This is a genomic window from Arthrobacter sp. AFG7.2 (assembly GCF_002892835.1).
In the GTDB taxonomy this organism is placed as follows: domain Bacteria; phylum Actinomycetota; class Actinomycetes; order Actinomycetales; family Micrococcaceae; genus Arthrobacter.
In genome coordinates this window covers 1-110,560 of sequence record NZ_PJMB01000012.1, presented here as the reverse complement: position 1 = coordinate 110,560, position 110,560 = coordinate 1, and the positions used below count along the sequence as shown (strand labels likewise).

At 65.8% G+C, this 110,560-nt stretch carries 116 protein-coding genes (1 of these 116 cut by a window edge); 61 read left to right on the top strand and 55 right to left on the bottom strand.

Annotation, left to right across the window (positions count from 1 at the left end; translation table 11 throughout):
- The 5 genes in view from paaE to paaA are tightly spaced (at most 11 nt apart) and all read right to left on the bottom strand, a layout consistent with a single transcriptional unit that may run on beyond the window.
- Window positions 1-701 carry the 5' portion of a 1,2-phenylacetyl-CoA epoxidase subunit PaaE gene (gene paaE / locus CXX84_RS17350; protein WP_102977964.1) on the bottom strand. 541 nt of this gene lie to the left of the window's left edge, so only the first 701 of its 1,242 coding nucleotides appear in the window; its start codon is at window positions 699-701; its stop codon lies off the left edge, out of view.
- Between the two features lie 9 nt (window positions 702-710).
- A complete protein-coding gene (gene paaD / locus CXX84_RS17345) occupies window positions 711-1,247 on the bottom strand; it encodes a 1,2-phenylacetyl-CoA epoxidase subunit PaaD (RefSeq protein ID WP_102977989.1) in 537 nt (178 codons plus the stop codon).
- A gap of 11 nt (window positions 1,248-1,258) precedes the next feature.
- Complete coding sequence (paaC, locus tag CXX84_RS17340; RefSeq protein WP_102977963.1) at window positions 1,259-2,185, bottom strand: 1,2-phenylacetyl-CoA epoxidase subunit PaaC; 927 nt, start codon at window positions 2,183-2,185, stop codon at window positions 1,259-1,261.
- The gene (gene paaB, locus CXX84_RS17335; RefSeq protein ID WP_102977962.1) at window positions 2,182-2,562 is read right to left on the bottom strand and encodes a 1,2-phenylacetyl-CoA epoxidase subunit PaaB; all 381 of its coding nucleotides are present in this window, start codon (window positions 2,560-2,562) and stop codon (window positions 2,182-2,184) included. Before paaB ends, paaC begins: the two co-directional genes overlap by 4 nt.
- The gene (paaA, locus tag CXX84_RS17330; protein WP_102977961.1) at window positions 2,559-3,572 is read right to left on the bottom strand and encodes a 1,2-phenylacetyl-CoA epoxidase subunit PaaA; all 1,014 of its coding nucleotides are present in this window, start codon (window positions 3,570-3,572) and stop codon (window positions 2,559-2,561) included. The genes paaB and paaA overlap by 4 nt, the downstream gene beginning before the upstream one ends.
- A gap of 326 nt (window positions 3,573-3,898) precedes the next feature.
- Here paaA and CXX84_RS17325 point away from each other — a divergent pair, with 326 nt between their 5' ends.
- Complete coding sequence (locus CXX84_RS17325; RefSeq protein ID WP_102977960.1) at window positions 3,899-4,873, top strand: hypothetical protein; 975 nt, start codon at window positions 3,899-3,901, stop codon at window positions 4,871-4,873.
- Between the two features lie 80 nt (window positions 4,874-4,953).
- Here CXX84_RS17325 and CXX84_RS17320 read toward each other — a convergent pair whose 3' ends face one another.
- Window positions 4,954-5,559, bottom strand: coding sequence for a TetR/AcrR family transcriptional regulator (locus CXX84_RS17320; RefSeq protein WP_102977959.1), 606 nt, complete (start codon window positions 5,557-5,559; stop codon window positions 4,954-4,956).
- A gap of 146 nt (window positions 5,560-5,705) precedes the next feature.
- On the opposite strand from CXX84_RS17320, the gene CXX84_RS17315 reads away from it, so the two are divergent.
- Genes CXX84_RS17315 through CXX84_RS17300 form a run of 4 tightly spaced genes read left to right on the top strand, consistent with a single transcriptional unit; the run spans window position 5,706 to window position 9,857 of the window.
- Window positions 5,706-7,040, top strand: coding sequence for an NtaA/DmoA family FMN-dependent monooxygenase (locus tag CXX84_RS17315; RefSeq protein WP_102977958.1), 1,335 nt, complete (start codon window positions 5,706-5,708; stop codon window positions 7,038-7,040).
- 48 nt (window positions 7,041-7,088) lie between these two features.
- A complete protein-coding gene (locus CXX84_RS17310) occupies window positions 7,089-8,588 on the top strand; it encodes a DHA2 family efflux MFS transporter permease subunit (RefSeq protein WP_189337640.1) in 1,500 nt (499 codons plus the stop codon).
- Window positions 8,588-9,103: a flavin reductase family protein gene (locus tag CXX84_RS17305; protein WP_102977956.1), complete on the top strand. Its 516-nt coding sequence runs from the start codon at window positions 8,588-8,590 to the stop codon at window positions 9,101-9,103. The genes CXX84_RS17310 and CXX84_RS17305 overlap by 1 nt, the downstream gene beginning before the upstream one ends.
- Window positions 9,104-9,113: 10 nt before the next feature.
- Complete coding sequence (locus tag CXX84_RS17300) at window positions 9,114-9,857, top strand: NADPH-dependent F420 reductase (RefSeq protein ID WP_102977955.1); 744 nt, start codon at window positions 9,114-9,116, stop codon at window positions 9,855-9,857.
- Window positions 9,858-9,914: 57 nt separating this feature from the next.
- Here the strand turns inward: CXX84_RS17300 and CXX84_RS19565 are convergent, their stop codons facing one another.
- Complete coding sequence (locus tag CXX84_RS19565; protein WP_411266226.1) at window positions 9,915-9,980, bottom strand: 50S ribosomal protein L36; 66 nt, start codon at window positions 9,978-9,980, stop codon at window positions 9,915-9,917.
- A gap of 120 nt (window positions 9,981-10,100) precedes the next feature.
- On the opposite strand from CXX84_RS19565, the gene CXX84_RS17290 reads away from it, so the two are divergent.
- From CXX84_RS17290 to CXX84_RS17280, 3 genes are read left to right on the top strand one after another with little or no spacing between them, the layout of a single operon-like run.
- Window positions 10,101-11,582, top strand: coding sequence for a DUF1538 domain-containing protein (locus tag CXX84_RS17290; RefSeq protein ID WP_102977954.1), 1,482 nt, complete (start codon window positions 10,101-10,103; stop codon window positions 11,580-11,582).
- On the top strand, window positions 11,579-11,929 hold the full coding sequence (locus tag CXX84_RS17285; protein WP_102977953.1) for a P-II family nitrogen regulator: 351 nt from the start codon (window positions 11,579-11,581) through the stop codon (window positions 11,927-11,929). The genes CXX84_RS17290 and CXX84_RS17285 overlap by 4 nt, the downstream gene beginning before the upstream one ends.
- A gap of 38 nt (window positions 11,930-11,967) precedes the next feature.
- Window positions 11,968-12,357 carry a CBS domain-containing protein gene (locus CXX84_RS17280; protein ID WP_102977952.1) on the top strand — a complete coding sequence of 130 codons (390 nt, stop codon included), beginning with the start codon at window positions 11,968-11,970 and terminating at the stop codon, window positions 12,355-12,357.
- A 5-nt stretch (window positions 12,358-12,362) separates the two neighbouring features.
- On the opposite strand, the gene CXX84_RS17275 is transcribed toward CXX84_RS17280, so the two are convergent.
- Window positions 12,363-14,075, bottom strand: coding sequence for a PHP domain-containing protein (locus CXX84_RS17275; RefSeq protein WP_102977951.1), 1,713 nt, complete (start codon window positions 14,073-14,075; stop codon window positions 12,363-12,365).
- 152 nt (window positions 14,076-14,227) lie between these two features.
- Between CXX84_RS17275 and CXX84_RS17270 the strand changes: the two genes are divergently transcribed.
- The 5 genes from CXX84_RS17270 to CXX84_RS17250 all read left to right on the top strand — a co-directional run bounded on the left by CXX84_RS17270 (window position 14,228) and on the right by CXX84_RS17250 (window position 17,327).
- Window positions 14,228-14,611, top strand: a complete 384-nt coding sequence (locus CXX84_RS17270; protein ID WP_102977950.1) for an STAS/SEC14 domain-containing protein — start codon at window positions 14,228-14,230, stop codon at window positions 14,609-14,611.
- An 8-nt stretch (window positions 14,612-14,619) separates the two neighbouring features.
- On the top strand, window positions 14,620-14,997 hold the full coding sequence (locus tag CXX84_RS17265; RefSeq protein WP_102977949.1) for an STAS/SEC14 domain-containing protein: 378 nt from the start codon (window positions 14,620-14,622) through the stop codon (window positions 14,995-14,997).
- Window positions 14,998-15,155: 158 nt separating this feature from the next.
- Window positions 15,156-15,353, top strand: a complete 198-nt coding sequence (locus CXX84_RS17260) for a DUF2795 domain-containing protein (RefSeq protein ID WP_102977948.1) — start codon at window positions 15,156-15,158, stop codon at window positions 15,351-15,353.
- Window positions 15,354-15,477: 124 nt separating this feature from the next.
- Complete coding sequence (locus tag CXX84_RS17255; RefSeq protein WP_102977947.1) at window positions 15,478-16,827, top strand: serine/threonine-protein kinase; 1,350 nt, start codon at window positions 15,478-15,480, stop codon at window positions 16,825-16,827.
- Window positions 16,824-17,327, top strand: a complete 504-nt coding sequence (locus CXX84_RS17250) for a hypothetical protein (RefSeq protein WP_102977946.1) — start codon at window positions 16,824-16,826, stop codon at window positions 17,325-17,327. The genes CXX84_RS17255 and CXX84_RS17250 overlap by 4 nt, the downstream gene beginning before the upstream one ends.
- Before the next feature lie 63 nt (window positions 17,328-17,390).
- Here CXX84_RS17250 and CXX84_RS17245 read toward each other — a convergent pair whose 3' ends face one another.
- From CXX84_RS17245 to CXX84_RS17230, 4 genes are all read right to left on the bottom strand, one after another.
- Window positions 17,391-17,768, bottom strand: coding sequence for an ArsR/SmtB family transcription factor (locus tag CXX84_RS17245; protein ID WP_223253140.1), 378 nt, complete (start codon window positions 17,766-17,768; stop codon window positions 17,391-17,393).
- Window positions 17,728-19,014, bottom strand: coding sequence for an MFS transporter (locus tag CXX84_RS17240; RefSeq protein WP_102977945.1), 1,287 nt, complete (start codon window positions 19,012-19,014; stop codon window positions 17,728-17,730). Before CXX84_RS17240 ends, CXX84_RS17245 begins: the two co-directional genes overlap by 41 nt.
- 114 nt (window positions 19,015-19,128) lie before the next feature.
- Window positions 19,129-21,957, bottom strand: a complete 2,829-nt coding sequence (locus tag CXX84_RS17235; RefSeq protein WP_102977944.1) for an FAD-binding and (Fe-S)-binding domain-containing protein — start codon at window positions 21,955-21,957, stop codon at window positions 19,129-19,131.
- A gap of 1 nt (window position 21,958) precedes the next feature.
- Window positions 21,959-23,683 (bottom strand): L-lactate permease, encoded by a 1,725-nt coding sequence (locus CXX84_RS17230; RefSeq protein ID WP_102977943.1) that lies wholly within the window; start codon window positions 23,681-23,683, stop codon window positions 21,959-21,961.
- A 138-nt stretch (window positions 23,684-23,821) separates the two neighbouring features.
- Here CXX84_RS17230 and CXX84_RS17225 point away from each other — a divergent pair, with 138 nt between their 5' ends.
- Window positions 23,822-24,538, top strand: coding sequence for a GntR family transcriptional regulator (locus tag CXX84_RS17225; protein ID WP_102977942.1), 717 nt, complete (start codon window positions 23,822-23,824; stop codon window positions 24,536-24,538).
- Window positions 24,539-24,640: 102 nt separating this feature from the next.
- Here CXX84_RS17225 and CXX84_RS17220 read toward each other — a convergent pair whose 3' ends face one another.
- Both CXX84_RS17220 and CXX84_RS19180 read right to left on the bottom strand, forming a co-directional pair.
- Window positions 24,641-25,459, bottom strand: coding sequence for a DUF2382 domain-containing protein (locus CXX84_RS17220; RefSeq protein WP_102977941.1), 819 nt, complete (start codon window positions 25,457-25,459; stop codon window positions 24,641-24,643).
- A 157-nt stretch (window positions 25,460-25,616) separates the two neighbouring features.
- Entirely contained in the window at window positions 25,617-26,423 is an 807-nt protein-coding gene (locus CXX84_RS19180) for a hypothetical protein (RefSeq protein ID WP_317614959.1), read from the bottom strand.
- Window positions 26,424-26,619: 196 nt separating this feature from the next.
- Here CXX84_RS19180 and CXX84_RS17210 point away from each other — a divergent pair, with 196 nt between their 5' ends.
- From CXX84_RS17210 to CXX84_RS19175, 3 genes are all read left to right on the top strand, one after another.
- Window positions 26,620-27,228: a flavodoxin family protein gene (locus tag CXX84_RS17210; RefSeq protein WP_102977940.1), complete on the top strand. Its 609-nt coding sequence runs from the start codon at window positions 26,620-26,622 to the stop codon at window positions 27,226-27,228.
- A 154-nt stretch (window positions 27,229-27,382) separates the two neighbouring features.
- A complete protein-coding gene (locus CXX84_RS17205) occupies window positions 27,383-28,126 on the top strand; it encodes a GAF and ANTAR domain-containing protein (protein WP_102977939.1) in 744 nt (247 codons plus the stop codon).
- Between the two features lie 69 nt (window positions 28,127-28,195).
- The gene (locus tag CXX84_RS19175) at window positions 28,196-28,348 is read left to right on the top strand and encodes a hypothetical protein (RefSeq protein ID WP_189337638.1); all 153 of its coding nucleotides are present in this window, start codon (window positions 28,196-28,198) and stop codon (window positions 28,346-28,348) included.
- Window positions 28,349-28,369: 21 nt separating this feature from the next.
- On the opposite strand, the gene CXX84_RS17200 is transcribed toward CXX84_RS19175, so the two are convergent.
- Window positions 28,370-29,374, bottom strand: coding sequence for an alpha/beta fold hydrolase (locus CXX84_RS17200; RefSeq protein ID WP_102977938.1), 1,005 nt, complete (start codon window positions 29,372-29,374; stop codon window positions 28,370-28,372).
- A 10-nt stretch (window positions 29,375-29,384) separates the two neighbouring features.
- Window positions 29,385-29,759 (bottom strand): cupin domain-containing protein, encoded by a 375-nt coding sequence (locus tag CXX84_RS17195; protein ID WP_102977937.1) that lies wholly within the window; start codon window positions 29,757-29,759, stop codon window positions 29,385-29,387.
- Window positions 29,760-30,188: 429 nt separating this feature from the next.
- On the opposite strand from CXX84_RS17195, the gene CXX84_RS17190 reads away from it, so the two are divergent.
- Window positions 30,189-31,589, top strand: a complete 1,401-nt coding sequence (locus tag CXX84_RS17190) for a TrkH family potassium uptake protein (protein WP_411266225.1) — start codon at window positions 30,189-30,191, stop codon at window positions 31,587-31,589.
- A gap of 4 nt (window positions 31,590-31,593) precedes the next feature.
- Window positions 31,594-32,274 carry a potassium channel family protein gene (locus tag CXX84_RS17185; protein ID WP_102977936.1) on the top strand — a complete coding sequence of 227 codons (681 nt, stop codon included), beginning with the start codon at window positions 31,594-31,596 and terminating at the stop codon, window positions 32,272-32,274.
- Window positions 32,275-32,294: 20 nt separating this feature from the next.
- Here CXX84_RS17185 and CXX84_RS17180 read toward each other — a convergent pair whose 3' ends face one another.
- Window positions 32,295-33,818, bottom strand: a complete 1,524-nt coding sequence (locus CXX84_RS17180; protein ID WP_102977935.1) for a SulP family inorganic anion transporter — start codon at window positions 33,816-33,818, stop codon at window positions 32,295-32,297.
- A gap of 177 nt (window positions 33,819-33,995) precedes the next feature.
- On the opposite strand from CXX84_RS17180, the gene CXX84_RS17175 reads away from it, so the two are divergent.
- Window positions 33,996-34,373, top strand: coding sequence for a MerR family transcriptional regulator (locus CXX84_RS17175; RefSeq protein ID WP_102977934.1), 378 nt, complete (start codon window positions 33,996-33,998; stop codon window positions 34,371-34,373).
- Window positions 34,374-34,470: 97 nt separating this feature from the next.
- Here CXX84_RS17175 and CXX84_RS19025 read toward each other — a convergent pair whose 3' ends face one another.
- From CXX84_RS19025 to CXX84_RS17160, 4 genes are all read right to left on the bottom strand, one after another.
- Complete coding sequence (locus CXX84_RS19025; protein ID WP_146031890.1) at window positions 34,471-34,698, bottom strand: hypothetical protein; 228 nt, start codon at window positions 34,696-34,698, stop codon at window positions 34,471-34,473.
- Window positions 34,699-34,714: 16 nt separating this feature from the next.
- The gene (locus CXX84_RS17170; RefSeq protein ID WP_102977933.1) at window positions 34,715-35,122 is read right to left on the bottom strand and encodes a four-helix bundle copper-binding protein; all 408 of its coding nucleotides are present in this window, start codon (window positions 35,120-35,122) and stop codon (window positions 34,715-34,717) included.
- Window positions 35,123-35,178: 56 nt separating this feature from the next.
- Entirely contained in the window at window positions 35,179-35,562 is a 384-nt protein-coding gene (locus CXX84_RS17165; RefSeq protein WP_102977932.1) for a hypothetical protein, read from the bottom strand.
- 99 nt (window positions 35,563-35,661) lie between these two features.
- Window positions 35,662-37,002, bottom strand: a complete 1,341-nt coding sequence (locus CXX84_RS17160) for a DUF2254 domain-containing protein (protein WP_102977931.1) — start codon at window positions 37,000-37,002, stop codon at window positions 35,662-35,664.
- Window positions 37,003-37,184: 182 nt separating this feature from the next.
- Between CXX84_RS17160 and CXX84_RS17155 the strand changes: the two genes are divergently transcribed.
- On the top strand, window positions 37,185-37,871 hold the full coding sequence (locus CXX84_RS17155; RefSeq protein WP_223253139.1) for a hypothetical protein: 687 nt from the start codon (window positions 37,185-37,187) through the stop codon (window positions 37,869-37,871).
- 6 nt (window positions 37,872-37,877) lie between these two features.
- Here CXX84_RS17155 and CXX84_RS17150 read toward each other — a convergent pair whose 3' ends face one another.
- A complete protein-coding gene (locus CXX84_RS17150) occupies window positions 37,878-38,702 on the bottom strand; it encodes an alpha/beta fold hydrolase (protein ID WP_223253138.1) in 825 nt (274 codons plus the stop codon).
- A 250-nt stretch (window positions 38,703-38,952) separates the two neighbouring features.
- On the opposite strand from CXX84_RS17150, the gene CXX84_RS17145 reads away from it, so the two are divergent.
- Window positions 38,953-39,255, top strand: coding sequence for a DUF3040 domain-containing protein (locus CXX84_RS17145; protein ID WP_102977984.1), 303 nt, complete (start codon window positions 38,953-38,955; stop codon window positions 39,253-39,255).
- A gap of 67 nt (window positions 39,256-39,322) precedes the next feature.
- The gene (locus tag CXX84_RS17140) at window positions 39,323-39,796 is read left to right on the top strand and encodes a hypothetical protein (RefSeq protein ID WP_146031889.1); all 474 of its coding nucleotides are present in this window, start codon (window positions 39,323-39,325) and stop codon (window positions 39,794-39,796) included.
- 73 nt (window positions 39,797-39,869) lie between these two features.
- On the opposite strand, the gene CXX84_RS17135 is transcribed toward CXX84_RS17140, so the two are convergent.
- The 13 genes from CXX84_RS17135 to CXX84_RS17075 form a co-directional block, all read right to left on the bottom strand.
- Window positions 39,870-40,046 carry a CsbD family protein gene (locus tag CXX84_RS17135; RefSeq protein WP_102977928.1) on the bottom strand — a complete coding sequence of 59 codons (177 nt, stop codon included), beginning with the start codon at window positions 40,044-40,046 and terminating at the stop codon, window positions 39,870-39,872.
- A 165-nt stretch (window positions 40,047-40,211) separates the two neighbouring features.
- A complete protein-coding gene (locus CXX84_RS17130; RefSeq protein WP_102977927.1) occupies window positions 40,212-41,252 on the bottom strand; it encodes a hemolysin family protein in 1,041 nt (346 codons plus the stop codon).
- Window positions 41,245-42,606 (bottom strand): hemolysin family protein, encoded by a 1,362-nt coding sequence (locus CXX84_RS17125; RefSeq protein ID WP_102977926.1) that lies wholly within the window; start codon window positions 42,604-42,606, stop codon window positions 41,245-41,247. Before CXX84_RS17125 ends, CXX84_RS17130 begins: the two co-directional genes overlap by 8 nt.
- 151 nt (window positions 42,607-42,757) lie before the next feature.
- Complete coding sequence (locus CXX84_RS17120) at window positions 42,758-43,912, bottom strand: glutamate--cysteine ligase (protein ID WP_102977925.1); 1,155 nt, start codon at window positions 43,910-43,912, stop codon at window positions 42,758-42,760.
- Window positions 43,893-45,455, bottom strand: coding sequence for a M20/M25/M40 family metallo-hydrolase (locus CXX84_RS17115; RefSeq protein ID WP_223253137.1), 1,563 nt, complete (start codon window positions 45,453-45,455; stop codon window positions 43,893-43,895). Before CXX84_RS17115 ends, CXX84_RS17120 begins: the two co-directional genes overlap by 20 nt.
- Before the next feature lie 3 nt (window positions 45,456-45,458).
- The gene (locus tag CXX84_RS17110) at window positions 45,459-45,797 is read right to left on the bottom strand and encodes a hypothetical protein (protein ID WP_102977924.1); all 339 of its coding nucleotides are present in this window, start codon (window positions 45,795-45,797) and stop codon (window positions 45,459-45,461) included.
- Window positions 45,794-46,219: a four-helix bundle copper-binding protein gene (locus tag CXX84_RS17105; RefSeq protein ID WP_102977923.1), complete on the bottom strand. Its 426-nt coding sequence runs from the start codon at window positions 46,217-46,219 to the stop codon at window positions 45,794-45,796. Before CXX84_RS17105 ends, CXX84_RS17110 begins: the two co-directional genes overlap by 4 nt.
- 27 nt (window positions 46,220-46,246) lie before the next feature.
- Window positions 46,247-47,380: a glycosyltransferase gene (locus tag CXX84_RS17100; RefSeq protein WP_102977922.1), complete on the bottom strand. Its 1,134-nt coding sequence runs from the start codon at window positions 47,378-47,380 to the stop codon at window positions 46,247-46,249.
- Complete coding sequence (locus CXX84_RS17095; RefSeq protein WP_102977921.1) at window positions 47,370-48,689, bottom strand: family 1 glycosylhydrolase; 1,320 nt, start codon at window positions 48,687-48,689, stop codon at window positions 47,370-47,372. The genes CXX84_RS17100 and CXX84_RS17095 overlap by 11 nt, the downstream gene beginning before the upstream one ends.
- Entirely contained in the window at window positions 48,686-48,955 is a 270-nt protein-coding gene (locus CXX84_RS17090) for a DUF6752 domain-containing protein (RefSeq protein WP_102977920.1), read from the bottom strand. The genes CXX84_RS17095 and CXX84_RS17090 overlap by 4 nt, the downstream gene beginning before the upstream one ends.
- Entirely contained in the window at window positions 48,952-50,541 is a 1,590-nt protein-coding gene (locus tag CXX84_RS17085) for a class I SAM-dependent methyltransferase (protein ID WP_189337636.1), read from the bottom strand. The genes CXX84_RS17090 and CXX84_RS17085 overlap by 4 nt, the downstream gene beginning before the upstream one ends.
- A complete protein-coding gene (locus CXX84_RS17080) occupies window positions 50,538-52,133 on the bottom strand; it encodes a bifunctional cytidylyltransferase/SDR family oxidoreductase (protein ID WP_102977918.1) in 1,596 nt (531 codons plus the stop codon). Before CXX84_RS17080 ends, CXX84_RS17085 begins: the two co-directional genes overlap by 4 nt.
- A gap of 31 nt (window positions 52,134-52,164) precedes the next feature.
- Entirely contained in the window at window positions 52,165-53,085 is a 921-nt protein-coding gene (locus CXX84_RS17075; RefSeq protein ID WP_102977917.1) for a metallophosphoesterase, read from the bottom strand.
- Between the two features lie 319 nt (window positions 53,086-53,404).
- Between CXX84_RS17075 and CXX84_RS17070 the strand changes: the two genes are divergently transcribed.
- Genes CXX84_RS17070 through CXX84_RS17055 form a run of 4 tightly spaced genes read left to right on the top strand, consistent with a single transcriptional unit; the run spans window position 53,405 to window position 55,034 of the window.
- The gene (locus CXX84_RS17070) at window positions 53,405-53,662 is read left to right on the top strand and encodes a hypothetical protein (RefSeq protein WP_102977982.1); all 258 of its coding nucleotides are present in this window, start codon (window positions 53,405-53,407) and stop codon (window positions 53,660-53,662) included.
- A complete protein-coding gene (locus CXX84_RS17065; RefSeq protein ID WP_102977916.1) occupies window positions 53,662-53,931 on the top strand; it encodes a hypothetical protein in 270 nt (89 codons plus the stop codon). The genes CXX84_RS17070 and CXX84_RS17065 overlap by 1 nt, the downstream gene beginning before the upstream one ends.
- Window positions 53,928-54,665 (top strand): GAF and ANTAR domain-containing protein, encoded by a 738-nt coding sequence (locus CXX84_RS17060; RefSeq protein WP_223253136.1) that lies wholly within the window; start codon window positions 53,928-53,930, stop codon window positions 54,663-54,665. The genes CXX84_RS17065 and CXX84_RS17060 overlap by 4 nt, the downstream gene beginning before the upstream one ends.
- Window positions 54,666-54,671: 6 nt before the next feature.
- The gene (locus CXX84_RS17055; protein ID WP_102977915.1) at window positions 54,672-55,034 is read left to right on the top strand and encodes a hypothetical protein; all 363 of its coding nucleotides are present in this window, start codon (window positions 54,672-54,674) and stop codon (window positions 55,032-55,034) included.
- Window positions 55,035-55,176: 142 nt separating this feature from the next.
- Here the strand turns inward: CXX84_RS17055 and CXX84_RS17050 are convergent, their stop codons facing one another.
- Complete coding sequence (locus tag CXX84_RS17050; protein WP_102977980.1) at window positions 55,177-55,992, bottom strand: carbon-nitrogen hydrolase family protein; 816 nt, start codon at window positions 55,990-55,992, stop codon at window positions 55,177-55,179.
- Window positions 55,993-56,123: 131 nt separating this feature from the next.
- Here CXX84_RS17050 and CXX84_RS17045 point away from each other — a divergent pair, with 131 nt between their 5' ends.
- Together CXX84_RS17045 and ctaD are read left to right on the top strand one after the other, a co-directional pair.
- Window positions 56,124-57,050, top strand: a complete 927-nt coding sequence (locus tag CXX84_RS17045; RefSeq protein WP_102977914.1) for a cytochrome c oxidase subunit II — start codon at window positions 56,124-56,126, stop codon at window positions 57,048-57,050.
- The gene (gene ctaD, locus CXX84_RS17040) at window positions 57,050-58,801 is read left to right on the top strand and encodes a cytochrome c oxidase subunit I (RefSeq protein WP_102977913.1); all 1,752 of its coding nucleotides are present in this window, start codon (window positions 57,050-57,052) and stop codon (window positions 58,799-58,801) included. Before CXX84_RS17045 ends, ctaD begins: the two co-directional genes overlap by 1 nt.
- Window positions 58,802-59,008: 207 nt before the next feature.
- Here ctaD and CXX84_RS17035 read toward each other — a convergent pair whose 3' ends face one another.
- Together CXX84_RS17035 and CXX84_RS17030 are read right to left on the bottom strand one after the other, a co-directional pair.
- A complete protein-coding gene (locus tag CXX84_RS17035) occupies window positions 59,009-59,893 on the bottom strand; it encodes a manganese catalase family protein (RefSeq protein ID WP_102977912.1) in 885 nt (294 codons plus the stop codon).
- A gap of 77 nt (window positions 59,894-59,970) precedes the next feature.
- Window positions 59,971-60,495, bottom strand: a complete 525-nt coding sequence (locus CXX84_RS17030) for a DUF2243 domain-containing protein (RefSeq protein WP_102977911.1) — start codon at window positions 60,493-60,495, stop codon at window positions 59,971-59,973.
- A gap of 222 nt (window positions 60,496-60,717) precedes the next feature.
- On the opposite strand from CXX84_RS17030, the gene CXX84_RS17025 reads away from it, so the two are divergent.
- From CXX84_RS17025 to CXX84_RS17000, 6 genes are all read left to right on the top strand, one after another.
- The gene (locus tag CXX84_RS17025; RefSeq protein ID WP_102977910.1) at window positions 60,718-61,866 is read left to right on the top strand and encodes a zinc-dependent alcohol dehydrogenase; all 1,149 of its coding nucleotides are present in this window, start codon (window positions 60,718-60,720) and stop codon (window positions 61,864-61,866) included.
- Between the two features lie 13 nt (window positions 61,867-61,879).
- Window positions 61,880-62,485: a hypothetical protein gene (locus tag CXX84_RS17020; RefSeq protein ID WP_102977909.1), complete on the top strand. Its 606-nt coding sequence runs from the start codon at window positions 61,880-61,882 to the stop codon at window positions 62,483-62,485.
- Entirely contained in the window at window positions 62,482-63,258 is a 777-nt protein-coding gene (locus CXX84_RS17015; RefSeq protein WP_102977908.1) for an MBL fold metallo-hydrolase, read from the top strand. The genes CXX84_RS17020 and CXX84_RS17015 overlap by 4 nt, the downstream gene beginning before the upstream one ends.
- Before the next feature lie 266 nt (window positions 63,259-63,524).
- Window positions 63,525-63,749 (top strand): hypothetical protein, encoded by a 225-nt coding sequence (locus CXX84_RS17010; protein WP_102977907.1) that lies wholly within the window; start codon window positions 63,525-63,527, stop codon window positions 63,747-63,749.
- Window positions 63,750-63,822: 73 nt separating this feature from the next.
- Entirely contained in the window at window positions 63,823-64,605 is a 783-nt protein-coding gene (locus CXX84_RS17005; RefSeq protein ID WP_223253134.1) for a GAF and ANTAR domain-containing protein, read from the top strand.
- 101 nt (window positions 64,606-64,706) lie between these two features.
- On the top strand, window positions 64,707-64,970 hold the full coding sequence (locus tag CXX84_RS17000) for a GlsB/YeaQ/YmgE family stress response membrane protein (RefSeq protein ID WP_102977905.1): 264 nt from the start codon (window positions 64,707-64,709) through the stop codon (window positions 64,968-64,970).
- Between the two features lie 103 nt (window positions 64,971-65,073).
- Here CXX84_RS17000 and nhaA read toward each other — a convergent pair whose 3' ends face one another.
- Window positions 65,074-66,414 (bottom strand): Na+/H+ antiporter NhaA, encoded by a 1,341-nt coding sequence (nhaA, locus tag CXX84_RS16995; protein ID WP_102977904.1) that lies wholly within the window; start codon window positions 66,412-66,414, stop codon window positions 65,074-65,076.
- A gap of 223 nt (window positions 66,415-66,637) precedes the next feature.
- Between nhaA and CXX84_RS16990 the strand changes: the two genes are divergently transcribed.
- The 3 genes from CXX84_RS16990 (at window position 66,638) to CXX84_RS16980 (ending at window position 68,871) form a co-directional block, all read left to right on the top strand.
- Window positions 66,638-67,414: a CHRD domain-containing protein gene (locus CXX84_RS16990; protein WP_102977903.1), complete on the top strand. Its 777-nt coding sequence runs from the start codon at window positions 66,638-66,640 to the stop codon at window positions 67,412-67,414.
- Window positions 67,415-67,447: 33 nt separating this feature from the next.
- Window positions 67,448-68,134 (top strand): sortase domain-bontaining protein, encoded by a 687-nt coding sequence (locus CXX84_RS16985; RefSeq protein ID WP_223253145.1) that lies wholly within the window; start codon window positions 67,448-67,450, stop codon window positions 68,132-68,134.
- A gap of 77 nt (window positions 68,135-68,211) precedes the next feature.
- Window positions 68,212-68,871 carry a hypothetical protein gene (locus tag CXX84_RS16980; RefSeq protein WP_102977901.1) on the top strand — a complete coding sequence of 220 codons (660 nt, stop codon included), beginning with the start codon at window positions 68,212-68,214 and terminating at the stop codon, window positions 68,869-68,871.
- 52 nt (window positions 68,872-68,923) lie between these two features.
- Here CXX84_RS16980 and CXX84_RS16975 read toward each other — a convergent pair whose 3' ends face one another.
- Window positions 68,924-69,595 (bottom strand): PAS and ANTAR domain-containing protein, encoded by a 672-nt coding sequence (locus CXX84_RS16975; protein WP_102977900.1) that lies wholly within the window; start codon window positions 69,593-69,595, stop codon window positions 68,924-68,926.
- A gap of 295 nt (window positions 69,596-69,890) precedes the next feature.
- Between CXX84_RS16975 and CXX84_RS19170 the strand changes: the two genes are divergently transcribed.
- The 4 genes from CXX84_RS19170 (at window position 69,891) to CXX84_RS16955 (ending at window position 73,670) form a co-directional block, all read left to right on the top strand.
- On the top strand, window positions 69,891-70,226 hold the full coding sequence (locus CXX84_RS19170) for a heavy-metal-associated domain-containing protein (RefSeq protein WP_189337635.1): 336 nt from the start codon (window positions 69,891-69,893) through the stop codon (window positions 70,224-70,226).
- A gap of 52 nt (window positions 70,227-70,278) precedes the next feature.
- Window positions 70,279-72,450, top strand: coding sequence for a heavy metal translocating P-type ATPase (locus CXX84_RS16965; protein WP_102977898.1), 2,172 nt, complete (start codon window positions 70,279-70,281; stop codon window positions 72,448-72,450).
- Window positions 72,451-72,491: 41 nt separating this feature from the next.
- Complete coding sequence (locus CXX84_RS16960; RefSeq protein WP_102977897.1) at window positions 72,492-72,977, top strand: hypothetical protein; 486 nt, start codon at window positions 72,492-72,494, stop codon at window positions 72,975-72,977.
- 72 nt (window positions 72,978-73,049) lie between these two features.
- Complete coding sequence (locus CXX84_RS16955) at window positions 73,050-73,670, top strand: DUF305 domain-containing protein (protein WP_102977896.1); 621 nt, start codon at window positions 73,050-73,052, stop codon at window positions 73,668-73,670.
- A gap of 131 nt (window positions 73,671-73,801) precedes the next feature.
- Here CXX84_RS16955 and CXX84_RS16950 read toward each other — a convergent pair whose 3' ends face one another.
- On the bottom strand, window positions 73,802-75,016 hold the full coding sequence (locus CXX84_RS16950) for an FAD-dependent oxidoreductase (RefSeq protein WP_102977895.1): 1,215 nt from the start codon (window positions 75,014-75,016) through the stop codon (window positions 73,802-73,804).
- A gap of 261 nt (window positions 75,017-75,277) precedes the next feature.
- On the opposite strand from CXX84_RS16950, the gene CXX84_RS16945 reads away from it, so the two are divergent.
- The 5 genes from CXX84_RS16945 (at window position 75,278) to CXX84_RS16925 (ending at window position 80,376) form a co-directional block, all read left to right on the top strand.
- A complete protein-coding gene (locus CXX84_RS16945) occupies window positions 75,278-75,913 on the top strand; it encodes a low molecular weight phosphatase family protein (RefSeq protein WP_102977894.1) in 636 nt (211 codons plus the stop codon).
- 99 nt (window positions 75,914-76,012) lie between these two features.
- Window positions 76,013-77,206 carry an LCP family protein gene (locus tag CXX84_RS16940; RefSeq protein WP_102977893.1) on the top strand — a complete coding sequence of 398 codons (1,194 nt, stop codon included), beginning with the start codon at window positions 76,013-76,015 and terminating at the stop codon, window positions 77,204-77,206.
- A gap of 30 nt (window positions 77,207-77,236) precedes the next feature.
- Window positions 77,237-78,418 carry an LCP family protein gene (locus CXX84_RS16935; RefSeq protein ID WP_102977892.1) on the top strand — a complete coding sequence of 394 codons (1,182 nt, stop codon included), beginning with the start codon at window positions 77,237-77,239 and terminating at the stop codon, window positions 78,416-78,418.
- Window positions 78,419-78,665: 247 nt separating this feature from the next.
- Window positions 78,666-79,466 carry a histidine phosphatase family protein gene (locus tag CXX84_RS16930; RefSeq protein WP_102977891.1) on the top strand — a complete coding sequence of 267 codons (801 nt, stop codon included), beginning with the start codon at window positions 78,666-78,668 and terminating at the stop codon, window positions 79,464-79,466.
- Entirely contained in the window at window positions 79,450-80,376 is a 927-nt protein-coding gene (locus CXX84_RS16925) for an NAD(P)H-hydrate dehydratase (protein ID WP_189337634.1), read from the top strand. Before CXX84_RS16930 ends, CXX84_RS16925 begins: the two co-directional genes overlap by 17 nt.
- 163 nt (window positions 80,377-80,539) lie before the next feature.
- Here CXX84_RS16925 and CXX84_RS16920 read toward each other — a convergent pair whose 3' ends face one another.
- Window positions 80,540-80,962, bottom strand: a complete 423-nt coding sequence (locus CXX84_RS16920; RefSeq protein ID WP_102977890.1) for an Hsp20/alpha crystallin family protein — start codon at window positions 80,960-80,962, stop codon at window positions 80,540-80,542.
- 545 nt (window positions 80,963-81,507) lie between these two features.
- On the opposite strand from CXX84_RS16920, the gene CXX84_RS16915 reads away from it, so the two are divergent.
- Window positions 81,508-83,724, top strand: a complete 2,217-nt coding sequence (locus CXX84_RS16915; protein WP_102977889.1) for a S9 family peptidase — start codon at window positions 81,508-81,510, stop codon at window positions 83,722-83,724.
- Between the two features lie 70 nt (window positions 83,725-83,794).
- On the opposite strand, the gene CXX84_RS16910 is transcribed toward CXX84_RS16915, so the two are convergent.
- On the bottom strand, window positions 83,795-84,247 hold the full coding sequence (locus CXX84_RS16910) for an SRPBCC family protein (protein WP_102977888.1): 453 nt from the start codon (window positions 84,245-84,247) through the stop codon (window positions 83,795-83,797).
- Between the two features lie 205 nt (window positions 84,248-84,452).
- Here CXX84_RS16910 and CXX84_RS16905 point away from each other — a divergent pair, with 205 nt between their 5' ends.
- The 3 genes from CXX84_RS16905 (at window position 84,453) to CXX84_RS16895 (ending at window position 88,550) form a co-directional block, all read left to right on the top strand.
- On the top strand, window positions 84,453-86,996 hold the full coding sequence (locus CXX84_RS16905) for an AMP-binding protein (RefSeq protein WP_102977887.1): 2,544 nt from the start codon (window positions 84,453-84,455) through the stop codon (window positions 86,994-86,996).
- A 146-nt stretch (window positions 86,997-87,142) separates the two neighbouring features.
- A complete protein-coding gene (locus CXX84_RS16900; protein WP_102977886.1) occupies window positions 87,143-87,349 on the top strand; it encodes a DUF2945 domain-containing protein in 207 nt (68 codons plus the stop codon).
- 4 nt (window positions 87,350-87,353) lie between these two features.
- Window positions 87,354-88,550 (top strand): NAD(P)/FAD-dependent oxidoreductase, encoded by a 1,197-nt coding sequence (locus CXX84_RS16895; RefSeq protein WP_102977885.1) that lies wholly within the window; start codon window positions 87,354-87,356, stop codon window positions 88,548-88,550.
- A gap of 79 nt (window positions 88,551-88,629) precedes the next feature.
- On the opposite strand, the gene CXX84_RS16890 is transcribed toward CXX84_RS16895, so the two are convergent.
- Window positions 88,630-89,790, bottom strand: coding sequence for an acetate kinase (locus tag CXX84_RS16890; RefSeq protein WP_102977884.1), 1,161 nt, complete (start codon window positions 89,788-89,790; stop codon window positions 88,630-88,632).
- 142 nt (window positions 89,791-89,932) lie between these two features.
- Between CXX84_RS16890 and CXX84_RS16885 the strand changes: the two genes are divergently transcribed.
- A complete protein-coding gene (locus CXX84_RS16885; RefSeq protein WP_102977883.1) occupies window positions 89,933-90,232 on the top strand; it encodes a hypothetical protein in 300 nt (99 codons plus the stop codon).
- Between the two features lie 66 nt (window positions 90,233-90,298).
- Here CXX84_RS16885 and pta read toward each other — a convergent pair whose 3' ends face one another.
- Window positions 90,299-92,377 carry a phosphate acetyltransferase gene (gene pta, locus CXX84_RS16880; RefSeq protein WP_102977882.1) on the bottom strand — a complete coding sequence of 693 codons (2,079 nt, stop codon included), beginning with the start codon at window positions 92,375-92,377 and terminating at the stop codon, window positions 90,299-90,301.
- Between the two features lie 175 nt (window positions 92,378-92,552).
- Here pta and CXX84_RS16875 point away from each other — a divergent pair, with 175 nt between their 5' ends.
- From CXX84_RS16875 to CXX84_RS16855, 5 genes are all read left to right on the top strand, one after another.
- The gene (locus CXX84_RS16875) at window positions 92,553-93,026 is read left to right on the top strand and encodes a hotdog fold thioesterase (protein WP_102977881.1); all 474 of its coding nucleotides are present in this window, start codon (window positions 92,553-92,555) and stop codon (window positions 93,024-93,026) included.
- Window positions 93,027-93,032: 6 nt separating this feature from the next.
- Window positions 93,033-94,388, top strand: a complete 1,356-nt coding sequence (paaK, locus tag CXX84_RS16870; RefSeq protein WP_102977880.1) for a phenylacetate--CoA ligase PaaK — start codon at window positions 93,033-93,035, stop codon at window positions 94,386-94,388.
- 134 nt (window positions 94,389-94,522) lie between these two features.
- A complete protein-coding gene (locus tag CXX84_RS16865; protein WP_102977978.1) occupies window positions 94,523-95,143 on the top strand; it encodes a TetR/AcrR family transcriptional regulator in 621 nt (206 codons plus the stop codon).
- 72 nt (window positions 95,144-95,215) lie between these two features.
- A complete protein-coding gene (locus CXX84_RS16860) occupies window positions 95,216-96,328 on the top strand; it encodes a S1C family serine protease (protein ID WP_189337633.1) in 1,113 nt (370 codons plus the stop codon).
- A 4-nt stretch (window positions 96,329-96,332) separates the two neighbouring features.
- On the top strand, window positions 96,333-96,638 hold the full coding sequence (locus tag CXX84_RS16855) for a hypothetical protein (protein WP_102977879.1): 306 nt from the start codon (window positions 96,333-96,335) through the stop codon (window positions 96,636-96,638).
- Between the two features lie 79 nt (window positions 96,639-96,717).
- Here the strand turns inward: CXX84_RS16855 and paaZ are convergent, their stop codons facing one another.
- A complete protein-coding gene (paaZ, locus tag CXX84_RS16850) occupies window positions 96,718-98,829 on the bottom strand; it encodes a phenylacetic acid degradation bifunctional protein PaaZ (RefSeq protein WP_102977878.1) in 2,112 nt (703 codons plus the stop codon).
- Between the two features lie 198 nt (window positions 98,830-99,027).
- Between paaZ and CXX84_RS16845 the strand changes: the two genes are divergently transcribed.
- Window positions 99,028-99,480, top strand: a complete 453-nt coding sequence (locus CXX84_RS16845; protein WP_102977877.1) for a PaaI family thioesterase — start codon at window positions 99,028-99,030, stop codon at window positions 99,478-99,480.
- A 34-nt stretch (window positions 99,481-99,514) separates the two neighbouring features.
- On the opposite strand, the gene CXX84_RS16840 is transcribed toward CXX84_RS16845, so the two are convergent.
- Together CXX84_RS16840 and CXX84_RS16835 are read right to left on the bottom strand one after the other, a co-directional pair.
- Window positions 99,515-102,091: a trypsin-like serine protease gene (locus CXX84_RS16840; RefSeq protein WP_102977876.1), complete on the bottom strand. Its 2,577-nt coding sequence runs from the start codon at window positions 102,089-102,091 to the stop codon at window positions 99,515-99,517.
- On the bottom strand, window positions 102,088-102,807 hold the full coding sequence (locus CXX84_RS16835; RefSeq protein WP_102977875.1) for a tyrosine-protein phosphatase: 720 nt from the start codon (window positions 102,805-102,807) through the stop codon (window positions 102,088-102,090). The genes CXX84_RS16840 and CXX84_RS16835 overlap by 4 nt, the downstream gene beginning before the upstream one ends.
- A gap of 97 nt (window positions 102,808-102,904) precedes the next feature.
- On the opposite strand from CXX84_RS16835, the gene CXX84_RS16830 reads away from it, so the two are divergent.
- On the top strand, window positions 102,905-103,774 hold the full coding sequence (locus CXX84_RS16830) for an SGNH/GDSL hydrolase family protein (protein WP_189337632.1): 870 nt from the start codon (window positions 102,905-102,907) through the stop codon (window positions 103,772-103,774).
- Here CXX84_RS16830 and CXX84_RS16825 read toward each other — a convergent pair.
- Window positions 103,771-104,379 (bottom strand): GNAT family N-acetyltransferase, encoded by a 609-nt coding sequence (locus tag CXX84_RS16825; RefSeq protein WP_102977873.1) that lies wholly within the window; start codon window positions 104,377-104,379, stop codon window positions 103,771-103,773. The genes CXX84_RS16830 and CXX84_RS16825 overlap by 4 nt on opposite strands.
- Before the next feature lie 77 nt (window positions 104,380-104,456).
- Between CXX84_RS16825 and CXX84_RS16820 the strand changes: the two genes are divergently transcribed.
- Complete coding sequence (locus CXX84_RS16820) at window positions 104,457-104,690, top strand: DUF6480 family protein (protein ID WP_102977872.1); 234 nt, start codon at window positions 104,457-104,459, stop codon at window positions 104,688-104,690.
- Here the strand turns inward: CXX84_RS16820 and CXX84_RS16815 are convergent.
- From CXX84_RS16815 to CXX84_RS16795, 5 genes are all read right to left on the bottom strand, one after another.
- A complete protein-coding gene (locus tag CXX84_RS16815; protein WP_102977871.1) occupies window positions 104,687-105,571 on the bottom strand; it encodes a 3-hydroxyacyl-CoA dehydrogenase family protein in 885 nt (294 codons plus the stop codon). The two genes, CXX84_RS16820 and CXX84_RS16815, sit on opposite strands and share 4 nt — an antisense overlap.
- Before the next feature lie 5 nt (window positions 105,572-105,576).
- Entirely contained in the window at window positions 105,577-106,383 is an 807-nt protein-coding gene (locus tag CXX84_RS16810) for an enoyl-CoA hydratase/isomerase family protein (RefSeq protein ID WP_102977870.1), read from the bottom strand.
- Window positions 106,383-107,609, bottom strand: coding sequence for a thiolase family protein (locus CXX84_RS16805; RefSeq protein WP_102977976.1), 1,227 nt, complete (start codon window positions 107,607-107,609; stop codon window positions 106,383-106,385). Before CXX84_RS16805 ends, CXX84_RS16810 begins: the two co-directional genes overlap by 1 nt.
- Window positions 107,610-107,746: 137 nt before the next feature.
- The gene (locus CXX84_RS16800) at window positions 107,747-108,412 is read right to left on the bottom strand and encodes a pentapeptide repeat-containing protein (protein ID WP_411266224.1); all 666 of its coding nucleotides are present in this window, start codon (window positions 108,410-108,412) and stop codon (window positions 107,747-107,749) included.
- Complete coding sequence (locus CXX84_RS16795) at window positions 108,412-108,870, bottom strand: SRPBCC family protein (protein WP_102977868.1); 459 nt, start codon at window positions 108,868-108,870, stop codon at window positions 108,412-108,414. The genes CXX84_RS16800 and CXX84_RS16795 overlap by 1 nt, the downstream gene beginning before the upstream one ends.
- A gap of 134 nt (window positions 108,871-109,004) precedes the next feature.
- Between CXX84_RS16795 and CXX84_RS16790 the strand changes: the two genes are divergently transcribed.
- Window positions 109,005-109,181, top strand: coding sequence for a CsbD family protein (locus CXX84_RS16790; RefSeq protein WP_102977867.1), 177 nt, complete (start codon window positions 109,005-109,007; stop codon window positions 109,179-109,181).
- Between the two features lie 119 nt (window positions 109,182-109,300).
- Here the strand turns inward: CXX84_RS16790 and CXX84_RS16785 are convergent, their stop codons facing one another.
- The gene (locus CXX84_RS16785; protein ID WP_102977975.1) at window positions 109,301-110,356 is read right to left on the bottom strand and encodes a DNA polymerase IV; all 1,056 of its coding nucleotides are present in this window, start codon (window positions 110,354-110,356) and stop codon (window positions 109,301-109,303) included.
- Window positions 110,357-110,560: the final 204 nt, after the last annotated feature.

Sequence of the window (110,560 nt, the reverse complement as noted above, 5' to 3'; positions counted from 1 at the left end):
TCGCGGGAGAGAACGTGGTGGATGGCCAGCCGCTGCGGGTACTTGTCCTTCAGGTCCGCGAGCTCCTCCAGGAACATCACGTCCATGGCGGCCTTGTTGGCGTAGATCAGGTCGAACCGGCACTCCGGGTTGGCGGCCAGCAGCGTTCGGGCGATCGCGATCACCGGGGTGATGCCGGAGCCGGCCGCGATGGCGACGAAGCTCGCTTCCCCCTGCGAGGCGACGTCCCCCGCCAGCTCCTCCGGGTTGTTCATCGAGTTCATCCGGTTCTGCTCCACGGCCTGGCCGTCGCGGCCGTGCTTGGACACAAACGCGCCCATGGGGCTCATGACGTCCAGGGTGTCCCCGGCCTTCAGCTCCGCGTTGGCCCAGGTGGAAAACAGCCCGCCCAGGTCCTTCTTGATGGCAACACGGATCTCACTGGTGCCATCCTCGAAGCTGCGCGGCTCGGCGCAGATGGAGTAGCTGCGGCGCACCTCCTGCAGCTCGCCGTCCTCATTGGGCAGCTTGGTGCGCAGCGCCACGTACTGGCCGGGCAGGTAGTCGAACTTGCCGGCGAGCTCCGCCGGGACGTGGAACGAGACTTCGATAGCATCGTCCGTGAGCCGGCGCACCTCCTTCACGGCCAGGGTGTGAAAGGACGGACGACGGCGGCCGGTGGCCTGCGCCTCCTCGGCGGCAGTCTGGCGGACAACAGGCATGGGGCTTCCTTACAGCACTTTGAAGTAGTCGAACGGTTCCTTGCAGTCCTGGCAGACGTACAGCGCCTTGCAGGAAGTGGAGCCGAAGCGGGTGAGTTCCTTGGTGTTCAGGCTGGCGCACTGCGGGCACTTCACGGCCATGGTCAGGCGGATGGGGCCGGCGTGCCGGGCCGCGTCCGACATTCCCGTGGGCGGGGCGATGCCGTACTCCTGCAGCTTCTGCTTGCCCGCGTCCGTCATCCAGTCCGTGCTCCAGGCCGGGGAGAGCACCAGGTCCACATCGACGCCGGTGTACCCCTCCTTGGTGAACGCGGTCTTCAGGTCATCGCGGATGGCGTCCATGGCCGGGCAGCCCGAGTACGTGGGCGTGATGGTGACGCTGACTTTTCCTGTTTCCGTGACCTCGACGTCCCGCAGGATTCCCAGGTCCGCGATGCTGAGCACCGGGATCTCCGGATCCACCACGGTGGCGGCGATGTCCCAGGCCGCCTGCTCCTGCGTTTTGTGCCGGGGCCGGGTCCTGGTTTCGAAGTCCGAGATGTACATGTCCATGACGGTCACCACTTCGCTCCGGGGTGCTCGCGGGCCAGGACCTGCATCTCGGCCAGGATGTAGCCCAGGTGTTCGGAGTGCCTGCCCTGCCGGCCGCCACCGGGGGCTGCGGGAACGTCCGGCACCTCGAGCTCGGCCTCAGTGAGGATTTCGCTTGTGAGCCGGTCGAACTCCTCCCTGAGCGAGGAAGGCGCGACGGCGATGCCCGCCTCAGCGAGGTGGCCCGTCAGGTGGTCATCGCGGAAGAGTTCCTCCACGTACGGCCACATCATCCGGAAGCCGTGGATCATGCGCTTCCGGGATTCCTCGGTGCCGCCGGCCAGGCGGAGGACCCACTGCGCGGCGTGGTCGCGGTGGTAGTCCACTTCCTTCACGGCCTTGGCGGCGATGGCGGCCAGGGTGGCGTCCTTGGATTCGGTGAGCCGGCTGTAGAGCAGGAACTGGTAGTAGCTCACCACGAACTGGCGGGCGATGGTGGCCGCGAAATCGCCGTTGGGCTGCTCGAACAGCTGCACCGAGCGGAACTCGTGCTCGCGCCGGAAGTAGGCGAGATCGTCCTCAGACTTGGCAGAGCCGTCGTCGTTCACCATGGCGCCGCCGGCGTAGCTGAGGAAGCTGCGGGCGTGGCCGAGCTGGTCCAGGGCGATGTTGCCCAGGGCGATGTCCTCCTCCAGCTCGGGGGCGCGGGAGATCCAGTGGCCCAGGCGCTGGGCGAGGATCAGGGCGTCGTCGCCGAGGCGCAGCGCGTACTCGGCGGTGTCCTCGGACGGCTTGGCCAGGCCGGTACGGACTTCGAGCGCGATGTCCTCGGGGCGGAGGGCGTTGCCGGGGGTGATGCGGGTGGCGCTGGCGTTGGAGTCGCCGCCTGCCACGCCGGTGGAGATGTCGCCGTGGCCTGTAGTGGTCTCGGTGTTTGATCCGGGGCTGCTCACAGGTGCTTCACTCCCTCGCTCTTGGTGTAGTACGTGGCGTGGCGGTAGTCCTTGCCTTGGGGCGATTCGAAGAACGCGCCCTTGGAGTCCGGATCGCTGGCCGCGATGGCGTCCGCCGGGACAACCCAGATGGACACGCCCTCGTTGCGGCGGGTGTAAAGGTCCCGGGCGTTGCGCAGGGCCATGGCGGCATCCGGTGCGTGCAGGGATCCGGCGTGCACGTGGCTCAGGCCGCGGCTGGACCGGACGAAGACCTCCCAGAGGCCCCAGCCGCCGCGGTCATGGTGCTCTTCCGGCGCCGGGGACGCCTTCGGGGCTTCGCGGTTGATCTCGGTGGCGGAGCTGGCGGGGGCTTCCGGGTTGCCGTGAGGGCTCATGCTGCGTATTCCTTCGTCTTCATTGACTGTTTTGCTGCGTAGGCGGCGGCTGCCTCGCGGACCCAGGCGCCGTCGTCGTGCGCTTCCCTGCGGCGCTCAAGGCGCTGGGAGTTGCAGGGGCCGCGGCCGGCCAGGACTTCCTGGAACTCGTGCCAGTCCAGCGGGCCGTGCTCCCACTTCTTCGTGTCCTCGTTATAGCGGACCTGGTCATCCGGGAGGGTGAGGCCCAGGACCCGGACCTGCTCCACCATCATCCCCACGAAGCGGCTGCGGAGCTCATCGTTGCTGAACCGCTTGATGTTCCAGGCCATGGACTGCTTGGAGTTGGGCGAATCGTCATCCGGCGGTCCGAACATCATCAGGGCCGGGGCGTACCAGCGGTTCACGGCGTCCTGGGCCATCTGCTTCTGCTGGGGGGTGCCGTTGGACAGTTCCAGGAGGATCTCGAAGCCCTGGCGCTGGTGGAACGACTCTTCCTTGCAGATGCGCACCATGGCGCGGCCGTAGGGGCCGTAGGAGGCGCGGCACAGCGGGACCTGGTTGCAGATGGCTGCGCCGTCCACCAGCCAGCCGATGGCGCCCATGTCCGCCCAGGTCAGCGCCGGGTAGTTGAAGATGGACGAGTAGCGGGCCTTGCCGGCGATCAGCGCGTCCGTCATCTCGTCCCGGTTCTGGCCCAGGGACTCGGCGGCGGAGTAGAGGTACAGCCCGTGGCCGGCCTCGTCCTGGACCTTGGCCATGAGGATGGCCTTGCGCTTCAGGCTGGGGGCGCGGGAGATCCAGTTGGCTTCCGGCTGCATCCCGATGATCTCGGAGTGCGCGTGCTGGGAAATCTGCCGCAGCAGGGTCTTGCGGTAGGCCGGCGGCATCCAGTCCTTCGGCTCAATGCGGGAATCCTCGGCGATGACGCGGTCGAAGTTGGCCTGGCCATCCGCCTCCCGCTGTTGCGCGGCCGCCTGTTCCTCCGGGGATAGCTCAGCTGGCACTGACTGCAAGTTCTGCGCTGCCATGGTTGCTCCTATGCAAAGACCTTCTGGGACGTGCGGAATTATTTACCGACCGTTCGTTCAGGATATGCGGAAGCGTACTGGGGCGTCAAGGTACGCCGGGCGGTTCCCCATGCCTGCCCGGGTCCCGCGCCCTGGTGCGCGCCGCCGTCGTACCTTCCCTGCGACTCGCCCGCTCCGTTTCGCTGCGCATATTCCCCTGCGCAGCCATATACCGGGCGCGTCATGGAATGTGGGGATCGAGGACGAAGCAGCGCGTCACGAATGGTTCTCCACATACCGGCCCCGGCCCCTCCCTCAGTGCTGCGCGCGGCTGGCACCGTTGGCCTATGCCGGATCTTCCACCGCTCCTGTTGGCCCGCGACCGCATCCTTCATGGGCTGACCCCGAACGAGCTGGCCGGACGGGTTAAGGCGGGCACCCTGGTCCGCGTCCGGCACGGCATCTACACCGACGGTGCCGCATGGCGGAAGCTGAAGCCCTGGGAGCAGTACCGCCTCCGCGTCCAGGCAGCTGCGGAAATGTTCGAGAAGCCCACCATCTTTTCCCGGCACTCAGCGGCCAGCGTGTGGGGCATTCCGACGGTCGGCCAGCACCAGCCGGTCCAGGCACTGACGTTAAAGAACGACGGCGGCCGCTCGCGTGCAGGAGTCAGCCGCCACTTCGCAGCGCCGGCGGGTTTGGAGGTGGTGAGCCGGGAAGGGCTGCTGGTCACCGGCCGCGTCCGCACCGTCCTGGACCTGGCTGCGTTTACGCCCTTCACCGAAGCTGTAGTACCGATGGACCACGTGCTTCGGCCGGACAGCGCCCGGAATCTGCCGGCCGTGACGAAGGCGGATCTGGAGGCCGGGATCGGTTCGAACTATTCCGCTGCTGCCGGCCGGAGGATCCGCGCGGTGCTTGAATTCGCCGATCCTGCTTCGGGCTCAGCCGGTGAATCCCTCAGCCGGGCCGTGATCCACCTGGCCGGCTTCGAAGCGCCGGTCCTCCAACAGGAGATTCGGGACCGGGACGGCCTGGTGGGCTACTCGGACTTTTACTGGAAGCAGTCCAGGGTGGCTGGCGAGTTCGACGGCGAGGAAAAGTACGTCAAGGCCGGGTTCCTTAATGGGCGGTCCGCATCCCAGGTGGTGGTCGCTGAAAAGAACCGCGAAAACCGGATCCGCTCCACGGGAGTGCACGTTGTGCGCTGGGACTGGGCCGACCTCATGCAGCCAGGGACGCTGGAACGAAAGCTGGCAGCGGCAGGCGTGGCCCGGCGTCGGACGCGTTCTGCCGTTTCCGACGCGCACATCCGATCATGACGCGCATGTTCCCTGGCGCGAGTGCTATTTCGGTGGCGACACGGAATATGCGCAGCGCGGGCTGTTGGCCCGGACGAGGCCTAATGCCCGGAATCTGCCGTACCGGACGCGGCCCATCCGTTCCTGGTGAGGGATTTCAAGGCCTGGGCCGAGAACTCGTCGGCCATGGCTGCGTCACGCACCCAGCTGGTGGCAAGCGCGGCCAGGAAGAGGTCCCGCCCCCGCACCTCGGCCCGCGCGGTGCCCTCTTTCTGGGCCGCCAGCAGGAACTCGTCGGTAGTGGTGATATACCCCTGGCAGGTCATGCCCAGCGGAGAGGTTTCCGTGGTGGTCGCCGTCCGCAGCGGTTCAGGCAACCCATCGAACGCTCCGGCCCAGCCGATTAGGGCATCAAGCCACTGTTCAAGCCTGCTGGCGGCACCTGCCGGTTCGGCACGAATGGCATCCCGCCGCTTCACGAGCTCCTCGTCGCGCGCGGTCAGCAGCGCGGCAAGCAACGCCTCCCTGTTGGGGAAGTGACGATACAAAGTCCCGGCGCCGACGCCGGCTTTTTTGGCGATCGCGTCCAGCGACCCTGAAACCCCGTGCTCGGAAAAGTATTGTGCCGCGGTATCGAGGATGTGGTCCCTGTTGCGCTGCGCGTCAGCCCGGGGGCCGCGGCCTTTGCCAGGTGCCGTTGTGGACATGATTCACCCTTACATTGACAAAACGGAGACATCCTCCGTATGGTTTTTTCCTAAGAGGAGACTATCTCCTTTTATCTCCAGTGTCATATGCCAGAGGCCGTGACCCGGAACTCCCTCCCCTTGATTTGCAGCCAAAGGATCTCCTCATGTCCCCTTCCCCTGACACTCGCATGCTCCTGGCATTGCAGGTAGCCAACGGCTATGGGGCCCAGCCCGGCGCATGGCGCATGCCCGGGGTGGATCCCTCAAGCTACGTCGATATGGATGTCCTGGTGCGGCACGCCCAGGCCGCCGAGCGGGGAAAAATCCAGCTGATTTTCCTCGCTGACACCCCTGTTCTCGATGTGGACCTGGAGCGCGAGGCACCCCATCACGCCATTGACCCCCTTGTGGTGCTCACGTCGATCGCCCGCGGGACGGAGCGGATCGGCCTCGTGGCCACGAGTTCGACGACGTTGAATGAGCCGTTCACCATCGCCCGGCAGTTCAAGGCACTGGATGTGGCCAGCCGCGGCCGTGCCGGCTGGAATGCGGTTCCCACCTCACATCCTGATGCGGCGGCCAATTATGGCATCACCCTGCCGCCACGGGAACAGAAGTACGAACGCGTGCACGAGGTGGTCCAGGTTGTCCAGGCACTCTGGGGAAGCTGGGGTATCGACGCCTGGGTCCGCGATGTCGAGGGCAAAAGGTTCGCCGACATGTCCCGAATCCAGCCAGTGAACCTGCGGGGCCGCCACGTGTCCTCAGCCGGACCGCTGCCCATTCCCCCGTCGGAGCAGGGACAGCCGGTGATTTTCCAGGCCGGCGGCGGCGCTCACGGCTTGGAGGTCGCTGCCCGCTACGCAAGCGGTGTGTACGCAAATCCCTTCACGATCGAAGAAGGACGGGCGCACAGGGATGCACTGCGGGCAGCCGCTGAACGGGCGGGCCGGAACCCGGACGAGGTGAAGCTCTTTGCGGGATTCATGCCCAGCGTGGCCTCGTCCCGGCGCGCTGCCCTTGACCGGCGGCAGAAGCTTGACGAGTCAGTCGATCTCAACCAGCGGGTCCGTTACCTGGGTGCGATGATCGGCCTGTCCCTCTCCCCGGATCAGCTCGATCAGCCCCTGACCACGCAGCAGCTTGCCTCTGCGCATCCCAGCACGGGTGACCCGCGGTCCCGCCGCGCGCTTGAGGTAGCGCGGGAGGGCTGGACACTGCGGGACGTACTGGCGCACGGCGTCATTGACTACCACCCCGTCGTGCCGGGTACCGCCGCTGACGTCGCGGACCACATGCAGGAATGGTTTGAAGCCGGCGCCTGCGACGGGTTCTCCCTGGCCATCGACGTCTACGCCGACGGGATCGACGCATTCGTGGACCAGGTCGTTCCGCTGCTGCAGGAACGGGGCCTGTTCCACCACGACTACGAGGGAACCACCCTCCGCGACCATCTCGGCGCCCCGGCACAATACGGCCCGGACCCGCGCCTTTCCTGATCTTTTCCTACCCACCCCTCACTTTTCGGAGAACGCACCACCATGGCCTTGAACGCCACAACTACACACCACCCCGGAAACCCCCGCGCCCACGAACGGCTGGCACCGGGGAACGCGCTCGTCATCGGCCTGCTGATGGTCTCGACCTTCCTCGTCCTCCTCAACGAGATGCTGCTAGGCGTAGCGCTACCCACCCTCATATCGAGCCTGGAGATCACCCCGTCAGCCGGGCAATGGCTGACCACGGGCTACCTGCTGACCCTGGCGGTGCTGATCCCGGCAACCGGATTCGTGATGCGCCGCTTCCACCTGCGGACAATCTATCTCAGCGCAATGGTGCTGTTCATCATCGGCACGGCCGTCGCGGCGGCAGCCCCGGGATTCGGCATCCTGCTCACCGGCCGCATCATCCAGGCCGCGGGAACGGCCGTGTTCGTGCCGCTGCTCATGACCACCGCGATGCGCCTTGTCCCCGAATCACGCCGCGGGTCCATCATGGCGATAGTCACCGCTGTCCCGGCCATCGCACCTGCCCTGGGCCCGGCCATCTCCGGGCTGGTGCTGTCCTACCTGCCCTGGCGTTGGCTTTTCATCCTCGTCCTGCCGATCGCCGTGGCCGCTCTTGTTCTCGGCGCAGCCAAGCTGAAAAACATCACAACACCGGAGCCGGTAACGCTTGATCTTGCCTCCCTCGCGCTATCCGCTGCCGGATTCGGCGCTCTGGTCTACGGACTGGCAAGCATCGGAGAATCTGTATCAGGACACGCCCCGGTGCCGCCTCATCTCCCCATCGCAGTAGGCGTTGCCGGTGTGGCTGCCTTCGTCTTCCGTCAGATCGCCCTGCGACGACGCGGCGACGCGCTGCTGGACATGCGGATCTTCCGCACCAAATCCTTCGTCATGCCCCTGGCCGTGATGCTCTTCATCGCCCTCAACGGGTTCGGCATCCTCATCATCCTTCCCCTGGTCCTCACCGGAGCCCTGGGATTGGGGACCATGGCCATCGGGCTCTTCCTGGTGCCCGGCGGAGCGGTCATCTCCTTGGTTTCCGCCCTTGGAGGACGGGCCTACGACCGCTTCGGACCGCGGCCCCTGGTGCTCCCCGGAGCGGTTGTCTGGACGGCGAGTATCTGGTTCCTCAGCACACTCAATGAGACCAGCGGCGTCTTCATCTACCTGGCGGCCTACCTCGTTATGTCCGCAGCCCAGGCCATGATGTGGGCTCCACTGACCACCTTGGCCCTGTCATCACTGCCGGCAGACCTCTACCCGCACGGCAGCGCCGCCTTCACCACAGCACAGCAGCTGGCAGGGGCGGCCGGGGGCGCCGTACTCGTCTCGGCCTACACCATCGGATCCAACTCACTGCGCGCCGGGGTTCTCAGCGTCACCGAGACGGTCTCCGCAGGACAAGCCGCCTTCACCACAGCCGGAATTCTCGCATTCGGTGCACTGCTCGGCGCGCTCTTCATCACCAAACACCGGAATCCACCCGAAAGCCCCACCTCGGATGCGGCGGACGAACTGCCCGCAACGGTCGTCGCCTAATGCCGGCGGAACTGGACGCGAAGGAGTTTAAGACCGTCTTCCGCCACCATGCTGCCGCCGTAGCCGTCGTGACGTTGATCGGCCCGTCTGGTCCCGTGGGATTCACCGCAACGTCAGTCACGTCCGTTTCTGCTGACCCGCCGGTGCTGGCCTTCTCGGTCAGCGCGTCGTCGTCGTCATGGCCGGCACTGGCCATCACGGACACTGTCGTGGTTAATTTCCTCGCCCACAACCAGGCCGACGTGGCCGCAAGGTTCGCGACTCCCGGCATTGACCGGTTCGCTGCCGGCGGCTGGTTCCCGCTCCCCACCGGTGAACCAGCGTTGGAGGACACCCGGGCCAACGTACGGGCCCGCATCCTTGACCGCGTTCCGGCCGGAAGCAGCTATATCCTCACACTGCAGGCCCTGGACTACAACTACCCCCAACCTGCAGCCGGGCCACTCCTCTATCTCAACGGAACCTACCACCGGCTGCCAGAGACCAAAGCACAAGTTCCACACCATCTCCACTGAAAGGCATCACATGAAAATCGGCATCCTTGGCGCCGGGTCAATCGGATCGGCCCTCGCCCGCAAGCTCAGCGCTGCAGGACACGACATCCAAATCGCCAACTCCCGGGGCCCGCACACCATCGATCCCGGGATTGTGGCCTCCGGCGCCCGGGCAGTCGAAGCCACCGACGTCATCACCGGTATCGAGGCCCTCGTCATCTCCGTGCCCCTCAGCAGCGTGCCTGCGATCAAGGCCCTCATCGCAGACCTGCCGGACGAGGTAGCCGTCATCGATACCTCAAACTACTACCCGCTCCGCGATGGGCAGATCCAGGCCCTCGACGACGGCCAGGTTGAAAGCGTATGGGTCACCGAACAGCTGGGCCGGCCCGTGGCAAAAGCGTGGAATGCCATCCTCGCCGGATCCCTCGAGACTAAGGGAACGGAAGCAGCGACGCCCGGCCGGGTGGCGATACCGGTGGCCGGCGACCGTGAGGTTGATAAGGCCGTGGCGATGACCCTGGTGGAAGCTACCGGTTTCGACGCGGTTGACGCCGGTAGCCTCGGCGACTCCTGGCGTCAGCAGCCCGGAGCCCCCGCCTACTGCACCGACCTCACCCGCCAGGAATTGGCGGCAGCACTTCGGGCCGCCCGAAAGGACCGGGTTCCCCAGCGCAGGGACGTTGCCATGGCTACGATCACGGAGAAGATCGAGGGCGGCGCGACCCTCACATCCGATGACCTCGTCGAACTCAACCGGAGCACCTACAACTGACCAAAACAGCCGGCTCCGGAGTTTCCGACAACAAGTCCTGACCACCAGGGCAGGGCGTCAGCCCTGGCGCGCCTTCATCCGGGGATTCTTCTTGTTGATGACGAACGTGCGGTCGAGCTCCATGCACTGCTGTCCCTGCCGGTGGGCCGGCAGATGTCCGCCGGGCTTGTTGGTGGACAGTGTCCGGCGGCACCGGCAGACTGGAGGACCAGGTACTCAGGATCGTCACCGGGAGAGGACCCGATGGAGCACCTCAGCCGCTTCGCGAATGAATTCGTTAGGGCGCTGAGGAACCTTCTGCCTATCGTTGCCGTGGTTGTGGTGTTCCAGCTGTTCGTCTTCCGCACGGTGCCCGATGATCCGCTGGAGCTGGTGGCCGGCCTTCTGATCGTGGCCGCCGGGATTGCGGTGTTCCTGCAGGGCCTGGACCTGAGCATATTTCCGGTAGGGAAGAACCTGGCCAACCAGTTCGTGCGGAGCGGCGCCCTGGGGTTGCTGCTGCCTTTCGGCTTCGCGATCGGCTTCGCCGCCTCAATCGCCGAACCCGCCGTCATCGCCGTCGCCCAGCAGGCCCAACTGGTGAGCGGGGGACGCATCAACGGGCTGGCCCTGCGCCTAGTCATCGCCGTCTCCGTGGGACTGGTCCTCGTCCTGGGCATCCTCAGGGTCCTGTGGGGCTGGCCCATTTACAGGCTGCTGATCGCCGGCTACGCGGTGGCGCTGACTCTCACGTTCATGGCACCTCCTGAAATCATCGGCCTGGCCTACGATTCCGGCGGCGTCACCACCAACATCGTGAGCGTGCCCCTCATCGCCGCCATCGGGCTGGGGCTGGCCAATTCGATCCGCGGGCGCAGCGTGCTGGCCGACGGGTTCGGCCTGGTGGCGCTGTGCGTGATGGTGCCCATGATCGGCGTGCAGCTGTACGGGACGTGGGTGTACTCCTTCGGCGGTGCCGGTGACATCCCTGCACAGGTCACTGAGGACGGGCCTTCCGACTGGGTCGTGGGGATGATCCTGGGGCTGGCATCTATGATCCGCGAAGTCCTGCCGATCGTGGGTGTGGTCCTGTTCTTCCAGTACGTTGCGTTGCGGCGCAGGCTCGCCCACCCCTTGCGGGTGGTGGTGGGCTTTGTCATGGTCCTGGTGGGCCTCTATGCCTTCGTTGTGGGCCTCAAGCTCGGGTTGTTCCCGCTCGGCACGCTGATGGCGGAACAACTGATTGAGCAGGGGGTCCCGGCGTTGATCCTGCTCTTCGCGGTGCTCATCGGTTTCGCCGTGACCATGGCCGAACCGGCCCTGGTGGCCATCGGCGAGCAGGCCGAGGACTCTTCCCCGGGGCGGATCAGCGCGACCACCATCCGGATCATTGTGGCGCTTGGGGTTGGCCTTGGCATCGGTTTCGGGGTCTACCGGATCCTGGTGGGCGGTCCGTTCCACTACTTCATAGCGGCGGCCTACGCGGTGGCGATGGTGCTGGTATTTTTTGCCCCCAGGTACATCATCGCCCTGGCCTTCGACCTCGGCGGAGTAACGACATCCGAGGTGACTGTACCCCTGGTGACGGCCCTGGGCATCGGCCTGGCGGCCGCTGTGGAGGGCCGGAATGTCCTGATCGACGGCTTCGGGCTGATCGCCTACGCCTCGATCTTCCCTGTCATAGCCGTCATGGTGTATGCCATGGTGATGGAGAGATTTCCCCGCCTAAGGAGGGAACCGGCATGAAGTTCACGGCAATCATTGTGATCGCACCCGATGACCTGGAAGACAAGGTCATCGATCGCGCCCAACGGGCAGGCGCCACCGGCGTGACAATCCTCCCGGGCAAGGGCATCGGGGGCGAAGCCAGGAAAACGTTCTTTGGCCTGACCTTCGAGGGCAGCCAGTCCGTGCTGCTGATGGTGGTTGGCCAGCACCTGAGCGCGCCGATCCTCAAGGAGCTGCATCAGGTCCTGGTCAGGGGCACCGAGTCCCGGGGCCTGGCGTTCGCCATCCCGATCGAGCACCTCACCGGGATCGAGATGCGCCAGGTGGTCAGGTTCGAAGAGCACCTGCGCCGCACCGAGACCTGAACCCAGGCCCCCGGAGGCCCCTGCTACGAGGAGGAACAATGCTCACCGTCAAAGACGTAATGGTCCCCGAGGTCGTCACGATCTCGCCCTACAGCACCCTTCGCGAAGCGCTGTCCATGATGAAGGAACGCCAGGTCAAGAGCCTGGTGGTGGAACGGCAGCACGCCCATGACGCCTACGGCATGCTCAGCTACAGGGAACTGCTGGACACCGTGGTGGCGCAGGAAGGCGACGTGGACCTGCTGAACGTCTACGACGCCGCCACGATCCCTGCGATCACAGTGAACGAAGACCTTTCGGTGCGCCAGGCGGCCGCCCTGATGAGCCGCTACCAGCTCAGCCGCCTGGTGGTGGTGGAGGGCAACCAGCTTGTGGGACTGCTGGCGATGAACGATATCCTTGCCCGGATGATGGAGGATTTGATCTGACGTGCTCAGGCCACGTCGATGAAAACCGGGTTGGCGTAGAACCACGTGTCTGACCAAGGATCGGCATCGCCGAGGTTGTTGCCGTGGCGCAAGGGCCCCGCGGGATCTACGGCAGTTCCGTAGTAGCCCGCACCGTGCCGGTTGCCGTCGCTGCCGCGGAGGCGGAAGTAGCAGGATTCCTGCACGTCCTTAAGCACGTGGCTGATGGTGAACGTACCGATGCGGCCGGACACGTCAATCTGCTTCCAGACGGTGGTTTCCGGAGCCCGCATCATGTCGCGGTCTGCCGCCGGGCCGGTCACCGGACCGCCAATGACATCCACGTGGGCCAGCTTGGGCAGGACGCCCGCGAAGTTGCGGTAGTCCGTCGTCGTAATGGTGATGGAAATTTCGACGTCGGCACCCCGCCTTACGTTGAGCCGGGAACCCAACGTGACGCCATTGCGCCCGTTGCCGTTGCCGCGCGCCTCACGCACCCGTACCTCCAGGCCCTGCAGCAGGTGTCCGTGGTCCACCCACATCCGTCCCTGCCGCATGGCATCCAGCACACCTGTGTAGGAACGCTCGGTGACGCCGGTGTGAAGGCGGCTGAACTGGCCGGGCCAGTAGTCGCTGCCGCCCTGCTTTTCGCCCGCGTCATACGGGTCCGGCCGCTTGCCGGTCACGGACCAGCGGTCGAATTCGTTGGGCAGGCTGAGGTAGGGCTCCTCGGCCGGGTAGGGACCGGTCTTCCAGGTGTCCTTCACCGTCAGGTGGTTGTCCGAGTTCGCGGTGATCCAGAACGGGAGCCCCTCGGCCAGCATGGAGTCCCACACGCCGCCGACGGTGGCGGTGGCCCAGTCGAATCCGCCGTACGGACGGAAGGCGTCCGCGGGATATCCCGGGAAGCTGAACTGGGTGGGGTTGTTGGTGTATTCACCGCGCTGGTCCCCCGCCCTTGCGAACTGGCTGACCCCGGAGCCCTGCGCTCCCGGGGCGCCTTCCATCCCGATCATCACCTCGCGGGCGGCATCGCGCCAGGCGCGCAGTTCGTGCGGCGAATCGATGCCCAAACGCAGGGGGTGGTTGGCGAGGGCCACGACGTCGTCGATATACCCGGAGCGGCGCTGTTCCGCCAGCCAGGCGATGGCTTCCACAGCTTTCCGTTCGAACGTTTCCACCTGCGCGGTTCCCGGGGCCGGCTTCTCCCATTGGTTCAGTTTGCCGTCCCAGACAAGTTCGAAGGTCCTCAGCAAGTTCACCTCGTTGGGTCCCGGAGCCACCAGGACGGAGGCGTGCTCGGCACCAGGGATGTACCATTCGAGCCCTTGGAAGATCAGCAGGTCCGGACGTGCAGCACGCTGGGCCTGGATCTCCTTGTTGGAGTTGACTGCGCCGCCGTTATTGGCGTGGCCGAAGTTGCTGTGCTCCGTCAGCGCCAGCCAGTCAACGCCATATGACGCAGCGGCATCCAGCTGCTGTTTGATCAGGTACTTGGCGTCGTGGCTGTACTGGGTATGAACGTGGTGGTCTCCCACGAGCCACGTCAGCTGCGGATCATTACCGCCGGGATTGGCCGCGGCCGGCCTTGCCATTGCGGCCGAAGCTGCCGTGCCAGCAGCCAGGATGCCTGCGGATTGCAGGATCCGCCGCCGGCTCAATCCCATGCTGTGCAGCTCGGCGTCAGCCAGGTCCCTGCTACGGCCGGCCGTCCTTGTTTCTTCATCTGCGGTGCACATTGCGTTCCCTTTTGTTGATTCCGATTCCCGGGAACAGTAGAAGGGCAGGGTGGCAGGAAGGTTAACGGTGCGGGAACGGTATACGGGGAACTGTGGAGCCGGGATGGCGCCGGGGTTGGCGATTTCCCACAGATACCACCACAGTAGAACTCATGGATTCTTTTACCGCGTCGCACGAAAGCGGGGTTCTGCGGCTGCAGTGGCGGTCGGGAGTTTTTGTCACTTACGAAACTGCAGTCCAGGCTGCCCGCACCCTTGAGGGACTCGCCGCCGGCCAGACCCTGCCCATTCTGGTGGATATCACCGGTGTAACCGGATTGAGCCCCGAAGCAAGGGCCGGGATGATCGCCTACCGCGGCTTCTCCGTGGTGGCACTCGTGGGTGACCACCCCATGGGCACCGTGCTCGGAGCGTTCGCGCGGCAGTCCCCCACTCCCTCCGCGTACTTCACCAACCAGCCGGACGCCCTTCAATGGCTCGCTGAGCAGGCCGGGCACGCCATGGCACCCGGCAGCGCCCCGCGGACGGGTGTTTAGGGCACGCTGTGGAAGATGGTCTTGAGGAAACCAGCGGCATCATCGAGCTTTCCGGGCAGGTCCTGTGCATGCGGTGGAATCCCGGTGCTGTGGTCAGGGAACGCGACGCGAAGGCCCTGATGCACCGCGCCACCGTCCTCAGTGCAGGACGGACCCTGCCGCTGCTGGTGGAAATGACCGGCATGACGTGGATCGACAGGCGAGCGCAGGAAGCCTTTGCCTCTTCGTGGCCGCTCGCCCGGGCGGCAATTGTCGGCACCTCCCCTGTGGACGAAGCCATTGCCGGCTTCTACATGGCACGGCACCACCCTGCCCACCCCACCCGGTTCTTCACGTCGAAGGATGAGGCGCTGGCATGGCTGTCCGAGGATCCGGCCCTGCCTTAGCCGCGAAGCAGCACATCCCCCCGGTTCCGGCAGCCATCAACGGATCCACCGCCCTTTTCCTCTCGAAACGTCCAGGCCTACGATGAAGTCCTCGCGGCCTTTTCGCAGGAAGAGCAGCCGGAGGCATAAGAGCTGACATCAGAAAGGACACTGGCACCATGGCAGAAACTCCGAACCCGATCCAGATCCAAAAGTTCCTTGGCGGCGTGGATTACCCCGCAACCCGCGAAGCATTGTTGTCCAGCGCAAAGGACTCCGGCGCTGACAGCAACGTGATGGAGGCCCTTGAGGCCATCCCGGACAAGGAGTACGACAGCCCCACGGCCGTCAGCTCAGCCGTTTCCGACAGCAACTGACCCGGCAGCCCTGAATCCGCCAGGACAGCTCCGCAACCCGGCTGCCCCGGCGGAAGCCCGCTCCAGCCACGGCACCGCAAGAGCCTGCCGTGGCTAGAGTGGAGGCTGACGGAAGGCAGTGACCATGACCGAAGAGACGGACACCGGCTTGGCCGGCACCATCCTGGCCGGGCGCTACCGGGTGGGCGAAGTGCTGGGCCACGGCGGGATGGGAAGCGTCTACCGGGGCACCGACCAGGTCCTGGACCGGGATGTGGCGCTGAAGATCTTCCGCGACGACGTCAGAGACCCCGAGGAACTCGCCCGGCAGCAGTCCGAAGCCCGGATGCTTGCGCAGCTGAACCACCACGGCCTGGTCACGCTCTTCGATACCGGGACCCTGCATCGAGGCCAGCGCGAGGTTCCCTTCCTGGTGATGGAGCTCGTTTCCGGAACCGACCTCCGGCGGCAGCTGGCAGCCGGCCCGCTGACGGGCAAAGAGGCAGCGCGGCTGGGAGCTGAGCTGGCCGAGGCCCTGCACTACATCCACCACCGCGGCGTTGTGCATCGCGACGTCAAGCCGGCCAACATCCTGCTGACCCGCTACGGGCCGGACGACCCGCTCAGGCCCAAACTCGCTGATTTTGGCATTGCAAGAATGCTCGACGGCGCCCGGCTCACCGCCACCAACATGGTCCCCGGAACAGCCGCCTACCTCAGCCCGGAGCAGGCACGCGGGGATACAGTGGGGCCGCCGGCGGACATCTACTCCCTGGGCCTGGTGCTGCTGGAGGCCCTCACCGGAACGGTGGCTTTCCCCGGACCGCCCCTGGAAGCCGCCGTGGCCCGGCTTTCCCGGAATCCAGTCATTCCTGATTCCCTGGGCCCCCAGTGGAAAGCACTGCTGGCCGGCATGACAGCGCGGGACCCGCAGGACAGGCCCGACGCCGGAAGCGTCGCCAGGACACTGGGTGCCGCCGCCGACTGGAGCCTCCCGGCCCGGGAAGCTGGTGAGGCACACACCTCCCTGATGCCGCCCAATCCGCCCACCCGGGTTTTGGCCGCAAGCACGGGCGGGACCCGGGTGGTTGGGAGTCCACAGGCACCACAGGCAACGCCGGCACCACAGGGACAGCCGGCACCGCAGGGATCGCAACTGCCCGCCCTTCCCGACAGCCAGGCAACCAACGCCACATCCTGGCAGCCCGCCCCAAGCATGCCGTCCCGTGATCCCGTCCCGCATAGGCCGGCGCGTGCCCCGGCCCGGGCACAGCCGAAACCTGCCCGACAGCGGACGCCGGCGAAACCGGGCCGAAGCCGCCGGCTGTGGCTCCTGGCCGCCGTCGCCGTCGTCGTCGTCGTCGTGCTGATCCTCGCCGGAGTCCTGCTGGCCTCCATGCAGCGGCCCTCGCCCGCGCCGGTGGATCCCGGTCCGGCCATCCCAGGACAGCTGGGCGAGCACTTCAAGGAACTGGAAGAAAGCGTCAGGCCATGAACCCGTCTCCCCTCCACAGGCTCCTGGCCGGAGTCCTGGCCGCGCTGCTGGGTACAGCACTGCTGGCCGGCTGCTCCGCTCCCCGTGACCTGGATGATGCCGTGGCCAGCCAACTCCAGACGCGCGTGGCTGCCGCAAAGCAACTGGCAACAGCCCAGGACTTCCCCGCAGCGCTCGCCGAGCTACAGCAGCTGAACCAGGAGGTGGCTGCGGCCTCGGACCAGGGCAAAGTGTCCCAGGAACGCAAAACGCGGATTGAAACCGCCATCAGCACCATCCGCGCCGAGCTGGAGGCAGCCGTGGCGCCCGCTCCCCAGCCTGCCCCGTCAGCGCCGTCAGCCCCGTCAGCCCCCGAGCCCAACCGCCCGCTGACGGAGGACGAGAGGAAGCAGCAGGAAGAGGCTGCCAAAGAAGCCGAAAAACAGCTCGAAGAGGCCCAGGAGGAAGCCGAAAAGCAGCGCGAGGAAGCCGAGAAGGACAAAGGAAAGGGCAAGGACTAAACCGTCCACCGCCACAAACACTGGCCCCGGCCCGTCCACGCGGAAACCTGGAGTGGCTACGTGTCACCCATGGACGGGTTCGCCGGTGATCCGGTGGTCTGCGTGGTTGATGGTCTCCTGGATCAGCCGGATCAGGTGCCCGTCACGCAGCGAGTAGATGACGTGCCGGCCGTCCTTGCGCGTATCCACCAGTCCACCCAGGCGCAGTTTGGCGAGGTGCTGGCTGACGACGGTCCGGGGAACGCTGGCAGCGGCCGTCAGTTCCGTGACGCTTTTGGGGCCCTGGGCAAGCTGCCAGAGCAGGTGCAGCCGGGTGGGCTCGGCCAGCATCCGCAGCGTACCGGCGGCCGTTTCGAGCAGCTCGGGGCCGGGCGCCACCGCGTGGACGAGTGAGGGTTCCTCAGCGCCGACGCGGCGAGGACTGCTGTGTTGGCTGCTCAACGGGCTGCTCCTCCAGTGCCGGCGGGCCTGCCGCCGCGCTGCTGTGCGGGGGCCAGGACAGGAAGGCTCCTGCGCTACCCAGTATTGCAAGGATTGTCAGCGCCAGCGCCGCCCAGCCAAGTCCGGCTGCCGCGCCCAGCCACCCGGCCAGCGGGTACGCCACGATGTAGCAGGCGTGCGAGAGCGAGAACTGCGCGGTAAAGACGTAGGGACGGGTTTCCTCGGTGGAGGCCTCCCGCAGCAGGCGCGACGACGGCGTCTGGATGGTGGAGTTGCCGGCGCCGAGGACGAACCACAGTCCCAGCAGCCACCACCAGCCTGCCCCGGGTTGGGCGAGGACGACGACGGCGGCGGTGCCGGCGAGCGCTGCGGGAACCAGGGCGGCGCCGGCCAGCATCACCGCACGGTCACCGAAACGCTCCAGCACCCGCGGCGCGGACAGTGCCACCAGCATGGAGCCGATCCCGAAGCAGGCCAAGGCCAGCGCCAGGTCGGTATCCGGGCGGCCGAGCACGTCACGGACGTAGACCACCGTGTTGACCAGCACCATCGCGGTGGGCGCGGCCACCACCACGTTCAGGGCCAGCAGGGACCGTAGCCGGGGAGTCCGCCAGAAGACCCGCGCGCCAAGGGTGGTCCGGTGCCACAGCGACGATGCCGGCGCGTCCGCGGCCTCCATCCGCGGCAGGACGGTAAGGGCGACCATCAGGGCTGAGAACACGAACCCCAGTACGGTCCCCAGGAACAGGTTGTTATAGGTAACCAGGGTCAGCAGCAGCGCGGCTGCGGCGGGGCTGGCCAGGGCCTCCATGTCGTAGGCCAGGCGGGACAGGGAAAGGGCCCGGGTGTAGTCCCGTTCGTCCTTCAGCACCGAGGGGATCAGCGACTGGAACGCCGGCGTGAAGGTGGCCGAGGCCGACTGCAGCAGGAAAATGACCACGTAGATCTGCCACGCCTCGGTGATGAACGGCAGGCACAGGGCCATGGCGGCGCGCACCAGGTCCGCAACGATCAGCACAGGCTTCTTCGGCAGCCGTGCCACCACGGCGTTGATGACCGGCGCGACCCCCACGTAGGCAACCATCTTAATCAGCAGGGCCGTGCCCAGCACCGCGCCTGCATTGCTGCCGGCCAGGTCGAAGGCGAGCAGGCCCAGCGCGACCGTCAGCAGGCCGGTACCCAGCAGCGCCACCACCTGCGCGGCGAACAGCCGCCGGTAGGTTGCGTTCCGCAAGACCGTGAGCATGGCCTCTCCTGTGCATAGGTGCATTGATGTGCACTTGTAAGCCTAAGGAGTCGCGCCCCGCCAGGCAACACCGGACGCCAGCAGGAACGGCGGCGCCAGCCCTGCCCCAGAAAGTCAGCGGGTCACTTCCTCCAGCAGCTCCAGCACGTGCCGGTACTCGGCCCCGGTTGCCCTGGTCATCCCCAACTCACAGGTGCGGTTGCAGGACGCGTGGGCGGTCGCTCCCATGTCCGCGACCTCCTCCCCCTGCTTCCGGGTGGCTGACTCGGTGAGCTCGGGGTGGAGCATGCCGCGGTCCCCCGCGAAGGCGCAGCAGCCCCAGTTCACGGGCACGTCCACCTTCTCCGCCACCGCACCGGCCACCGCATCCAGGGAGGCGTTGATTCCCATGCGGGTGGACGAGCAGGTGGGGTGCAGGGCCAGCGAATCCAGCTTTTTGTGGTCCGGGAGCTTGGGCAGGATGTGTTCTGCCGCGAAGTCCACAGCGTCCACAATCCGCAGCGGACGCTGCCCCACCAGGGGAACATCGGATTCCACCGCCTGGCGAAGCCCCTCTGTGCAGGAGGATGCGTCGCTGATGATGGCGAGTTCGCCGTCGCGGGTGGCTTCCCGGAGTGCGGCCAGGGTCTTCTCCTGCATGGTCGCCTGGCCGGCCACCATGCCTTTGGAGGACCAGGGGGTGCCGCAGCACAGCCCGTCGATGCCCTCCGGTACCAGCAGGGTGATACCCGCCCGTTCGCACAGCTGCTCGAAGCTGTACTGGACGCCGGGACCGGGCGAACCTGACTGGTCGGCACCTGCAGGGCCGAACATCGTCCCCACGCATGCAGGGAAGTACACGGCGTCCGGTGCCCGGTCCGGCGTCGGACGCTTCCGTACGGAACCGCCGCCCGGCAGCTCCGCGGAATACAGCGGGACGGTGTCCGTTCCAAGCACCGCCCGGGCCGCCTTGTTGGGCGGGACCAGCGCGGCGGCCGGCAGCTTGTTCACCACGGTGAGCGCCAGCGACGCGCCGCGGGTCACCCCTTCCCAGTGCTTGGCCGCGGCATTCCAGGCGCCGTTCGCCACTGGACCGGCGTCGGAGCGCCTGATCCGCTTGACCAGCAGTCCCGTGTTGATCTGCACGGGACAGGCCGTCTGGCACATGCCGTCCACGGCGCAGGTCTGTACGGATTCGTAGTCGTAGTCTTTTTCCAGCTGCTGTACCAGGTCCGTGTCCCCGGCCAGCCGCGCGGCCTCAATGGCGCGCAGGGTGACGATGCGCTGCCGCGGCGTCAGGGTGAGGTCCTTGCTGGGGCACACGGGCTCGCAGTAGCCGCAGGAAACGCAGCGTTCCACTTCTTCGGCCACCGGCGGCGCCGTCTTGATGTGCCGGAGGTGCGCCTCGGGGTCGTCGTCCAAAATGACGCCCGGGTTCAGGATCCCGCGCGGATCGAACAGCTCCTTGATCCTGCGCATGACGCCGTACAGCTCATCACCGTACTGCCGCCGCACGTAGGGCGCCATCACGCGTCCGGTGCCGTGCTCGGCCTTGAGCGAGCCGCCTTCGCCCAGGACCAGGTCCACCATGTCCTCGGTGAACGAGCTGTACCTCTCCAGCTCCTCGGCGGTGCTGAACCCGTCCGTGAGCATGAAGTGGACGTTGCCGTCCTTCGCGTGGCCGAAGATGACGCTGTTGCCGTAGCTGTACTTGTCGAACAGGCCGATCAGGTCCTGGCAGGTCCGGCCCAGCACGGGCACCGGCACCACAATGTCCTCCAGCAGGGCGGTGGTCCCCTGCGGCCGGGCACCCGCCACTGAGGCGTACAGGCCCTTGCGCAGGTGCCAGAGTCCGGCCCGTGCCTTGGCGTCACCCGTGAAGTGGGTTTCGGCCGACAGGCTGAGCTGCGGAAGGATGCTTTCGCCGCCGTGCTGCAGTTCCGCGAGCTGGCCCGGCCCTTCCGCCGAGTATTCAACCAGCAGCGCGGCATGGTCCCGCACCACCAGGTCGCGGACGACGGCGGGAGTCCCCTTCAGTGCCTGTCCCACCTTCAGGGACAGCGCGTCCATGAGTTCCACCGTGGCCGCGCCGGTTTCCACCAGCGCCGGCAGGGCCGCGTTGGCCGCCTGCAGGTCCGGGAACACCAGCAGTCCGGTGGCGGCGTGCTGCAGCCGCGGGATGGTGCGGAAGACGGCCTCGGCCACGAAGCCAAGGGTTCCCTCGCTGCCGACGATCAGGTGGGCCATGATGTCCACCGGGCTGCTGAAGTCCAGCAGTGTATTAAGGCCGTAGCCCATGGTGTTCTTCATAGAAAACTGCTGGCGGATCCTGCGCACCGAGTCGCCGTTCCCGCGCACCCTGTCCGCGAGCTGCGCCAGCCCCTGGTACAGCTCCGGTTCCAGGGTGCGCAGCCTGGTGTCCGCGTCGGGCGCCCCGGTGTCGATGACAGTCCCGGACGGGAGCACAACTGTCAGGGACTCGAGGGTGCGGTAGGCGTTGTCCACGGTGCCGCAGTTCATGCCGGACGAGTTGTTGGCCACCACCCCGCCGATGGTGCACGCGGCCTCGCTGGCCGGATCCGGGCCGAACTTCCGGCCGTAGGGTGCCAGCCGGGCGTTGAGTGCCCGCACGGTGACGCCGGGCTGCACCCGGACGCGCGCACCGCCGTCGAGCACTTCGACGTCCCGAAAGTTCCGCCGCACGTCCACCAGCACGCCGTCGGTGACGGCCTGCCCGCTGAGGCTGGTTCCGCCGGAGCGGAACGTCAGCGGGACGCCCTGGGCCGCGCTCGCGCGGAGCAGCCCGCCCACTTCGGCGGCGCTTCCCGCGGTGACCACGGCCTGCGGGATCAGCAGGAAGTGGGAGGCGTCGTGCGCGTTTGCGTGAAGGTCGATGGCCCGAGTTTTGACCTGGGCGGGATCGTTGACGGCGGCGCGGAGGCCTGCGAGGTCCAGGGGTGCCATATCAGGGGACCATCCAGCCCAGGACGGGGGTGGACTGCAGGAAGATCAGCACCGTGATGAGTGCAAGCAGGCCCAGGCTCCAGCCGATGAGTTTCCGGAACAGGGTCCCCTCGGCGCCGTCAAGGCCCACCGCGGCCGAGGCAACGGCCAGGTTCTGGAGCGACAGCATCTTGCCCATCACGCCTGCGGAGGAGTTGGAAGCTGCCATCAGCACGGGAGACAGTCCGGTCTGCTCGGCTGCGGTGGCCTGCATCTGCCCGAACAGCGAGTTGGAGGACGTGTCCGAGCCGGTCAGTGCCACGCCGATCCAGCCGATCAGCGGCGAGAGCAGGGCGAAGAAGCCGCCGGCGGAGGCCAGGGCGAAGCCCAGGGTGGTGGTCTGGCCGGAGAGGTTCATGACGAAGGACAGGCCGAGTACCGCGGTGACTGTGACGATGGTCCAGCGCAGCTGCACCACGGTGTCCCGGTAGATGCGCAGGCCCTGGGATGCGGTGATCTTGTAGAGCAGCATAGTGAGCAGGCCGGAGAACAGCAGCAGGGTGCCGGTGGCCTTGAGGTGGTCAAGCTTGAACTTGGTGGCCGCCACCGGCTTGCCGGCCGAATCCGTGATCTCCAGGCCGGGCCAGGCGAACGTGACGCTGCCAACCTGGGTCAGCCAGGCCTTGACGAACGGGATCTGGGCCACGGAGAACACCGCGATGATGATCAGGTACGGAGCGATCGCCATCCAGATCTGGCGCGCTTCCGGCCGGGAGTTGTCCGTGGGGATGGCGGGGTCGGCAGGCAGGACGCTGCCGCCGCTGCCGCGTGCCGCCGTCGTACCTTCCTGTGGTGCAGAGCCGCCGGTTCCGCCGGCGCTGACGACGGCGGGGACTGCGGCAGCCTCAACGGCACCTCCCATGCCCACGGTTTCCCTGGGCTGCCAGACTTTGAGCATCAACAGGACCGCAGCCACGGTGACGACGGCGGCGACGACGTCGGTGAGTTCCACGGCGAAGTAGTTGGAGGTGACGAACTGGGCCACGCCGAAGGCGGCTCCTGCCACGAGGGCGACGGGCCAGGTCTGCCGGACGCCGCGGCGGCCGTCCACGATGAAGACCAGCAGCAGCGGGACGATCAGGGCGATGAACGGCGTCTGCCGTCCGGCCATGGCGGACAGTTCGTTCAGCGGCAGGCCGGTGACGCCGTTGAGGGCGATGATGGGTGCGGCCATGGCGCCGAAGGCCACGGGGGCGGTGTTCGCGAGCAGCGAGACGATCGCGGACTTGAGCGGTTTCATGCCGGCGGCCATCAGCATGGCCGCGGAGATTGCCACGGGGGCGCCGAAGCCGGCCAGGGATTCCAGCAGGGCGCCGAAGCAGAACGCGATCAGGATCGCCAGAATGCGGAGGTCGTTGGAGATGGAGCGGATGGTGCGCCCCAGGACTTCGAACCACGGCGTGGCCACGGTGAGGCGGTAGATCCACAGCGCGTTCACCAGGATCCACAGGATGGGGAACAGCCCGTAGAACATCCCGGCTGCGGTGGCGCTCAGGGCCTGGTTGACCGGCATCTGCCAGCCGACGATGGCCAGCACCAGCGACAGGGCCAGGCCGGCCAGGGCAGCTATGGGCGCTTTGACCTTGAAGACGCCAAGGAGGACGAAGAGCAGGACGAGGGGAAGAGCCGCGCAAAGGGCTGAAATCAAGAGGGACCCGGCGATGGGGTCGAGGATCTGCTGAAACATGTGTCTCCAGATTGTGTTAGGCGTCACAACACCGTGGCGCCCTTCGATTGTCTAACAAGTACACATGTTGGTCAAGTATTGATGTTGTTCTTTCTGGCAAGATGAAGTAACTCGGAAAGTATCGTGGGAGGAACGCAGGTGCCCGGACGCATCGCAGCAGTCTCGATCGTGGAGGCCATTGCCGCAGATTTGCGCAGCCGCGTCTTCTCCGGCGAGCTTCGGTCCGGCGAGGCCCTGACGGAGACGGACGTCGCCTCCTCCTATGAGGTGGCCCGCCCCACCGCCAAGGCCTCGATTGAAAAGCTGGTGGCCGAAGGGCTGCTGGACAGGGGAACGCACAAGACAGCGCGTGTGGTGGATCTGGGGCCGGAGTCTGTCCGGGACATCTACCTGGCCAGGGCCTACCTGGAAAGCGAAGTACTCCGCCGGCTTGCCTCCGGCCGGACGGTGCCTGCCGCCGCGGTGCAGGCGAACAAGGACATCGCCGCCGTGAAGAGCGGTGCACCGCTGGACGTTGTGGAACCCGACATGCGGTTCCACACGAGTTTGATCGATGCGCTTGAAAATACCCGGATCAGCAAAATGTACCGATCCCTCGTCGGGGAAGTCCGCCTGTGCATGTCCCGCGTACAGTCGCTGCACCTCCTGGACACCGCCCTGATCCAGGCCGAGCACCAGAAGCTCCTGGAACTGATTGAGGCAGGCCGGGGCGAGGAAGCCGCAGAACTGCTGGACATCCACCTTGGCCGGGCCCGGGAACGGCTGGTGGCCGCCATGGGCGGGGAAGCGGGACCGGAAGCCAACGCGCCGTCGGATCTTACCGGCGGGTGGAGGGCTCCCGGCCTGGGCAATTAACTCACACAAGCCTTTAACGCGGCGGTCCGCCCTCCTTCCGGAGGGCGGACCGTTCGTTGAGGAACCAGCCCCGTGCGGGGTGGCTCTCAGCAGGGGCGACTCTTAGCGGCGGGTGCGGCTGTCGTCGTCGAGCTCGATGTTTTCCTTGCGGACCTCTTCGGTGACCGTGTGCTCGTCGCTGACAACGTCCTTGTCGAGGCGCACGCGCTCCACCGGGACGGCCTCCTTCTGCACCACCGGGCGCTCCTCATGGAGGACCACTTCGTGCTCTTCCTCGCTGATATCCGGACCGTCCAGGGCCGCACCGCGGTTGGCGTCCGTGATGGGCTCGCGCTCCAGGCGGATCTCTTCACGCTGGACCGGAACGGTCTTGGTGACGTTCTCGGTGACCACGTACTTGCGGAGCCGGGCGCGGCCGGTGGCTTCACGCTCGGTGCCCACATGGAGCTTCTCTTCCGAGCGGGTCATCGCGTCGTCGGTGGTGGGACCTGAGGTGTCGTGCCCAACCGTGCCGCGGGCATCCGTTTCAACGGTGGCGTGCCGGTCGGTGTCAACCGTCTCCCGGCCGGTGCCGGCAAAACCGTTGCCGGTGTGGCCGTTGCTGCCGCCGACACCGTAGTAGGTGTAAAGGCGGTCCTCCTCCTCCGGCTCCAGGTGGCCATCCGGGGCGACGCGCGGAGCGTCCTTGACCTTGTCCTTGGTGTGCGCCACGACGATGTCGTCACCGTCCTGGGTTGCGGAGTCAAGCGGTGCGAAGGACTCGTGGGTGCCGAAAAGGCCGGTCTTGACCGTGACCCAGGTGGGCTCACCGGTCTGGTCATCAACGTAAATCTGGCCGACGGAGCCGATCTTGCTTCCATCGGAACCGACGACGTTCCCACCGGCGGTGGTCAGTGCAGAAAGGTTCTCAGTGCTGATCATGTGTATCTCCTTCTGTTGCTGATTGTCTTGCCTGAGGGAAAATTTCAGAAGCGGTTCCGCGGCGGCCTGGTCTGCTGGCCGGCGCGGAGTTGCTTGGCCTTGCGGGCCTTTTGCACCTTGTTGATGATGGTGGGCAGAAAGAATAGGAACAGTCTTTTCACAGCTGGCGTCCTCCCCCCGGCATATCGGTGTACGGATCATCGAGGTCCCTCAGCGGCACCCCGCCTGCTTCGGTGCCGGAGTAGGCGGGCCGCGCCGGTTCCCCGTAAATGGTTTCGCCATAGGCGACGGGCTCCGCAACGGGCTCCCGGTATACCGGCACCCCGTTGCGTGAGGGATTGGCTGCTGCGGCCGGCGGCTGCTCCGGACGCGGCGGGATTGCCGCTTCGCCCTGCGGCGCCGGGGCGCCTGCCTGAAGACCGCGCACGAGGCGTCCGGCAAGGAGGCCAGCGCCGGCCGAGATCAGCAGGAAGGTGCCTGGCTTGCGGCGGGCGAAGCCCTGCACGTCAGTCAAAAGCATTCCGGCGTCCTTGCCTTCAATCCACGACGCAACCGCGGAGGCACGGTTCGCAGCCTCCCGGACCAGGTCACTGGCTACGCCCTGCTGCTCCGGCGCATCCGCCATGGCCTGCAGCTGGCTGGAGATGGTCCGGACGCCGTCCACAGCTTTCTGCTGTTGGGCGCCCGCCTGGCTGCCCACTCCTTGCTTCGCCTGGTGCAGAAGTGTCTTCGCTTCCGACTTCGCCTCGGAGGCTACATGTCCGACCTCATACTTGGCGGCCTGGGCCACACTTTGGGCTCCACCGGCCGCCTGCCCGGCGACTTTCGACGCTTCTTCCTTGGCCGTATCCTTCTTTGAGGCTGAACCCGCAGGTCCTGCCGAAAAATCCGTCGGTGCTGCGTTGCCGTACTGGTCGAGGGGGCTTCGGGCAGAAGCCTGGGGCAACTGATTGTCCGTCATCATCACTCGCTTTCGTTGGAAGGCAGCTGGTCTCGAAGAACCCAGGATGTGAAGATAGTAAGTAAGGTTACTAATAAGATACTAAGCACACTTGCTATCTATCGCGCAAGGCGTGTTCCCGGCCCCATCCGTCCCGCCATACGCTACGAACCACTTGCTGGACCATCAAAAACGCTCGACAGAAAGCAAAGGACGACCAATGGCTGACCTCACCGCATTTGCCCTGACCTGCTCCCTCACGCCCTCCCCCGCGCCGTCCAGCAGCGAACTCATGGCCCGCCACGTACTCGACGAACTGGCCACCCATGGCGTGGCCGGGACGTCCGTCCGGGTAGTGGACCACAACGTGATGCCCGGCGTGCAGGTGGACATGGGCGACGGCGACGCCTGGCCCGGAATCCGGGAGAAGATTCTCGCGGCGAACATTTTTGTCCTGGCCACCCCAATCTGGATGGGACATCCCAGCAGCATCAGCCAGCGGGTCCTCGAACGGCTCGACGCGGACCTCGCCGAAACCGACGACGCCGGCAGGCCCATCATGTACGGAAAGGTGGCGATCATCGCCGTCGTTGGCAACGAGGACGGCGCCCACAAAACCGTGGCGGACATGCAGCAGGGGCTGAACGACGTCGGATTCACCCTCCCTGCCCAGGGCGCCACCTACTGGGTGGGGGAAGCAATGCAGACCGTCGACTACAAAGACCTGGACAGCGTGCCCGAAAAGGTGGCCGCCACTACTGCCGGTGCCGCGCGCAACGCTGCGCACCTTGCCCGCCTCCTCACCGCCTCGCCCTACCCTGCGGGCTAAGACAGCCGGGCAGTCCCCCGCCTGTTGGTGCGCCGCAACCACTGTTGCGGCCGTTTCGGAGCGTAAACTGGAAATCCGCTACCGAAGCGGTCCGCGCCAGCACCCACCCCCGTCCGGGCCGTTGGTGTGGGTAAACAGCAGAGACGAGGCCATCGTGAGTCAGGACCGCAGCACCCGGCAGGACACCCGCGTGGCCGAGCACCTCCAGGACCTCGTCCTGCAGAGTTCCGATGTTGACGAGCTCCTTCACGAGCTGGCCGTTTTCTCTGCAGCCAGCTTGTCCGCCCACGATGATCTCCTCTGCGGCGTCACGCTGATGCGGCGCAAGAAGCCAACAACGGTTGCCATCAGCGATCCCCGCGTCCCCGCCTTGGACGAGCTGCAGTATGGCTACGGTGAAGGACCCTGCCTGACGACTGTCCGTGAGCAGATCACGGTCCACGTCCCGGACCTGGCGATGGAGGACCGGTGGCCCGACTACACCGCCTCGGCATCGGCGGAAGGAATCTGTTCGATCCTGTCCGTTCCCCTTCCGCTCGAAGGCGAGGCAAAGGCGGGGCTTAACCTTTATGCCACCCGCAGCCACGCCTTCAGCGGGGAGAACATCGAGAAGGCCGAAGCCTACGCCGCGGAAGCCTCAAAAGCCCTGCGCCTGGCCGTCCGGATCGCCCAGTTGGCCGAAGACCGTGCGAACCTGACCGCGGCGATGGAATCACGCACAGTGATCGACGTCGCAGTCGGGGCGATCATGGCCCAGAACCGCTGCAGCCAGGAATCCGCGATGAAGATCCTCCGGATCGCTTCCAGCACCCGCAACATCAAGCTCCGCGAGGTGGCGGCGGCGGTGGTCTCGTCGGTCTCCGCGGACCCGAAAGTCCTGACGCACTTCGACAGCTGAACAACCTTTCCTGTGCGTTGGCCCGCGCTTCGCCCGGGAATGTCCATCCTCCCGGGCTAGGCTGCGGGCATGGGACTCATCATCACACTGCTTGTTATCTGGCTTGTTCTTTCGATCCTGGGCTTCATCATTGAGGGCCTGTTGTGGCTGGCTGTCATCGGCCTGGTACTCTTCGTGGCCACGTCTGTCTGGGGCTGGCTGAAGCGGAACGCCCGGACCTGACCTGCGCTTTCGTTGGGCGGATCAGAGCCCCAGGAAGGACCGGATTTCTTCCGCCATCCGCCTGGACTGCGTCCAATGGAGATAGTGGTTGGCCTCAAGCAGGACAACCTGGTGGCGCTTCACATTCTTGAGCAGGTTCTGGGCTGATGCTGTTTTGGTGGCTGTCGAGTCCGACTTTTCATCGGCAACGAACGCCAGGACCGGCAGCTCGTCCGGGTAGGTGACTCCCCGCAGCGCCTCTGCATTGTTGGCTATCCGGGCTGTCTCATCGGCCACGGCCGGGCTGCCGAAGTTCCAGCTGTACATCAGGCGCATGCGGTGCAGCTCGTCCTCGGTGTAGGCGTCGCCATCCGGGTTGACCAAGCCCGGCGCAAGGAACGTCACGGCCCGCACCACCCCGGTGGCGGCGAGGGCGCGCTCCCAGCTAAAACCAGGTTCGGGCTCCGGAACTGGTTCATCCCCGGGCTTCGGAATGGTGGCATCGATGCCCACCACCGCGGACACTTCCGTGCGGTACCGGTTGGCATAGTCAAGCATGTAGAAGCCCGCGATGGAGTGCCCAGCCAGGACGTACGGCTGCCTGATCCCGAGCCTGGCCAGGACTTCGTGAAGTTCGGTACTGATATTTTCGTTGGTCCGCGGAGGCCCGGCCATGTCGCTGTAGCCGTACCCAAAGCCTTCAACAACCACCACCTCAAAACCGCCCAGCTCACGAATGAGCGGCATGAAGTCAAGAGCAGGGGCCGAGGTTCCCAGGCCACTGAGGAGCACAATCGGCTGGCCGGCGCGCCCGGTCCGGTACACGTTCAGCGAGCCGCCCGCCACCGCTATACGTTCCCCGTAGGCCGGAATAGTCGACTTCTCCGCCCGCTCCATCACCTGGTTGACCGCCGTCGACACCAGAATCAGCCCCAGCACAATCAACGCGGCAATCCCAATCCGCCGCAGACGGCGCCGGGACTTCTTACGGGGCCTGACCTCCGGGGCGTCCCGCGCCCCGGAGGCCCTGCTGCTGCGGAGGCTCACGGCGTCCGGGTCAGGCAGGCTTCGCGAAGGTTGCGGCACTCATGACTTCATAACCCACGAACGCCTCCCCGCCCTCCACCCACGCATCGTGGCCGGCTGGGATGGTGTAGGCATGGCCCGGGCTTATCGTCGCCTGCGTTTTGTCCTCCATGACCACCGTGAGTGTTCCGGCAGTGCAGATCCCCACATGGTTCACCTGGCAGGTGTCTGTGTTGACCACTGTTTTTACGGTCTCGGACCACCGCCAGCCCGGCTCAAAAGTGAACCTGGCCAGCGTTGCGTCACCCAGGGTGACCACATCCACCTGGGTCTTGGGCGGCCGGCGTTTTTCATCGGGTTCGTCAAAGGATTTTGCTTCAAGGGTTCTTACAGACACAGCGGTCATTTCCTTCTCCTGTCAAGGAGCGCATGGAACTATCGTCCGGAGCTTAGCCAGCTCCGGGGTGCGGTTGGCGGCGTGCGTCGGGAAAGGACACGCCAGTCAACACCGGCTCCCAGCGGTATCAGCGTGCGCGTGCCAACGCGCCCTGTCAAGACGTGGTGCGGGCCGCCGTCGTACCGTTCCTGCCCGGCGGCTTCGCGCCATGTTGGCGGCGCGCGCGGGTTCGCCGACGTGTCCCGGCCGGGTGGGGCAACCACCCCTGGGTAACTGGGCGGGAACGCACACCTGCCACCCGCATTCCAAGAGGCATGTGAGCTGCATTGCATCTGGCATACGGCGGGATCCGGCGGTGGTACGGTGGCGCCTATGCACCTGAAGGCCTACCAGCGGAGCCCTGAGCCGCGCCGCCGGAGGAGAAAGCCGCAGACTGTTTTGGCCGGCTACAGCCGCTCCCTCGCCGAATTGCAGGGGAGGCAGGCTTCCACCCTTAGAAAGGCAGCCGGCAGGCTGGTGCCCCGGCATCCGGCACAGCTGATCGCTCTGGGGTTCGTCCTGGCCATCGCGGTTGGCACGGCGCTCCTGATGCTGCCGGCCTCGGCAACTGGTTCGCGTGGTGCCTCCCTATTGGAGGCCCTGTTCACCGCAACGTCAGCAGTGTGCGTCACCGGACTGATCACGGTGGACACCCCCGTGTTCTGGACCGGGTTCGGGCACGCGGTCATCCTCGCGCTCATCCAGGTGGGCGGCTTTGGAGTGATGTCCTTCGGCGCGCTGCTGGGCGTGCTGACAGCCCGGCGGCTGGGGCTGCGCTCTCGGATGCTGGCGGCCACAGAGACCAAAAGCACCGGCTTCGGCGATGTGCGCCGCGTTTTGGTCGGCGTCCTCCTGATCACTGTCATCGTGGAGACCATCCTGACTGTGGTACTCATGCTCCGCTTCCTGCTGGGCTACGGCTATACCCCGGGCAAGGCACTCTGGCACGGGCTGTTCCATTCCGTGTCCGCTTTCAACAACGCCGGCTTTGCGCTGTATTCGGACAACCTGATGGGGTTCGTCAGCGATCCCTGGATCTGCCTGCCCATCGCGGGCGCCGTGATCATCGGGAGCCTGGGCTTTCCTGTCCTGTTCGAACTGCGCCGCCAGTACCGCCGGCCTGTCCACTGGAGCATGCACACCAAAATCGTCCTCGCGGGAAGTGCGGTACTGCTGGCCGGGGGAACCGCCTTCCTCACCGCCGCCGAATGGACCAATCCCGCCACCCTTGGCAGCCTTCCTCCCGGGGACCGCATCATGGGCGGGTTCTTCCAGTCCGTGATCACCCGTACCGCAGGGTTCAACAGCATCGACATTGCACAGATGCACCCGGTCTCCTGGATGGGCATGGACATCCTGATGTTCATCGGGGGCGGGCCGGCCGGAACTGCCGGCGGCCTGAAAATCACCACGTTTGCCGTGCTGTTCTTCATCCTGGCCGCTGAACTGCGGGGAGACACGGCAGTTAACATCTTTGGCAAACGACTTTCCCGGGCCGTGCACCGCCAGGCCATCACCGTGGTGCTCCTGGCCATCGCCCTGGTCACAGGTTCCACCATGTTCCTGATGCTGATCACTGACTTCGGGCAGGAAAGGATCCTCTTCGAGGTGGTGTCCGCCTTCGCCACAGTGGGGCTGTCCACCGGGATCACCGCCGGGATGCCGCCCGCCGGGCAGGTGGTCCTGATCCTGCTTATGTTCATCGGCCGGCTGGGCCCGGTGACCCTGGGAACGGCGCTGGCCCTCAGGACGCGCCCCATACTGTACGAATACCCGAAGGAAAGGCCCCTCATTGGCTAAGGACATGTTTTCCCGCAGGGGTGAGCGCGCGCCGCACCGCGACTCCGTTGCCGTTATTGGCCTGGGACGTTTCGGCGGTTCCCTTGCCCTCGAGCTGGAAGCGCAGGGGACGGAGGTCCTGGGCATCGACAGCAGCGAGGACATCGTGCAGTCCTACAATGGCCGGCTGGCCCACGTGGTCCGCGCCGACTCCACCAAGGAAGAAGTGCTCAGGCAGCTTTCCGTGCACGAGTTTGACCGGGCGGTGGTCGGCATCGGTTCCGACCTTGAGGCGAGCATCCTCACCACCTCCCGCCTGCTCACCTTCAAGCACCCCGAAATCTGGGCCAAGGCCATCAGCGAACCCCATGCGGAAATCCTGGAACAGCTCGGAGTGCAGCACGTCATCCGGCCGGAGCACGACATGGGCCGGCGGGTAGCGCACCTGGTCCGCGGATCAATCCTGGACTACGTGGAGTTCGAGGACGACTTCGTGATGGTCCGGACGCAGCCGCCCGCGGAGGCCCGGGACCGGCCCCTGGGCGTGCTGGGGCTTCGGGACAAGTACGGGATTACCGTCGTCGCAGTGAAACGGCCGGGCGGCTCCTGGCAGCACACCACTGCGCAGACGGTCCTCTACGACGACGACCAGATCATCGTCCAGGGCACAAAAGACCTGGCCGAGCGGTTCAGCACCCGCCCCTAGCCTGTGCCCCGCCGCTGGAACTAGCTTCCGGCGCCGAGCTTCCCGCCGAGGCGTTCGCGCATGGTGAGGCTGGCATCGTTGAGGCCGATGATCTTCACGTCCTTGCCATGGGCGCGGTACTTCTCGGTGATGGCGTCCAGGGCGGCGATGGTTGAGGCGTCCCAGAGGTGGCTGGCGTACATGTCGATCACCACGTGCTCCGGGTCCAGCGCGTATTCGAACTGGGTGTAGAGGTCGTTGGAGGAGGCGAAGAACAGCTCGCCGTTCACCGTATAAGTTGCGGTTTCGTGGCCTTCCACATTGTTCACAGTCCGCTCCACCGTGACAAAGTGCGCCACTCGGCGGGCGAACATCACCATAGCCACGAGCACCCCGACGCCGACGCCGATGGCCAGGTTATGGGTGGCGACGGTGACGATGACCGTGGCCACCATGACCAGGGTCTCGCTTTTGGGCATCATCTTCAGGGTGCGGGGGTGGATGCTGTGCCAGTCGAACGTGGCCCAGGAAACGAAGATCATCACAGCGACAAGGGCGGCCATCGGGATGACGGAAACGACGCCGCCCAGAACCACCACGAGGATGAGCAGGAAAACGCCGGCCAGGAAGGTGGAGATCCGGGTGCGGGCGCCGGAGGCCTTGACGTTGATCATGGTCTGGCCGATCATGGCGCAGCCGCCCATGCCGCCGGTGAACCCGGTGACGATGTTGGCCACGCCCTGGCCCCAGGCTTCGCGGGTCTTGTGGGAGCGGGTATCCGTGATGTCGTCCACGAGCTTGGCGGTCATCAGGGACTCCAGCAGTCCCACGAAGGCCATGGCCAGCGCGAACGGGAAGATGATCTGCAGCGTTTCGAGTGTGAACGGCACGTTGGGGATGAACAGGGACGGCAGCGAGTCAGGCAGCTCACCCTTGTCCCCCACCGTAGGGACCGCGATGGATGCCAGCACCGTGATGAGCGTGAGGGCCACAATTGCCACCAACGGGGCGGGAACCGCAGTGGTCAGCTTAGGCAGGCCGAACACGATCACGAGGGCCAGCGCCGCCAGCGGGTAGACGAGCCAGGGGACGCCGATCAGCTCCGGAACCTGTGACATGAAAATCAGGATGGCCAGGGCGTTGACGAAGCCCACCATCACCGAGCGCGGGATGAAGCGCATCAGCCTGGCCACCCCGGAGAGCCCCAGGACGATCTGGAAGATCCCGGCGAGGACGACGGCGGCGATCAGGTAATCCACGCCGTGGGACTTCACCAGCGGGGCAATGACCAGGGCAACTGCACCGGTGGCGGCCGAGATCATGGCTGGCCTGCCACCGACGAAGGCGATGGTGACCGCCATGGTGAACGAGGCGAAGAGCCCCAGGCGGGGATCGACGCCGGCTATGATCGAGAAGGCGATTGCCTCGGGAATCAGGGCCAGCGCGACCACCAGCCCGCCGAGCACTTCGGTCTTCAGCCGCCGCGGGGACTTCAGGGTTTGCCGGACAGACTGCAGCTGCTCAGGAGTATATGCGGGAGCATCCCCGGCGGTTTTGACGGCCATTGCTGGCTCCGTTCATGGTCAGGAAGACGCATCTGGGCGCCCTCGCTCTTTCGAAGAATGAAGGGGCGCAGCCTCGCGCCGGGATGCCGGGAGTCCGCTCAGGCGTCTCACCGACCGCACACAACTCTACCCTAACGTGATGGTAGGGTTGAACGCGGACATTACGGAGGCCCACGCATGACACCACGAACCGGCACATCCACCATGCACATTGGTGAGCTGGCGGAACGGACAGGTTTGTCCCTGCGGACCATCAGGCATTACGACGACGTGGGGCTGCTTCCAGCCACGGCCCGTACCGACGGCGGCTTCCGGGTCTATTCAGAGGACGATTTTGAGCGCCTGATGGTGATCAAGCAAATGAAGCCGCTGGGGTTCTCGCTCGAGGAGATGGCTGAGATCCTCGAGATTCTTTCCACTTCACCGGCGGGGCAGGACGACAACCAGGCCAAGCTGGCTGGGTTCCTGGAGAAAGCCGTCGCCGAACGCGCCAAAATGGCCCGCAACCTGGCCCAGGCGGACGAACTCATCGAACGACTGGGCCGTCAGCGCTGACAATTAAGCTGTTCACTTCCGGGCGGCTGGTGCCGGGCTGCCCTCGGCGCCCCCAATACCAGCGCCAAGGACACCCGGCCGCTGGAGGCAGCCCCTCTCAGGCCATCCGGTGATCGAACGAAAAACCGCACGCGCACCGGTACGTCAGCACACCGCCGTCGTACGTTTCTTCTTTTCCGCCCGGCAGGAGCGCAATCGCTCCGTTGACCAGTTGCATGGGCTCGCCGCAATGCATGTGCGTGGCCAGCATCCGCCGGAGCTCCGGATCTTCCCCACGTCCTGCAGTGGTGGCTCCCCGCAGCCGGGAAATTTGTTGACTCGTCATGGCTGGTTCTCCTTGCTCAGCCCAGCGAGGAGATGAGGTCGGCGCAAGCCTGCTCGCAACGGCGGCATGCTTCCGCGCACACCTCGCAGTGGCGGTGCATGGAGGCATGCTCCCCGCATTCATCCGCGCAGGACTTACACGCGGTGCGGCATGCTTCCAGCACCGCGCGGGTGATATTAGCGTCGTAGCCCGTGTGGCGGGAGAGTATTTTCCCCGTGGCCACGCAGATGTCAACGCAGTCAAGGTTGGTGCGGATGCACTTGGTAAGCTCCGCCACCATGTCTTCGCTCAGGCAGGCGTCAGCGCAAGCGGTGCAGGTCTGGGCGCACTCAAAGCACGCCTGGATGCATTCCGCGAGCTTGGCCTTGTCGAGGCTTCCCAGGTCCTTGGGGTAGGCGTCAAGCATGGACTGTACGTAGGTCATTGGTTTCTCTTTCCAGGTCTATTCAGCAGTGGATGCAGCGATACGGCTCGCTGTTCCTACGTTCTGCTGATGGAAAGATCCACCACCGTCAGCGACGGAAGCTCCGGCTCGGGCGGCAGGGCGCGGGCCCCCGTCCCGTCCCCGAGGTGGCGGTGGACCAGTACGGGAGGGTCCACTGCCCCGGTCCGCACCGGTGCCGGTTCACCCCGGGGAGCCTTGTTTCGTTCGCAGCAGTCCTGCTCCAGCTCGTCCGGCTCAGCAGAGGGAACGGCCTCATGGACAACGGCCTGGCTGTCACCGGGGACAAGGGCATACCGGCTCCCCGAGGTATACGAGGCAGCACCGGCAATGAGCAGGGCCAGGAGCAGCCACACGAAACCGCTTCGCAGCGAAACAGGGCCGCGAAGAATTCCAAGCGCAGGCAAACCCAGTATGGCCATCACCATTTCCTGTCAGGGACTTTTATTCAGCGTAGCTTCGGTTTCCTGTTCTGCAGGTCACATGAGTATTACTTTCGCGCACCTCCGGGAAGACTGGGGCTACTTCGGGGTCCTGCCCTGTTGCTGCCTGGTGCCGACGGAATCGGCCAGGTCCATCAAGCTTTTTCGTTCAGGGGCTGAATAGCCGGCGGAGGCAATGGCGTTGCGCATGCGGCCAAGGTGGTCCATGATCTCTGCCCGGCACTGGCCCTCCTGGTCACACCAATGAAGCTCGTGGAGGAGCCAAAGGAGCCGGGCAGCCACGGCAGCGTCCGCAGCCCCGTATTGCCGCGGCTGGTTCATGGCCATGTCAAGGAAGTCCTGGAGCCCGGGAAGGGAAAGCACCACCCTGACCCGCCCGTCGTCGTCGGCAAGGTGCTGGGAGCCGGGATCCCTCCCTGCCAGACGGCACAGGAGGACCGAAAGGTGCCCGATGACGTGCACTGCCGTGGTGGGGTCATTGATGCCCGGGGAGAGTGCCCGTGCGGCGACATCGATAAGCTGCCGGAACCCGAATTCGATGTCCTGGACTTTGGTGCGTTCAACACCGGTCTCCACAGCGGCATTGACATCGCGTGCCAGCTTCTCCCGGACCTCGGCTGTGAAGGATGCTCCGGGCGCCAGGGGCCAGGCGGTGGCAAACGGAACACCCTCCACCAGTGAACTGCCCGGTTCCCGGTCGATCTGAAGAACAGCACCGCAGTCCTTCGCCGCCTGTAGGAGGGCATCCTGGTTAAGCGAGGTCAGAAAACCCGAGGATGCGCAGGTGATGGGGAAGCTGCCAGGTCCCGGAAAGGGTTTGGGTCCCCGCCGGGGACGCTCCTCGGGAAAGACCCGGTCGATGGTGTCCTGGGTTTCCAGGTTGACCCTGCGCATCATGGTCTCCACCCGGATCTCCCGGGTGAGGTGGGCCAGGAAAAGCACCAGCCCGACGACGCTGGCCATGGCGAGCGCGTACGCCACTGTGACGGAAATTTCAGGTACGAAAGCGGTATTTCCGTTACCTTCCTCCCGGACACTTCGGAGGACCGTCAGCGCGAAGGCGAACGCTGCAAGGAACAGCGCGAGCGTTCCGTGGACAAAGCGGTCGGAGGTGAAGGTCCTCAACAGCCGCGGCGAGAACTGGCTGCTGGCCAGCTGCAGCGTCACCACCGTCAGGGAGAACGTCAGCGACGTCACGGTGATGAGGGACCCGGAAATGGCCTGCAGGACCGCGCGCGCAGCTTCCGGTCCACCGCTGAAGAGAAAGACTGTGACACCCTCCGGCAGCCGGCCGTCCACAGCCGAGTCCAGGGCGGGCAGTGCGACGCCGAGTACCACGGCGAGGGCAACTGCCACCACCGGCAGCGGCCACAGCTGGGTCCGCAGGGCGTCCATCCAGTGCGCACCGCGTCCGTTCATCTGCAGCCATCCCTTCCACCCGCCAGCCGGCGTGAAGCTGGCTGAACCGGAAATACTCAGCGTACTGTCAGTGACGGTACCCTGTCCCTGCCCCAAAGCGGCCCCAACAAAAGGAGCATGACGCTGATGTGGTTTGATTCCTGGGCTGAGATTCTCCGCGTCCTGATCATTGGCTCAGTTTCATGATTGAACCCGGCAGCAACATGAGCCCCGGCGCCTACTCTGCGGAGTCCACCAGCCTTCACCGCGCAGAACTGCTGGCCCGCCGTCTTGATAAGCCAATGGGGATCCTGGGCGTCATCTTCCTCTTTGTGGTCCTTGGCCAGCTGGTTGCATCGGAACCGGCAATGGTCAATTTCTTCACGGTAGTGGGCTGGCTCTTCTGGGCAGTCTTCGTGTCCGAATTCCTGCTGCGTGCCTACATCGCAGGGTTCAGCAAGGACTTTTGGCGGAAAAGCTGGTGGCAGGTGGTATTCCTCCTGGTGCCGTTCCTGCGGTTCTTCCGTGCCCTGCAGGCGCTTCGGCTGGTCCGCATCGCCAGGCTGGCGCGGTACGGCTCGATCCTCTCTGCAGGGGTCCGGGGCTCCCGTTCTGCCGGAAAGCTCCTGACCAGCAGGATCGGGTGGCTCACCGCCGTCACCGCCGTCGTCATTCTGGCATCCAGCCAGCTCCTCTATGCGACAGGAGAGCACAGCTCCTACGGAGATGCCCTCTTCGAATCCGCCATGGCCGCCGTCACCGGCAGCGGCATTACCGGCACCAACCTCTTCTCCCGGGTGATCCAGGTCCTTCTGGCCATCTACTCCGTGGCTGTTTTCGCCACCCTGGCGGGTACCTTGGGCGCCTACTTCCTGCGGCAGAAGGAATAACTGCGGCTACCGGGCCGACAGGTGTTCAAGCATGGCACCGGCAATCTCGTGGGGTGAGTCCTCCATGGGGATGTGCTTGCCTGCCACTTCAACCAGGTCACTGGCCGGCACTTCTGCAACGTAGCGCCGGGCAAAGCTGATCTTCTGGAAGTCATCGTCCCGCCCCCAGATGAGCCTGGTGGGCACCGCGGCCGCTTTCAGTGCAGGCAGCAGATCAAGGGTGTAACGGGAATCAGCGGCGCCGGCCATCGCCATCCAGGACCGGGCACGGTCTGGGCTTCGCCAGGGGAAGACATAGTCCTCTATCTCTTCCGTGCTGAGGGGACGTTCCACGGTCAGCTGCATGGTCTTGGTCCGGGCCGCGAGAAGCTCCTCGCTGCTCGTCCCTGCCCGGACGGCCGGGTCGCGGAACCGTTCCACTGCCGGCACCGGCCAGGAATCGAACATCACGGCGTTGACCAGCACCAGGCGGGTCACGCGTCCGGAGTACGCTGCCAGGTGCTGGGCTACTCCCCCGCCAATGTCGTGGGCGGCCACCGCAAAGGTCTCCAACCCCAACGCATCAGCTGCGTCCAGCACCACCTGCGCCAGTGCCGGGACGGCTGCTTCCTCAACGTCCAGCTGCCCTTCACTGTGACCGAACCCCGGAAAGTCCAGCGCCAGGCAGTGCAGCTCCGCGGCAAGCTGCGGCAGGACCGGCTTCCACACACGGCTCCAGAATGTGCCGTGCAGGAGCACCAGGGGCGGCGCATCCGGGCTCCCGGCTTCCAGGTAGGAGAGCTTTGTCCCCTTCACTTCCACGGTCTTTCGCACTACAGAATTTTCGGTCATCATCAGCTCCTTGATCTGGTGGGGCTTCCGGCACGCGCTCTGCCTCAGTTGGTACCGTACGTACCCTTCTGTGCGCAAAGATCGCGCTGACCGCATCATTGCCGCGCCTGCAGGGTAATAACGGCCAAGTAACTGCCGCCCGGAAACCCGTTGCATATCCATCACGTGCGTTGATTTCGGTTCCGGCGCCTGCCTACCGTGGAAATTGGGGGACGCAAAAAACCTGATCCCAGCGAATGATGAGGATCCCATGGCACTGTCGGACGAAGAGCGCAGACGCCTTGAAGTGCTCGAACAGGAATTGGCGTCCAGCGATCCGGAGCTGGTCCAAAAACTTCAGGTTGCTGAGCCCGGCAGGCACCGGAGAGAAGCAGCCGGAACTGTCCACGGGGTCCTGGCACTCATCGCCGCACTCGCCCTGGTCATCGTGGGTGTTGCGACGGAACTCATCATTGTGGGTGTCGCCGGCTTCCTGCTGATGATTGCCGGAGCGGACCGCCTCCTCAGGGGCGTCCACTTTAATGACGGGCCGCACTCGGGCCACCACGCCTAAAGGGACGGTGGAATCGGACCCTCAGCAGGCGGAGTAAGCATGACGCACTGACTAAAGGAGGACCGAAATGCATGTCCCATCAGGCGCCGGCTCACGAAGAGCGGCGAAAGCACTGTCCACGGCACTTTCCATACTTTTTCTGGCCGCGTGTTCGGGAGCACCTGACGAGGATATGTACGCCATCGCCAATGGCGTCGATGCGGAAGTGGGCGGCATTGAGGTCCGCAGCCTGCTGATAGTCTCGGCGGCCGAATCGGAACCGGGACGTCTGCTGGGAACGCTTTTCAACCGGTCGCAGGAAGCGGTGGAGGTGTCCCTCTCCGATGCTGATGACAAAGTCGCGGTAGTGGTTGAAGGCAATACCAATCACGGATTTGATACGAATCCGGCCATCCTCGACTCCGTCGGCGACATTCCCGGGTCCCGCGTGACAGTGACAATATCGGCGGGCGCGGAGACGGAGGAGCTCCAGGTCCCGGTCCTGGACGGAACCCTCGAGGCTTATCGTCCCTATCTGCCGTCGGTCCCGCCCTCTCGCTAGGACCCCACACACACGAAGGGTGCGGCTCCACCGGAGCCACACCCTTCATCCATAAAATCTGCCGGACCGGGAATCAGTCCTTCTTGAAAGCGTCCTTGACCTTCTCGCCGGCCTGCTTCAGATCGCCCTTGGCCTGGTCGCTTTGCCCTTCGGCCTTCAGGCTCTCGTCACCGGTCGCTTCGCCAGTGGCTTCCTTACCCTTGCCGCCAAGCTTCTCGGCAGCATTTCCAATCTTGTCGTCCAAACCCATGGTGTTTCTCCCTACGGTCGGCTCCCGCCGGCTCCGCCGGCGGCTTACCCTCTCATCGTAACCACAAAACACTAAGGCTGCTGACTATTGGGCAGGGTGCGTCCCTTTCCGGTGCTGCCTGCCTGGCCGCAGGTGGTACGCCGGCAATGCGGACAGCTCGGGTGCTCAGGCGCTGGTTGCGTCCTGCACCTCACCCACAAGTTCCTCAATAATGTCCTCGAGGAAGAGGACCCCCGTGGTGTTGCCCCTGGCGTCAAAGACCTTGGCGACGTGGGCACCCGTGCGGCGCATCGTGGCCAGCGCGTCCTCAAGCTCGCTGCCGCTGAATGCGGACGCCAGGCGCCGGATGCGCTTGGCCGGCACGGGCTGGGTGAACTTCTCCTGGCTGGTCAGGTCCATGACGTCCTTGAGGTGCAGGTAGCCGGAGGGCTCGTCGTCGTCATTGGTAAGGATGTAGCGGGAGAACCCGTGCGCGGCAACAGCCCGCTGGATGTCAGCCGGGGTGGCTGATTCCGGCAGCAGCACCATTTCGGAAATAGGCACCTCGACATCGGCCACGGTCTTGGCCGTGAACTCGAACGCTGCGCTCAGCGTTCCCGTGGTATCCGTCAGCATGCCGTCACGGGTGGACTGCTCCACGATGTTCGCCACCTCATCCAGGGTGTAGGCACTGGTGGCCTCGTCCTTCGGCTCCACCTTGAACAGGCGCAGGATGGAGTTGGCGATGCCGTTCAGCGTCCAGATCACCGGCTTGACCACCCGGGAGACCATCACCAGCGGCGGGGCCAGGATCAGGGCTGCACGGGTGGGGACCGAGAAGGAGATGTTCTTGGGAACCATCTCACCCAGGACCACGTGCAGGAACGTCACCAGCAGCAGCGCCGTAATAAACGCGATGATGCCGATCGCCTCGTAGGAGAGGGAGGTCAGGCCCAGCGGGATTTCCAGCAGGTGGTGGATGGCCGGTTCGGAGACGTTCAGGATCACCAGAGAACAGACGGTGATGCCCAGCTGGCTGGTGGCCAGCATCAGCGTGGCGTGCTCCATGGCCCACAGCGTGGTCTTGGCAGCCTTGCTGCCGGCCTCGGCCTTGGGCTCGATCTGGGAGCGGCGTGCCGAAATGACGGCGAACTCGGCACCGACGAAGAAGGCGTTGACCACCAGGAGCACCACCAGCCAGATAATGCCGGGAAGGTATTCACTCATGGGTCAGCTCCTGCGTCAGGTCATCAATGATGCGGTCGTGCGGGCTCTTCGGCGCCTCCTGCGACGCGTCCGGGGTGAAACGGATCCGCTCCACATGCGTGCCCAGGACGCGCTCCACCCGCAGCATCCCGCCGTCGATCCCTACTTCATCGCCCAGTTCCGGGATGCGGTCCAGCTGATCCGTGACGAAGCCCGCCAGAGTGTCGTATTCCTCGCCGTCCGGCACAGTAATTCCGGTCCTGTCCAGCAGCTCATCCGGCCGCAGCGACGCATCAAAGGTGATGGACCGTCCGGTCCGGACCACACCGGTGCGGGCACGGTCGTGTTCGTCCTCGAGCTCGCCGACGATCTCCTCCACCAGGTCCTCGAGCGTCACGATCCCGGCGGTACCGCCGTGCTCGTCCGAGACGATGGCCACCTGCAGTCCCTGCTTGCGCAGCAGGACCAGGAGTGAGTCAACGCTCATGGATTCCGGCACCCGCAGGGGCTCGATCATCAGCCCAGATGCGGTCACCCGGGACCGGTCCGCCAGGTCCACGGCGAAGGCCTGCTTGACGTGCAGAACGCCCAGCACGTCGTCGCGGTCCTCCCCGATGACGGGGAAACGGGAGTATCCGGTGGCCGTTGCCAGAGCCACAATGTCCTCGGCAGTGTCATCGGCGTTCACTGCCGTCATCCGTACGCGGGGCGTCATGACGTCCGCGGCGGAGTGCTCCGAAAACCGCAACGTGCGGTGCAGAAGCACGGCGTGATCCTGGTCAAGCACGCCTTCCAGGGCCGACCGGCGCACCAGTGAGCTCAGCTCCTCGGCGCTGCGGGCACCGGACAGCTCTTCCTTCGGCTCGATTCCAAAGGACCTGATGATCTTGTTCGCAGTGTTGTTGAACAGCAGGATCACGGGCTTGAACACCGTGGTGAAGAGGGCCTGGAAAGGGACCACGAACTTGGCCGTGGCCAGGGGAAGGGCCAGCGCGAAGTTCTTGGGAACGAGTTCACCGATCACCATAGAGAAGACGGTGGCAGTAAAAATGGCAACGACTGCGCCGATACCGGGAACGACAGCCTCGGGCAGGCCCATGGACAGCAGGGGGCCACGCAGCAGCGAGCTGATCGCCGGTTCAAAGGTGTAGCCGGTCAGCAAGGTGGTCAGGGTGATGCCAAGCTGCGCACTTGAGAGGTGCGTGGAGGTGATTTTCAGCGCCTTGATAGTGGGGTTCAGGCGCTTTTCCCCGCGGGCCTGGCGGGCTTCAAGATCGTTCCGGTCCAGATTAACCAGCGCAAACTCGGAAGCCACAAAAAAACCGGTACCCACCGTCAGGACGAGGCCGATACCGAGCATGATCCATTCATACATTCGGGCGCCCCTCTCCCGTGGTGGCCGGATAACCGGTCAAAAGGCGGAGGGGCTTGGGCATATGTGAAGGAGGGTCATCCATGATTGCACCATCCTACCGGCGCGGCCTTCTGCCCGCGGGGCCTGTACGCCCACAGCAGAGCGGCGCCGCTCAGGGCACCCACACCGTGCAGTTGACGGCGTCGGCCACCATCTCCTCCATGTCCCCGGTGCGGTGCAGGACCTCCAGCTGCCGCACGGCACCGGTTCCCACGCGCAGCAGATCGTCCACCAGTTCTTCCACCCGCTGCAGGTCGCCGATGTCTTCCAACACTTCCCGGAGGTGGTTGATCAGGGCATTGACGACGGCGAGCGCAGGGGCAGGACGGCTGGTCACCGGGTCCAGGAGTTCCCCGCGCAGTCCCCACCGGCCAGCCTTCCACGCCGCCAGCCTCAGCAGCGCCGAGGGGACGGCGACCGGCTCGATTCCCTCCCGCCATTCCCTCGCGGCGGTCTCCACAAGCCCCCGGGCGATTCCGACGAGGAGCACCGTGTTCTCCGGCCGGAGGCACACATCCGCGACCCTGAACTCCACCGTTGGATAGTGCCGGGAGAGCCGGGCATCGAAGTAGATCATGCCTTCGTCCAGGGCGACGCCGGTGCTCACCATGTCATGCACCAGCTGGTGGTAGGCGTCCGGGGAGCCGAGGATCTCCAACGGCCCCGCGGACGGCCACCGGTTCCAGACCTGGGACCGGTAACTGGCGTACCCGGTATCCTCGCCGTGCCAGAAGGGTGAGTTGGCGCTGAGGGCGACCAGAACCGGCAGCCAGATCCGGATCCGGTCCAGCACCGCCACGGCCTCCTCCGGCGACTCAACCGACACATGAATGTGGCAGCCGCAGGTGAGCTGCTCCCTTGCCGTCAGCCCGTACTCCTCCCTCATCGCCACAAAGCGCCGAAGCTGCACCGGATGCGGACGGGTGGGCAGCGGTGACGTTCCCAGCGCCGCAACCCGGACACCCACGTCCCGGGCCGCCCTGTCTGCGATGGCGCGTCCTGCAATGATGTCCGCCTCCAGTCCATCCATGGTGGAGTGCGGCGGCGTGACCACCTCGATCATTTCCTGCTGGAATTCCGCGGTGAGAACCGGCCCGGCTCCTGAATCCATTGGACGGACGTAGAAGGCCAGGAGCTCACCGGCCTTCGGTACCGCCTCCCCCGTCGCCGGATCCACCAGGAGGAGTTCCTCTTCGATTCCAAACGTCCGGAGGCCGCTGGCCGGGTACTGCGCGGCACCGGTGCCTTCATTGCCCGGGGTGGCCATCGCCGTCGTCCTTTGCGTAGTGCGTCTGTGCCAATTCTTCCCAGAGGCACGCCAGCGTCACCGCGCCGTCCAGCAGGACGTCCAGGCTGGCGCTTTCGTCGCTGTCATGCCAGTGGTCCTCCACCAGGCCCGTCCCGAAGAACAGGACCGGCGCGTGCAACGACCGGCTGAGCAGCGCGGCCGGCCCGCCGCCGGCGTTGCCCATCCGGCCCACCTTTTCCGCCTTGAACCCGGCGGCCATGGCACGTTCCAGCGCTGACACCGCCGGGTGGTCAGGGGTGCGGTATGGCTCCTGTGCCGTCGTCAGATCGGGCACTACCGAGTGCCCAAACGCATCCCCTATGGTCGTTTCCACCCAGCGCTGCAGCAGCCCGGCTACTTTCTCCACTCGCTGTCCCGGTACGGTCCGGAAGCTCAGGTCCGCCGTCGCCACTGCAGGCACGGCTGCACGGGACACCCCCAGGGGGTCGCCGGCAATGAGGGAGGTGACCTCGACGGCGGGACGCAGCCACAGCCGCTCCAGCACGGTGTACCCCTCTTCACCGGTGATGGCGCCGCTTTCGGACCGCGCCAGCCAGTCCTCGTCACTGAACGGAAGGTCCGCGAGCGCCTGCCGCAGGTCCCCGGGAAGCGGCTCCACACCGTCGTAAAATCCCGGAATGGCAATCCGCCCATGTGCGTCATGCAGGAGCGACAGCAGCCGGCCCAGTTCGATGGCCGGGTTGGGCGCGTTGCCCGAGACGGCGCCGCTGTGGACATCGCGCCCCGGCCCATACACCTCCAGGCTGGCGCTGAGCATCCCGCGCAGGCTCACGCAGAGTGCCGGATGGTCCTCGCGCCAGAGCAGGGTGTCGGAGAACAACACCAGGTCCGCCTGGAACCTTCCCGCCTGCTCCTCCAGCAGCTGGGCCAGGTGCGGGGAGCCGCCCTCTTCCTCCCCCTCGACGAGGTACTTCAGGTTGACGGCGGGGACGGCGGTGGAATCCCCTGGCACGCCAAAGCCGGACGAGCGCTGTTCCAGGTGCGCACGGATTGCCCACAAGTGGGCCAGGACCTGCCCTTTGGCGTCCGAACTGCCCCGCCCGTATAGCCTGCCGTCCCGCACCACGGGCTCGAACGGTGCGGTCTGGTCCCACTCCTGCGGCTTCGCCGCGCGGACATCGTGGTGGCTGTAGACCAGGACGGTGGCAGCGCCTGGCGCCTCGCACCATTCGGCGTACACCGCGTGGGACTCCCCGGTGGGAAGCACCTCCACCACCGGAAAGCCGGTTTCGCGGAAGGCAGCGGCTAGCCAGTTGGCCGAGCGGAGCAGGTCCTGGGTGTGCTCCGGATCCCCCAGCACGCCCGGCACCCGCACCCACTCGGCCAACTGCTTCTCCACCTCACCCCGGTGTGAGCGGACATAGGCGTGAAGGCCCGCGCCGGCGTCGTTTTCCCCGGCGTTTACGCCTACCGCGCCGCCGTTGCTGTTGCCGGGGGCGTGCAGGCCGGGGCCCTCGTGGCCCGGGCCGTCATGGCCCTCGAGTCCGTGATACTGCTCCACTGCTCACCGGGGCTGGGCAGGGTTGGTGGGATCGCCCTGTGACGGCGGGTTGATGGGAGGACCGGGAACGCTGGCCGTTTGCGGCGTGTCCGGCTGGCCGGTGTTCACTTCGGGCGTGCTGGGCGCCTGGGGGCCGCGGGGCACGGTGCCGCCCTGCAGGTCATGAAGCCTCTTCTCGAGGATCTGCATGATGGGCAGGCGGTTCCCGTGGGCCTTCTCGTACGTAATCAACTGCGCCATCTGCGCCTCATCCAGGCCGGAGATGCGGGACGGCAGGGTGCCCACGGGCAAGTGGTCGTAGTCGGGCAGCGGCAGTTCCTTGTGCAGGGGTACTTCGTTCATTGTTGTTCAGCTCCTTCATCCAGTGAGGTCAGCAGGTCGGCGCAGGCCTGTTCACAGCGCCGGCACGCCTCCGCGCAGACCTGGCAGTGGTCGTGCATGTCCGCGTGCTTATCGCACTCCTCCGCGCAGGCCCGGCAGGCAGCGCGGCAGGCTTCGAGCAACGCCCGGGTTACGGTGCCGTTGTAGCCGGCATGGCGGGACAGCACATTTCCGGTTGTTGCGCAGATGTCAGCGCAGTCCAGGTCCGTCCCGATGCAGGTGACCAGTTCCGCCACCATTTCCTCGCTGAGGCAGGCGTCGGCGCAGGCGGTGCAGGTCTGCGCGCACTCGAAACAGGCGGCGATGCATTCTGCCAGTTTGGCTTTGTTGAACTCATCGAGTCCTTTGGGGTGGGCGTCGATCATGGCCCGTATGTGTGTCATTCCGTTCTCCTTCCGTGACTGGCAGCGCTAGGCAGTGGCCTCGGCACCGGACGGTTCCGGCACCTGCAGGCCTGAAGCGAAGATGGACTCCGCCATCTGCGCCGCAATGGTGTCCCAGTGGTACTTCTTCAGCAGCTCGCGCGTCTTGGCCCGGGGCCCGCGCGAGGGATCCCGCAGGCCGAGGTTCCGGCACAGGGACGCGAACCCGGCGGCGTCGTCGCGCAGGTGCACCACCCCTGGGAAGTCAGCCACCACGTCCGGCACCCGCGTGGAAACCACCGGCAGGCCGGCCGCGAGGTACTCGAGAGTTTTGGTGGGGCTGATGGAGCGGGTGGCCTCATTCAGGGCAAAAGGCATAAGCGCTACATCCAGGCCGGTCATCGCATCCGGAAGGTCGGCGTAACAGGTGTACCCTTCGTAGCTGATGTTTGGTGCCTGCGGCAGGCTGGCCGGGTCAATCTTGGCCACCGGACCGTACATTTTGATGTCCCACTCAGGCAGCGCCTGTGCCAGGCCGGCGATCAGCTGCAGGTCCAGCCGCTCGTCAAGAACCCCCACGTATCCCGCAACCGGACGCTGCCCGGGAACGCGGGCCTCCGCCGTCGGAATCCGGTAATGCTCCGGCTCCACTCCGCTGGGGAAGAGCAGGGTGTCCGCGCGGCCCTGCCGCACCATGGACCGGTGGAGCGAACGGCCGCCGGCAAACACGACGTCGGCCCGGCGCAGTGCCTGCCGCTGCCTCACCACCAGCTCGGGCGGGGCGTCCTTGAACGCGGCGAGATCGTCCATCACGTCATAGACAAGCGTGGTGGGCTTGAGCGCGAGGGCGAGTTCCAAGGCCAGCGGGGTGTACATCCACACCACGCGTTCGCCCACGGGTTCGCCCACCAGTCCGGGAAGCTGGTCAATGTAGTCCGGCAGGACGTCGTCGAAAAATCCCACGTGGTGGCCCTGCTCAGGAATCTCCAGCCAAGCCCGGTTCAGACCGTCCACCCGGCTGGAATTCATCCGGTTCCCGCCGGTGAAATCAGGCGAGGGCGTGAGCGGCTCCTCCACGTACCAGGTGGAACAGCGGGAGCCCAGGCGGGACACGAGGTGCTGGGGACGCTGCCATACCCAGTCCCACCGGAGATGCGACAAGACGATCAGTTCACTCTGCATTGACTATCCTCAATTCCATTCGGGTCTGCGTGTTGGGCAGGCTGTTTCCCAGATCCGCGTCAGGGGCCTCCATCCAGTTCCAGTGGGACATCTGCGACTCGTAGCCGCGCAGCCAGGTGGCCACGGGCTCGCCGAGCGTGAAGGCCGGCAGGTCTTTCGACGGCGTGCCGGCGGCGGCTTTTGCATAGGATTCGGACATAACGGAGGGCTGCCGGGCCAATTCCTGGTCCAGCCAGTACACCCCCACCGGGTCGATGTGTCCGTCATTGCGGTACAGGAGGGTGTCCCAGTCCGTGGAGTCGATCACCGGGAACCAGCACAGTCCTTCGAGGGGCACGCCCATCTGCCGGGCCCGCTCACACTGTTCGAGGACGTACTTGAACCAGGTGGCACGGTCGGAAGTGCGGCCGCGGACGTTGGTTTCGGTCAGCAGGCACGGCAGCCGGTAACGGTCCCAGTACAGGTAGATCTGCTGGGCAAGGGGCAGCGGGTAGGGGGTGTTGGGCGCGCCGCCCTGGTCATCGAAGTGCCACTGGCAATGGGCGTAGTAGTCCAGTCCCAGCACGTCGATCCGGCCCGGCTCCAGGTCCTGCAGCGCCTCTCCCCCGGCTTCCCGGAGCATGTCACCCATGGGGCCCTGGGGGTCGTAACCCTTGCCCAGGAAGCTGTCCAGCACCAGGAACCGGCGTTCATTGGCCATGGTGGCGTACGCGCTGCCGCCCGCGCCGGCGCCGGTGTGGTGCTCGCAGGTGTCCACCCACACGTGCTTGGCGCCCGGCAGCATCTCGGCGTAGGCGCGGCTCGCTTCCGCGACGGCGGGCAGCACGTTCAGGATCTGGCCCACGAAGTTGTCCAGGCCTTTTTGGTAGGGCGGCCAGATGGCCTCGTGCCCGGTGAGGAACAGGGTAGAGAAGGGCTCGTTGAACAGCGTGTACTCCTCCACCCAGGGGTACCGCCGGGCGAACTCCCCGGTGTACCTCAGGTAGGCGGCGCTGAAGCGGGGGTCCGCGAATCCGCCTTCCAGCCACTGGGGGTAGCTGGTGTGGTGCACCAGGTCCACGATGGGCCGGAACCCATGGTCGCGGAGGTAGTTCAGCACCTTGTCCGTGTCAGCCCAGTTGAATACTCCCTGCTCGGATTCCACCCGGTGCCACCGCACCGGGTACCGGAGCCTCCGAACACCGGAACCGGCCAGCAGTTCGAGGTCCTTCTTCCAGTGCACGTCATGGGCAGTGGATTCAAAGATGTCCATATCGTGCCGGGGAAGGTACGTGCTCTCGAAGGCGCCAATGATGTCGATTCCGCTCATATGCCTGCCCCTTTCCGCTGCAGGGCCGGATCCTGGATGGCAGTGCGTCCGGGATTGCCGGCCAGGTGCTCATAAACGAGGTCCAGCAGCTCCGCGGCTCTCCGGTTCAGCCGCCGTGACTCGTCCAGGTCCCTGTCCAGCCGGACGATCTCGGCGCGAAGTTCGGCGATATCCGTTGCGGCTATGGCCAGCCGCAGGTTGACCTCTTCCAGCGGGTCACTCAGGGGCTCGTGCTCGTGGATGGCTTCGATCAGGGGATCATTCATGGCAGGGCCCTCACTTTCACTCGTTGGGTGGGAATGGCGCCGTTGTCCCGGCGCCCTGGTTGTGGTGGAACATCGTCTGCTGCCAGCCCCAGTTCTGCGAGGCTGGCCTTCAAGCCGGTGCCATCCATGGCCGCATAAAAGCGGCAGTCCGGAAATGGGGTTTTAGACCCGCCCACCTGGACTTCCAGGTAAGCCGCCGCATCCTGGCCCTGGATCCGCAAAAGCTGACGGATCAGCCCCAGCGTGTTTTCCCGGCCTTGCCAGTCGAGCGAGTTCAGCAGCAGCCGTGCGTACACATGCAGCGGACCTGCATCCTCCTTCACGAGTCCGGCCAGCGGGGCCGTCTCCCGAAGCGAGTTGAGGTTTACCCGGCGGAAGGCCAGGGACCCCGGGCCGGCCTGTTGCCCGCGCAGGTGCTCAATGGCGGGGCGGCTGTAGTCCACAGCCACCACATGATGCCCCTGCTCCGCGAAGTGCTTCGCGTCTGCACCGAGACCGCAGCCCAGCTCCAGGATCCGTGACCTTCGGGGCAGCTGGCGGGCCAGTTCCTCCGCCCAGTCCGACGGCGTGTGGCCGGGGCCGTGCCCGCCCTCACCCCGCAGCTGCGCCCGGTGGTGGTCCTCCCAGTTCTCCCGGTCCCAGTCGAGGCCGCCCAGCCACGTGTCATACCGGCGGCGTGCCGGCGGCGGCGTGACGAACCGGAACGCGGGATCAGGGGTCTGCCAGCCCGGACCATATATTGCGGCCAGCATGGCTTCCGGATCAGCCGGCGCGGGCAGCTTTCGGCCGTTGATGATCAGCGTCCGGAGCGGAAACACGGGCACTTTTTCACAGTGCTCGCGGGCATGGAACGTGCCGTGGAACCAACCCCCGGTAATGAAGTAGGTGAAGATATCCAGGTAGAACCGGTCCGTCCCGTCCGGGCCCGGAAAGAGCAGCTGAAGGTGCCCTGCTGAATGCCGGACGGTTTCGTAGCCCCGTGCGTGCAGTGCCCGCTCCAGTTCGAAGCCTTCCAGCACAATGTCCGACGGGTTCTCGTGCCTGCTGAGGTAGGCCAGGTCCACGTCGTCGTCGCCGGGCATGATCCGCCCGTCCCTAACCGGCCCCAGCAGGGTCCCGCCCGTGACGAACAATTCCTGGTCCCGGCTCCGCATCCACTTCACCAGCCTGCAGGCCTCGTCCAGCGCCTCGTCGATCAGGTACGCCCGCTGGCCTTCGAAGTTCCGCGCGATCCGCCCCCACTTGTTGATGATCTGGGGCATTCCGGTGCCCGGCTCCGCGAGCGAGAACTCGTCCGGTGAATCATCAAAGGCGACTGTCGCCGTCGGACATAACGGCCTTCCATCCTGCCGCACGCTGAGCCGGGCCCACCCGGACAGCCGGCCGGCCAGGGCCGGCGGCCAGTCGATGACGTACCCGGATCCGCGTTTGGCGGCCTCACCGGAATGGACACTCCAGATTGGCCTGTCCCCCAGCAGGATGGACAACGTGGTGCCGGCCGGTATGGGCGGTCCAACGAGGGTCAGCGAGTGCCTGTCGGCCCGGAGGCTGTGGGTGTGGGTGGGGGTCTCCACGTCCTGGCTCATGGCTGCGCCACCAGCTGCGGATCCTTCGCCGCGTCCGTGAAGGGGAGGCGGACGTCCACCACCTGGCCGGTCATGGCGGACGCCAGGACCTGCAGGCTGGCCCCGGCCACGGCCGCCGCGGGCAGCAGCGATCCTTCCTCCTCCACGCCGAACGCGCGGGTCCGCATCGGTGTGGCCGTCCGGCTGGGGCTGATGCAGTTCACCCGGATGCCGTCCGCGCTCCATTCATCCGCGAGCGCCTGCGTGAGGTTCACAATGGCGGCCTTGGTGGCGGAATAGACCGTGTAATTTGCCCTGCCCCGGGTGTAGGAGCTGGAGGCGAAGAGCGTCAGCGAACCCTTGCTCTCAGCCAGGTATTTCTGCGATTCCTGCGCAACGATGAACGCCGCCGTGAGGTTGACGTCCACATCGTGGTGCAGCTGCTCGTCTGTCAACTGGGCGAGCGGGCCCACGCTGAGGACACCCGCGGAGAGGATGACATGGTCCACGCGGCCGTACCTGGCAGCCGCTTCGGCGAGTGCCTGGGCCACGCACTGCCGGTCCTCCACGTAGGTGCCGTTGCCGGTGCGGCTCTGCCCCATCACCAGGACACCCTCGGCTTCCAGCTGCTGGACGAGTTCCAGGCCGATGCCCGAGCTGGCACCGAACACCAGGGCCGTTGAGCCGCGGAGGCCCGCAGTGCTACCGCCGGGAAGCGCTGTCTTGTGCCGGAGCTGGAACAGCTTGTCCGCGATGTGGATGTCGATGGGCTGGGTGATCTTGATGTTCGCCTCGTCCCCGTCCACCACAAAGATCGGGACGTCCGGGCAGTACTTGAGCACCACCGAACAGTCATCCGTGGCGGCGAAGTCCGGGTCCTGGACAGCCCGCTCGTACGCCTGCGCGATCACCGGCATCCGGAAGGCCTGCGGCGTCTGGCCCCTGCGCAGTTTTGCCCGCGGGGGCACCGCTTTGATGAAGTTGTCATCATCCACTTCGATGATGGTGTCGGCTGAGGGAATGGCGGTGTCGACGGCGGCGTAGACGTCCAGTGCGCGGATGCAGGCGCCGATGATGTCCCCGTCCAGCAGCGGGCGGACGGCGTCATGGAAGATGACGTTCGCGTCCTTGTTCCTGATGGCGGCCAGGGCCAGGCGGGACGTCTCGCTGCGGTCCGTTCCGCCGGGGAAGATTCCGGTGATCTTGGCTGGTCCGTTCCTGCGCAGGAGTTCCTCGGCTTTGGGTATGTAGCCGGGGGTCATCATGATGATGACCTCGTCCACCAGGTCGCAGGACTGAAAGAGCTCCACGGTGTGTTCCAGGCTGGTCCGTCCCGCGATGGGGACGAACTGTTTGGGGATGTCCAGGCCCATTCGCGCTCCGACGCCGCCCGCCAGGATGACGGCCGCGTTCCAGGTCCGGACGCCCCTGTCCGGTTGCTGGCCCTGGTCCTGCGGGTGCCGGTCCTGCGGGCGCGGGTCCCGTGGGTTCCGGTCCAGCGGGTCCCGGTCCTCAGGAGGCGGGTTATGCCGGCGGGACGTGCTCTGCGTGCTGTGGCGGCGCGCGTCAGTGCCGTGCGCTTCCGGGGGGAAAGACGGTGGTTGCTGTTCCATGGCTGGTCCTTTCGTTACTGGTGGGTGGCCGCTACCTGTGGCCGCTGAGGGTGCCTCCCGTGGGGTTGGTGGCTTCTTGGGGGATCTCGACGCCGGCTGCCTCGAGCCGGCGTCGGGTCTCTTCGGCGGTAACTGGTTCACCGAACGCGGGGTGGGCGCCGACCGGAACCACTGCCGAGACGAATGTCCTGTTGTGGATCCGGACCAGGTTGAAGGACCGTGCACCGTTCCGGGCCTGCATGGCGTCCGGGGGCAGGGCAAGGTCCTGGGTGTAGCTGGTGGCCGACGCCACTGACACCGGGATATTCGCAAAGATGGAGAAGGCGGAGTAGTGCGTGTGGCCGGACAGGATGCCGATCACGTCACTGCCCTCCAGTACCGCAGCCAGGCTCTCCTGGTTCCTCAGCTCGGACAGCACCCCGAGGTCCTGTACCGGAGGCACCGGCGGGTGGTGGATCACCAGGAGGGTGCCGTCGTCGGACGCTGTTTCAAGTTCCGCCGCCAGCCAGCGCAGCTGGTCCCCGCTGACCTCGCCGTGATGGAAGCCGGGCGTGGAGGAATCAAGCACCAGTACCCGCAGCCCGCCAAGGTTGTAGCGGCGGTCCACCGGCTTCGGCAGCGGCGCCTCGTCCAGCAGCAGGCTCTGGAAGCTCTCCCGCTCATCGTGGTTGCCCATGGCCCAGATGATGCGCGTGCCCATCCTGTGGGCGTAGGCGTCGCAGATGGCCCGCAACTGCCGGTACGCCTCCGGGCTTCCCTTGTCCGTCAGGTCACCGGAAAAAATGATGGCCTCCGGCCCAATGCCGCTGGCCTCGATGGCGTCGAGCACCTCCACCAGCCCCAGCTGGGGGTCGGTCTCCCCGTACAGCAGCCCTTCGGCAACGAAATGCGGGTCGCTGACATGGACCAGCACGTGCTGTGGAGACGCGTGCTCCGACTGGAAATACTGCATGAGAGCCTTTCAGCGGTTCCTTCCTGGCACTGCCCAGGAAGGAAGATATGCCGGCGGGCTCTGCTTGCCGCCAAGAGAATCAATAATAAGCACCCTTATGAATATCTGGGAAGCCTTTTCTTCATCGTGACGGCGGTGCGGCAGAGCAGCCGGGTGCGGCACGTGTCCGGCTCAAGCTGTACTTCCCCCTCCGGCACAGGTACATTCGAAGTGTGACGGGGCTCATCCCCCGGACCCTCCCGACCCCTCTGCACAGGCCGCAGGAGCAGCCGCTGTAGCCAACCGGCGGCACATGATGCAGAAGCGGAATGAGCCTCAAGTGGCAACCTCGCACTTCCAGCAGTTCCTCAATGAAGCAACTGTTTTCGACCCCTCCACCGACTCCACACTCGGACCTGATTGCCTCTACGGCCTGTACGTCAGCTGGGCCGAGCTCCGTGGAATACAGCCCAAGTCAGACCAGGCGTTCCGGGCAGGAATGCAGCGCTGCGGGGTGGATGTCCACGACATCCGGCTGCACATGACCGGGCCTGCGGCGGCCGCGTACATTGTCAGCAGCTATCCGGCCGTGGCCTGATGACACTGCAATCGGACGGCTACCGCGCCTGGCCGGACGGGCCAGTCCCGGCCAGGCGCCCCCGCCGCGACGCAGACACCGCTGACCTGCTGAGTGTGGGTGGACAATACATTCACTGCGGCGAGCCCATGACACGCGCCGGTACGGACCTGAGCTTCATCCACCGCCACGATGACAAGCAACTGCCGGAGGCCCTTGTGGTCTACCTTGCCACCCGCGTCCTGCACTGCCCGTGCGGGTTCCAAGTGGAGATCCCGGATCAGCCGTGAATTACACCACGGAGGGCATGGGCCAGCTCCCCCTTGATGAACTGACCATAACGATTGGGCGGATCCGGGGGCTCCTGCTGACGGAGGAGAAGGTGGACCGCGCCGTCCATCTTCTGGCCCAGGCCATCAAGGAATCCATGCCGGGGGCCGCAGGAACAGGCGTTTCGCTCCTGGACCGGGAAGGACGCCGCACGAGCAGCGGGTTTACTGATGGCTTGGTAAAGCAGGCGGACACCGCCCAGTACGAACTGGGTGAGGGCCCCTGCCTGACCGCCTGGGCAACTGAGCAGGTTGTCGTCATTGACGACGTCCACACGGACGAGCGGTGGCCTGCCTGGCGGACGGCAGTGGAGGCACTGCCCGTCCGCTCGGTGGTCAGCGCGCCACTGCTCGCCGGCAAGGATGCACTCGGTGCCTTGAAAATCTACTCTGCCGTGCCAGGGCAGTACGACGAAAGCACGGGCGCCACGCTGTCCCTCTTCGCAGGGACAGCGGCGACGCTCCTGGCCCACATCCAAGCCACAGAGGCGCCCCTGCGGATGACGGAGCAGCTCAAAGCGGCCCTGGCCAGCAGGGACACCATCAACCAGGCCTGCGGGGTGCTCATGGAACGCCAGGGCATCAGCCAGGACATGGCGATGCAGCAGATGATAAAAAACGCGCGGATGGCAGGCGTTCCCCTGGACGAGATCAGCGAAAATCTGATCACCAGGGTGCCGCCTGCGGAGAGGTGAGGGGCCTTGGGCTTCGATGCGCATGAACCGGAACAGCGCAGCCGGCTCTGCGATGCCTTGCATGCGGCTGATATCACCATTGGTGATCTTTGGCTCCGGTATTTCAGCATGAGCGGCTCGGCCGGTGAGTATGAAGTCCACGCGTACGTCCAGGGACTGATTTCCTTGCCCGCTACCCAGCGCGACCTGCTGGCCATGGCAGCGAACGAGATCATCGATGAGAAACCGCCGCTCCGCGCACCGTACTCGGACCAGTTCGGGCGTTCCGGCATTGAGGGTCCGGCTGATGAAGGGAGCGGGAACGTTGCAGGCCGTTCCCAGGGCGGCCACGGCGGAATGAACACGGGGGGCCCGGACGCAGAGGGCTGACATTCAGGGTGCCAGTCTGCCCTGTTCCAGCTGGCTACTGGGGGGTGGTTCCCTTCAGTGCCGGGCCGGTCAGCTGCTTCCACTGCCGGGGACACTGAACCACTTTGCGCTGCGTTTCACGCCCCGGTCCCTCTGACCGGGGTCAGGTTGCGCCGCGTCGCTTCACAGCGTGGGGAACGACGGCGTAGCGGCGGTTGTCCAGCACCGGCACCTGCCTGCGGACCCGGCTGAGCCGCTCCTGGCTGAGGTCCGTGATGATGAGTCCCGCCTCGTCACCGGCATTGGCCACCACCACCCCCGCCGGATCTACCGCCACGGAATACCCTGTGGCCAAAGGCCCGTTCTGGTTGGCGGCCAGGACGTAGGCAGTGTTCTCGATGGCCCTGGCCTTGAGCAGCGTGTTCCAGTGGTCCTCCTTGCCCGGTCCCCTGATCCACATGGCCGGAACCAGCAGGACGTCCGCCCCAGCGTCAACCGCGGTCCGGGCGCTCTCCGGGAACCGTAGGTCGTAGCAGGTGAACGCACCAAACCTGAAGCCGCCCAGGCTGAATACCAGCGGCTCCCCGGGGTTTCCGGCGGAGATTCCCTCGCTTTCCCGGTAACCGAATGCATCGTAGAGGTGGACTTTGCGGTAGCAGCCCAGCATCCCGCCGTGGCCGTCCAGCGCCACCAGCGTGTTGAACGGCAACCCGTCCGGGTTCTTCTCGTAGGTGCCTACCACCACGGCGATTCCATGTTTCCTGGCCAGGCCGGCGACGGCGGCCACGAAAGGCCCGTCCAGGTCCTCCGCTATGGCTGCGATGGCCTTCGACCCGTCGGCGGTGGCGTACAGGCTGGACTCGGGCAGGAGTACCAGCTCCGCGCCCGCCCGTGCCGCGGCCTCGATAAGCCGGCCTGCCGCCGTCGTATTTTCACCGCTGTCCACGCCCGCGGCGAACTGTCCAACTGCCACCCTCACGGTGGCCTCCTTTCCCACACGGCTGACTGGTTCCAGCCCTTGTTCCAGTTGCAGCACAACCACTTCCCTCAGCATCCTGCCCGCGCTACTGTGGGCACAAGCCTCCTGCCGCACCTCGGAGGCGTGGGCTCATGCAGTTGGGCCTCTGGAGCAATCCGGAGGGATCCTCAGTGGGTACAACACAACACTTTCCTAAATGGCGGAAGCCGGCGGCGCTGGCAGCCACCTTCGGGCTGTTGCTGGCTACAACGTCCTGCTCAGCGGAAGTCCAGCGCGGCTGGCTCCCTGGCGAGCGCGACACTACCGACAAAACGCCCCTTATCACCGACCTGTGGGTCAACTCCTGGATTGCCGCCCTCATCATCGGCGTGATCACCTGGGGCCTCATGATCTGGGTGATCGTGGCCTACCGCCGCAGGAAGAACACCGTCGGCTTTCCAGCACAAATGAGCTACAACCTGCCACTGGAAGTCTTCTACCTCTCGGTCCCCATCATGATTGTGGGCGTCCTTTTTGTATTCACTGACCGTGATCAGCGCGCCATCGATACCCGCTACCCGGACCCTGATGTGGTGATCGACGTCCGCGGCAAGCAGTGGTCCTGGGACTTCAACTACGTCAAGGAAGACGTCCACGAGGATCCAGGGCAGCAAGCCCACCTGGACGGCAACTGGGGTACTCCGGACCGGTTGCCCACCCTGTACCTGCCGGTGGACAAGAAAGTGGAAATCCGGGTGAACTCCCGCGATGTCCAGCATTCCTTCTGGGTGGTGGAGTTCCTCCAGAAGCGGGACATGTATCCGGGCGAAAACCAGTTTGACCCGTACATCAACATCACTCCCACCCGCACCGGTGAATTCACCGGCAAGTGCGCCGAGCTGTGCGGTGAATACCATTCCGAGATGCTCTTCAAGGTCCGGGTGGTGAGCCAGCAGGAGTACGACAGCCACATCAGCGAGCTCCGCTCCCGCGGGAACACCGGCATCCTCGGCGACGAATACGACCGCAACCCGGCACGCCCGGCACTGGAAGAGGCACAGCAAAGGACGGAACCGTAATGACCGCTACCCAGAACACGGGAATGACGTCGGCAACCGCTGCGCCGTCCACGGTCAGGCGGACCAAGGGAAGCATTGTGGTCAGCTGGATTACCTCCACCGACCACAAGACCATCGGGTATATGTACCTGATTTCCTCGTTTGTGTTCTTCATCCTGGCAGGCGTGATGGCATTGATCATCCGCGCGGAGCTGTTCGAGCCCGGCATGCAGATCCTGCAGACCAAGGAACAGTACAACCAACTGTTCACCATGCACGGCACCATGATGCTGCTCATGTTCGCCACCCCCCTGTTTGCGGGTTTCGCGAACGTGATCATGCCTCTGCAGATCGGTGCCCCGGATGTGGCTTTCCCGCGGTTGAACGCGCTGGCCTTCTGGTTTTTCCTCTTCGGCTCCACCATTGCGGTGTCCGGCTTCATCACCCCGCAGGGTGCCGCATCCTTTGGCTGGTTCGCCTACGCGCCGCTGTCCAACACCACCTTCACCCCCGGCGTGGGCGGGGACCTCTGGGTCTTCGGCCTGGCCTTGTCCGGCTTTGGCACCATTCTGGGCGCGGTCAACTTCATCACCACCATCATCTGCATGCGTGCCCCCGGATTGACCATGTGGCGGATGCCGATCTTCACGTGGAACATCCTCATCACTGCAATCCTGGTGCTGATGGCGTTCCCGCCGCTGGCCGCCGCCCTGTTCGCGCTGGGTGCCGACCGAAAGTTCGGTGCCCACATCTTCGATCCCGCCAACGGCGGTGCCATCCTCTGGCAGCACCTGTTCTGGTTCTTCGGCCACCCCGAGGTATACATCATCGCCCTGCCGTTTTTCGGCATCGTTTCGGAAATCTTCCCGGTCTTCAGCCGCAAACCGATCTTCGGGTACAAAGGCATTGTCTACGCCTCCATCGCCATCGCCGCCCTGTCTGTGACGGTCTGGGCACACCATATGTACGTTACCGGCGCAGTGTTCCTGCCGTTCTTCGCCTTTATGACCATGCTGATCGCAGTGCCCACGGGCGTGAAGTTCTTCAACTGGATCGGCACCATGTGGGGCGGTTCGCTCACCTTTGAAACGCCGATGCTGTGGAGCATGGGGTTCCTGGCAACGTTCCTCTTCGGCGGCCTGACCGGCATCATCCTGGCGTCGCCCCCGATGGACTTCCACGTCTCGGACACCTACTTCGTGGTGGCGCACTTCCATTACGTGGTGTTCGGCACCGTCGTGTTTGCGATGTTCGCCGGGTTCTACTTCTGGTGGCCCAAGTTCACCGGAACCATGCTGAACGAGCGCCTGGGCAAGATCCACTTCTGGCTCCTGTTCCTGGGCTTCCACGCAACGTTCCTGGTGCAGCACTGGCTGGGCGTCCTGGGCATGCCCCGCCGGTACGCTGACTACATGCCGGAGGACGCCTTCACCCCGATGAACCAGTTTTCAACGATCGGTTCCTACCTGCTGGGCGTCTCGATGATCCCGTTCCTCTGGAACGTCTACATCACGTGGCGGACCGGGAAAAAGGTCACCGTGGACGATCCGTGGGGCTTCGGCGCCTCACTGGAGTGGGCCACCTCCTGCCCGCCGCCCCGGCACAACTTCACCTCGCTCCCCCGGATCCGCTCCGAGCGGCCCGCACTGGACCTGCACCACCCCGAGCTCAGCGTGCGCCTGCACCCGCCGGCGCACGGCCCGGCAGCGGACGTCCTGGGTGCGGCAGACATCGGCGAACGCGACGTCCGCAGCCCGAACCCCAACGAGTAACGCGGCAACAGGCAACTACGACGGCGGCCCTCGTTCAGGCGGGGGCCGCCGTCGTGCTGCCCCCACACCTTTCCCGACACCGGAAAGACATTCCGACACGCAAATCCGCTGGCGCACCCGATATTGCGGGCGCGCCAGCGAATAGGCGGGTCGGAAACGAGTCTGCGCATCGGAGAAGAGCGCGCGCGTCGCAGGACGCACCCGGGGCTACTCCTTGTGCAGCTTGTCCTGGATGGTCCCGGCCATCTTCTCCATGGTGTTCGGCAGCTCGGTGGTGCCGTAGAAGCGGGAGTCCGGGTGTGTGGGCGGCGGCATTGGGACGCCGGAGTCCGGGTTCGCCACGTAGCTGAACTCGCCGAGGCCGTCAGGCGATGGACCCTTGGCCCACGAGCCTTCTGCCGCAGCCTGGCCGTCTGAGAAGTTCCGGTACTCGTACGCGACGTCCCGCATTTCTTTGTTGATGGGGAAGTTGCTGGGCACCGGGAAGTTCTCGTGGCCTTCTTCCTGCAGCTCCTTGGCCGCCGCGATCCACTGGTTCTGGTGCATGGTGTCCCTGGCCAGCAGGAAGGACAACATATCGCGGATGCCGTGATCGTCCGTCATGTGGTAGAGCCGCGCCACCTGCAGGCGGCCCTGCATCTCAGCGTTGGCGTTGGCCCAGAAGTCCGCGAGCATGTTGCCGCTGGCAGTAATGTAGCTGCCCTGCCAGGGGTTGCCGTTGCTGTCCACCGGGCGCACGCCGGCGCCGGCGACGATGGCCGACTGGACGTCGGTTCCGCCCACGATGGCTGCAACAGTCGGATCGGCCTGGACGGCGTCCTCAGTGATGCCCAGCGGCGCCTTCTCCAGCAGCTGGGCGATCATGGTGGCCAGCATCTCCACGTGGCCGAATTCCTCCGCGCCGATTCCGAAGAGCATGTCCCGGTATTTGCCGGGCATGTGGGCGTTCCAGGCCTGGAACGAGTACTGCATGGCCACGGTGATTTCGCCGTACTGGCCGCCGAGCACTTCCTGCAGTTTCCGGGCGTACACCGCGTCCGGCTTATCCGGGGTGGCCCTGTATTGAAGTTCCTGCTTGTGAAAGAAAACCATGAGTATGTCCTCTCGAGCTCACATTTGGATTTGTTCGAACCGATAGGTTCCGGCAGCCGATTTAATCAGCATGCTTACTATCCTGCGTCAGGTGCGCCGATTTTTCCAGACATTTGGCTACCCCGAAACAGAAGCCAGCCGCCCACAGCCAGGAGTACGCTGACAGCCAGGAATCCGAGATCCCACGCGAGTGGTCCGCCGAGATCGTCACGGACGTGGTGGATCTGCAACAGCTGATGGTTGACCAAACCTTCGATGATGTTGAAGACCCCCCAGCCGGCCAGGACCAGCCCCGTGTGGAACCGCCAGCTGGGAGACAGCCGGCCCTGCTGCCGGGCGCGGACGGCCAGGGCAGCGGCAGCAACCACCAGCACCCACATGGCACTGTGGAACAGGCCGTCCGCCAGGGTGTTCAGCTCCAGCCCCGGCACGGTCTTGCTACTGCCGCTTTCGGTATGGCTGAGCATGTGATGCCACTGCAGCAGCTGGTGCAGGACGATGCCGTCCACGAAACCCCCCACTCCCATCCCGAACAGGAAGGCGGGCGCCCGGGCTGCGCTGCGGGCCGCCTTCGCTGGCGGCGTTCGGGTTTCCCGTGACATCGCTCGCTCCCCCTTCTCCGGTGCACCTTTCACTGGGTTCCTACCCGCCGTCGGACGTTTTACCCGCTGAAGGCGCCTAAAGGTGCCTGAACCGCGGGGCCCTTGACCGCGCCCCCCGGAGGTGGAAGCCTGTGAAGCATTGCGGTGGAACCTCAAGCAAAGGGGTGGCTCCTGCACGGACAGGGCCCTCCCACTGCCAGCCAACATCTGAGGCGGCACCCCTTGAGAGCAATGGTTTACCGCGGCCCGTACAAAATCCGGGTCGAAGAAAAAGACATCCCCAGGATCGAGCACCCCAACGACGCGATCGTCAGAGTGACCACTGGAGCCATTTGCGGCTCTGACCTGCACCTCTACCACGGCATGATGCCGGACACGCGGGTGGGAATGACGTTCGGGCACGAGTTCGTGGGCGTGGTGCACGAGGTTGGTTCCTCGGTGCAGAACCTCGCCGTGGGCGACCGCGTGATGGTCCCGTTCAACGTGTACTGCGGCTCATGCTACTTCTGCTCCCGCGGCCTGTACTCGAACTGCCACAACGTGAACCCGAACGCGACGGCGGTGGGCGGCATCTACGGCTACTCCCACACCTGCGGAGGTTACGACGGCGGCCAGGCCGAGTTCGTCCGGGTCCCCTTTGCGGACGTGGGGCCATCGAAGATCCCGGACTGGATGGACGAAGAGGACGCGGTGCTCCTCACCGATGCCCTGCCCACCGGCTACTTCGGGGCCCAGCTCGGCGACATCGTGGAGGGCGACACGGTGGTGGTGTTCGGCGCCGGGCCCGTGGGGCTGTTCGCCGCGAAATCCGCCTGGCTGATGGGCGCCGGCCGGGTCATCGTGATCGACCACCTGGAGTACCGGCTCGAGAAGGCCCGGACTTTTGCCCATGCCGAGACGTACAACTTCGTGGAGTACGACGACATCGTGGGGCACCTGAAGAAAGCCACCGACTACCTGGGCGCCGACGTCGTGATTGATGCGGTGGGGGCAGAGGCGGACGGCAACTTCGTCCAGCACGTGACGGGTACCAAATTGAAGCTGCAGGGCGGTTCGCCGGTGGCGCTGAACTGGGCCATCGACGCTGTCCGCAAGGGCGGCACCGTGTCCGTGGTGGGTGCGTACGGGCCCATCTTCAGCGCCGTGAAGTTCGGGGACGCGGTGAACAAGGGCCTCACTCTGCGGATGAACCAGTGCCCGGTCAAACGGCAGTGGCCGCGCCTGTTCGAGCACATCCGGAACGGGTACCTCAAGCCCAGCGACATCGTGACGCACCGCATCCCGCTGGAACACATCTCGGAGGGCTACCACATGTTCTCCGCAAAACTTGATGAGTGCATCAAGCCGCTCATCATCTCCACCCCGGCCTGAAAGGAAGAGCACCATGGCTGACATAGCAACGCCTTACACCGCCGGCAAGCCCGCCTTGAAGGAGTCCTCCGAAGCCCTCCGCGCCCGCATTCCGGGCTGGGGTGTGGACCTCGACCCGGCGGACCGTCCGTCGTTTCCCCGCGAACAACCGGGGATCGAAACCGGCGCGCACTGGGACTTTCCGGAGCGCCAGCGGGAGGAGTGGCCGCGGGAGCGGTCCATTGAGCACGCCTTCCTCACCCCGGTTTTCGGCACGTCGACGCCGCCCAAGGGTGCCTCGGGCGCCATCCGGAAGTACGCCTATGCCAGGTTCAGCGAGGGACGGGCCGCCCATTGGCTGCTGCTGATTGCCGCTGACAGGGTGGATGCCTGGGAACAGCACCTCCGCTCCCTCGCCACCACGCGCCCCGACAATCCCGTCACCGAAACGGGCATCCTCAGCGAGCCTGCCCGGCATGGCCTGCGCTCACGGTTCGGCAGCAAGCGGGCCGACGTGAACCACCAGTGGATCGACCCGATTCTGGTCGGCGGGCCGTGGGTGGTGGCGGGACTCGGCGCGGCCGCTGCCATCCGGACCCTCAGCAGAGGACTGCAGTCCCGGGCGGGGGCGCGGAAATGACCCAGGCTGAACAGCGCCGGGCTGCTTTCACCACAGTGGCCGACGGCGTGCACAGGATTTCCGAGGCGTACGTCAATTTTTATCTGGTGGAAAGTCCGGATGGCCTGATCCTGGTGGATTCCGGGCTGCCCGCCTCCTGGAAAACCCTGGATGACTCCATACGGGGACTGGGGCACTCCGTGGACGACATCGCCGCCTTGGTCCTGACCCATGCCCACTTCGACCATCTGGGCCTGGCACACCGGCTGCACACGGAGTTTGGCGTGCCGGTCTGGGTGCACGGCGGTGACTCCTACATTGCCCGCCATCCCTACCGGTACCGGCATGAAAAGTCCCGCTTCGTTTTCGCGCTGGCGCACCCCGGCGGCCTCCCCGTCCTGGCGAGCATGACCAAAGCGGGTGCATTGCGGGTGCGCGGCGTGGACGAGCTGAAGCTGTTTCCCGCAGAAACCGGGAGCACGGCGCTTCCGGTGCCGGGTTCGCCGGAGGTGGTGTTTTCTCCCGGACATACTGCCGGCCACTGCGGGCTCTACCTGCGGGACCGGGACGTGCTGTTCAGCGGGGATGCCCTGGTGACGCTGGATCCGTATACCCGGCGCACCGGTCCGCGGATTGTGGCTGGGGCCGCCACCATGGACAGCCGCCAGAACCTGGACACCCTGACCCAGTTGGAACAGACCGGCGCTTCGCTGGTACTCCCGGGCCATGGCGAGCCCTGGACGGGCGGGATCGAGGAGGCAGTGGCGGCCGCCCGGCACCAGGCTGAATCCTGACCGCTCAGCCGGCCACCCGCCGTCGTACGTTGACCCTCCGCGTTTCGACGCGCCCATCCGCTGGCGACCCGCAGATTCCCTGCCGCAGCTGATATACCCGGTGCGACATGGAGCTTGCGCGTCGATCCTGCTGATGCGCGTCCCGGGCCGCCACGGGCATTCCCCGTCAGCCCCAAACGTCACAGGAAAAACACTGGATTGAAACATTTCAGCAACGTGTCCACGGCATGCTGGAGCTACGGGGATACAACAGCAGGAGGCGCATTATGGAGGCACAAAAAGTACTGACCGCACAGCTTCGGATCGGTGACCAGATCGAGGCGTGGCACAACGGCAAGCTGTTCCACCGGGGGCGGGTGACGGAGGTGGTTCCTGCCTTGGAACTGTTCTGGATCCTGGACGCGAGGACCGGCGCGAGGAAGCTTCTGGACCCGGAGGCGCTGGAGATCCGGCATGCGGAGGTACAGGCCAAGCCGCTGGCCACGGCGTAAGGCAGGTTTCCAGGGCCGGGGCTGACAAAGTAACCTCTGATACCGGAAGAACTCTTCAATGAAGGAGGCCCGGTTGAGCGAGGGACAGCCGCACGGCAGCACGGGGGACAGCGGAGAGCCGTGGATCCCGGATGAAAACGCAGGACTGCAGGAGATGGTCCTCACCAGCCGGGACGTCAACAGCTTTCTTCAGGAACTTGCCGTTCTCGCTTCCTCCACGCTGTCCACCACCGCAGGACCCCTGCACTGCGGCGTCACCGTGATCAGGCACCGGAAACCCACCGTGGCCGCGAGCAGTGATAAGCGCGCCCGGTCACTGGATGAGCTGCAGAACGGGTTCGACGACGGTCCTTGCCTCACTGCCCTGCGGCGGCACGAGACGGTCCTGGTCCAGGACACCAGGCAGGAACGGCGGTGGCCCGAATACATCGGGGAGGCAGCGGACCAGGGCATCGGCCTTATTCTGGCCATCCCGATGGAACTCGCGGGCGGAGCAGAGGCCGTGGTCAACCTGTATGCCGAAAGGCCCGGGAGCCTTTCCCCATCTGATATTGCGACAGCCCGGAACTTCGTGGCCAACGCTTCGAAGTCGCTGCAGCTGGCGCTACGGCTTGCCGCCCTGCGTGGGACCAGCGACGACCTCGCCGCTGCCATGAAGTCCCGAGCCATGATCGACATGGCAGTCGGCGTGATCATGGTGCAGAACCGCTGTACCCATGAAGAAGCCATCCACGAGCTGACCCGGTCCTCCAGCGACCGGAACAGGAAGCTGCGGGAGACCGCAGCTGCGGTGGTCGGGGCGATGAACGGCAGGGGCATTGCCAGGCAGAACGCCAGGACTGCGCTGGAGGGATAGTGCAGGGGCCAGCGTTCTGCCCTGCATAGAATGGACCCATTGCGGCACCGCTGCGGCAGTACGGGCTTGATCCGCCCGCAACCACCACTAAGGAGCACACCGTGATTGGATTCATCGTTGCCGGCCTCATCATCGGCGCCCTTGCCCGCCTCATCAAGCCGGGCAAGCAGAACCTCGGCCTGCTGGCCACCCTCCTGCTGGGCCTCGTGGGCTCGGTCATCGGCGGAGTGGTGGCGTCACTGCTGCGCACCGGCGACATCTTCGAGCTGAACTTCCTGGGCTTCATCGTGGCCGTTATCGCCTCGGTGCTGCTCGTGGGAACGGCTGAGGCCGTCGTGGGGCGCCGGCGGTCAGTGCGCCGCTAGGCGGACACTTCCACGGCCAACAACAAACGCGGGGTCACTCCCGGCCCGTCCGGATACGGAACGGGCGCGGAGTGACCCCGCGTTGGTGTATGGAGCCCTGCGCTCAGGTCCTGTCCTGGTACACGTCCGGAATGCCGTCCTGGTCCGCGTCCACGCGCTCGGCTTCTTCCTCTGCCCGGTAGTGCCGGTTCCTGGTCCTCAGCACCAGGGTGGCCAGCAGCGCCGCCAGCAAGGAGGCGGCAAGGATGCCCACCTTGGCGTGGTCATCGTGCAGGCTCCCCTGCCCGAAGCTGAGCTCGGCCACCAGCAGGGACACAGTGAAGCCGATGCCAGCCAGGAGGGCCACACCGAAGACATCAATCCACTTGAACGACTTGTCCAGCTCGGCCCGGCTCATTTTGGTCAGCAGCCAGGTGGTGCCCATGATACCGATCGGCTTGCCAAGGACCAGGCCGGCAATGATGCCCAGCGCCACCGGATCCACCAGGGCAGAACCCAGTCCCTCCCAGCCGCCAACGGCAACACCTGCGGAGAAGAAAGCAAAAATGGGGACGGCAATGCCTGCCGAGATGGGCCGGAACCGGTGCTCGAAGATTTCCGCCAGCCCCGGCCCTGCGTCGGGTCCGCCCGCCGCCTGGGAGCGGAGTACGGGAACGGCGAAGCCCAGCAGGACACCGGCCACCGTGGCGTGGATACCGGACGCATGGACCAGGGCCCAGGTGACGACGCCGATGGGCAGCAGGATCAGCCAGGCAGCCGGGGCTTTCAGGCCAAAGAAGTAACGGAACTTGTGGGCCAGGAAAGCGTAGAGCGCCAACGGGACAAGCGCCAGGAGCAGCGGCGTGACCTGAAGGTCGCTGGTGTAGAAGAAAGCGATGATGGTGATGGCGATGAGGTCATCCACCACTGCGAGGGTGAGCAAAAAGATGCGCAGCGCACTGGGCAGGTGGGAACCGATGATGGCCAGCACCGCCACTGCGAAGGCGATATCCGTGGCTGTGGGGATGGCCCAGCCGCGCAGGGTCTCCGGGCTGGCCAGGTTGATCACCACGTAAATGAGAGCGGGAACAATGACGCCGCCCGCGGCCGCGGCCACGGGGACAATCGATTTGTTGAGCTGGCGCAGGTCCCCGGCCACGAACTCGCGCTTGAGTTCCAGGCCCACCAGGAAGAAGAAGATGGCCAGCAGCCCATCAGCAGCCCACGCGCCCAGGCTGAGCTCCAGGTGCCAGGGTTCGTACCCCACCTTGAGGTCCCGAAGCGCGAAGTAGCTGTCCGAGGCCGGCGAATTGGCCCAGATCAGGGCGATCACAGCCGCAGCGACCAGGAGGGCGCCGCCCACAGTCTCCTTGCGGAGGATTTCGCCGATACGGAGCGACTCGGCGTAACTGCCCCGGCCGAAGATCGTGGAGCGCTGGGGGCTTGGTGGAGTGGTTTTGCTCATGAAGGCATCCTCACAATTAGGTTCGACAAAATTATGCCGACCAGACTTCCCGGCGCACCTTCGATCCATCCTACAGCCGGGCCTTCCTGCCGTTTGGCCCACACGCGGAAATGGCATTTTGTGGCCCAGTTAACATTTTTCCCATCCGTAACAGCAGTGGCTTCGAAGTACTCCTGTCCCTCATCTGGGACGAACGTCACGTGTATGAGGAGACTGCTTTCCGATGAACAAGACAATTCGCTTCCTTGCCGTACCTACCCTGGCTTTGGGCGCCCTCGCGCTTTCAGGCGCCCCCGCCATGGCCCATGACGGAGCCGACCACTACCAGTCCACCCTGGGCCAGATCAACGGCAGCTCGGCCTCCGGCAGCATCACTGTTGATGTCACGGGCAACCAGGCCCACGCTGTCCTGAAAGTCTCCGGGCTGGCCGCGACCTTCATGGACGCCCCGTACCCGCACGTCCAGCACATCCATGGCGGCGCCCAGGGCGTGTGCCCTGCCCCTTCGGCAGACAAGGACGGCGACCAGGTCATCTCCACCACCGAAGGTGCCCCGGGCTACGGCGGCATCGTCACCACCCTGTCCACCAGCGGTGACACCAGCCCCGCAGCAGGACTGGACCTCAAGGTCGCCGGCCAGGGAGCGGCCTACACGGTTGACCGTACGTTCGAATTGAACGCCGAAACCAAAGCTGCCCTGGAAGCAGGGACTGCCGTAGTTGTGGTTCATGGCCTTGACCCGGCAACGCTGAGCGCAGCAGGCCAGGCCGCCAAGAGCGATCTTGTCCCTGAACTTCCGCTGGCCGCCACCTCACCCGCCCTGTGCGGTACGTTGACTGCCGGGCAAATGAAGATGCCGGCAGGCGGCGCTGATACCGGCATCGCCACCGAAACCGGCACTGACACCGGCGCCCTCGCCCTCGGTGGTGGCCTGGCCCTCGTCGCCCTCGCCGGAGGCGCTTACGTTGTCCGCCGCCGCAGCGCCGGCGCAGCAGCCTAATTCCGGGCTGACTGGACCATCACTGTGACAACCATGAATTCCGGCCGCCGCGGGGGCCTCCGGGCCGCCACGGCGGCCGGGGTTCTGCTCCTGCTCACCCTGGCCGGCTGCGGCACCGAAAGTTCCGGAATGTCCGACGCCGGCACTCCACCTTCCGCTTCCGCCGCAGCTTCCGCGCCGCCCACCACGGCCGCAGCCAGTCCTCCGGTGCAGGCACCTGCAGGTCAGGCCGCCGCGCCTGCCACCGCAGGACCGGCAGTACTGGCCCGGTCCGAGCCGGTAACCCTGGAAATCCCGGTTATCGGCGTGCGGACCGACCTCCTCAAGCTTGGCCTGCGGGAAAACGGCTCCCTCGAAGTACCCGAGGACACCGGCAACGGTGCCCCGGCCAGCTGGTACAACGGCTCGCCCACCCCCGGCGAGCGCGGCCCCTCCGTCATGCTGGGCCACGTGAACTCACCCAACGGCCGCGGCGGCGTCTTCGCCGACCTCCGGAAACTCACCCCCGGTGCCGAGGTCAACGTAATCCGGGCCGACGGCAGCACCGCTGTGTTCACCGTTGACCGCGGAGCCCTGTACAGCAAGACCGAATTCCCCACGCTGGAGGTCTACGGCAACACAACGGGCTCCGAACTCCGGCTGATCACCTGTGACGGCTACGACCCCGCCACCGGGCTCTTTGACGACAACTACGTCATCTACGCGAAGCTCAAAGCCTGACCTGCTGACCAGCCTCACCCCCACGCCGAATAACCGGCCGCAGACCCGAACGCTCGCGCGGCCAGGACGGAAGAGCCATGACGCACCGCACCCCACAGCTGGCTTCGCTGGCACTTTCCACCCTGCTGCTCTCCGGCTGCGCTGCTGCGGCTGGGTCTGTGGGCCAGGCGCCGCCGTCGGGCGCCCCTTCCTCGTCTGCCACACAACCGGCAGCAGGGTCACAAGCGCCTTCATCCTCCGCCCAGGGCGGCCACGCCGGACACCATGGCGGCGGTACCCCTTCCCCGCGCATCGCCGGCAATGGGCCCAGTGAGGCCGCCAGGATGGTGTGCGGGGATCAGCCGATGGACAGGCTTACCGCCATCCTGGACCTCGATCAGGACCCGCACACGGTCAACAACTGGGCGGACAGCACGTTCACCTGCATTTACCACCTGGACGACGGCCCGCTGGAGATTTCCGTCCGGGAAGCACCGGATCAGGCAGCAGCGCTGACGTATTTTGATGCCATGCAGGCATTGGCCGTGGATGCTACGCCCATCAAGGGGCTCGCCAACCTCGGTTTTCCTGCCTACGAAACGGCGGACGGCTCGGCGGTTTTCCAGAAAGACAGCTTCGTGCTGCAGGTGGACGCATCAGACCTGCCGAACGCTCTCGGCCCGGACGCCATTACGCGGAACGCCCTCGCCTACCAGCTGTCCACCACCATCCTGGCCTGCTGGGTGGAGCACCACTAGACCGAGCCCCGGCGCCCAACGTCAGGAGCGGCCAGCACCTCCGCAGCAGCCCCTAGCCTGCACGGCTGCCCGGGACCGGAACCCCCCGGCCCTGCATCGCAATCGCTTTGACCGCCGACTCCAGGAACTCGCCCGCCTCCTCAGAGTTCGCCAGCTGCACCAGCTCCGCGGCAACAACCACCAGCTTGACGTTCCTGTGGCTGCTGGTGCTCACCAGCATCTGGAAGGCGTTCTCCGCCCCCATCTTCAACTGCCCCATCAGGATGCCGCGGGCCTGGTCAATCACCGCCCGGGTGGAGGTTGCCCCCTTCACGGCATCACGCGCCGTCTGTTCGGTTTCGCGCTGCAGCGTTGAGGTGAGGTCGATCATCACGCCTTCCAGCGCGGTGACCTTGCCGTCCTGGAGAATCGCGTCACCCGAGGTCAACACCCGCCGGGTCCGTCCCTGGGCGTCGATGATCCGGTGGTACATGCAGTAATAGCCGCCGCTCCGTGACACCTGCGCCACGATTTCCTCACAGCGCGGCCGGTCCTCCGGATGCTTGTGGGAAAACAGGAGGTCCATGGTGGGGACAACTTCGCCCCGCTGGTATCCGTGAACCTGGAACATGCCATCCGACCAGGAGATCTTCCAGGCCTCAAGATCCACGCGGTACGTGCCGGCCAGGCACTGGTTGTCCCCCAGGGCACTTGAATAGGTGTACGGGCCAGTCAGCTCTGTCACGGGCCACCTCCATGTAGCGTCCAACACGTCCCCCAGCACATTGGCGAGGTCTCGCACTCGTCCAATTATTCCCGGGCAGGTGCCTGCCTGGTAAGGGCCTATGGACCCTTCCAGAGAACAGCACGGCCGGGAACTCTTTGAGGCAGGGCTTGACGCAGATACCCCCTGGGGGTATATTCAGGGTGTTGTCAGTGAAGTGGTATGTCCCGGCCGGTGCCCTGCATCGCCATCACAGCCGTTCAACCCCAGCACCCTGCTTTTCCAGCGAGGAACCTTCACTAAGGAATGGACTGACATGTTTGATATCGAAAACCGGAACGCACTCCCCCTTGCCTCCGGCGCCGGCTGTAGCTGCTGCTCCCCCGAAGGACACGCGCAGAAGACCACTGCCGCCGTCGCAACGCCTGGTGCCGGCGCCGCCGCCCCGCGGACCTTCGACCTTGAAGGCCTCACCTGCGGGCATTGCGTCCAGACCGTCGAAAAGGCCGTCTCCGCCCTCGAAGGCGTCGAGTCGGCATCGGTTGATCTCGTGGCGGGCGGCCGTTCCGGCCTCACCGTTGCCGGCACCGTTACGGACGCGGCCGTCCGGCAGGCCGTCACCTCGGCCGGGTACTCCCTGGCTTCCAACTGACTTCCGCACCGGGGCTGCTGCCCCGAACGCGAACCCCTCCAAGGAGGAAAACATGCAGGACCACCAGCACATGCACCATCACGACGACGACGGCAACCCCTCAGGCGGCACCGTCACGGCAGCGGCGGCTGCCTCAGCCGGCGCCGGGCACGCCGGGCATCCGCACCAGGATCCGGCGCATCACGGTGACGAATCCACCGCCCGCCATAATGACGACCACGCGGTCCACACCCACGGGCAGCACGCCGGCCACAGCACCGCGATGTTCAAGAACAGGTTCTGGCTGACACTGGCTCTGTCCGTTCCCGTGGTCTATTTCAGCCCCATGGTGGGCCACCTCCTGGGCTACATGGCGCCCATGTTCCCCGGGTCAACCTGGATCCCGCCCGTCCTGGGCACGGTGATCTTCCTCTACGGCGGCCAGCCCTTCCTCAAGGGCGGCATGCAGGAGCTGAAAGACCGCCGGCCGGGCATGATGCTGCTGATTGCCATGGCGATCACGGTTGCGTTCGCCGCGTCCTGGGTCACCAGCCTGGGCCTCGGCGGCTTCGACCTGGACTTCTGGTGGGAGCTCGCCCTGCTGGTGGCCATCATGCTGCTGGGTCACTGGATCGAGATGCGGGCCCTGGGCTCGGCGCAAGGGGCCCTGGATGCCCTGGCCGCACTGCTGCCCGACGAAGCCGAACGCATCACGGACACCGGCACCGAAACTGTTCCGGTCTCCGAACTCCAGCCCGATGACCTGGTCCTGGTCCGCTCCGGCGCCCGCATGCCGGCCGACGGAACGGTAGTGGAAGGGCAGGCCGAGTTCGACGAGTCGATGATCACCGGCGAATCCAAAACCGTGGCGCGCGGCCCCGGCGACACCGTGGTGGCCGGAACCGTCGCCACGGACACCAGCGTCCGGGTCCGGGTCACGGCGGTGGGCGACGACACTGCCCTGGCAGGCATCCAGCGGCTCGTGGCCGAGGCACAGGCGTCATCCTCACGCGCCCAGGCCCTCGCCGACCGCGCCGCAGCCTTCCTGTTCTACTTCGCCGCCGGAGCCGGTGTGATCACCTTTATCGCCTGGACCCTGCTGGGCAGCATCCCGGAGGCCGTAACCCGGACCGTCACCGTCCTGGTCATCGCCTGCCCGCACGCCCTTGGCCTGGCCATCCCGCTGGTCATCGCCATCTCCACCGAGCAGGCCGCCCGCGCCGGTGTCCTGATCAAGAACCGGATGGCGCTGGAGCGGATGCGCACCATCGACGTGGTCCTCTTCGACAAGACCGGCACCCTGACCACAGGCGCACCTCAGCTGAAGGACGTAGCAGCAGCAGAAGGAGTGGACACCGACGAGCTGCTGGCCCTGGCTGCCGCCGTCGAGTCTGACAGCGAGCACCCTGTGGCCCGGGCCATCGTCCGCGCAGCCCGCGAGCGCAACCTGGACCTTCCGGCCGTCACGGAGTTCAGCTCCCTGACCGGCCGGGGCGTCCGGGCCAGCGTGGACGGACGCACCGTGCACGTGGGCGGGCCCGCGCTCCTGCGCGAGCTCGGTGCCGTCGAACCTTCCGCGCTGGCCCAGTCCACCCGGGCGTGGATGGACCGCGGCGCTGCCGTCCTGCATGTGATTGATGACGACGGCCGCGTGCTGGGGGCGGTCAGCCTGGAGGACGCAGTACGGGCCGAGTCCCGCCAGGCCGTGGCGGCCCTGCAGAACCGCGGCGTCAAGGTTGGCATGATCACCGGTGATGCCCGGCAGGTTGCCCAGTCGGTGGCGGTGGACCTGAACATCGACGAGGTGTTCGCCGAAGTGCTGCCGGCGGACAAGGACAAGAAGGTGGCTGAACTTCAGGCGCGGGGCCTGAAGGTGGCAATGGTGGGCGACGGCGTCAACGACTCACCCGCACTGGCCCGCGCCGAGGTGGGCATCGCGATCGGCGCCGGTACGGATGTGGCCATGGAGTCGGCCGGGGTGGTGCTGGCCGGAAATGATCCGCGTGCGGTGCTGTCCATGGTGGACTTGTCCCGTGCCAGCTACCGCAAGATGTGGCAGAACCTGGCGTGGGCCACCGGCTACAACATCCTGTCCGTGCCGCTGGCCGCAGGTGTCCTGGCGTTCGCCGGGGTGGCGCTCTCCCCCGCAGCCGCGGCGGTCCTGATGTCCGTGTCCACCATCGTGGTGGCTTTGAACGCTCAGCTGCTGCGGCGGGTGAAACTCAACCCGTCCGAGGTACGTTGAAACCACAGAGCCACAGGCAGTCCCGTGAAGGAGGGAGCAGCATGACCGCACGCGCCAGCGTCCTGCCGGCAGCTCTCCTCCGCGCGGGGCTGCTGGCTGCGGTCTTTGCCATCGTGGCCGGCATTTTTGGCATGCACGTCATGACCGCAGACCACTCCTCGCATGCCTCATCCGTTGCCCACGCCGGCGCCGCGCAGCAGGCGGGGGACGCCGCCGTCGGGCACTCCGGCGGGCACGACGCCGTCGGGCATTCCGATGGGCACGCTGCCGTCGGCCACCCAGCCTCCCCTGATGATGCAGGGGCCGCCACTGCGGCCTGGGAGTCCTGCAGCGCCGGATGCCCGGGGGCGCAGGAAGCCGGTTCGTCCTGCATCCCCTCCGCACAGGCCGGCTCGCTCGCCGTGATCCCGCCCCAGGCCGGCCCGGCCGTGCATCCCGGACCGGCGCCCGGTACCTCCGGCGCCGCCGGATACTCCTACTTCCCTTCAAGCCCAACGCCCTGCGAACTGTCCATCAGCCGGACGTAAACCGACTGCCCGCGTGGCCCCGCCACGCCCACATTTGGCCCAGTCAATTTTACTTTCCTGAAGGACTCCACAATGAACACGAAGATCAAAACCCTGACCGTCGCTGCTGCGCTGGCAGCCTCGATTGGCCTTGCCGGCTGCGCTGCCGATTCAGCCACCTCCGGCGGAAACACCATGCCCATGAACCACGGCAGCTCCGGCCCCATGTCCAGCATGATGCCGGACGCAAGCGCCGACCATAACCAGGCGGACATCATGTTCAACCAGATGATGATTCCCCACCACGCGCAGGCCGTCGAGATGAGCGACCTGATGCTCGCCAAGCAGGACATTCCCGCTGACGTCGCCGCCCTGGCCACCACAATCAAGGACGCCCAGGCCCCTGAGATTGAGACCATGACCGGCTGGCTCCAGGAGTGGAAGGTGCCCACCATGATGTCAGACCACACTGGCCACGGCATGGGCGGAATGGTGGATGCGGGCGGCATGCAGCAGCTCAAGGACGCCCAGGGAACCGAAGCCGTCCGGCTCTTCCTGGAGCACATGATCGGTCACCATGAAGGTGCGATCGACATGGCGCAGCAGGAGATCGGTGCCGGCAAGCACCCCGGGACCATCCAGCTCGCCCGGGACATCGTCACGTCCCAGGAGGCGGAAATCGCCCAGATGAAGGAGATGCTGGCCTCCCTCTAACGGCACCAGACGCTCTCTCAGATGATGCGCCAAACCGGCCGACGCTCTCCCAGATAATGCACCAAACCGGCCTACGCTCTCCCGCCTGCACTGCAGGCTGGAGGGCAGTCCGGGCGGCCTTCCGGGGTCGGTCAAGGCCAGCGGACGTGCTCCGGACGGATTCCGATGCCAATGAAGCGGGCGGTGATACGGCGCAGCAGTGGTGAGGAAAACCGGAGGACCATGACAAACCAGCGCGGTGCGACGCTGCTGCCCGTGGCGGCCCTGGCGATGGCTCTGTGCCCGTTGCGTTGGAGCAATTGCATGACTTTCACCGGCTTCTCGCGGCGACGCTGAACTCCTGCGAGCTTGCTGACCGGGGCGTCCCCGGCAGCCAGGTCCCTCGCAATAGCGTTGAACAGCGCAACGGCATCCTGGATGGCGAAGTTCACGCCCACACCGAACATAGGGGACATTGCATGGGCTGCGTCCCCAATGGCGATGAACCCAGGGCGGTACCAGCGGCGGAGCCGGTTGATTTGCACCGATAGAAGTTTGATCTGGTCCCAATCGGTCAGGGTTCCGACGACGGTGTGCAGAAATGGTGCCGCGTAGGTAATCCGGTCGCGAAGGGCGTCCAGCCCGGCCGCCCGAAGCTCGTCAAGGCCACCCTTCCGGATGACCATGCCCGACTGGTACCTGTCCCCCCGGTCGATGGTGAGGACCATCCCCCGGGACGAGATATAGCCCAGGGTTACCGGTGGAGGATCCGGTGGCTTGGGGAGCCCGAACCAGAGCACATCGATAGGCACGCCGAACTCGTCGGGAACCAAGCCGGCGGCGGTTCGCAGGATTGACGCGCGTCCGTCGGCAGCGACGGTGAGCGTCGCACGGATCTCACGTCCGCCGTCGGCCGCTATGGCCTTAATGCCCCGCACCTGGCCCTGCTCCACGATGAGCCCGGCGGCGTCCGTACTCATGAGCAGTTCGAAGTTGGGGTAGTTCGCCGCTTCCCTCGCCAGGAAGTCCAGGAAATCCCACTGCGGCGCGAAGACCAGGAAGTTGTCCGGAGCCGGGAGGGTCCGGAAGTCGGCGATGGTGAGGCGCTGGCCGTCGAAAACGGCATCCATGGTGGACAGCTTTGTCAGCGGCAGCTGCAGGAACTTTTCGCGAAGCCCAAGCTCGCCAAGCAGCGTCACGGTGGACGGATGCACGGTGTCGCCACGGAAGTCGCGAAAGAAGTCTGCGTGCTTCTCGAGGACCGTAACCTTGAGGCCGGCGCGTGCCAGCAAATACCCGAGCACCATCCCGCCCGGACCGCCGCCGGCAATCACGCAGTCACGCTCAACATGGTTCCCGGAAGGCATGGTTCCTCTTCTCGACGTCTGCGCCTGCTTCCATCGTGAAGGCAGAGCCGCTGGATTGGTAGTGATGGAGCGTCCGGGAAAAACCCACCGGAAGTGCGGGAGCGTCCCGGGATAAGCCGCCAAAGGTGAGAGAGCGTAAGGGGAAGGCCCGCAGAAAGTGCAGGAGCGTTGGGGTTGGGGTGGCCGCCGGCGGGATGATGCGTGTTAAGTTGAAATGCATGGACTCTCCGTCCGTACACCGGCTGGAAAGAGAAATTCCCCTTGGACACATCCGAACCAGTACGAATCCTGACCGTTTGCACCGGCAACATCTGCCGGTCGCCCGTGGCCGAGAGGCTGCTGCAGGCGGGCCTCGACCAGGCCGTGCCGGGCGGATTTGTGGTGGCCAGCGCCGGGACCCGCGCGCTGGTAGGCGAGCCCATGCAGCCGATATCGGCCGATATCGTGCGCACTTTTGGCGGAGACCCGGACAACTTCGCCGCCCGGCAGTTGACCCCTAAGATCCTGCGCGGGGTGGACCTGGTACTCACCATGACCTCCGCACACCGCGGCGAGGTGCTCCAGCTGGACCCTGCCTTCCTGAAGCGGACCTTCACCATCCGCGAGTTCGCCCGCATGCTCGACGTCCTGGACCAGGGCGCAGCCGGCCCGGAGCGAAGCACCCCTGAAGAGGCGTTCGACGACGGCGGCAGGCTGGCTGCCAACACGGCCTTTTGGAAGAGCCTGGCAGCGCGGGCTGCCGGTGTGCGGCATTTGTCCCTGCCGCCCAATTCCGCGGACAACGATATTATCGACCCCTACCGCAGGTCGCCCGAGGTGTACCGGCAAATGGAAGACGAACTGGCCCCGGCGATTGTGTCCATCCTTCGCCACGCACGCCTGAATGTGCCCGCCTGAACCAGGCTCCGCCGTCGTTATTAAATCTGTGGAACTCTCTGCGGTTTTTCTGCGGATTCCCCTGATGTAAACAATTTTTACCGGTGCTAATTTTCCCAAATGAGCACCCAGCTGAAGTATCCAGGCAACCAGCCGACGGACGCTCCCACGCCGGAGGAACGCCCCAGGCGCCATCCGTTACGCACAATTTTGTTGGTGCTCCTGGCGCTGGCAATCCTCATACCTGCCTCGGTAGGCGTCTATCTGTTGAACCTCGGGCAGGTGTACGACTCCAAAGTCACCACGATTGAAAACCCGTTCCCGCCCGAGTCCCTCCGGCCCCAGCGCGCGCAGGCGGGCAGTGTTCCGGGTGAGGCTGCTGGAGAAGCGGCAGGGGAGGCCGGAGGCGAAGCGGGCAGGGAAGCCGCCGGCGGCACCGACAGCGGACCCGGCGTCGGAACGGCCGAGGGCACCCGGAATGCCGCCGCCAGCGGAGCACTGAACATCCTGGTGATGGGCAGCGACAGCCGCGGCGCCACCAAGGAAGAAGCAGTGTCCGGCGGCAATTCCAACCAGCGCGCGGATACCCTGATGCTGGTCCACATCCCCGCGGACAGGTCCAAGATTTTCTCCGTCTCCCTGATGCGTGACCTGTGGATCGACATCCCGGGCAACGGCCAGGCCAAAATCAACGCAGCCCTTTCATACGGCGGCGTACCCCTGATGGTGCAGACGGTCGAATCCCTGTTCAATCAGCGGATTGACCATGTGGCCATGATCGACTTCGAGGGATTCGTGGGCATGACTGACGCCCTGGGCGGCGTGCAAGTGAACATCACGCAGCCGTTCGTGTCACCCCACAGCAACAAGAAATACGCCAAGGGCCCCGCCCTCCTGAACGGCAAGGGCGCCCTGGACTTCGTCCGTGAACGGTATGCGTACGCCGACGGCGACTACCAGCGCGTGCGCAACCAGCAGGCTTTCCTCAAGGCACTGACCGCCAAGAACCTCAGCCGGGACACGCTCCTCAATCCTGTGAAAGTCCATAACGTCATCAGCTCCATCGCCCCGTTCATCAGCGCGGACAAGGGCCTGGACGCCGCCACCCTCGCACGGCTGGGGCTGGAGCTCCGGGACGTCCGGGCCGATGACCTGAAAATGTTCACCATTCCCACTCTCGGCATTGGAACATCAGCGGACGGCCAGTCCATCGTGCGGCCGGACTACAACGCCATCGCAGGGATCTCCGCGGCACTGGCAGATGACAGTTTGGAAACGTTCGTAGCCAGCAGGAACCTTGCGGGCGGACACTGATCCCACCTACCCACACAGAGGTGAGATGCAATGACCACGCCTGGCGGTTCTGATCCTTCCGGTCCGGGAGAAACCGGTCCCGGCCCTGGAGGTCCCGGCCCCGGAGGTGCGGGTCCGTCCGGCGGCTCCGGAGCGGGTCCCCATGGTGAGAGCTGGGTGGCGCACGGCCGGCGGCGCTGGATCGCTGCGCTGCTGGCGCTCGTCCTGGTCGCGGCCGCCGTCGTCGCCGTGATCAGCCTCAACCGTCCGGGCACTGAGGCGCAGCCTGCTGCAACCCAGAGCGAAGCGCCATCCCCGTCGCCGTCGGAAACCCCTTCCGAGACGCCGCCTCCACCTCCACCCCCACCCCCGGCCCCCGCTCCCCCGCCGCCTCCGGAACCGATCCCGGAGCTGCCGCCGGCGCCGATGAACGTACTGGTTATCGGCAGCGACATGCGCGGGATCGCCAAGGATGCGGCAGCCCACACTGCCGCCACCGGCGAGCCAATGGACCACCGTTCGGACGCCCTGATGCTGGTTCATGTCCCCGCCGACCGGAGCACCCTGTACATCGTGTCCATCAACAGGGATACGTGGGTGGACATCCCCGGGTTCGGCGGCGGAAAGATCAACGCCGGGCTGCAGTACGGCGGCATCGACATGACCACCCAGACGGTGCAGCAGCTGTTCGGGATCACCATCGACCACACCCTGATGCTGGACTTCGGCGGCCTCAAGGTGCTGGTGGACGGATTGGGCGGGATCGATGTCAACGTGCCTTTTGCGTTCCAGTCCACGCACGACACCGGCCACATCTTCGGTCCCGGCGTCAACCACATGGACGGACAGGCGGCGCTGGAGTTCTCCCGCGAGCGGTATGCGTTCTCGGACGGCGACTTCCAGCGGGTGCGCAACCAGCAAATCCTGCTCAAGGCAATCCTGGCCCGGCTGACCGGAGGGGGCGCCCTGAATGATGTCAACGCCGTCCGCGGCCTGGTGGACTTCGCCTCCTGCTGCCTCACCGTCAACAAGGGCTTCGACCCCGTCCAGGCCGCTATATTGGCCTACAGCCTGCGGAACCTGGACACGAATGCCATCGGCACCATGACCCTGCCCACCGCCGGCTCCGGGTTCATTGCGGGCCAGTCCGTGCTGTTTCCGGACTACGGGTCCATCTTCGCCGTCGGGGCCGCCCTGCGGGAGGGCCGGATCGGCGAGTTCGCCAGGCCGTAGTTGACGGCACGCCTCTTGTCTGGCGACGCGCAGATTACCTGGCGCGAGCGAAATTTGCGGTGCGCCGCGGAATTTGCGCGTCATGACGCAACCTGCGCGTCGAAAACGGACCCGGGAACCCGCCCCCCTGATGTGCAGGCCGAACTCACCGGTAGCCACTCCCCGCAACTACCGCCCGCCGTCGGCCGTCGTCCGTTATTTTCCCCGCCCGGATGGGTACGCCGCTGGTAGTGTTCCTGCATTCGGCATGACACGCGGACGGGGTGGTTTCTTGAACGACGACGGGCTGACACAGGCAGTGCGGGAGGCCGGGGCGGTGGAGCTGCTGCTGATCCGGCACGGCGAGAGCGAAGGCAACGTGGCCGCCACCGAGGCGCGGCAGGCCGGGGCGGCCGTCATTGAGGTGCCTGCCCGGGATGCCGACGTGAACCTCTCCGACACCGGGCAGGAGCAAGCCAAGGCCCTGGGCGCAGCCCTGGCCAGGATCACCGAGGAGTTCCGGCCGGATGCCGTGGTCTCTTCGCCCTACGCGCGGGCCCTGCAGACAGCGGAGATCGCTGTCGAAACGGCCGGCTGGCCGGTCAAGGTGCGCACGGACGAACGTTTGCGTGACCGGGAACTCGGCATCCTGGACCGGCTCACCCGGCTGGGTGTGGAGCAGCGGTTCCCGGAGGAAGTGGAGCGCCGGGAGTGGCTGGGCAAGCTGTATTACCGGCCGCCCGGCGGGGAATCCTGGGCCGATGTTGCACTCCGCCTGCGTTCTGTCCTGGCTGAGCTGAACAACCTGGGCCAGGGGCACCGGGTGATGCTGGTCTGCCACGACGCGGTGATCATGCTGTTCCGGTACGTGCTGGAAGGTATGGCTGAGCGGGAGATCCTGGACCTGGCGGCGAGCACTTCAATCCTCAACGCGTCGCTGACCCGGTACGTCCGTCCGTCCGGCGAGGGCCCCTGGATCCTGGAGAGTTTCAACGTGGCGGACCATCTTGCCGAGCACGGCGTGACGGTTACCGAGCACGGCGGGGATACCAGTGTCCACCCCAAGTGATGCGGCATCGCCCACCCTGGTGACGCCGTCGCTGCTGCGCGACTGGCCGCTGCCTGCCCCCGGCGAGGACAAGTACTCCCGGGGATCGGTGCTGGTGATCGGCGGGGCCCGGGCCACTCCTGGCGCCGCCCTGCTGGCGGGTACCGCTGCCCTTCGCGCCGGCGCAGGAAAGCTCACCCTCGCGGTTGGGGAATCCGTCGCGGTCCAGCTGGGTGTGGCGCTGCCCGAGTGCGGCGCGATGGGACTGCCGGAGAACCCGGATGGGTCAGTTACCGGCGAAGGACTGCACCGGATCTCGTCGTACCTGGACCGCGCTGACACCCTCCTGATCGGTCCGGGCCTGGATGACCAGGACCTGGCGGAGGACCTGCTGCATGCCCTGCTTGAGCGGGAGACAGGCACTGGCCGTAAGGACGACGGCGGAGGTCCAGCCGTCGTCCTCGATGCCTATGCTTTGGGCGCCTTGGTCAACGTCGGCGATCAGTTTGAGCCGTGGAAAGGGCGCCTGATTCTCACGCCCAACACCAAGGAAGCTGAGATCCTGCTGGGCCGCGACCTGAAGGACCTGCCCGCGGATGTTGCGGAAATTGCTGACCGGTACCAGGCCGTGGTGAGCTGCCAGGGCCTCATCGCCCGCCCGTCGGGCACAGAAGCGCCGGAGGATTCCGAGCTGTGGAAGATCACCACCGGTTACGGCGGGCTGGGAACATCCGGGAGTGGCGACGTGCTCGCCGGTGCCATCGCGGGCCTGCGCGCCCGCGGAACCAGTGAAGCGCAGGCGGCATGCTGGGGAACGCACCTTCATGCTGCTGCCGCGGACCGTCTTGCAAGCACGCTCGGACCCCTGGGGTTCCTGGCGCGCGAACTTGCGGACGAACTGCCCGCGCTGATGCTGGAGCTCAATACCTGAAGCTGACAGGCGGATGGCCCCCGGATTAACCCGGGGGCCACCGTATCGGGAGGTTCAGGCATAGGCTGCCGGTGCGCACTCAGCGCTGTGGCGTGCATACTCGCGATCCGCCCAAAAGGCAGTCAGCAATTACTCAACCCGACGTCCCGATCCTCTGCTGAAACTAGGCGGCAATCTCCTGCTTTGCCCCCTTCGTCTCAATCTCGATCTTGCGCGGCTTGGCCTTCTCGGCCACAGGGATCCGCAGCGTCAGGACACCGGCGTCGTAACTTGCCTTCACGTTGTCCGTGTCCAGGGTGTCCCCGAGGATCAGCTGGCGGCTGAAGACGCCTAGCGGCCGTTCGGAGGCGATCAACTCGGTATCTGTGCCTGCCGGGTCAGGCCGTTCAGCCCGTACCGTCAGGACATTCCGTTCCACATCCAGATCCACTGAATCCGCTGAGACGCCGGGCAGATCAAAAGCGACAACAAACTCCTGGTCCTCCCGCCACGCGTCCATGGGCATCGCTGCCGGACGCGCTGCCGTGCCGAGGACCTGCTGGGCCAGCCTGTCCAGCTCGCGGAACGGATCGGTTCGCATCAACATGGCTTCCCTCCTCTTATGAGACGGTCCAACACTTCCCACCAGCCGATCTGTATTGGCTGATATAGATTTTTTAGCACCGCCAGAGCAGGTCTGCAAGGGGTTCAGCCACCTGATTTTGAAGATTTTTAGGCCCGTCCCGGATATGGCTGAGGGGCCCTTTCGCGGCGTGCGAAGGGGCCCCTCGGTCAATGGTGCATCAGCTCCGCGTGGGGTCCGGGCGGAGCGGTGCCGGGCCGGGGTCGGGTACCGGAAGGGGCCCCGGGGGCTGCGGTGTGGGGAACGGGTTGGGGCCGGGATGGCCGGGCTGGGCCGGATCAGGCTGATCCGGCCCAGGTTCAGGCGGGAACGGCTCGGGCTCGTGCACTGGCGGAATGGTCATAAACTTCCCCTCTCACGCTGGGCGGATGTGCCTTGGCGTGAACAGGATACGCCTGCCGCCTCAAGCCCACTAGGGCAGGGCGGCGGCACACTCCGCCGCGGTGGAGCCGATCCCCCCGTAGCGAACGCGCCCGCCCATTGTCCGGGGCGGTGGCTATATTGAAGGCATGACCCAGACTCCGCTGCAGGACTCCGCCACCACTGCCACTCCTACGCCGCCGGCAGCCAAGAAAATTCCCACCGAACGTGTCCACCATGGGGACACGTTCCTTGACAACTACGAATGGCTTCGGGACAAGGAGTCTGCCGAGGTAGTGGAGCACCTGAAGGCCGAGAACGCCTACCAGGAAGCGGTTACGGCGCACCAGGAGCCGCTGCGGGAGGCGATTTTCCAGGAGATCAAGGGCCGCACGCAGGAAACTGATCTCTCCGTGCCGCACCGCAAGGACGGCTGGTGGTACTTCAGCCGCTCCGCCGAGGGCAAGGAGTACGGCATCCAGTGCCGGGTCAGGGCCGCGGACACCGAGGACAAGATCGCTGACTGGACTCCGCCGGCAGTGCAGGCCGGCGTAGAAATTCCGGGCGAGGAAATCCTGCTGGACGGCAACGTGGAGGCCGAGGGCAAGCCGTTCTTCTCGGTGGGCGGTTCGGCCGTGACCGTGGACGGCAACCTTTATGCGTATGCGGTGGACAATTCGGGCGACGAACGCTTTACCCTCCGCATCAAGGACCTCCGCACCGGCGAAATGCTGCCCGATGTCATCGAGAACATCTTTTACGGGGTGGCCTTCTCCCCCGACGGCACCCGGATCTTCTACACAGTGGTGGACGATTCCTGGCGCCCGTACCAGGTGAAGGCCCACACCCTGGGCACACCGGTTGGTGAGGACGTGGTCGTTTACCAGGAGGACGATGCCGCCATGTGGCTGGGCTTCGAGCTCTCCTCCGACCGCCGCCATCTGGTGCTGGGCATCGGCTGCTCGGAGTACAGCGAGACCCGCCTGCTCCGCTTCGATGACCCCGCGCAGGAACTCATCACCGTCATCTCCCGCAACGAGCGGGTGCTGTACGAGGCCGAGCCGTTCCTGCTTGAGGGTGAGGAGCGCATCCTGCTCACCCACAACCGCGGTGCGATCAACTCCATGGTCTCTTTGGTGGAGCCGGCCGAGCTCGCCAAGCCGCTGTCCGCGCAGAACTGGATCACCGTCGTCGGGCATTCCGACGACGTCCGCATCAATGGCGCCGGCGTCACCTCCACACACCTGATCGTGTCCATCCGCAAGGACACCATTGAGCGCGTGCAGGTCATCGGTCTTGCCGGCCTGGGCACCCGGAGGCAGGAGGCACCGGTGGAGCCGGCCTTCGACGAGGAGCTCTACACCGCCGGTGTTGGCGGCTCTGATTACGAGGCACCGGTCATCCGGCTCGGCTACACGTCCTACTTCACGCCGTCACGCATCTACGACTTTCTCCTGCCCACGCCGGAGCGGCCCACGGGTGAGCTCCTGCTGCGCAAGGAAAGCCCGGTCCTGGGCGGCTATGACGGCAGCGACTATGTGGCAACGCGGGAATGGGCCACCGCCGCTGACGGGACCCGAATTCCACTCTCGGTACTGCGCCACAAAGCCGTGAAGCAGGATTCGACGGCGGCCGGCCTGGTCTACGGATACGGCTCCTACGAGATGAGCATGGATCCGGGCTTCGGCATCGCGCGGCTGTCGCTCCTGGACCGCGGCGTGGTGTTCGTGATCGCCCACATCCGCGGCGGCGGAGAGCTTGGCCGGCACTGGTACGAGAACGGCAAGAAGCTGGAGAAGAAGAATACCTTTACGGACTTCGTGGACGCCACTGACTGGCTGGCAGCCTCGGGCTGGGTGGACCCGGCCCGGATCGCCGCCCTGGGCGGTTCGGCCGGCGGCCTGCTGATGGGCGCGGTGGCCAACATGGCACCCGAGAAGTACGCCGCCATCGTGGCGCAGGTGCCGTTTGTGGACCCGCTGACCAGCATCCTCGATCCGGAGCTCCCACTGTCCGCTTTGGAATGGGAGGAGTGGGGCAACCCCATTACGGACCCCCGCGTGTACGAGTACATGAAGTCCTACGCCCCCTACGAGAACGTGCGGGAGGTGGCCTACCCCAGGATTGCCGCCGTGACGTCCTTCAATGACACGCGCGTCCTGTACGTGGAGCCGGCCAAGTGGGTGCAGGAACTGCGGAACAAGACCACCGGAACCGAGCCCATCGTCATGAAGATCGAGATGGACGGCGGCCACGGCGGTGCGTCCGGCCGCTACGTGCAGTGGCGGGAACGGGCGTGGGACTACGCCTTCATCGCGGATTCACTGGGTGCCACGGAACTCCTGCCGGGCGCGGGCCTGAAGTAGGACAACCCGTACGACGGCGGGCGCGTCCCGCCGTCGTACGGCCGCCTTGCCATCGGCAAAGGTGCCGGCGTCAGCCCTGCGGATGCTCGACAAGCCACTCGGCCAGGGTTTCAAGGTTGGCGCGCATGGTTCGTCCCTGCGCCCGTTCCACGAGCGGATCGGCCAGCTTGCCAAACACCCCGCCCAACCCGGACGCGGCGTCGATCCGCTGGGTGAGCCGGGTGCCGCCGTTCGCCGGTTCCAGCGTGAACGTTACTGTGAAATCCAGTTTTCCTTCGACGGAGCGGGACATCATGCGTCGTGGTCGATCGAACTCCGCGATCTCGACGGTCCAGTCGAACTGCCGGCCCATGATCTTGCTGGTCCCCCGCCCACGGGTTCCCACCGCCAGGGGCCCCTCCCCAATCTGTCCTGACGAGGTGACGGAGGAATCATAGACCGCGATGTTTTCAAACTTCGACAGGAAGTCAAAAACCTCCTGCGGCGGCCGGTCGATGACGACGCTTTCTTCTACAACAGGCACAGCATTCTCCTTTGAAGGGCACCTGGCGCCGGCCCGGCTCTGCCGGCGGAAAAGGCAGGCACAGCGACAGCTTGGACCGCAGCCCACTTCCTGTCAACGTCAGCGGGGCGTGGCTCCTTGCCCTGACCACAGCCTTTATTTCTCCATCCAATGGGGTATAACGCCGGTTTTTACTTAGGTGAGCCTCAGCTAATACCATCGTCGGATGACCACGCAGCTTGACTTCGCGCGGGTGCCCTTCGCTGCCGAACTTTCGAGCTACGGAGACAGGCCCGCCATCATCGCCGACGGACTGACCCTGACCTACCAGGAGCTGGCCGACCGCGTCGACACGTTTGCCCGGCATCTGGGCACCGACCGGCGGCTGGTGGCCCTTGCCGCGTCCAACGACGTCGAATCGCTGGTGGCGTACCTCGCAGCCCTGGTGTCCGGCCACCCTCTGATCCTCCTGCCGGAAGACAAGCCGGCGGCCCTGGAATCGCTCGTGGCCGCCTACGACCCCGACGTGGTGGTCCGTTCCGGCAACGGGCAGTGCATCCTGGACGAACGCAGACCAGGCACCAAGCACAACCTGCACCCGGACCTTGCGCTCCTCCTCAGCACGTCCGGGTCCACGGGCTCCCCGAAGCTGGTGCGGCTGTCCCACGCCAACCTGCAGGCGAACGCGGATTCCATTGCAACCTACCTGCAGATCACCCCGGACGACCGTGCCGCCACCACCTTGCCCATGTCCTACTGCTACGGGCTCTCGGTCATCAACAGCCACCTACTGCGCGGTGCCGGCCTGGTGCTGACCGGGTTGTCCGTGGTTGACCCATGCTTTTGGGAGTTGTTCCGGCGCGAGCGGGCCACAGCCTTCGCCGCAGTCCCCTATACCTTCGAGCTGCTGGAGCGCGTGGGCTTTGCGGACATGGACCTGCCGGACCTTCGCTATGTCACCCAGGCGGGCGGCCGGATGGCCCCCGATGCGGTGCAGCGCTACGCCGGGCTGGGCCGCCGCAACGGCTGGGACCTGTTCGTCATGTACGGCCAGACGGAGGCAACGGCGCGGATGGCCTACCTGCCGCCTGGCCTTGCCGCGGCCCACCCCGGCGCCATCGGCGTTCCTGTTCCCGGCGGGGTTTTCCGCATCGAACCGGTGCCCGGGCTGGCAGACGGCGAACTGGTATACACCGGGCCCAACGTCATGCTGGGCTACGCCGAAACCCCTGACGACCTGGCACTGGGCCGCACTGTCACCGAGCTCCGCACCGGAGACCTCGCCCGCAAGAACTCCGCCGGCCTCTATGAGGTGTGCGGGCGGCGCAACCGCTTCGTCAAGATCGTTGGACTGCGCGTGGACCTCGGCCAGGTGGAACGCCTCCTGGCGGACCTGGGCATAAAGGCCGCCAGCGCCGGAACGGACCAGGGACTCGTCGTCGCCATCGAGGGGAACCACGACACGCGGCTGCTCACCAAGGTCCTCGCCCAGGGCCTCGGGCTGCCGCGCGCCGCCGTCGACCTCCACGCCGTGGCGGAACTCCCCCGCCTGGCCACCGGCAAGCTGGACTATCCGGCCGTCGCGGCACTGTCCGCAGCCACCGAGCCCGCAACAGGCAACCGCGCCCCGCAGGCCGGCTCAACGGGGCCCGACACAGTACGGCGCATCTTTGAGGAGGCCCTGGAACAAGCGGAGATCGGCGACGACGATACGTTTGTTTCGCTCGGCGGCGATTCCCTGTCCTTCGTGGCCGCGTCAGTTCGGCTTGAGCAGGCGTTGGGGCACCTGCCGCCGGACTGGCACCTCATGCCTGTCAGGGACCTGGAGCCGCGGCCGGACGCCCTTACCGGCAAAGGCTGGTCGCGAAAACCGGCCCGGAAATGGGCTGCCCGCCTCCTTGCCCCGATGGACACCAGCATCGTCCTGCGGGCAGTGGGCATCTTCCTGATCGTCAGCACCCACGTCGGCCTGTTCAACTGGCAGGGCATGGCCCACGTGCTGATCGCGGCGGCCGGATTCAACTTTGCCCGCTTCCAGCTCTCCGGCGGGAGGCTCCCCCGGCTGCGCCGCCAGCTTGCCAGCACGGCACGCATCGCCGTGCCCAGCATGGTGTTTATCGCCTTCGCCTACCTGGCCACGGACCGGTACGGCCTGGTGAACATCGTGCTCCTGAACTCCCTCCTGGGAGAGGAGCAGGTGACAACCCAGTGGCATTTCTGGTTCATCGAAGTGATGGTCTACATCCTGCTGGCAATGACGGCGCTGCTGGCCGTCCCCTGGCTTCACCGCGCGGAGCGTGCGTTCCCGTTCACCTTCCCGCTGGTCCTGTTGGGCGCGGGACTGCTGACCCGGTACGAACTGGTGGAACCAGGGGTGCCTTACACCGTCCCCGCCCTGTGGCTTTTCGCTCTGGGCTGGGCAGTGGCACGCTCACGGAACCTCGCCCAGCGCAGTGCCGTCACAGTCCTTGCCGTCCTGACCGTGCCGGGGTTTTTCGAGGATCCCAACCGGGACCTCACCGTGATTGCCGGCATCCTGGCGCTCGCATGGCTTCCCACCCTTGCGGTACCCCGCGCCCTGAGCCGCGTGGCGGTCGTTCTGGCCAGCGCCTCACTGCACATCTACCTTGTCCACTGGCTGGTGTATCCACTGCTGGCCGGAGTCAGCCTTCCCCTGGCCGTGGCCGCCTCGCTGGCGGCAGGGGCGGCCTATTGGGCCCTGTGCACGGGGATTGTGCGGGCAGCCTCCCGCCGCCGGTCCACCAGGTGAGCGGACGACGGCGGCCGCGTCCCGCCGTCGTACCTCACCTGCCGTCCGCAGGCAGTACCCGGAAAAGCTAACGGTGCTTACTATTGTGGAGCACCCGATTTTTTCCCGGAGGCCGTGAAGGCCCGGACCCACCACAAGGAGCAGGCATGCCGCTACGCAAGGGAACGTCCGTGGAATGGAACACACCGCAGGGCAAGACCCACGGCAAGATCGTGGAAAAGAAAACCAGTGACTTTGAACTGGACGGGCACACCCACCGCGCCAGCGAGGATGAGCCGCAGTATGTGGTGGAGTCCGCCAAGACGGGTGCACGGGCCGCGCACAAGGCCTCTGCCCTCACGGAAAAGGGGTAGCGCGGTGGCCGCGCAGCATGAAGTGGTGATCATCGGCGGGGGCAATGCGGGCGTCTCCCTGGCTGGCCGGCTGGAGCGCTATGGCGTCAAGGACGTCGCGGTCATTGAACCCAAGGACCACCATTTCTTCCAGCCCCTGTTCTCGCACATCGCGGGCGGCCGTGCCCAGGCCACAGAGGCCGTCCGCTCGCAGGAGTCGGTGATGCCGAAAGGCGTGACGTGGATCCGGGACGCCGCGGCGGATGTGGATACGGACACAAACACGGTCACTTTGGCGTCAGGCTCAACAGTGTCGTACGGCCAGCTGGTGGTCTGCCCCGGCCTCCAGTACGACTGGGACGCCGTACCCGGCCTGGCGGAGGCGGTCCATTCGCAGCACGGGGCCTCGCACTACGAGTTCGACCTGGCGCCGAAGGCCTGGACCCTGCTGAGCGGCCTCACCTCCGGCACCGCCGTGTTCACCATGCCGGCAGGTCCCATTAAGTGCGGCGGGGCGAGCCAGAAACCGATGTACCTGGCCTGCGACTACTGGCGGGAGAAGGGCGTACTGGACAACATCCGCGTGGTGATGGTCCAGCCCTACCCCACGGTTTTCGGGGTACCCGAGATTGACCGGGAGCTGGACCGCAAAATTGCGGAGTACGGCATTGAACTGCGGACCAACAGCGAGCTGGTGGCCGTGGACTCCCCCAGCCAAAAGGCCACCATCCGCGACATCACCACCGGCACCGAGGAGAACCTGCACTACGACGTGCTGAATGCTGTTCCGCCGCAGTCCGCTCCGGACTGGCTCAAAGCCACGGATTTGCCGGCAGCCGGGGACGAGGGCGGCTTCGTGGAAGTTGACCGGCAGACGCTGCGGCACATCAGGTTCCACAATGTGTGGTCCCTGGGAGACGCCGCCGGAACCACCAACTCAAAATCCGGCGGCGCCCTGCGGAAGCAAACCATGGTCCTGGCCAAAAACCTGGTGGCCGCGCGGAAGGGTAAGCCGCTGCCCGCGAAGTACAACGGCTACTCCGTGTGCCCTTTCACGGTGTCCCGCGACACGGTGGTGTTCGCCGAGTTCGACGACCGGTACCGGCCCATGCCCACCATCCCGCGGGTGCCCACCTGGAATGAAAGCAAGCTGTCCTGGGTGGTGGACCGGGACATCTTCCCGCAGATCTACTGGAACCTGATCCTCAAGGGCCGGGCTTGACTGAGAGAGCGTCCCGGGAAAACCGCAATTAAGTGAGAGAGCGTCGCGGAAAACCCCACCGAAAGTGAGAGAGCGTCGGTTAGCCTGCCGGGGAGACGACGGCGGCAGTCGCCTCCGCGATCGCGCGTTCCTCGTCCGTGGGGATGACCAGGACAGGGATGGCGGACTGTGGCGTGGAAATGACCCGCGGCTCCCTGGACCGCTCAGCGTTCAGGCCGGCGTCGAGCTCTATTCCCAGGGCGCCGAGCCTGTCCGCCACCAGGGCACGGAACTGGTGCGAGTTCTCGCCGATTCCGGCCGTGAACACCAGCGCCTTCGCTCCGCCCACAGCCACGTGGTAACCGCCGATGTACTTGGCCAGCCGGTAGGACGTGACCGCGAGCGCTGTCGCGGCTTTGGCGTCGCCTGACTCCGCTGCCTCCACCACCGACCGCATGTCATTGTTGCCGGCCAGCCCCTTCAGCCCGGATTCCCGGTTCAGCATGGTGTCCAGGTCCTCCGGCGTCCAGCCTGCCCTGCCCAGGAAGACCAGGATGGAGGGGTCCAGGTCTCCGGAGCGCGTTCCCATCACCAGGCCTTCAAGCGGGGTGAAACCCATGGAGGTGTCCACCGAATGGCCGCCCCGGATAGCGGTGACTGAGGCGCCGTTGCCCAGGTGGGCGATCACGCCGTCGAACTCCTCCACGGGCAGGTCCAGCAGTGCCGCGGCGCGGCGCGTGACGTACTCGTGGGACGTGCCGTGGAAACCGTAGCGGCGGATGCCGTGGTTGGTGTACAGCTCGTCCGGGACGGCGTAGCGCCAGGCGTGCTCCGGCAGCGTGCGGTGGAAAGCGGTGTCGAAGACGGCCACCTGCGGCATGTCCGGCCACTTTTTGGTGATCGCGCGGATGCCCAGGACATTGGCCGGGTTGTGCAGCGGCGCCAGCGGGTTCAGCCGCTCGATGGCGCGGGTGATCTCGTTGTCGATCTGCACCGGCTCCGCGAAGCGCTCACCGCCATGCACCACCCGGTGGCCCACGGCGCCCAGCTCCAGGTCGCCAAGTTCCCGGTGGATGGCTGCGTCCACCAGCTCCAGGGCTTCTGCGTGGTCCCGAGGGCCCTCAATTTCACCGTCCCCGTCGCCGCCGTTGCCCATGCCGATTTTTTCGATCAGCCCCTCAGTCAGGACACTGCCGGCAGAAACGTCCCGGACCTGGTACTTGAGGGAGGACGAGCCGGAGTTGATGACGAGCACGAGCATGTGGGGGCCTCCTGAGCCTTGCTTCTGCGGTTCAAACCCCACTATAGGTTGGGCGTGGCAGGCTGCGGGATTCTTGCGGACCGGGGCGTGCTGCGCCTAGAGTCGGCGGACAGGCAGGACCCGCGCCCGAGAGGACACTTCCATGACGAACGAGCCCACTTCGATCGACGAGAACGACCCCACCAACACAGGATCCAGCAGCACCGCTCCGCTGGATCCGCAGGCGGATACAGATTCCGGCTCAGGCACCAAGGACCCCACCGGCGTCGAGGGTGCCAACCCCGCGCTGGACGACACCGGCAACCCCAAGGCCGCCGAAACCGGTGAGGCGCCGGAAGCTCCCGAAAACACCGAAGACCTGGACCTCACCCCGCAGGGCCTGTCCGACGAGGCGGCCAAGCAGGAGGACCCGGAAAGCCTGGCCAAACCGGACAACAGCTGACCCAAACCAAGGACGACGCCGGCACCCAAGCGGGTCCGGCGTCGTCCTTTGTTTCGGCAAGGCTGGCTAGGAAGCGGGTGCCTGGGCCTGGATGGCCGTAATGGCCACCGTATTGACGATGTCCTCCACGGTGCAGCCACGGGAGAGGTCGTTGACCGGTTTCCGCAACCCCTGCAGGACAGGCCCGACGGCCACCGCACCCGAGCTCTGCTGCACCGCCTTGTAGGTGTTATTGCCGGTGTTGAGGTCCGGGAAGATGAACACGGTGGCCTGCCCGGCTACCGAGGACCCCGGCATCTTGGACTCCGCGATGGAGGCGTCCACGGCGGCGTCGTACTGGATGGGACCTTCAACGGCGAGGTCCGGGCGGCGCTGGCGGACCAGTTCGGTGGCCTGCCGCACTTCATCAACGGCCTCCCCCGCGCCCGATCCGCCCGTTGAGTAGGACAGCATGGCCACCCGCGGTTCCACCCCGAACTGGACGGCGGTCTCCGCTGAGGCCAGGGCGATATCGGCCAGCTGCTCCACATTCGGGTCCGGGTTGACGGCACAGTCCCCGTACACCAGCACACGGTCCGGCATAAGCATCAGGAACACCGAGGATACAATCTTCACTCCCGGGCGCGTCTTCACGAACTCCAGCGCAGGACGGATGGTGTGCGCCGTGGTGTGGGCGGCACCGGAAACCATGCCGTCCACCACGCCCAGCTGGACCATCATGGTGCCGAAGTAGCTGACGTCCTGCATGATTTCCAGGGCCTTCGGCAGGTCCACACCTTTGTGCGCCCGAAGTTCCGCGTACTTCTCCGCGAACTTCAGCCGCAGGTCCGACGCGGCGGGGTCAACGACGGTGATCCCGGACAGGTCGATGCCGTTGGCGGCAGCCAGTTCCCGGACGTCCGATTCAGGTCCCAGCACGGTAAGGTCGCAGACGTCGCGGCGGTGCAGGATTTCCGCCGCCCGGAGGATGCGCACATCCGTCCCCTCGGGCAGCACCACGTGCCGGCGCTGCGAACGGGCCCGCTCAATGAGGTCATGCAGGAAGCGCAGCGGCGTCATCCGCTCGGTGCGGGGCAGGTGCAGCCGTTCCATCAGCTCTGTTTCATCCACCCGGCGGGACCACAGCCCCAGGGCGGAGGCCACCTTGCGGCGGTGCCCCGACCAGATTTCGCTCCGGACCTCCGAGACCCGTCGGGCCGTGGTGTACGTGTCCTCGCCCGCGGCGAACACGGGGAACGGGGCCTGGGCCAGGAGCGGGTAGATGTTGGCGTCCGGCGCCAGCCCGCCGGTGAGGATCAGGGCGGAGGCCACCGGGAATTCGGGCGAGAAGGACGCAGCCAGGCACGCCACCATCACATCCGCCCGGTCACCCGGGACAATCACCAGGGCGCCCTCATCGAGCACGTTCAGGAAGTTGCCCACGTTCATGGCCGCAACCTTGATGTCCTTCACGTCGCGCTCCATGTCCGGCCGCCCGGCAATCTGGCGGACACCCAGGGCAGCAGCCACTTCACCGGTGGTGGGCCGCGCTATCTCCTCCAGCTCGGGCAGGATGTACACCGGCCGCTTGGAGGCACCGGGCTTCACGGCGGCGGCAATGGCGTCCAGGTCCTCCGGGTCTGCCCGGTTCACCATGATGGCCAGCAGCGCACACCGTTCGGCGGCGAGTTCTTTCCTGGCTACCTCGACGGCGGCAACGGCCTCGGCCACTGTCCGCCCTTTGGCGCCCACGACGGCAACCACGGGCGTGGCTAGGTTGTTGGCCAGCCGGGCGTTGAGATCGAACTCGACGGCGGAGTCCTGGCCAACCAGGTCCGTCCCCTCCACGATCACCACATCGCAGTTCCGCGAGATCTCCGCGAAGATTTCCACGCAGCGGGCATCGATCTCGGCCCGGTTTCCTTCTGCAAGGAGCGACCGGACCTCTTCATAGGTCAGGCCGCCGCGGCACCGGTCGTCCTCCAGCGCGAACCGGGACTTCATCAGCGCCACCATGGGATCAGCCGCAGCGTCCGGGCCGTGGACCACGGGCTTGAAGAAGCCGATCCTGTCCGCATGACGGTGGAGGGTGTCCGCCAAACCCAGGGCCACGAGTGACTTGCCTGAGCCTGGAGTGGTTGCGCTGACATAGATGCCTTTGGCCATGGTCCGCCCTTTGTGTGCTGGTGCCGGTCCCTCCATCCTTGCACCTTCCCCGGCGGTTTCCGCAGGCATTCCACCGGCAGCCGGTGTGGTGATGGGCACGCGGGCTCTTGACACGGGACCCCTACATGGGATTACCTAATGAACATTCGGTAAATAAAGCTGGAGGCAATGACGCATGGCTGAAACCACCCTTTCGGGGCCCACACACCAGATACTGGAGAACGACTACGCCTCCGAGTGGATGGGAATCCAGGTCCTCGCCCTCAGCGACGGGCATGCAACCATCCGGATGACCCTCCGGCAGGAAATGCTCAACGGCTTCGGCATGGCCCACGGCGGAATGATCTTCGCCTTCGGTGACACCGCCTTCGCCCTCGCGTGCAACCCTGCCGTGCCGGCTCCCGGGGAGGAAAACAGCATCACTGTGGCCTCCGGCGTCGACATCAATTTCCTCAAACCTGCCTTCCGCGGCCAGGTGCTCACAGCGGTAGCGGACCGCCGCTCCAGCGCGGGCCGCAGCGGCCTGTACGACATCCAGATTTTCGCCGGGGATGGGCAGGCTTCCGAACCAGGCCAGCCCACCCCTGCCCAGCCCGGCGAGCTCGTTGCCGAGTTCCGCGGACGCAGCCGCACCATCCCCAAGAAGTAGGAAACAATGACCCTGCATGCCCCCGAAACCCCCGCCGCTGTTGCAGCAACCGACGCCGGGCTGGACCGCGAAGAGACCATTTCCCGGGACGAGCTTGAAGCCCTCCAGCTGAGCCGCCTCCAGCACACCGTTGCCTACGCGTACGAGCGTGTACCCCTGTACAAGCGCAAGTTCGACGACGCCGGCATCCACCCCAACGACCTGCGCGAGCTGGACGACCTGGGCAACTTCCCGTTCACCACCAAGGACGACCTGCGCGAGGAATACCCGTTCGGCATGTTCGCCGTCCCGCAGAACGAAGTGGCCCGCGTGCACGCCAGCTCGGGAACCACGGGGCGGCCAACGGTGGTGGGATACACCAAACAGGACCTCGCGGACTGGGCAAAGCTGGTGGCCCGCAGCTTCCGCGCCTCCGGCATCCGCCCCGGCATGAAGGTCCACAACGCCTACGGCTACGGCCTGTTCACCGGCGGGCTCGGTGCGCACGCCGGCGCTGAAGCCCTGGGCTGCACCGTGATTCCCATTTCCGGCGGGCAGACCGAGCGCCAGATCCAGCTGATCCAGGACTTCAAGCCGGACGCCATCCTGGCCACCCCCACGTACCTGCTGACCATCGCCGACGCCATGGCGCACATGGGCATCGACCCCGCCTCCACCTCATTGAAGTACGCCGTGCTGGGCGCCGAGCCGTGGACCGAGGAGATGCGGCACGAGCTCGAAGTCACCATGAACATCAAAGCCTGCGACATCTACGGACTGTCCGAGGTGATGGGCCCGGGCGTGGCCGGCGAAGCAGTGGAAACGCAGGACGGCAGCCACATCTGGGAGGACCACTTCCGCCCCGAGATCATCGATGCATTCAACCCCGAGGTGGGCAAGGAAAACGTCCTGCGCGACGGCGAGCACGGCGAACTCGTGTTCACCTCGCTCACCAAGGAAGCGCTGCCCATCATCCGGTACCGCACCAAGGACCTCACCCGGCTGCTCCCCGGCACGGCCCGCCCGGCACACCGCAGGATGGGACGCATCACCGGCCGCAGCGACGACATGATCATCCTCCGCGGGGTGAACGTTTTTCCGTCACAGATCGAGGAAATTGCCCTCCGAATCCCGGAGCTCAGCCCGCACTTCCAGCTGGAGCTCACCCGTCCCGAAGGCCAGCGGATGGACCAGATGACGGTGAAGATCGAGCGCCGGGAAACCGTCAGCATTGAGCAGGTTTCGACGGCGGCGCGCACCTTGAAGGAGCAGATCAAGATCCACGTGGGTTCTTCCTGCACTGTGGACGTGGTGGACCCCGGCTCGCTGGAGCGGTCCAACGGCAAGCTGCGCAGGATTTACGATATGCGGCCCAAGGCGTAGCAGCCCACGCCGAAAAACTCACAGGTGGCCGGGACCCACGCCCCGGCCACCTGTCATGTTTCCGCACCGCAGGGTCCAAGGTCCCCGAACATCAATAGCGTTAATTACCGAACGTTCATGAGAAAATGGCCGGTATGTCCAGCACAGATACACCCACCAAGCGCGGCCGCCCCGGATACGACCAGCAGTCGGTACTGCGCATCGCCGTCGACGTCTTCAACCGGCACGGTTACGACGCAACATCGATGGGCATCCTCGCGGACAACCTTGGCATCTCCAAGTCTGCCATCTACCACCATGTGCCCTCCAAGGGCGACCTCCTCAAACTCGCTTTGGACCATGCGCTGGGCGGCCTGGAGTCCATTCTGGAGGAGCCCGCCGCAACCTCAGGCGCAGCCGATGCGCGCCTCGAGTTCGTGCTCCGCCAAACGGTGGCGGTCCTGGTGGACCGGCTGCCGTTCGTTACGCTGCTCCTTCGCCTGCGCGGCAATACCGAAATTGAGCGGGACGCGCTGGAACGCCGCCGCACGTTCGACCACAAGGTGGCTGGCCTTATTTCCGCCGCCCGCGACGAAGGCTCCCTCCGCCAGGACATCGATCCGAGGACCGTCACCCGCCTGCTGTTCGGCATGATCAACTCGATCGTGGAGTGGTACAAGCCCGGCGGCTCGCTGTCACCGGAACGACTGGCCGACGACGTCATCACCATGGCCTTCGACGGCCTGCACTCCACGGAGCCCGCAGCAAAATACTAAGGCTGCTTGGTATTTTCGTGGTTCCGCGGCTACGGTGGTAGGACCAGCCCGAGGATCCGCAGGAGGCCGCGTATGAGCACCGCTACCAGCAACGAACCACCGCGTTCGCACCGGTTCCGCACGGCAGCGGGAGCCGCACTTTTGGGCGCTTCCGTGGTCCTCACCGCCTGCACGGGCTCCCCTCCGCCGGAACCCAACGGGTCCGCCGCCAGCGGTTCAACGTCCACTGCCACTGCCGCCAGCACCGCCGCAGCCCCCGCACCGGCCGCTGCAGCCGACATCCCCCAGCTCGTGGAGAACCTCGCACCGTCCGTGGTGACCATCTTCACCGAAGGCGGCCTGGGTAGCGGGGTGGTCTATTCCGAGGACGGCCTCGTCCTCACGAACGAACACGTGATCCGTGGCAACACCACCGTGGAGGTCGCCTTCGCTGACGGCCAGCGGGTGGAGGGAACGGTCAAGGCCACCGACCCCGTGACAGACCTGGCCCTGGTGCAGGCCGACCGCACCGGCCTGCCCAAACCCGTGTACCAGACCGACCTGCCGCGCGTCGGCGAAGGTGCCGTGGTGCTGGGCTCGCCGCTCGGCTTCGAAAACACGGCAACCGCCGGCATCATCTCCGGGTTGCACCGCTCCATTCCCGGCTCCGCCTCCAACAGCCTGTCGCTGGTGGACCTGATCCAGACCGATGCCCCCATCAGTCCGGGCAATTCGGGCGGGGCGGTCATCAACATGCGCGGCGAAATCATCGGCATCAGCGAGGCTTACATTCCTCCGTCTGCCGGCGCCGTTGCCCTCGGATTCGCAATTCCCGCCGCCACCGCAGTGGAGGTTGCCGAGGAACTCCTGGCCGACGGCACTGCCGAGCACGCGTACCTGGGCCTCACCCCGGGAGCACTGACGCCCCAGATCGCCGGCCAGCTGGGCATCGAGGCAAGCACCGGCGTCGTGGTCCTGGCAGTGGACGAGGACGGCCCCGCGGGACGCGCAGGCATCCGCCCCGGCGACGTCCTGGAGTCCATGGAAGGTGTGGAGCTGAACGCCCCCGAGAAGCTCCTGGCTGAACTCCGGAACCGCAACCCCGGCGATACCGTAGGCTTCAAGGTCAAGCGGCAGGACCAGAGCCTTGACCTCAAGGCGGACCTCATCGCCCGGCCCACAAGTAACACCCCCACAGGAAGGTAAGAACATGAGCCACCCCAAAGACGAAGCAGACGCCGGATACATCATTCCGGATCCCTCAAAGGTCCGCGAGGACATCCCCGGCGATGCCGGAGACGAGGCCAACGTGATCCGCTTCAGCGAAGAGCAGGCCCTGATCGAGGAACAGTCCCACGGCATCCGCCCGGACACCTACAGTGTCCCCTCCGGCGGGCCCACCATGACCGAAGCCAGGGGCAACATGGACCTTTCGGACCAGAGTGAAAGCGGGCACGGCACCGGCCCGGAGGATGACAGCAGCGACGACGGCCTGCATGGCGGCGCCGAGTCCTGACGCTTTAGCCGCAGAGGAAACAGCAGGGGCGCCCCGGACCAGTTCAGTCCGGGGCGCCCCTGCTGTTCGCCGAAGGGTTTTACTTCTCGACGAGGGTCAGGACGTCGTAGGTGGCCACGATCTCTTCGTTCTGGTTGGTGAGGACCGCGTCCCAGGCCACTTCGCCGTACTCGTCAGTTTCGCGCGGCGTGATCTTCTTGGCAGTGAGCGTCACGCGGATTGAGTCCCCGGCGGCAACGGGAGTGATGAACCGGAGGTTTTCCAGTCCGTAGTTGGCAAGGACCGGGCCCGGAGCAGGCTCCACGAACAGGCCGGCACCCCAGGCCAGCAGCAGGTATCCGTGGGCCACGATGCCCGGGAAGAACGGGTTGGCTTCCGCTGCCTCGTGGTTGGTGTGGGCGTAGAAGGTGTCGCCGGTGGAATGGGCGAAGGCGGTGATGTCCTCCAAAGTCACCTGGCGCAGGTCGGAGCGGACGGCGTCGCCGATGCGCAGTGTCTCCAGCGGCTTCCGGAACGGGTGGGTTCCCTCGGTGTCCACGGTGAAGTTGCGGTCGGCGCCGGGGTGCCAGACGCCCGTGACGGCCGTCAGCATGTTCGGGGAGCCCTGGATGGCGGTGCGCTGCATGTGGTGCATCACTGAACGGATCCCACCGAGCTCTTCCCCGCCGCCGGCGCGCCCGGGTCCGCCGTGGACCAGGTGCGGCACCGGCGAACCGTGCCCGGTGGAGGTGCGGGCGTCCTCACGGTTGAGCATCAGGACACGGCCGTGGTGCGCGGCAATACCGGTCACCAGTTCGCGCGCCACTGACGGATCGTTGGTGCAGACCGAGGCCACCAGGGAGCCGCCGCCGCGGGCGGCGAGGCGGACGGCGTCGGAAAGGTCCTTGTACCCGATCACAGACGAAACGGGACCGAATGCTTCCAGCGAGTGGACTTCCTCCGCTTCGGGATCCTGCCAATTCAGCAGGACGGGCGCCATGAACGCGCCGCCATCCACCACGCCGGTGGAACCGTCCGCAGACGTGACCGACGGCGTTTCGAGTGTTCCGTAAGCGAGCTCACCGCCGTTGTCGAGCATGGTCTGGACAGCGGCCCGGACATCCTCAAGCTGCTCCACTGAGGCCAGTGCTCCCATGGTGACGCCCTCCGCGCGCGGGTCACCGAGGACCACACGCTCCTGGATGCGCTTGCCGATGGCCGCGGATACGGCGGAAACCAGTTCCTGCGGCACGATGGCGCGGCGGATCGCGGTGCACTTCTGACCCGCCTTCGCCGTCATCTCGGTGACCACGGACTTGACGAAGGCATCGAATTCCGGAGTGCCTTCCACGGCGTCCGGCCCCAGGATGGCGGCGTTCAGCGAGTCCGTTTCGGAGGTGAAGCGGACACCGCCCTGGACCACATTGGGGTGCGATTTCAAGGACAGCGCAGTGGAAGCCGAGCCGGTGAAAGCTACCAGGTCACGGTAGTCCAGCACATCCAGCAGCCCGCGGACGGAGCCGGAGATCAGCTGCAGCGAGCCTTTGGGAAGGATGTTGGATTCAACAATGGCCTTCACCACGGCGGCGGCCACGTACCCGGTGGGGGTGGCGGGCTTGACGATGGTGGGAACACCGGCGAGGAACGCGGGGGCAAACTTCTCCAGCATGCCCCAGACGGGGAAGTTGAACGCGTTGATCTGCACGGCCACGCCCGGGATGCGGGTGTAGATGTGTTCACCGGCGAAGGACCCGTCCTTGGACAGCACTTCCATGGGGCCATCCACAACCACCTGGGAGTTGGGAAGCTCGCGGCGGCCCTTGGAGCCGAAGGTGAAAAGGACGCCGATGCCGCCGTCGATGTCAATCATCGAGTCAATCTTGGTGGCGCCGGTCTGGGCGGAGAAGGTGTAGAAGTGCTCCCGCCGGGCGTTCAGGTACTGGGCGAGCTCCTTGAGCTTGAGGGCGCGCTGGTGGAAGGTGAACTGGCCGAGCTCCAGCTGGCCGGTGGTGCGGCCGTAGTCCACGACGGCGCCCAGGTCCAGCCCCTCGGTGCTCACCTTGGCCAGGATCTCCCCCGTGCTGGCGTCCCTGACAGGAGTTGCGGACGATGCCGCTCCGGTGTCCGGAGTCCACCAGGAGTCCTGGATAAAGCTGGGCACTGTCTCCACGGTGTCGACCGTGCCCTGGGGAGCTGTGGCTGTGGTGGTCATCGTTGACGGGTCCTTCCAACAAAGGGGCAGACAGAAGCGGCCACAAGATTACTGACCGTCCGTTCGGTAATATATTTACCATACATGAATGTGCCCCGCTGCACACTAGAAGGCGGGTGCACACCGGAAGGCCGCCTACAGTAATGGGCAACGCGACAATGGCCGGCGCAAATGTGCCGGCGCGCCGAAGGAGAGCAGATGAGCACCCCACCGCCGAACGATACAGCCAGCGAAGAACACGACGGCAGCGACAAGGAGCTGTGGAAGATCACCCTTGGCGAACTGGACGAGAAGATGGGCGTGAAAATCCTCGAGGAGTCGGTGGAGCGTGTAGTCGCCACCATGCCTGTGGAGGGAAACCGGCAGTCTTTCGGCCTGCTGCACGGCGGGGCGTCGCTGGCCGTAGGCGAAGCCGTGGGTTCCTGGGCAGCGGTCATTCACGCGAGCACACTCGGGAAGACGGCGGTGGGGGTGGACGTGTCAGCCACCCACCACCGGTCCGCCCGGGAAGGGCAGATCACCATTACGGCCACGCCCATCCACCTCGGCGGCACGCTCACCACCCACGAGGTGCTCATCACCAACGAGGCGGGCCAGCGGCTTTGCACCCTGCGCATCACCAACCTGCTGATGCGGCGCCACAAAAGATGAGCCGTCTGGCCGGGTTGTTGAGCTTGTCCAAACCTCAGCGTCGGGTCCCAAGCGTCCGACGGCGGACCAGCGCCATCAGCACGGCACCGACCACAATTGCGGTTGCGGCGGTACCAGCCGCGGGGAGAAGCGCGGACGGGCCGGTGTAAGCCAGGTTGCCGGCATTCCTCCGGTCGCCGTTGCCTCCGGTATTGGCGGGGTCGGCAGGAGGGGTTTTGCCGGGCGGGGTCACGCCGACGGCGGGCGGGCCGTCCGCAGGCGGGCCGTCCGCGGAGGGCTGCGGAGCGGGGTCAAGGACGAACGATGCGGTGGCCGTTGCCGAGGAGAGTCCATCCATGGCCTGGATTACGGAAATCGTGTGGGCTCCGGGGGCCAGTCCGCCAGGGAAGGGAACCTGCCAGCTTCCGCCCGCAACCAGCTCCAGCGGAACCAGGGCAGGTGCCGCCGACCGGGAGCCGGCCTGGCCGCCTGATGTGAAGCCGGAGAGGGGCTTCCCGTCGATCGACACGGTCACGTCTGCCCCTTCGGCACCGCTGCCGGAAATGGTGTGCGGCAGGTTGTCCTGGCGGAAATGCTGCCCGTCATTGATGCTTGCAATGACCGGACGCGGAGGCGTTACCTGGACCGTTGCTGTGGCAACAGGACTGTTGGCCGTTCCCGGCGAGGACAGCACAGCGTTGGCCGTCACATTGCCGAAAGCTGCCGTACCTGCCACGCTGGCCGTCCATTGCCCGTCCAGGCCTACTGTTCCGGAGCCCGCCACGTCACCTGACACGGTCACGGTTGCACCCGGAGCGCCCGTGCCGGAAAGGGTGGTCAACTCCGTCAGGGGCTGACCCGCAGGAGCCGCGATGGTGGGGGCAGCCAGGGGTGCAGGCGCAACGTCTGCCGTCAGCGACGCGGCCCCGGAGCGGCTGGAGCCGTTCATCGTTTCAGCCTGGAAGGTCAACGGGCCAGCAGTCCACGGAGCGTTAAAGCTCCAATTGCCTGCTTTGTCGACGGGCACGTCAAAGGTTTCATGGCCGGGCAGGCTGATGCGGACGGCGGTACCCGAGGCAGAGGCCGGCTCCACGGGAACCTGTCCGGCGATGGCTTGGCCTGCCTGCACGCTTTCGCCAGGCGCGGGCGAAGTCAGTGCCGGTTTGTTGAGGAAGACTTCCAGCTGGTACCCGGGCAGCACCTCGAGTGCATCCTGCAGGGTGGCTGCCAGGGCGAAGTTCTGGGCCCCTCCGCTTTCTCCGGCGGAATGGATACCCACTGCGAAGTTTCCGCTGATCCAGGGGCCGCCGGAGTCGCCGCCGGCCGACTGCACATCCAAGGACACGAAGCCCCTGATGGCCCGTAGATCCTTTTTGTCTTGTGCATAGTTGGTCCCCTCAATGAGGTAAATCCCAACCTCGCTGATGGTGCCGCACGACCATCCCGTCCGCCAGCCGGAACGGCACACGTCCATGCCAATCACCGGGGCAGCCGCGCCGATGATTTTGACGTCAGGTCCCGGGGCAGTCTGGTTGCCCCATGTGGTAGCTGCGGGGAGCGGGTCCAGATCCGCGCGGAGGGCACCAATGACCGCGAGGTCCGTTCCTGCGTTCCCGGGGTCTGTGCCGTTACCGGGTTGCAGCACGGGGGTGTTGCCCGATCCGCCAAACTGGCTGAACTCGAAGCTGCCCAGCAAGCCTGCCCGCACTCCCTGGAGCAGCAGGTCAGCGGTCTTCGATGCCCCATCCTCGCCACAGTGCCCAGCGGTCAGGACGGCAGGCAGGCCCGCCGGAGTGAACGCGGAGAAACCAGTCGAACAAATCCACCCGCTGTCCGCTGCATAACCCACCCCGCCCGGGACATCGGCTTCCGGCTTCAAGGGGGCTCCCGGTGCCAGTTCGACGTTTGTGTACCTCGACACGAACTCGGACGCCGAGACCTTCCCGGTGCCCGTTTCTGTCGCCTCTGAACCAGTGACGGACAGAGCGGCCGCGCCTGCCGACTCCGGCGTGTTGACGCCCCCGGTCCTGATGACAAAACTCGAACCAGTGCTGACCACCGCCTGCAGGCCCGTGATACCGACGTCGCGCACGTAGGCGTGGAAAAGCTGTTCGGTGCTGGCAGCACGTTCGGACCCGGGCGCTGGGGATGCGGACGCTGTTGGTTCAGGCGCAGCTGGCGCTTCCAGCTCCAGTGGAAGGCCTGGAGCGCCGGCGGCGAGCGCGTGCATGGCTGCCTGCAGTTCGCCTCCAAAACCCGTCACGATGATTTTGTTGTTTTCCACCCGGATCCCCGTATAGCCAGGCACGGCGCGGAGCGCCGCTGCGGCAGCCTCTGCCCGGACACCCAGCTCCCCCGCCGCGTCGAACTGTTCCGGGGTGACGCCGAGGTCGCGCTGGACGGCATCCGCGAGACCAGTTGCGGAAACGCCGTAAGCTGCGGGCGCCGGGGCCTCCGTTCCCGGGCTTGCTATGGTGCTTGCGGCCGGACTGGTGGCCTCAGTTTCGCTATCGCTCCCCGCCGCCCAGGCGGGAACAGCCACGTAGGCGGACGCAGCCAGCACGCCGGTGGCAGCGCCAAACGAGAGCAAACGCCGCAGATTGCCGCCGTTCACCAGTCTGCCGGCGCTCATCGTGACACCCCGGTTCCGCAAAGGGACAGCACCGCGTCCAGCTCAGCAGGGCTGAGGCCGTGCCGCAGCAAGAAAGCACGGGTGTCCAGTTCCCGGACAAACTCCACAACTGCGAGTCCGCGCTGCTCGAGCAGAGGTGCCAGCTCGGCTTCTTCAACATAGCGTTCACGGTCGTGGGGCGGGCCGTGCGTACGGTAGCGCTCGTTGATGCCGCCGGCTGCGCGACGGTAGCTGTCGGCAATGTCTGCGTCCGGGGCCTCTGCAAGATCCTGGACCATCGCGGCCACCAGGCCGCTGCGGTCACGGCCTGCAGCACAGTGCAACAGCACGCCGCCCCGGGGCGAGGCGGCCGCCAACTCGCGGAAGACTCCCACCAGCTTGTCCGGGAACAGCCGCGCGTTCTCCGAATAGTGGGCAGGATCGTTGAGGTAGGGGCCGGTCAGTGCTGTGAAGCGGGGATCACCAGGTTCCTCCGTAGGCGCTGAAACGAGGACCATCCCGGACCACGCCGCCCCGCCCACCACGGGGTCGGTGTCCCGGCGCCGGGCCTCTGCAGGGTTTCGCAGATCAATCACTGTGCGGACGCCGTCGTCGTACATCTGCCGCCAGCCCGCCTCCGTGACCCATTCACGCCGGCCCATCCGGTAGACGTCGCCGGCCACGTGCCACGCGTTGACAGCACCATCCCAGTCCACGGAGCTGCGGGGTTTCTTCATCCGGACAGCTAATCACAGTGGCCACAGGAGTCGCACCCCTTACTTGGAGTACGGTGTTTGCTGTATGCCTTCTTCCGCCGTTCAAAGGGGAACCCTTATGGTCAACACAACAGTACGACGGCGCCACGCGGCTTTTGCTGCCGGCTTCGCGGCCCTCGCCATGGCGGCGGGGTTGGCTGCAGCGCCCGCCCAGGCGGCGGACAAGACCAAATACATCGCCCTCGGAGATTCCTTTGCCTCCGGGCAGGGCGCCGGGCCGTACCTGGATGATTGCTTCCGCAGCGAAAACGCGTATTCCGAGCTGGCTGACGAGTCCAAGGCGATCAAGCTCGTGGTTAACGCGGCCTGCAGCGGCAAGACCACCCAGGAGGTGGTGAGCGACCAGCTCCGTCAGTTGAACAAGAGCACCGAGCTCGTCACCATCACCGCCGGCGGCAACAACATCGGCTTCGGCGCCATCATCACCGCATGCGCCGCGGCACTTACGGGGGCCACCCCGGGCGAGGCCTGCAACACTGCCATTACCGGTGCAACGGCGAAGCTCCAGGGTGGACAGCTGTACAGCGAGCTGCTCTCGATGATCAGGAGCGTGCAGGCCGCAGCGCCCAATGCCAAGATCGTGCTCACCGGCTATCCCTACCTCCTCGATCCCATCGAAGCGGGCAGGACCGACCCGGCAGGGCAGTTCATCTACCAGGCGACGCAACTGTCTGACCTCCTTAACGGAAACATCCTGGCCGCGGCGGCTGCCGCCAATGCCGCCACTGAGGATGACCCCGACGTCCAGTTTGTTGATGTGCGGCCGGTTTTCCTCGGCCACGGCGCCTTATCGCCGGATCCATGGATCAACCTGATCCCTTCCGGTCCGGGCGAACCCGTTGATCCGGATAACTTCCACCCCAATGAGGCCGGCTACGAGGCGTACTTCGCGGCCCTGAGCGCCGCCGGCGCCTACTCGGTTTCCTAGCCGCGCCGGGCGAGCCTGTACTCCAGGCCCGCCCGGACCATGGGCCATTCGTGCTCCAGGATGGAGAACACCACGGTGTCCCGCAGGAGTCCATCGCGGGACCGCGAGTGGCTGCGGAGCACGCCGTCCTGCTTCGCCCCGAGCCGGGCAATGGCCTCCCGCGACTGATGGTTCAGCCAGTGGGTGCGGAACTCCACTGCCGGGCAGCCCAGAGTCTCAAACGCGTGCCGCAGCAGCAAAAGCTTGGAGTCCGGATTGGTCCCGGTTCCGCGGGCTGACGCCGCGTTCCAGGTGGAGCCGATCTCCACCCGGGGCGTACCGGCGTCGATATTCATGTAGGTGGTCATGCCAATGACCCTGCCGGGTCCGCCGGTGGCAGGATCCACGAGGCGCGTGGTGAACGGCAGCATGGACCCCTGCTCCTGAAGTGCCAGGCGCCGCTCTATCTCCGCGGCCATCCCTTCCGGCGACGGGACCGAGGTGTACCAGAGCCGCCAGAGTTCGCCGTCGCGTGCCGCGGCCACCAACCCGTCATGATGCTCTCCGGACAAGGGCTCGAGGGTTACATAACGGCCGGTAAGGGTAAGGGGTTCAAGGTAAGCCACTGCACCAGCCTAGGTGCAACCACCTGTGGCGGTTACGCTGGGAAAAGCACCAGGACGGCGAGATATAGGGAGTTATTGTGTCAGGAAGCAATCCGGACCCGGAAGAAGACAAGATTACTGGCCTGGAACCCGGAGGCGGCGTACCGCCGGGGGAAACTCCGCCGGGTGAAGCATCCACAACCACAACCCAGGGCCATGACGAGCACGGGACCAAGAAGAGCACGCAGTTCTTCTGGATTGGCATGATCGCGGTTGTGGTCCTGCTCTCGCTGCTCTACTTCATCGGCTACATCGTCGGATTCTTCGACTAGCCTGCGTTGCTGCTGGGCCAGTCAAAGAAGCCCTTGCCGGTCTTCCGCCCCAGTTCACCCCGGGCCACCTTGTCCCTGAGGATCTGGGGCGGGGCGAACCGCTCCCCCAGCGTCGAGTGCAGGTATTCGGCAATCCCGAGCCTGACGTCCAGCCCCACAATGTCTGTAGTCTTCAGCGGACCGGTGGGGTGCTTGTAGCCCAGCACCATGGCGGCGTCGATGTCACCGGCAGAGGCAACCCCTTCCTCCACCATGCGCATCGCCTCCAGCGCGATGGCCACGCCAAGGCGTGAGGACGCGAACCCCGGGGCATCATTGACGACGACGGCTGTCTTGCCGAGTGCCTCCACCCACCCCTTGGCCGCGGCAGCGAGTTCTGGTGACGTGTGTTCGCCGAGCACCACCTCAATGAGGGTTGAGGCCGGAACAGGGTTGAAGAAGTGGAGGCCCAGGAAGTTTTCGGGGCGCTTCAACTCCCGGGCCAGCCCGTTCACCGACAATGACGACGTGTTGGAGGCAAGGCAGCCGTCATCGGCCAGCCGCTCCTCGATGCCGCGCAGCGAGGTGACTTTCAGGTCCCAGTCCTCGGGGACGGCTTCCACCACCAGCTGCCGGTCCGCGAAAGCGTCGTAATCCACGCCAACAGTGAGCCGGGAGGCCATCTCGTCCAGGTTGGCGTCCGTCATGCCACGTTCGATGCTCTTGGCAGCGGCTGACTCCACCCGCTCCCGGGCCGCTTCCGCGGACTGGTCGTCGCGCTCCACGACCAGGACGTCAGCACCCTTGACCAGGAAGGCGTGGGCGATTCCGGCGCCCATGCGGCCGCCGCCCAGGACGCCTACCCGCGAGGGGAGCCCGGGGGAAAATTCGGGGATGCTCATCAGTTCTATTCTCCGGTCTCGGTAGTGGCCTTGGCGTCCGCGTTCCTGCCGGACTTCTTGTCCAGGAACTTCTGCATCCGGTCGAACTTGGCCTCGGATTCGAAAAGGATGCCCTGGGCCAGCTGGTCTATCAAGGGGTGCGCTTCCGCGGGGGCGTGGAACACGGACTTGGTGATCCGGACCGCCAGCGGGTCCTGGCGTCCGATCCTGTCCGCCAGGTTGTGCGCCGCGTCCATAAGAGCCGATGGTTCATGCATCTCTGTCATGAGGTTAACGGCCAGCGCCTCATCCGCCGTCAGGACCTGCCCCGCCAGGAGGATCTGTTTGGCCACCGGCTCCCCCACGAGCTCCTTCAGCCGCCAGCTGGCCCCGGCCGCTGCCAGGATTCCCAGTCCGGTTTCGGGGTTGCCAATGCGGACGCCCGGGGTCCCGATCCGGAAATCCGCCGCATAGGCCAGCTCCGCCCCGCCACCCAGGCAGTACCCGTCAAGCGCGGCAATGACCGGCATGGGCAGCTTGGCGATCCGGACAAAGATGGTGGAGTTGATGCCCTGCAGGGCATCGTCCCGGCGCCGCTCACGCAACTGGGCGATGTCCGCCCCGGACGCGAACACGCCGTCGACGCCGGCGATAATCAGCACCTTGGGGTTTTGTTCAAGCGCGGTACAGACCGTGTGCAGCTCGTCCACCATCTGCTGGTCGATCGCATTGCGCACCTCGGGCCGGTTCAACAGCACCACCACGCGGTCGCCGCGTTCCTCAACCAGGAGCGCGTGGAACTTCTCCGCTGCCAGGTCGACGGCGCCGGGCATCAGACCTTCTCCAGCAGCATCGCGGTACCCTGGCCCACACCGATGCACATGGTGGCGAGTCCCACCCTGGCGTCCTCACGCTCCATCCGCCCCAGGAGGGTGATGGCGATCCGCGCCCCGCTGGAACCCAGCGGGTGCCCCAGGGCGATAGCCCCGCCGTCGTTGTTTACGATGTCCTGCTCCAGGCCAAGGCGCCGGATGCAGGCGAGGGACTGCGTGGCAAAGGCTTCGTTAAGTTCGACGGCGCCAAGGTCACCGACGCTCAGGCCGCTCCGCTTGAGCACCTTCTGGGTTGCCGGCACCGGGCCGATGCCCATGATTTCCGGTTCACAGCCCGCCGAGGCGCCGTCGATGATGCGGGCCCGGGGAGTCAGCCCGAGCCTTTCGATGGCTGCTTCGGAGGCAACGATGATGGCCGATGCACCGTCGTTAAGGGACGACGAGTTGCCAGCCGTCACCACGGAGCCGCCGTGGGCCACCGGCTTCAGTCCGGCCAAAACATCCAGGGTGGTGTCCGCGCGGGGGCCTTCATCCGTGTCCACCACGGTTTCGGACTTGCGGGTCTTGACGGTGACGGGAACAATTTCGTCCTTGAACCGCCCGGCGGCAATCGCATCCAGCGCGCGCTGGTGGGACTGCACGGCGAAAGCATCGGCGTCGTCGCGGGAGATGTTGTCCACGCGGGCCACCTCCTCGGCAGTCTCCGGCATGGAGTACGTCATCTTGCCGTCCCGGGACAGCTCCCCGTGCTGGAAGTGCGGGTTGGTGAAGCGCCAGCCGATGGAGGTGTCAAAAATGTGCCCCGGCTTGGCGAAGGCGGTGGCGGGCTTCTCCTGGACCCAGGGCGCCCGGCTCATGGATTCCACACCGCCGGCGATGACAATGTCCGCAGCGCCGGCCTTGATCATGTGGCTGGCCTGGATGATGGCGCTGAGGCCGGATGAGCACAAGCGGTTGACGGTAATCCCGGGGATGTGGAGGGGCAGCCCGGCAAGGAGGGTGGCCATGCGGGCAACGTTGCGGTTCTCTTCACCGGCTCCGTTGGCGTTGCCCAGGATGACCTCATCGATGCTGTCCGCATCGAGGCCCGCCCTGTTCACGGCCTCGCGGAGCACCAGGGCTGCGAGGTCATCGGGGCGGACAGAGGAGAGCGCCCCGCCGTACTTGCCCACCGGCGTTCGTACTCCGCCAACCAGGAAAGCCTGCGGACCTGCGGTTGCAGCCATGGAAACACCCTTCACGCGATAAACGGCACTGTCATCGGCGCCCGGCACAGCGGATTCCTCCACTTACCGACCGTTCGTTCTGTAAATAGTACACGGGAGCGGTCCGTTAGGGATACAGCATCCGAAGGCTGGAAGGCTTAGAGGACAGTTAGCCCCAGGTGGGCTGCCAGAAGGGGCGCCAAAAGGCCCAGCTGGTACTCATCAATCACCACGCCACCCAGGCTGCCGAGGCCACTGATGTTGCGGAACTCTGAGCTGCGGAGATCAAAGTCCTTGAGTTTTGCCCCGCTGACATCCAGGGAACCGATGGTGCAGTTCTTCAGGGCCACCCGCGTTCCAGTGGCCGAGCCAAGGTCCAGCTCGTTGATGATGCAGTCGCTGATCAGGACATCGGCAAGCTTGGCGCCGCGGAGGTTGAGGAAGTCCAGCTTGCCGCCGTCGATGCGGACCGAGTGCCAGCCGCTCTCGTACAGCTCAGCCGAACCAAGCCGCGGGTTCCGCAACTCAACGTCCCGCCACGTGGACCGCGACGCTGTGAACACCGGCGCATACAGCTCGCCCAGGATGCAGTCCCGGAAGGTGGAGCCGCGGAGCTGGGTGTCGTTGAAGGACACTCCCTGGAACTCGCACTCTGCGAAGTCCGTGCCGCCCAGGTCCAGGCCGTTGGCCTCGAACCGGCTGTACCGGCCGCCGTCGTACCGTTCACCGCGGTGGAAGTCCGGCGCCGGCTGGTCCGTCAGATTTTCCAGCCGGACCGGCGCGGTGATTTTCGCAGCGCCGGCTTTGGGAGGGTGCGCAGCCACTACAGTGATTCCGCCTTGGCCGCTATTTCCGTCAGGTCCTTTGCCAGCGCTTTGCGGGTGGCAGCCATCCCCAGTTTCCCGAAGACGGCCATCATGATGCGGGTGGCGGCAGTCGGCTTCAGGACCTCCGCCCCGAACGTCACAGTGAGGTCCGTGCCACCGCCATCCGGGGCAAGGCTGAAACGCGTGCTGTAATCGGCTCCACCCTGGACGGCTTTGACGGTGGTGGCGCGCGGCGGGTCAGTCTGTGCCACCCACATTTCGACGGTTTCGGACCTGCCCATCATTTTGCGGGTTTCCTTCCAGCGGGTGCCCTCCCGGTAAGGGCCGTCCGTCAGCAGCTGGACCGATTCCACTCCTGACAGGGTGGCGGGTGAGCCGGGAATATCCGTAATGACGGACCAGACTTTGTCCGGCGAAGCATTGATGTGCTGGGTAAGGCTGATGCTGTGGTCCATGGCTTCGAGCCTATCCCCCGACTCCGGCAATCCACAGGATCCGGGCTTCACGACGGGGGTGAATTAGTAAGCATGCTTCGTGTTAGTGTGAAAATGCACTGTTTGATCATCGGAAACGAAAGGAGGCCACCACCATGGGCCTCGGAGACAAGATCAGTAACGCAGCGGAAGACATGGGCGGCAAGGCCAAGGAAGCAGCCGGCAATGCCACCAACAATGACCGGCTGAAGGCGGAAGGCCAGACCGACCAGGTCAAGGCTGACGCGAAGAAGGTCGGCGAAAGCGTCAAGGACGAGTTCAAGCGCGATTAGCCTCTTCCTGCGGCAGCCCGGCTGAACCGGGCTGTAACAGAGCGAAACGGCGGTGGATCCTCAGGGATCCGCCGCCGTTCTGTTGTGCCGCCAGGGCCAGCGATAAGGACCGGGCACCCTCACCATCCGCTGCGGGTGGGCGTGTGCCCCTGCCGGGAGTCTTCCGGCATCGCCATCTCGGCCCGCAGGCCAAGGAGCCGGACGGGGCGGCCCGGCTCCATCTTTGCCACCAGGTCCAGGGCATGGGCCAGCACCTCCGCGGGGTCGGCGGTCCGCGGGATTTTCCGGGCGTAGGTCTTGGTGAAGAAGGGTGCATAACGGACTTTCAGCGTCAGTCCGACAACAGGCCGTCCCTCGGCCGCGACGTCTGCCAGGACGTGGGCAGCCAACTCCCTCACGGCGTCGTCGATCTGCCCGGGTTCCGTCAGGTCCTGCTGGAAGGTTGTTTCCCGGCTGTGCCCGCGTGCCACCCAGGGGGTGTCGTCCACCGTCCGGGCGCCGTCCCCCCGCCCAAGCTGGGCATACCAAGGCCCCATTTTCGGGCCGAACTCCGGGACCAGCCCGTCTGGATCGGCAGCGGCAAGGTCCGCGACAGTTGTGATGCCCAGCGTGGCAAGACGGGCCGACACTTTCGTTCCCACGCCCCACAGCTCGATCGTCGGCCGGCTTCCCATCACCTCGAGCCAATTGGCTTCCGTTAGCCGGAAAACGCCGGCGGGCTTGCCGAACGTTGTTGCTACTTTGGCGCGGACCAGGGTGTCGCCGATGCCGACGCTGCAGTGCAGCCGGGTCTTTTCAAGCACGGCGTGCTGCAGGTCCCGGGCGAAGGACTCCGGATCTTCCGATTCCACACCAACAAACGCTTCATCCCAGCCGAGCACCTGGACCGTGGCGCCCGGCCGGGCGCGCAGCACTGACATCACTTCCCCGGAGGCAGCGAGATAGGCTTCCTGGTCCACGGGCAGGATGACGGCGTCAGGGACCTTCCGTGCGGCTATGCGCAGTGGCATTCCGGAGCCGACGCCGAACGCCCTGGCCTCATAGGAGGCCGTGGACACCACTGCGCGCTCGGCAGGATCGCCGCGGCCGCCAACGATCACCGCCCTGCCCGCGAGCTCGGGCCGGCGGAGCACTTCGACGGCTGCAATGAACTGGTCAAGGTCCACATGCAGCACCCACGGTTCGCCCACAAGCCCAGTTTGCCCCGCCCGGACGCTCCGCACCACCTTCCGGCCGGCCGCCGTCGTAATCGCCGAAACGGTGCCGGGTCGCTGGACCGCCGGTATATATCAAGCTGTTTGTGACAGCTGGTTGGTTTGTTTGTGGTTGATACCGGCGGCGGGCGGGACTCCGGGCGCTGCGGGTTTGGCACGGTACCG

Excerpts from the sequence above, each read along its gene's own strand:
- CXX84_RS17090 (WP_102977920.1), bottom strand. The coding sequence starts at position 48,955 with ATGAATGATCCCCTGATCGAAGCCATCCACGAGCACGAGCCCCTGAGT.
- CXX84_RS17065 (WP_102977916.1), top strand. The coding sequence starts at position 53,662 with ATGACACTGCAATCGGACGGCTACCGCGCCTGGCCGGACGGGCCAGTC.
- CXX84_RS17035 (WP_102977912.1), bottom strand. The coding sequence starts at position 59,893 with ATGGTTTTCTTTCACAAGCAGGAACTTCAATACAGGGCCACCCCGGAT.
- CXX84_RS16835 (WP_102977875.1), bottom strand. The coding sequence starts at position 102,807 with ATGAAGAAACCCCGCAGCTCCGTGGACTGGGATGGTGCTGTCAACGCG.
- CXX84_RS16985 (WP_223253145.1), top strand. The coding sequence starts at position 67,448 with ATGAATTCCGGCCGCCGCGGGGGCCTCCGGGCCGCCACGGCGGCCGGG.
- CXX84_RS19180 (WP_317614959.1), bottom strand. The coding sequence starts at position 26,423 with ATGATGACGGACAATCAGTTGCCCCAGGCTTCTGCCCGAAGCCCCCTC.
- CXX84_RS16805 (WP_102977976.1), bottom strand. The coding sequence starts at position 107,609 with ATGGCTGCAACCGCAGGTCCGCAGGCTTTCCTGGTTGGCGGAGTACGA.
- paaD (WP_102977989.1), bottom strand. The coding sequence starts at position 1,247 with ATGTACATCTCGGACTTCGAAACCAGGACCCGGCCCCGGCACAAAACG.
- CXX84_RS17280 (WP_102977952.1), top strand. The coding sequence starts at position 11,968 with ATGCTCACCGTCAAAGACGTAATGGTCCCCGAGGTCGTCACGATCTCG.
- paaZ (WP_102977878.1), bottom strand. The coding sequence starts at position 98,829 with ATGACCACCACAGCCACAGCTCCCCAGGGCACGGTCGACACCGTGGAG.
- CXX84_RS17230 (WP_102977943.1), bottom strand. The coding sequence starts at position 23,683 with ATGTTTCAGCAGATCCTCGACCCCATCGCCGGGTCCCTCTTGATTTCA.
- CXX84_RS16960 (WP_102977897.1), top strand. The coding sequence starts at position 72,492 with ATGACCGCACGCGCCAGCGTCCTGCCGGCAGCTCTCCTCCGCGCGGGG.
- CXX84_RS17010 (WP_102977907.1), top strand. The coding sequence starts at position 63,525 with ATGGAGGCACAAAAAGTACTGACCGCACAGCTTCGGATCGGTGACCAG.
- CXX84_RS17125 (WP_102977926.1), bottom strand. The coding sequence starts at position 42,606 with ATGTATGAATGGATCATGCTCGGTATCGGCCTCGTCCTGACGGTGGGT.
- CXX84_RS17110 (WP_102977924.1), bottom strand. The coding sequence starts at position 45,797 with ATGAACGAAGTACCCCTGCACAAGGAACTGCCGCTGCCCGACTACGAC.
- CXX84_RS17045 (WP_102977914.1), top strand. The coding sequence starts at position 56,124 with ATGCAGTTGGGCCTCTGGAGCAATCCGGAGGGATCCTCAGTGGGTACA.
- CXX84_RS17145 (WP_102977984.1), top strand. The coding sequence starts at position 38,953 with ATGGCACTGTCGGACGAAGAGCGCAGACGCCTTGAAGTGCTCGAACAG.
- CXX84_RS16810 (WP_102977870.1), bottom strand. The coding sequence starts at position 106,383 with ATGCCCGGCGCCGTCGACCTGGCAGCGGAGAAGTTCCACGCGCTCCTG.
- CXX84_RS17085 (WP_189337636.1), bottom strand. The coding sequence starts at position 50,541 with ATGAGCCAGGACGTGGAGACCCCCACCCACACCCACAGCCTCCGGGCC.
- CXX84_RS17130 (WP_102977927.1), bottom strand. The coding sequence starts at position 41,252 with ATGAGTGAATACCTTCCCGGCATTATCTGGCTGGTGGTGCTCCTGGTG.
- CXX84_RS17300 (WP_102977955.1), top strand. The coding sequence starts at position 9,114 with ATGAAAATCGGCATCCTTGGCGCCGGGTCAATCGGATCGGCCCTCGCC.
- CXX84_RS19025 (WP_146031890.1), bottom strand. The coding sequence starts at position 34,698 with ATGACGAGTCAACAAATTTCCCGGCTGCGGGGAGCCACCACTGCAGGA.
- CXX84_RS17325 (WP_102977960.1), top strand. The coding sequence starts at position 3,899 with ATGCCGGATCTTCCACCGCTCCTGTTGGCCCGCGACCGCATCCTTCAT.
- CXX84_RS16955 (WP_102977896.1), top strand. The coding sequence starts at position 73,050 with ATGAACACGAAGATCAAAACCCTGACCGTCGCTGCTGCGCTGGCAGCC.
- CXX84_RS17285 (WP_102977953.1), top strand. The coding sequence starts at position 11,579 with ATGAAGTTCACGGCAATCATTGTGATCGCACCCGATGACCTGGAAGAC.
- CXX84_RS16965 (WP_102977898.1), top strand. The coding sequence starts at position 70,279 with ATGCAGGACCACCAGCACATGCACCATCACGACGACGACGGCAACCCC.
- CXX84_RS16840 (WP_102977876.1), bottom strand. The coding sequence starts at position 102,091 with ATGAGCGCCGGCAGACTGGTGAACGGCGGCAATCTGCGGCGTTTGCTC.
- CXX84_RS17185 (WP_102977936.1), top strand. The coding sequence starts at position 31,594 with ATGTTTTCCCGCAGGGGTGAGCGCGCGCCGCACCGCGACTCCGTTGCC.
- paaK (WP_102977880.1), top strand. The coding sequence starts at position 93,033 with ATGACCCTGCATGCCCCCGAAACCCCCGCCGCTGTTGCAGCAACCGAC.
- CXX84_RS16930 (WP_102977891.1), top strand. The coding sequence starts at position 78,666 with ATGACACGCGGACGGGGTGGTTTCTTGAACGACGACGGGCTGACACAG.
- CXX84_RS17250 (WP_102977946.1), top strand. The coding sequence starts at position 16,824 with ATGAACCCGTCTCCCCTCCACAGGCTCCTGGCCGGAGTCCTGGCCGCG.
- CXX84_RS16935 (WP_102977892.1), top strand. The coding sequence starts at position 77,237 with ATGACCACGCCTGGCGGTTCTGATCCTTCCGGTCCGGGAGAAACCGGT.
- CXX84_RS17155 (WP_223253139.1), top strand. The coding sequence starts at position 37,185 with ATGATTGAACCCGGCAGCAACATGAGCCCCGGCGCCTACTCTGCGGAG.
- CXX84_RS16900 (WP_102977886.1), top strand. The coding sequence starts at position 87,143 with ATGCCGCTACGCAAGGGAACGTCCGTGGAATGGAACACACCGCAGGGC.
- CXX84_RS16865 (WP_102977978.1), top strand. The coding sequence starts at position 94,523 with ATGTCCAGCACAGATACACCCACCAAGCGCGGCCGCCCCGGATACGAC.
- CXX84_RS17195 (WP_102977937.1), bottom strand. The coding sequence starts at position 29,759 with ATGACCGCTGTGTCTGTAAGAACCCTTGAAGCAAAATCCTTTGACGAA.
- CXX84_RS17315 (WP_102977958.1), top strand. The coding sequence starts at position 5,706 with ATGTCCCCTTCCCCTGACACTCGCATGCTCCTGGCATTGCAGGTAGCC.
- CXX84_RS16915 (WP_102977889.1), top strand. The coding sequence starts at position 81,508 with ATGACCCAGACTCCGCTGCAGGACTCCGCCACCACTGCCACTCCTACG.
- CXX84_RS17080 (WP_102977918.1), bottom strand. The coding sequence starts at position 52,133 with ATGGAACAGCAACCACCGTCTTTCCCCCCGGAAGCGCACGGCACTGAC.
- CXX84_RS16885 (WP_102977883.1), top strand. The coding sequence starts at position 89,933 with ATGACGAACGAGCCCACTTCGATCGACGAGAACGACCCCACCAACACA.
- CXX84_RS16830 (WP_189337632.1), top strand. The coding sequence starts at position 102,905 with ATGGTCAACACAACAGTACGACGGCGCCACGCGGCTTTTGCTGCCGGC.
- pta (WP_102977882.1), bottom strand. The coding sequence starts at position 92,377 with ATGGCCAAAGGCATCTATGTCAGCGCAACCACTCCAGGCTCAGGCAAG.
- CXX84_RS17210 (WP_102977940.1), top strand. The coding sequence starts at position 26,620 with ATGGCTGACCTCACCGCATTTGCCCTGACCTGCTCCCTCACGCCCTCC.
- CXX84_RS16875 (WP_102977881.1), top strand. The coding sequence starts at position 92,553 with ATGGCTGAAACCACCCTTTCGGGGCCCACACACCAGATACTGGAGAAC.
- paaA (WP_102977961.1), bottom strand. The coding sequence starts at position 3,572 with ATGGCAGCGCAGAACTTGCAGTCAGTGCCAGCTGAGCTATCCCCGGAG.
- CXX84_RS16990 (WP_102977903.1), top strand. The coding sequence starts at position 66,638 with ATGAACAAGACAATTCGCTTCCTTGCCGTACCTACCCTGGCTTTGGGC.
- CXX84_RS17255 (WP_102977947.1), top strand. The coding sequence starts at position 15,478 with ATGACCGAAGAGACGGACACCGGCTTGGCCGGCACCATCCTGGCCGGG.
- CXX84_RS16860 (WP_189337633.1), top strand. The coding sequence starts at position 95,216 with ATGAGCACCGCTACCAGCAACGAACCACCGCGTTCGCACCGGTTCCGC.
- CXX84_RS16950 (WP_102977895.1), bottom strand. The coding sequence starts at position 75,016 with ATGCCTTCCGGGAACCATGTTGAGCGTGACTGCGTGATTGCCGGCGGC.
- CXX84_RS17030 (WP_102977911.1), bottom strand. The coding sequence starts at position 60,495 with ATGTCACGGGAAACCCGAACGCCGCCAGCGAAGGCGGCCCGCAGCGCA.
- CXX84_RS17275 (WP_102977951.1), bottom strand. The coding sequence starts at position 14,075 with ATGTGCACCGCAGATGAAGAAACAAGGACGGCCGGCCGTAGCAGGGAC.
- CXX84_RS16940 (WP_102977893.1), top strand. The coding sequence starts at position 76,013 with ATGAGCACCCAGCTGAAGTATCCAGGCAACCAGCCGACGGACGCTCCC.
- CXX84_RS17260 (WP_102977948.1), top strand. The coding sequence starts at position 15,156 with ATGGCAGAAACTCCGAACCCGATCCAGATCCAAAAGTTCCTTGGCGGC.
- CXX84_RS17100 (WP_102977922.1), bottom strand. The coding sequence starts at position 47,380 with ATGCAGAGTGAACTGATCGTCTTGTCGCATCTCCGGTGGGACTGGGTA.
- ctaD (WP_102977913.1), top strand. The coding sequence starts at position 57,050 with ATGACCGCTACCCAGAACACGGGAATGACGTCGGCAACCGCTGCGCCG.
- paaB (WP_102977962.1), bottom strand. The coding sequence starts at position 2,562 with ATGAGCCCTCACGGCAACCCGGAAGCCCCCGCCAGCTCCGCCACCGAG.
- CXX84_RS17170 (WP_102977933.1), bottom strand. The coding sequence starts at position 35,122 with ATGACCTACGTACAGTCCATGCTTGACGCCTACCCCAAGGACCTGGGA.
- CXX84_RS17220 (WP_102977941.1), bottom strand. The coding sequence starts at position 25,459 with ATGATCAGCACTGAGAACCTTTCTGCACTGACCACCGCCGGTGGGAAC.
- CXX84_RS17135 (WP_102977928.1), bottom strand. The coding sequence starts at position 40,046 with ATGGGTTTGGACGACAAGATTGGAAATGCTGCCGAGAAGCTTGGCGGC.
- CXX84_RS17075 (WP_102977917.1), bottom strand. The coding sequence starts at position 53,085 with ATGCAGTATTTCCAGTCGGAGCACGCGTCTCCACAGCACGTGCTGGTC.
- CXX84_RS16890 (WP_102977884.1), bottom strand. The coding sequence starts at position 89,790 with ATGCTCGTGCTCGTCATCAACTCCGGCTCGTCCTCCCTCAAGTACCAG.
- CXX84_RS19170 (WP_189337635.1), top strand. The coding sequence starts at position 69,891 with ATGTTTGATATCGAAAACCGGAACGCACTCCCCCTTGCCTCCGGCGCC.
- CXX84_RS17020 (WP_102977909.1), top strand. The coding sequence starts at position 61,880 with ATGGCTGACATAGCAACGCCTTACACCGCCGGCAAGCCCGCCTTGAAG.
- CXX84_RS17180 (WP_102977935.1), bottom strand. The coding sequence starts at position 33,818 with ATGGCCGTCAAAACCGCCGGGGATGCTCCCGCATATACTCCTGAGCAG.
- CXX84_RS19175 (WP_189337638.1), top strand. The coding sequence starts at position 28,196 with ATGGGACTCATCATCACACTGCTTGTTATCTGGCTTGTTCTTTCGATC.
- CXX84_RS17235 (WP_102977944.1), bottom strand. The coding sequence starts at position 21,957 with ATGGCACCCCTGGACCTCGCAGGCCTCCGCGCCGCCGTCAACGATCCC.
- CXX84_RS17150 (WP_223253138.1), bottom strand. The coding sequence starts at position 38,702 with ATGACCGAAAATTCTGTAGTGCGAAAGACCGTGGAAGTGAAGGGGACA.
- CXX84_RS17015 (WP_102977908.1), top strand. The coding sequence starts at position 62,482 with ATGACCCAGGCTGAACAGCGCCGGGCTGCTTTCACCACAGTGGCCGAC.
- CXX84_RS16855 (WP_102977879.1), top strand. The coding sequence starts at position 96,333 with ATGAGCCACCCCAAAGACGAAGCAGACGCCGGATACATCATTCCGGAT.
- CXX84_RS16905 (WP_102977887.1), top strand. The coding sequence starts at position 84,453 with ATGACCACGCAGCTTGACTTCGCGCGGGTGCCCTTCGCTGCCGAACTT.
- CXX84_RS16790 (WP_102977867.1), top strand. The coding sequence starts at position 109,005 with ATGGGCCTCGGAGACAAGATCAGTAACGCAGCGGAAGACATGGGCGGC.
- nhaA (WP_102977904.1), bottom strand. The coding sequence starts at position 66,414 with ATGAGCAAAACCACTCCACCAAGCCCCCAGCGCTCCACGATCTTCGGC.
- CXX84_RS17095 (WP_102977921.1), bottom strand. The coding sequence starts at position 48,689 with ATGAGCGGAATCGACATCATTGGCGCCTTCGAGAGCACGTACCTTCCC.
- CXX84_RS17175 (WP_102977934.1), top strand. The coding sequence starts at position 33,996 with ATGACACCACGAACCGGCACATCCACCATGCACATTGGTGAGCTGGCG.
- CXX84_RS17165 (WP_102977932.1), bottom strand. The coding sequence starts at position 35,562 with ATGGCCATACTGGGTTTGCCTGCGCTTGGAATTCTTCGCGGCCCTGTT.
- CXX84_RS16795 (WP_102977868.1), bottom strand. The coding sequence starts at position 108,870 with ATGGACCACAGCATCAGCCTTACCCAGCACATCAATGCTTCGCCGGAC.
- CXX84_RS17160 (WP_102977931.1), bottom strand. The coding sequence starts at position 37,002 with ATGAACGGACGCGGTGCGCACTGGATGGACGCCCTGCGGACCCAGCTG.
- CXX84_RS17320 (WP_102977959.1), bottom strand. The coding sequence starts at position 5,559 with ATGTCCACAACGGCACCTGGCAAAGGCCGCGGCCCCCGGGCTGACGCG.
- CXX84_RS17105 (WP_102977923.1), bottom strand. The coding sequence starts at position 46,219 with ATGACACACATACGGGCCATGATCGACGCCCACCCCAAAGGACTCGAT.
- CXX84_RS16815 (WP_102977871.1), bottom strand. The coding sequence starts at position 105,571 with ATGAGCATCCCCGAATTTTCCCCCGGGCTCCCCTCGCGGGTAGGCGTC.
- CXX84_RS16980 (WP_102977901.1), top strand. The coding sequence starts at position 68,212 with ATGACGCACCGCACCCCACAGCTGGCTTCGCTGGCACTTTCCACCCTG.
- CXX84_RS17270 (WP_102977950.1), top strand. The coding sequence starts at position 14,228 with ATGGATTCTTTTACCGCGTCGCACGAAAGCGGGGTTCTGCGGCTGCAG.
- CXX84_RS17120 (WP_102977925.1), bottom strand. The coding sequence starts at position 43,912 with ATGGCCACCCCGGGCAATGAAGGCACCGGTGCCGCGCAGTACCCGGCC.
- CXX84_RS17305 (WP_102977956.1), top strand. The coding sequence starts at position 8,588 with ATGCCGGCGGAACTGGACGCGAAGGAGTTTAAGACCGTCTTCCGCCAC.
- CXX84_RS17140 (WP_146031889.1), top strand. The coding sequence starts at position 39,323 with ATGCATGTCCCATCAGGCGCCGGCTCACGAAGAGCGGCGAAAGCACTG.
- CXX84_RS16920 (WP_102977890.1), bottom strand. The coding sequence starts at position 80,962 with ATGTTGATGCGAACCGATCCGTTCCGCGAGCTGGACAGGCTGGCCCAG.
- CXX84_RS17290 (WP_102977954.1), top strand. The coding sequence starts at position 10,101 with ATGGAGCACCTCAGCCGCTTCGCGAATGAATTCGTTAGGGCGCTGAGG.
- CXX84_RS17240 (WP_102977945.1), bottom strand. The coding sequence starts at position 19,014 with ATGCTCACGGTCTTGCGGAACGCAACCTACCGGCGGCTGTTCGCCGCG.
- CXX84_RS16845 (WP_102977877.1), top strand. The coding sequence starts at position 99,028 with ATGAGCACCCCACCGCCGAACGATACAGCCAGCGAAGAACACGACGGC.